Source organism: Proteus sp. fly-1067 (assembly GCF_040139345.1).
Classification (GTDB): Bacteria; Pseudomonadota; Gammaproteobacteria; order Enterobacterales; family Enterobacteriaceae; genus Proteus; species Proteus vulgaris_B.
In genome coordinates, this window is record NZ_JBEEUL010000011.1 from 22,018 (window position 1) to 137,360 (window position 115,343).

105 protein-coding genes, 4 tRNA genes and 3 pseudogenes (1 of these 112 running past the window's edge) are annotated in these 115,343 nt (G+C 36.5%); 42 read left to right on the top strand and 70 right to left on the bottom strand.

Features of this window, described 5'->3' with window-relative positions:
• Positions 1-2: 2 nt before the first annotated feature.
• The 14 genes from ABN217_RS14290 to gpt all read right to left on the bottom strand — a co-directional run bounded on the left by ABN217_RS14290 (position 3) and on the right by gpt (position 15,286).
• Positions 3-76: transfer RNA gene (locus ABN217_RS14290), tRNA-Arg, on the bottom strand.
• 8 nt (positions 77-84) lie between these two features.
• Positions 85-177, bottom strand: a tRNA-Ser gene (locus ABN217_RS14295).
• Between the two features lie 465 nt (positions 178-642).
• Complete coding sequence (gene csrA / locus ABN217_RS14300; protein WP_004244778.1) at positions 643-831, bottom strand: carbon storage regulator CsrA; 189 nt, start codon at positions 829-831, stop codon at positions 643-645.
• Positions 832-1,051: 220 nt separating this feature from the next.
• Entirely contained in the window at positions 1,052-3,679 is a 2,628-nt protein-coding gene (alaS, locus tag ABN217_RS14305) for an alanine--tRNA ligase (RefSeq protein ID WP_072070884.1), read from the bottom strand.
• Between the two features lie 903 nt (positions 3,680-4,582).
• A complete protein-coding gene (recA, locus tag ABN217_RS14310) occupies positions 4,583-5,650 on the bottom strand; it encodes a recombinase RecA (RefSeq protein WP_072070885.1) in 1,068 nt (355 codons plus the stop codon).
• 107 nt (positions 5,651-5,757) lie between these two features.
• Positions 5,758-6,264: a nicotinamide-nucleotide amidase gene (gene pncC, locus ABN217_RS14315; protein ID WP_115350337.1), complete on the bottom strand. Its 507-nt coding sequence runs from the start codon at positions 6,262-6,264 to the stop codon at positions 5,758-5,760.
• A gap of 36 nt (positions 6,265-6,300) precedes the next feature.
• Positions 6,301-7,500 carry a lysophospholipid transporter LplT gene (gene lplT / locus ABN217_RS14320; protein WP_115350338.1) on the bottom strand — a complete coding sequence of 400 codons (1,200 nt, stop codon included), beginning with the start codon at positions 7,498-7,500 and terminating at the stop codon, positions 6,301-6,303.
• Positions 7,500-9,659, bottom strand: a complete 2,160-nt coding sequence (aas, locus tag ABN217_RS14325; protein ID WP_196553675.1) for a bifunctional acyl-ACP--phospholipid O-acyltransferase/long-chain-fatty-acid--ACP ligase — start codon at positions 9,657-9,659, stop codon at positions 7,500-7,502. The genes lplT and aas overlap by 1 nt, the downstream gene beginning before the upstream one ends.
• A 103-nt stretch (positions 9,660-9,762) precedes the next feature.
• Entirely contained in the window at positions 9,763-10,275 is a 513-nt protein-coding gene (gene aroL, locus ABN217_RS14330) for a shikimate kinase AroL (RefSeq protein ID WP_072070887.1), read from the bottom strand.
• Positions 10,276-10,418: 143 nt separating this feature from the next.
• Positions 10,419-11,672 (bottom strand): glutamate-5-semialdehyde dehydrogenase, encoded by a 1,254-nt coding sequence (locus tag ABN217_RS14335; RefSeq protein ID WP_197269461.1) that lies wholly within the window; start codon positions 11,670-11,672, stop codon positions 10,419-10,421.
• Between the two features lie 10 nt (positions 11,673-11,682).
• Positions 11,683-12,786 (bottom strand): glutamate 5-kinase, encoded by a 1,104-nt coding sequence (gene proB, locus ABN217_RS14340; RefSeq protein WP_072070889.1) that lies wholly within the window; start codon positions 12,784-12,786, stop codon positions 11,683-11,685.
• Between the two features lie 115 nt (positions 12,787-12,901).
• A complete protein-coding gene (gene crl / locus ABN217_RS14345; protein WP_109409457.1) occupies positions 12,902-13,303 on the bottom strand; it encodes a sigma factor-binding protein Crl in 402 nt (133 codons plus the stop codon).
• 71 nt (positions 13,304-13,374) lie between these two features.
• Positions 13,375-14,625 carry an esterase FrsA gene (frsA, locus tag ABN217_RS14350; protein ID WP_164526010.1) on the bottom strand — a complete coding sequence of 417 codons (1,251 nt, stop codon included), beginning with the start codon at positions 14,623-14,625 and terminating at the stop codon, positions 13,375-13,377.
• Positions 14,626-14,824: 199 nt separating this feature from the next.
• Positions 14,825-15,286 carry a xanthine phosphoribosyltransferase gene (gene gpt, locus ABN217_RS14355; protein ID WP_023580994.1) on the bottom strand — a complete coding sequence of 154 codons (462 nt, stop codon included), beginning with the start codon at positions 15,284-15,286 and terminating at the stop codon, positions 14,825-14,827.
• Positions 15,287-15,637: 351 nt separating this feature from the next.
• Here gpt and pepD point away from each other — a divergent pair, with 351 nt between their 5' ends.
• Both pepD and ABN217_RS14365 read left to right on the top strand, forming a co-directional pair.
• Entirely contained in the window at positions 15,638-17,095 is a 1,458-nt protein-coding gene (gene pepD / locus ABN217_RS14360) for a beta-Ala-His dipeptidase (protein ID WP_349459545.1), read from the top strand.
• A 296-nt stretch (positions 17,096-17,391) separates the two neighbouring features.
• On the top strand, positions 17,392-19,554 hold the full coding sequence (locus tag ABN217_RS14365) for a TonB-dependent siderophore receptor (protein ID WP_349459546.1): 2,163 nt from the start codon (positions 17,392-17,394) through the stop codon (positions 19,552-19,554).
• Between the two features lie 67 nt (positions 19,555-19,621).
• Here the strand turns inward: ABN217_RS14365 and dinB are convergent, their stop codons facing one another.
• Positions 19,622-20,677, bottom strand: a complete 1,056-nt coding sequence (dinB, locus tag ABN217_RS14370) for a DNA polymerase IV (RefSeq protein ID WP_349459547.1) — start codon at positions 20,675-20,677, stop codon at positions 19,622-19,624.
• Positions 20,678-20,909: 232 nt separating this feature from the next.
• On the opposite strand from dinB, the gene ABN217_RS14375 reads away from it, so the two are divergent.
• Positions 20,910-21,782, top strand: a complete 873-nt coding sequence (locus ABN217_RS14375; protein WP_196553669.1) for a glycerophosphodiester phosphodiesterase family protein — start codon at positions 20,910-20,912, stop codon at positions 21,780-21,782.
• 92 nt (positions 21,783-21,874) lie between these two features.
• Entirely contained in the window at positions 21,875-22,087 is a 213-nt protein-coding gene (locus ABN217_RS14380) for a CsbD family protein (RefSeq protein ID WP_072070896.1), read from the top strand.
• A gap of 148 nt (positions 22,088-22,235) precedes the next feature.
• On the opposite strand, the gene nqrM is transcribed toward ABN217_RS14380, so the two are convergent.
• From nqrM to ABN217_RS14420, 8 genes are all read right to left on the bottom strand, one after another.
• On the bottom strand, positions 22,236-22,463 hold the full coding sequence (nqrM, locus tag ABN217_RS14385) for a (Na+)-NQR maturation NqrM (RefSeq protein WP_197269465.1): 228 nt from the start codon (positions 22,461-22,463) through the stop codon (positions 22,236-22,238).
• Between the two features lie 19 nt (positions 22,464-22,482).
• Entirely contained in the window at positions 22,483-23,505 is a 1,023-nt protein-coding gene (locus ABN217_RS14390; protein ID WP_072070897.1) for an FAD:protein FMN transferase, read from the bottom strand.
• Positions 23,506-23,585: 80 nt separating this feature from the next.
• A complete protein-coding gene (gene nqrF / locus ABN217_RS14395) occupies positions 23,586-24,812 on the bottom strand; it encodes an NADH:ubiquinone reductase (Na(+)-transporting) subunit F (RefSeq protein ID WP_072070898.1) in 1,227 nt (408 codons plus the stop codon).
• 16 nt (positions 24,813-24,828) lie between these two features.
• Positions 24,829-25,425 carry an NADH:ubiquinone reductase (Na(+)-transporting) subunit E gene (gene nqrE / locus ABN217_RS14400; RefSeq protein ID WP_006534792.1) on the bottom strand — a complete coding sequence of 199 codons (597 nt, stop codon included), beginning with the start codon at positions 25,423-25,425 and terminating at the stop codon, positions 24,829-24,831.
• Positions 25,426-25,430: 5 nt separating this feature from the next.
• Complete coding sequence (locus ABN217_RS14405; protein ID WP_072070899.1) at positions 25,431-26,060, bottom strand: NADH:ubiquinone reductase (Na(+)-transporting) subunit D; 630 nt, start codon at positions 26,058-26,060, stop codon at positions 25,431-25,433.
• The gene (locus tag ABN217_RS14410) at positions 26,053-26,841 is read right to left on the bottom strand and encodes a Na(+)-translocating NADH-quinone reductase subunit C (protein ID WP_196553668.1); all 789 of its coding nucleotides are present in this window, start codon (positions 26,839-26,841) and stop codon (positions 26,053-26,055) included. Before ABN217_RS14410 ends, ABN217_RS14405 begins: the two co-directional genes overlap by 8 nt.
• Entirely contained in the window at positions 26,834-28,072 is a 1,239-nt protein-coding gene (locus ABN217_RS14415; protein WP_196553667.1) for an NADH:ubiquinone reductase (Na(+)-transporting) subunit B, read from the bottom strand. Before ABN217_RS14415 ends, ABN217_RS14410 begins: the two co-directional genes overlap by 8 nt.
• Before the next feature lie 3 nt (positions 28,073-28,075).
• Positions 28,076-29,416 (bottom strand): Na(+)-translocating NADH-quinone reductase subunit A, encoded by a 1,341-nt coding sequence (locus ABN217_RS14420; RefSeq protein ID WP_072070902.1) that lies wholly within the window; start codon positions 29,414-29,416, stop codon positions 28,076-28,078.
• A gap of 415 nt (positions 29,417-29,831) precedes the next feature.
• Here ABN217_RS14420 and ABN217_RS14425 point away from each other — a divergent pair, with 415 nt between their 5' ends.
• Positions 29,832-30,593 carry a L,D-transpeptidase family protein gene (locus tag ABN217_RS14425; protein ID WP_340895422.1) on the top strand — a complete coding sequence of 254 codons (762 nt, stop codon included), beginning with the start codon at positions 29,832-29,834 and terminating at the stop codon, positions 30,591-30,593.
• Here the strand turns inward: ABN217_RS14425 and ABN217_RS14430 are convergent.
• Both ABN217_RS14430 and lpcA read right to left on the bottom strand, forming a co-directional pair.
• On the bottom strand, positions 30,564-31,331 hold the full coding sequence (locus tag ABN217_RS14430; RefSeq protein WP_196553665.1) for a class II glutamine amidotransferase: 768 nt from the start codon (positions 31,329-31,331) through the stop codon (positions 30,564-30,566). The two genes, ABN217_RS14425 and ABN217_RS14430, sit on opposite strands and share 30 nt — an antisense overlap.
• Positions 31,332-31,387: 56 nt before the next feature.
• Positions 31,388-31,966: a D-sedoheptulose 7-phosphate isomerase gene (gene lpcA, locus ABN217_RS14435; protein ID WP_072070905.1), complete on the bottom strand. Its 579-nt coding sequence runs from the start codon at positions 31,964-31,966 to the stop codon at positions 31,388-31,390.
• Between the two features lie 238 nt (positions 31,967-32,204).
• On the opposite strand from lpcA, the gene fadE reads away from it, so the two are divergent.
• Positions 32,205-34,652 (top strand): acyl-CoA dehydrogenase FadE, encoded by a 2,448-nt coding sequence (fadE, locus tag ABN217_RS14440; protein ID WP_349439698.1) that lies wholly within the window; start codon positions 32,205-32,207, stop codon positions 34,650-34,652.
• A 112-nt stretch (positions 34,653-34,764) separates the two neighbouring features.
• Here fadE and lysA read toward each other — a convergent pair whose 3' ends face one another.
• Complete coding sequence (gene lysA / locus ABN217_RS14445) at positions 34,765-36,006, bottom strand: diaminopimelate decarboxylase (RefSeq protein ID WP_197269466.1); 1,242 nt, start codon at positions 36,004-36,006, stop codon at positions 34,765-34,767.
• Between the two features lie 112 nt (positions 36,007-36,118).
• On the opposite strand from lysA, the gene ABN217_RS14450 reads away from it, so the two are divergent.
• Complete coding sequence (locus ABN217_RS14450; RefSeq protein ID WP_196553662.1) at positions 36,119-37,045, top strand: LysR family transcriptional regulator; 927 nt, start codon at positions 36,119-36,121, stop codon at positions 37,043-37,045.
• On the opposite strand, the gene ABN217_RS14455 is transcribed toward ABN217_RS14450, so the two are convergent.
• The gene (locus ABN217_RS14455) at positions 37,022-37,942 is read right to left on the bottom strand and encodes a LysR family transcriptional regulator (RefSeq protein ID WP_349459548.1); all 921 of its coding nucleotides are present in this window, start codon (positions 37,940-37,942) and stop codon (positions 37,022-37,024) included. The two genes, ABN217_RS14450 and ABN217_RS14455, sit on opposite strands and share 24 nt — an antisense overlap.
• Before the next feature lie 105 nt (positions 37,943-38,047).
• Here ABN217_RS14455 and ABN217_RS14460 point away from each other — a divergent pair, with 105 nt between their 5' ends.
• Together ABN217_RS14460 and ABN217_RS14465 are read left to right on the top strand one after the other, a co-directional pair.
• On the top strand, positions 38,048-38,920 hold the full coding sequence (locus tag ABN217_RS14460; protein ID WP_196553661.1) for an MBL fold metallo-hydrolase: 873 nt from the start codon (positions 38,048-38,050) through the stop codon (positions 38,918-38,920).
• Positions 38,908-39,576: a DsbA family protein gene (locus tag ABN217_RS14465; protein WP_340895413.1), complete on the top strand. Its 669-nt coding sequence runs from the start codon at positions 38,908-38,910 to the stop codon at positions 39,574-39,576. Before ABN217_RS14460 ends, ABN217_RS14465 begins: the two co-directional genes overlap by 13 nt.
• A 107-nt stretch (positions 39,577-39,683) precedes the next feature.
• Here ABN217_RS14465 and ABN217_RS14470 read toward each other — a convergent pair whose 3' ends face one another.
• Complete coding sequence (locus ABN217_RS14470; RefSeq protein ID WP_349439692.1) at positions 39,684-40,109, bottom strand: prepilin peptidase; 426 nt, start codon at positions 40,107-40,109, stop codon at positions 39,684-39,686.
• Positions 40,110-40,564: 455 nt separating this feature from the next.
• Between ABN217_RS14470 and rsmE the strand changes: the two genes are divergently transcribed.
• From rsmE to ruvX, 4 genes are all read left to right on the top strand, one after another.
• Positions 40,565-41,296, top strand: coding sequence for a 16S rRNA (uracil(1498)-N(3))-methyltransferase (gene rsmE, locus ABN217_RS14475; protein WP_349439691.1), 732 nt, complete (start codon positions 40,565-40,567; stop codon positions 41,294-41,296).
• A gap of 10 nt (positions 41,297-41,306) precedes the next feature.
• Entirely contained in the window at positions 41,307-42,263 is a 957-nt protein-coding gene (gene gshB, locus ABN217_RS14480; RefSeq protein ID WP_196553657.1) for a glutathione synthase, read from the top strand.
• Between the two features lie 138 nt (positions 42,264-42,401).
• The gene (locus tag ABN217_RS14485; protein ID WP_072071101.1) at positions 42,402-42,965 is read left to right on the top strand and encodes a YqgE/AlgH family protein; all 564 of its coding nucleotides are present in this window, start codon (positions 42,402-42,404) and stop codon (positions 42,963-42,965) included.
• Complete coding sequence (ruvX, locus tag ABN217_RS14490) at positions 42,965-43,384, top strand: Holliday junction resolvase RuvX (RefSeq protein WP_072071102.1); 420 nt, start codon at positions 42,965-42,967, stop codon at positions 43,382-43,384. Before ABN217_RS14485 ends, ruvX begins: the two co-directional genes overlap by 1 nt.
• A 52-nt stretch (positions 43,385-43,436) precedes the next feature.
• On the opposite strand, the pseudogene ABN217_RS14495 reads toward ruvX, so the two are convergent.
• A pseudogene (locus ABN217_RS14495) lies at positions 43,437-44,441 on the bottom strand (type IV pilus twitching motility protein PilT).
• 21 nt (positions 44,442-44,462) lie between these two features.
• On the opposite strand from ABN217_RS14495, the gene ABN217_RS14500 reads away from it, so the two are divergent.
• The 5 genes from ABN217_RS14500 to hemW are packed head-to-tail and all read left to right on the top strand — an operon-like array spanning position 44,463 to position 48,298.
• On the top strand, positions 44,463-45,161 hold the full coding sequence (locus tag ABN217_RS14500; protein WP_349439690.1) for a YggS family pyridoxal phosphate-dependent enzyme: 699 nt from the start codon (positions 44,463-44,465) through the stop codon (positions 45,159-45,161).
• Between the two features lie 14 nt (positions 45,162-45,175).
• Positions 45,176-45,994: a pyrroline-5-carboxylate reductase gene (gene proC / locus ABN217_RS14505; RefSeq protein ID WP_349439689.1), complete on the top strand. Its 819-nt coding sequence runs from the start codon at positions 45,176-45,178 to the stop codon at positions 45,992-45,994.
• Positions 45,995-46,012: 18 nt separating this feature from the next.
• Positions 46,013-46,570 (top strand): YggT family protein, encoded by a 558-nt coding sequence (locus ABN217_RS14510; protein WP_072071106.1) that lies wholly within the window; start codon positions 46,013-46,015, stop codon positions 46,568-46,570.
• A gap of 11 nt (positions 46,571-46,581) precedes the next feature.
• The gene (locus ABN217_RS14515) at positions 46,582-47,175 is read left to right on the top strand and encodes an XTP/dITP diphosphatase (RefSeq protein WP_196553652.1); all 594 of its coding nucleotides are present in this window, start codon (positions 46,582-46,584) and stop codon (positions 47,173-47,175) included.
• Positions 47,168-48,298, top strand: a complete 1,131-nt coding sequence (gene hemW, locus ABN217_RS14520) for a radical SAM family heme chaperone HemW (RefSeq protein WP_072071108.1) — start codon at positions 47,168-47,170, stop codon at positions 48,296-48,298. The genes ABN217_RS14515 and hemW overlap by 8 nt, the downstream gene beginning before the upstream one ends.
• A 95-nt stretch (positions 48,299-48,393) precedes the next feature.
• Here the strand turns inward: hemW and ABN217_RS14525 are convergent, their stop codons facing one another.
• The 5 genes from ABN217_RS14525 to trmB all read right to left on the bottom strand — a co-directional run bounded on the left by ABN217_RS14525 (position 48,394) and on the right by trmB (position 52,310).
• Entirely contained in the window at positions 48,394-49,344 is a 951-nt protein-coding gene (locus ABN217_RS14525; RefSeq protein WP_349439687.1) for a siderophore ABC transporter substrate-binding protein, read from the bottom strand.
• 153 nt (positions 49,345-49,497) lie between these two features.
• A complete protein-coding gene (locus ABN217_RS14530) occupies positions 49,498-50,241 on the bottom strand; it encodes a DUF2884 family protein (RefSeq protein ID WP_196553649.1) in 744 nt (247 codons plus the stop codon).
• Positions 50,242-50,263: 22 nt separating this feature from the next.
• On the bottom strand, positions 50,264-51,190 hold the full coding sequence (glsB, locus tag ABN217_RS14535; protein ID WP_072071111.1) for a glutaminase B: 927 nt from the start codon (positions 51,188-51,190) through the stop codon (positions 50,264-50,266).
• Between the two features lie 74 nt (positions 51,191-51,264).
• Positions 51,265-51,591: a YggL family protein gene (locus ABN217_RS14540; RefSeq protein WP_006534836.1), complete on the bottom strand. Its 327-nt coding sequence runs from the start codon at positions 51,589-51,591 to the stop codon at positions 51,265-51,267.
• Complete coding sequence (gene trmB, locus ABN217_RS14545; RefSeq protein WP_072071112.1) at positions 51,591-52,310, bottom strand: tRNA (guanosine(46)-N7)-methyltransferase TrmB; 720 nt, start codon at positions 52,308-52,310, stop codon at positions 51,591-51,593. Before trmB ends, ABN217_RS14540 begins: the two co-directional genes overlap by 1 nt.
• A 217-nt stretch (positions 52,311-52,527) precedes the next feature.
• Between trmB and mutY the strand changes: the two genes are divergently transcribed.
• The 4 genes from mutY (at position 52,528) to ABN217_RS14565 (ending at position 55,342) form a co-directional block, all read left to right on the top strand.
• Positions 52,528-53,568: an A/G-specific adenine glycosylase gene (mutY, locus tag ABN217_RS14550; RefSeq protein WP_197269473.1), complete on the top strand. Its 1,041-nt coding sequence runs from the start codon at positions 52,528-52,530 to the stop codon at positions 53,566-53,568.
• A 29-nt stretch (positions 53,569-53,597) separates the two neighbouring features.
• Complete coding sequence (locus ABN217_RS14555; RefSeq protein WP_072071114.1) at positions 53,598-53,870, top strand: oxidative damage protection protein; 273 nt, start codon at positions 53,598-53,600, stop codon at positions 53,868-53,870.
• 63 nt (positions 53,871-53,933) lie between these two features.
• Positions 53,934-55,004, top strand: coding sequence for a membrane-bound lytic murein transglycosylase MltC (gene mltC / locus ABN217_RS14560; RefSeq protein WP_115350598.1), 1,071 nt, complete (start codon positions 53,934-53,936; stop codon positions 55,002-55,004).
• Between the two features lie 262 nt (positions 55,005-55,266).
• A tRNA-Phe gene (locus ABN217_RS14565) sits at positions 55,267-55,342 on the top strand.
• Between the two features lie 304 nt (positions 55,343-55,646).
• Here the strand turns inward: ABN217_RS14565 and ABN217_RS14575 are convergent.
• Entirely contained in the window at positions 55,647-55,820 is a 174-nt protein-coding gene (locus ABN217_RS14575; RefSeq protein ID WP_164526001.1) for an ArdC family protein, read from the bottom strand.
• A gap of 1,052 nt (positions 55,821-56,872) precedes the next feature.
• Here ABN217_RS14575 and ABN217_RS14580 point away from each other — a divergent pair.
• On the top strand, positions 56,873-57,346 hold the full coding sequence (locus ABN217_RS14580; protein ID WP_072071115.1) for an Hcp family type VI secretion system effector: 474 nt from the start codon (positions 56,873-56,875) through the stop codon (positions 57,344-57,346).
• Positions 57,347-57,744: 398 nt separating this feature from the next.
• On the opposite strand, the gene ABN217_RS14585 is transcribed toward ABN217_RS14580, so the two are convergent.
• Together ABN217_RS14585 and ABN217_RS14590 are read right to left on the bottom strand one after the other, a co-directional pair.
• A complete protein-coding gene (locus tag ABN217_RS14585) occupies positions 57,745-58,314 on the bottom strand; it encodes a DUF4225 domain-containing protein (RefSeq protein WP_072071118.1) in 570 nt (189 codons plus the stop codon).
• A gap of 6 nt (positions 58,315-58,320) precedes the next feature.
• Positions 58,321-58,548 carry a hypothetical protein gene (locus ABN217_RS14590; protein WP_349459549.1) on the bottom strand — a complete coding sequence of 76 codons (228 nt, stop codon included), beginning with the start codon at positions 58,546-58,548 and terminating at the stop codon, positions 58,321-58,323.
• 762 nt (positions 58,549-59,310) lie between these two features.
• Here ABN217_RS14590 and ABN217_RS14595 point away from each other — a divergent pair.
• Positions 59,311-60,567 carry a M20 family metallo-hydrolase gene (locus ABN217_RS14595; RefSeq protein WP_349459550.1) on the top strand — a complete coding sequence of 419 codons (1,257 nt, stop codon included), beginning with the start codon at positions 59,311-59,313 and terminating at the stop codon, positions 60,565-60,567.
• Here ABN217_RS14595 and ABN217_RS14600 read toward each other — a convergent pair.
• Both ABN217_RS14600 and ABN217_RS14605 read right to left on the bottom strand, forming a co-directional pair.
• On the bottom strand, positions 60,561-61,445 hold the full coding sequence (locus ABN217_RS14600) for a helix-turn-helix domain-containing protein (protein WP_072070687.1): 885 nt from the start codon (positions 61,443-61,445) through the stop codon (positions 60,561-60,563). The two genes, ABN217_RS14595 and ABN217_RS14600, sit on opposite strands and share 7 nt — an antisense overlap.
• A 273-nt stretch (positions 61,446-61,718) precedes the next feature.
• Positions 61,719-62,915, bottom strand: coding sequence for an ROK family protein (locus ABN217_RS14605; RefSeq protein ID WP_349459551.1), 1,197 nt, complete (start codon positions 62,913-62,915; stop codon positions 61,719-61,721).
• 205 nt (positions 62,916-63,120) lie between these two features.
• On the opposite strand from ABN217_RS14605, the gene ABN217_RS14610 reads away from it, so the two are divergent.
• The 7 genes and pseudogenes from ABN217_RS14610 (at position 63,121) to ABN217_RS14640 (ending at position 73,725) form a co-directional block, all read left to right on the top strand.
• On the top strand, positions 63,121-63,939 hold the full coding sequence (locus ABN217_RS14610; protein WP_164526000.1) for a purine-nucleoside phosphorylase: 819 nt from the start codon (positions 63,121-63,123) through the stop codon (positions 63,937-63,939).
• An 83-nt stretch (positions 63,940-64,022) separates the two neighbouring features.
• Positions 64,023-65,264, top strand: a pseudogene (locus ABN217_RS14615) (nucleoside permease).
• Positions 65,265-65,521: 257 nt separating this feature from the next.
• The gene (locus ABN217_RS14620) at positions 65,522-67,294 is read left to right on the top strand and encodes a M10 family metallopeptidase C-terminal domain-containing protein (protein ID WP_349459552.1); all 1,773 of its coding nucleotides are present in this window, start codon (positions 65,522-65,524) and stop codon (positions 67,292-67,294) included.
• A gap of 405 nt (positions 67,295-67,699) precedes the next feature.
• Positions 67,700-69,127, top strand: a complete 1,428-nt coding sequence (gene zapA / locus ABN217_RS14625; RefSeq protein WP_197269477.1) for a ZapA family metalloprotease — start codon at positions 67,700-67,702, stop codon at positions 69,125-69,127.
• 164 nt (positions 69,128-69,291) lie between these two features.
• Positions 69,292-71,031, top strand: coding sequence for a type I secretion system permease/ATPase (locus tag ABN217_RS14630; protein WP_197269478.1), 1,740 nt, complete (start codon positions 69,292-69,294; stop codon positions 71,029-71,031).
• A gap of 13 nt (positions 71,032-71,044) precedes the next feature.
• On the top strand, positions 71,045-72,373 hold the full coding sequence (locus ABN217_RS14635) for an HlyD family type I secretion periplasmic adaptor subunit (protein ID WP_349459553.1): 1,329 nt from the start codon (positions 71,045-71,047) through the stop codon (positions 72,371-72,373).
• 2 nt (positions 72,374-72,375) lie between these two features.
• Complete coding sequence (locus tag ABN217_RS14640) at positions 72,376-73,725, top strand: TolC family outer membrane protein (protein WP_349459554.1); 1,350 nt, start codon at positions 72,376-72,378, stop codon at positions 73,723-73,725.
• Positions 73,726-74,209: 484 nt separating this feature from the next.
• On the opposite strand, the gene arnT is transcribed toward ABN217_RS14640, so the two are convergent.
• Both arnT and ABN217_RS14650 read right to left on the bottom strand, forming a co-directional pair.
• Complete coding sequence (arnT, locus tag ABN217_RS14645; protein ID WP_349459555.1) at positions 74,210-75,856, bottom strand: lipid IV(A) 4-amino-4-deoxy-L-arabinosyltransferase; 1,647 nt, start codon at positions 75,854-75,856, stop codon at positions 74,210-74,212.
• A 361-nt stretch (positions 75,857-76,217) separates the two neighbouring features.
• On the bottom strand, positions 76,218-76,556 hold the full coding sequence (locus ABN217_RS14650) for a carboxymuconolactone decarboxylase family protein (RefSeq protein ID WP_349459557.1): 339 nt from the start codon (positions 76,554-76,556) through the stop codon (positions 76,218-76,220).
• 133 nt (positions 76,557-76,689) lie between these two features.
• On the opposite strand from ABN217_RS14650, the gene ABN217_RS14655 reads away from it, so the two are divergent.
• Positions 76,690-77,076 (top strand): DnaJ family domain-containing protein, encoded by a 387-nt coding sequence (locus ABN217_RS14655; RefSeq protein ID WP_072070698.1) that lies wholly within the window; start codon positions 76,690-76,692, stop codon positions 77,074-77,076.
• 53 nt (positions 77,077-77,129) lie between these two features.
• On the opposite strand, the gene ABN217_RS14660 is transcribed toward ABN217_RS14655, so the two are convergent.
• The 10 genes from ABN217_RS14660 to mrpA all read right to left on the bottom strand — a co-directional run bounded on the left by ABN217_RS14660 (position 77,130) and on the right by mrpA (position 86,859).
• Positions 77,130-78,704: an AbgT family transporter gene (locus ABN217_RS14660; RefSeq protein ID WP_196553635.1), complete on the bottom strand. Its 1,575-nt coding sequence runs from the start codon at positions 78,702-78,704 to the stop codon at positions 77,130-77,132.
• A 727-nt stretch (positions 78,705-79,431) separates the two neighbouring features.
• Entirely contained in the window at positions 79,432-79,752 is a 321-nt protein-coding gene (locus ABN217_RS14665) for a helix-turn-helix domain-containing protein (protein ID WP_269436262.1), read from the bottom strand.
• A 21-nt stretch (positions 79,753-79,773) separates the two neighbouring features.
• Positions 79,774-80,601 (bottom strand): MrpH family fimbial adhesin, encoded by an 828-nt coding sequence (locus tag ABN217_RS14670; RefSeq protein WP_072070701.1) that lies wholly within the window; start codon positions 80,599-80,601, stop codon positions 79,774-79,776.
• A gap of 21 nt (positions 80,602-80,622) precedes the next feature.
• Positions 80,623-81,171: a fimbrial protein gene (locus ABN217_RS14675; protein ID WP_072070702.1), complete on the bottom strand. Its 549-nt coding sequence runs from the start codon at positions 81,169-81,171 to the stop codon at positions 80,623-80,625.
• A 10-nt stretch (positions 81,172-81,181) separates the two neighbouring features.
• Positions 81,182-81,667 (bottom strand): fimbrial protein, encoded by a 486-nt coding sequence (locus ABN217_RS14680; protein ID WP_072070703.1) that lies wholly within the window; start codon positions 81,665-81,667, stop codon positions 81,182-81,184.
• 11 nt (positions 81,668-81,678) lie between these two features.
• The gene (locus ABN217_RS14685; protein WP_196553634.1) at positions 81,679-82,224 is read right to left on the bottom strand and encodes a fimbrial protein; all 546 of its coding nucleotides are present in this window, start codon (positions 82,222-82,224) and stop codon (positions 81,679-81,681) included.
• A 13-nt stretch (positions 82,225-82,237) separates the two neighbouring features.
• Positions 82,238-82,996, bottom strand: coding sequence for a fimbria/pilus periplasmic chaperone (locus ABN217_RS14690; RefSeq protein WP_072070704.1), 759 nt, complete (start codon positions 82,994-82,996; stop codon positions 82,238-82,240).
• Between the two features lie 54 nt (positions 82,997-83,050).
• Positions 83,051-85,666, bottom strand: coding sequence for an outer membrane usher protein (locus tag ABN217_RS14695; protein WP_196553633.1), 2,616 nt, complete (start codon positions 85,664-85,666; stop codon positions 83,051-83,053).
• A 21-nt stretch (positions 85,667-85,687) separates the two neighbouring features.
• The gene (locus ABN217_RS14700) at positions 85,688-86,236 is read right to left on the bottom strand and encodes a fimbrial protein (RefSeq protein ID WP_141124310.1); all 549 of its coding nucleotides are present in this window, start codon (positions 86,234-86,236) and stop codon (positions 85,688-85,690) included.
• A 95-nt stretch (positions 86,237-86,331) separates the two neighbouring features.
• The gene (gene mrpA, locus ABN217_RS14705) at positions 86,332-86,859 is read right to left on the bottom strand and encodes an MR/P fimbria major subunit MrpA (RefSeq protein ID WP_036932684.1); all 528 of its coding nucleotides are present in this window, start codon (positions 86,857-86,859) and stop codon (positions 86,332-86,334) included.
• Between the two features lie 675 nt (positions 86,860-87,534).
• On the opposite strand from mrpA, the gene mrpI reads away from it, so the two are divergent.
• Positions 87,535-88,095 (top strand): phase variation DNA invertase MrpI, encoded by a 561-nt coding sequence (gene mrpI, locus ABN217_RS14710; RefSeq protein ID WP_197269482.1) that lies wholly within the window; start codon positions 87,535-87,537, stop codon positions 88,093-88,095.
• 436 nt (positions 88,096-88,531) lie between these two features.
• On the opposite strand, the gene ABN217_RS14715 is transcribed toward mrpI, so the two are convergent.
• Positions 88,532-89,755, bottom strand: coding sequence for an RtcB family protein (locus tag ABN217_RS14715; protein WP_197269483.1), 1,224 nt, complete (start codon positions 89,753-89,755; stop codon positions 88,532-88,534).
• On the bottom strand, positions 89,752-90,891 hold the full coding sequence (locus tag ABN217_RS14720) for a slipin family protein (RefSeq protein ID WP_196553686.1): 1,140 nt from the start codon (positions 90,889-90,891) through the stop codon (positions 89,752-89,754). The genes ABN217_RS14715 and ABN217_RS14720 overlap by 4 nt, the downstream gene beginning before the upstream one ends.
• A 550-nt stretch (positions 90,892-91,441) precedes the next feature.
• Here ABN217_RS14720 and rtcR point away from each other — a divergent pair.
• Together rtcR and rnz are read left to right on the top strand one after the other, a co-directional pair.
• Entirely contained in the window at positions 91,442-93,034 is a 1,593-nt protein-coding gene (gene rtcR / locus ABN217_RS14725; protein ID WP_340895355.1) for an RNA repair transcriptional activator RtcR, read from the top strand.
• Positions 93,035-93,043: 9 nt separating this feature from the next.
• Entirely contained in the window at positions 93,044-93,961 is a 918-nt protein-coding gene (gene rnz / locus ABN217_RS14730) for a ribonuclease Z (RefSeq protein ID WP_197269485.1), read from the top strand.
• An 85-nt stretch (positions 93,962-94,046) separates the two neighbouring features.
• On the opposite strand, the gene ABN217_RS14735 is transcribed toward rnz, so the two are convergent.
• Positions 94,047-94,721 carry a DUF421 domain-containing protein gene (locus ABN217_RS14735; RefSeq protein ID WP_109408083.1) on the bottom strand — a complete coding sequence of 225 codons (675 nt, stop codon included), beginning with the start codon at positions 94,719-94,721 and terminating at the stop codon, positions 94,047-94,049.
• Positions 94,722-94,987: 266 nt separating this feature from the next.
• Here ABN217_RS14735 and ABN217_RS14740 point away from each other — a divergent pair, with 266 nt between their 5' ends.
• Both ABN217_RS14740 and betT read left to right on the top strand, forming a co-directional pair.
• Positions 94,988-95,623 carry a hypothetical protein gene (locus ABN217_RS14740; RefSeq protein ID WP_196553628.1) on the top strand — a complete coding sequence of 212 codons (636 nt, stop codon included), beginning with the start codon at positions 94,988-94,990 and terminating at the stop codon, positions 95,621-95,623.
• Positions 95,624-95,989: 366 nt separating this feature from the next.
• A complete protein-coding gene (gene betT / locus ABN217_RS14745; protein ID WP_196553627.1) occupies positions 95,990-97,993 on the top strand; it encodes a choline BCCT transporter BetT in 2,004 nt (667 codons plus the stop codon).
• A gap of 67 nt (positions 97,994-98,060) precedes the next feature.
• Here the strand turns inward: betT and hpaR are convergent, their stop codons facing one another.
• A complete protein-coding gene (gene hpaR, locus ABN217_RS14750; RefSeq protein ID WP_196553626.1) occupies positions 98,061-98,498 on the bottom strand; it encodes a homoprotocatechuate degradation operon regulator HpaR in 438 nt (145 codons plus the stop codon).
• Between the two features lie 592 nt (positions 98,499-99,090).
• Between hpaR and hpaC the strand changes: the two genes are divergently transcribed.
• The 3 genes and pseudogenes from hpaC to ABN217_RS14765 all read left to right on the top strand — a co-directional run.
• Entirely contained in the window at positions 99,091-99,609 is a 519-nt protein-coding gene (hpaC, locus tag ABN217_RS14755) for a 4-hydroxyphenylacetate 3-monooxygenase, reductase component (RefSeq protein ID WP_072070714.1), read from the top strand.
• Between the two features lie 598 nt (positions 99,610-100,207).
• Positions 100,208-101,692 (top strand): dipeptide/tripeptide permease DtpB, encoded by a 1,485-nt coding sequence (dtpB, locus tag ABN217_RS14760; RefSeq protein WP_196553625.1) that lies wholly within the window; start codon positions 100,208-100,210, stop codon positions 101,690-101,692.
• A 278-nt stretch (positions 101,693-101,970) separates the two neighbouring features.
• A pseudogene (locus ABN217_RS14765) lies at positions 101,971-102,174 on the top strand (TM2 domain-containing protein); the annotation flags it as partial.
• A gap of 79 nt (positions 102,175-102,253) precedes the next feature.
• On the opposite strand, the gene fbaA reads toward ABN217_RS14765, so the two are convergent.
• From fbaA to dnaQ, 14 genes are all read right to left on the bottom strand, one after another.
• The gene (gene fbaA, locus ABN217_RS14770; RefSeq protein WP_196553623.1) at positions 102,254-103,333 is read right to left on the bottom strand and encodes a class II fructose-bisphosphate aldolase; all 1,080 of its coding nucleotides are present in this window, start codon (positions 103,331-103,333) and stop codon (positions 102,254-102,256) included.
• A 63-nt stretch (positions 103,334-103,396) separates the two neighbouring features.
• On the bottom strand, positions 103,397-104,560 hold the full coding sequence (pgk, locus tag ABN217_RS14775) for a phosphoglycerate kinase (protein WP_072070717.1): 1,164 nt from the start codon (positions 104,558-104,560) through the stop codon (positions 103,397-103,399).
• Between the two features lie 86 nt (positions 104,561-104,646).
• The gene (gene epd, locus ABN217_RS14780; protein WP_072070718.1) at positions 104,647-105,666 is read right to left on the bottom strand and encodes an erythrose-4-phosphate dehydrogenase; all 1,020 of its coding nucleotides are present in this window, start codon (positions 105,664-105,666) and stop codon (positions 104,647-104,649) included.
• Positions 105,667-105,923: 257 nt separating this feature from the next.
• A complete protein-coding gene (tkt, locus tag ABN217_RS14785; RefSeq protein WP_072070719.1) occupies positions 105,924-107,918 on the bottom strand; it encodes a transketolase in 1,995 nt (664 codons plus the stop codon).
• 517 nt (positions 107,919-108,435) lie between these two features.
• Positions 108,436-109,416 carry a hypothetical protein gene (locus ABN217_RS14790; RefSeq protein ID WP_349459558.1) on the bottom strand — a complete coding sequence of 327 codons (981 nt, stop codon included), beginning with the start codon at positions 109,414-109,416 and terminating at the stop codon, positions 108,436-108,438.
• 46 nt (positions 109,417-109,462) lie between these two features.
• A complete protein-coding gene (locus ABN217_RS14795; RefSeq protein ID WP_349459559.1) occupies positions 109,463-109,921 on the bottom strand; it encodes a hypothetical protein in 459 nt (152 codons plus the stop codon).
• 130 nt (positions 109,922-110,051) lie between these two features.
• The gene (locus tag ABN217_RS14800) at positions 110,052-110,381 is read right to left on the bottom strand and encodes a hypothetical protein (RefSeq protein WP_340895340.1); all 330 of its coding nucleotides are present in this window, start codon (positions 110,379-110,381) and stop codon (positions 110,052-110,054) included.
• 54 nt (positions 110,382-110,435) lie between these two features.
• Complete coding sequence (locus tag ABN217_RS14805; RefSeq protein ID WP_349439675.1) at positions 110,436-110,786, bottom strand: hypothetical protein; 351 nt, start codon at positions 110,784-110,786, stop codon at positions 110,436-110,438.
• Positions 110,787-110,800: 14 nt separating this feature from the next.
• Positions 110,801-111,130 carry a hypothetical protein gene (locus tag ABN217_RS14810; RefSeq protein ID WP_197269490.1) on the bottom strand — a complete coding sequence of 110 codons (330 nt, stop codon included), beginning with the start codon at positions 111,128-111,130 and terminating at the stop codon, positions 110,801-110,803.
• Positions 111,127-111,480 carry a hypothetical protein gene (locus ABN217_RS14815; RefSeq protein WP_197269491.1) on the bottom strand — a complete coding sequence of 118 codons (354 nt, stop codon included), beginning with the start codon at positions 111,478-111,480 and terminating at the stop codon, positions 111,127-111,129. The genes ABN217_RS14810 and ABN217_RS14815 overlap by 4 nt, the downstream gene beginning before the upstream one ends.
• Before the next feature lies 1 nt (position 111,481).
• Positions 111,482-112,027, bottom strand: a complete 546-nt coding sequence (locus tag ABN217_RS14820; protein WP_349459561.1) for an SMI1/KNR4 family protein — start codon at positions 112,025-112,027, stop codon at positions 111,482-111,484.
• A gap of 33 nt (positions 112,028-112,060) precedes the next feature.
• Positions 112,061-112,456 carry an immunity 22 family protein gene (locus ABN217_RS14825; RefSeq protein WP_340895335.1) on the bottom strand — a complete coding sequence of 132 codons (396 nt, stop codon included), beginning with the start codon at positions 112,454-112,456 and terminating at the stop codon, positions 112,061-112,063.
• A gap of 175 nt (positions 112,457-112,631) precedes the next feature.
• Positions 112,632-112,708, bottom strand: a tRNA-Asp gene (locus tag ABN217_RS14830).
• 123 nt (positions 112,709-112,831) lie between these two features.
• Positions 112,832-113,584 carry a DNA polymerase III subunit epsilon gene (gene dnaQ, locus ABN217_RS14835; protein ID WP_072070727.1) on the bottom strand — a complete coding sequence of 251 codons (753 nt, stop codon included), beginning with the start codon at positions 113,582-113,584 and terminating at the stop codon, positions 112,832-112,834.
• Positions 113,585-113,649: 65 nt separating this feature from the next.
• Here dnaQ and rnhA point away from each other — a divergent pair, with 65 nt between their 5' ends.
• Complete coding sequence (rnhA, locus tag ABN217_RS14840) at positions 113,650-114,135, top strand: ribonuclease HI (RefSeq protein WP_036932708.1); 486 nt, start codon at positions 113,650-113,652, stop codon at positions 114,133-114,135.
• A 6-nt stretch (positions 114,136-114,141) separates the two neighbouring features.
• Here the strand turns inward: rnhA and ABN217_RS14845 are convergent, their stop codons facing one another.
• The gene (locus tag ABN217_RS14845; protein ID WP_072070728.1) at positions 114,142-114,858 is read right to left on the bottom strand and encodes a methyltransferase domain-containing protein; all 717 of its coding nucleotides are present in this window, start codon (positions 114,856-114,858) and stop codon (positions 114,142-114,144) included.
• A 38-nt stretch (positions 114,859-114,896) separates the two neighbouring features.
• Between ABN217_RS14845 and gloB the strand changes: the two genes are divergently transcribed.
• Positions 114,897-115,343 carry the 5' portion of a hydroxyacylglutathione hydrolase gene (gene gloB / locus ABN217_RS14850; protein ID WP_072070729.1) on the top strand. The gene runs 309 nt beyond the window's last position, so 447 of the gene's 756 nt are visible here — the first part of the coding sequence; it begins with the start codon at positions 114,897-114,899; its stop codon lies off the right edge, out of view.

Consider the following 115,343-nt stretch of genomic DNA (forward strand, 5'->3'; position numbering starts at 1 on the left):
GGTGCATCCTGGAGGATTCGAACCTCCGACCGCTCGGTTCGTAGCCGAGTACTCTATCCAGCTGAGCTAAGGATGCAATCTAAATGGCGGTGAGAGAGGGATTCGAACCCTCGATGCAGCTTTTGACCGCATACTCCCTTAGCAGGGGAGCGCCTTCAGCCTCTCGGCCATCTCACCATATTTAGAACCACTCGAAGAAGTTCTTACTGAACATCTCGTCTCTGTGTGGCGCACATATTACTTTCTCAGCCTAAGAAGTCAAACAATTTTTCTCAACTTTTTACGAATATACGTTTGTTTGGACACTTCACAAACAAACTGATGCGTTTATCAGCAAGATTGGCTAAAAAAGTCCTAAACACAATGATATCTCTGATGAAAAATCATTCAAGTATTTTATTCCCATAGCAAATATATTTATTCTCAAAACAAATAATTGTGAAGCGAATGATTAGAGGTAAAAAGAGTTTCAATTCTGTCAATCAGAATAAACGGATAGTGTAATAATAAATGCAACTCAAGGAGAGTGAAGATAGGAACCAAAAAGGGAATAAAAAGTCTTAGAAAGAGAAAAGCGCCCAGACCCGGCAAAAGTGTGGACGCTTACGAATGAATTGTAACTAACTAAAAATGGGAATTTGTTTAGTAGTTATCGGTAGGCTGAGTTTTCTCGGCCTGAATTCGTTGATAGATCTCTTCACGATGGACAGATACTTCTTTGGGTGCATTTACGCCAATCCGTACCTGATTACCTTTAACCCCTAAAACGGTTACGGTTACATCATCGCCTATCATAAGCGTTTCACCAACTCGACGAGTTAGAATAAGCATTCTTTGCTCCTTGAAAATTTACAAGAGTCGGGTCTCTAGAATTTCCCGGCCATTATCCATCATACATTGTCAATTCGTATAATCATTATTTATCACAAGTAACTCATACTTCATAACAAAATATAAATTTAGTGACTGATTATTTAACGGATCATCAATATCTCTATAAGGCGTTATCCCTATAAATCAGGAATAACGCCTTTTTTCAGGTTATTATCGCTTACAGATGCGATTCAACCCACTCGTCAACACTTGCCAAAGCCGCAGGTAAAGCATCAATATCAGTACCACCAGCTTGAGCCATATCAGGGCGACCACCACCTTTACCACCGATTTGCTGTGCTACAAAACTAATTAACTCACCTGCTTTAACTTTAGCAGTCAAATCTTTAGTGACCCCAACAATTAAGCTCACTTTACCATCAGAAATAGTAGAAAGCACAATAATTGCTGAACCCAATTGATTTTTTAAATCGTCAACCATAGTTCTTAACATTTTTGGCTCAACACCATTAAGCTCACGAACTAAAAGTTTGATACCTTTCACGTTTTTAGCTTGTCCACCTAAAGAAGAACTTTCTTGGGCAGCTTGCTGATCTTTTAGTTGTTGGAGTTCTTTTTCTAATAAGCGGTATTTTTCTTGGACTGTCTTAATTCTTTCAACCAAGTTTGTACCATCACTTTTTAGAACTTGTGCAACAAGAGAGATAAGGTCTGATTGCTCATGAACACTCTCAATTGCTGTAATACCTGTAATTGCCTCAATACGACGAATACCAGCAGCAGTGCCTGACTCACTGATAATACGGAACAAACCGATATCACCTGTTCTAGAAGCGTGAGTACCACCGCAAAGCTCAGTAGAGAAATCACCCATGGTTAAAACACGGACACGTTCATCGTATTTTTCACCAAACAGTGCCATAGCACCTTTCTCTTTAGCGTCTTCAAGATCCATTAACTCAGTGACTATTGGTGAGTTAAGACGGATTTGTGCATTTACAATGTCTTCGATTTCTCGCAACTGTTCTGGTTTAACTGCTTCAAAATGAGAGAAGTCAAAACGCAGATATTTATCGTTAACCAAAGAACCTTTTTGCGTAACATGCGTTCCCAGAACTTGGCGTAATGCAGCATGTAATAAGTGAGTCGCAGAGTGATTTAAACGAATGGCATCACGGCGAGCAATATCAATGTTAGCATTGATTTTATGGTTAACAATAAATGACCCTACGTTAACTTTACCAATATGGCCAATCGCTTTACCGTATTTTTGCGTATCTGTGACTTCAAACTGACTATCTTTGCCAGTCAGAACACCTTTATCGCCAACTTGGCCACCGGACTCGGCATAAAATGCCGTTTTATTTAAGAAGATAATCCCTTCTTCGCCCGCTTTTAATTCGGTGACTGATTGTCCATTGTGGAAAATAGCAGTAATTGTGCCCTGCTGTTCGTTATGCTCATAACCAGAGAAATCACTGCGGCTATCAACTTTAATAAGGCTATTATAGTCAGTACCGAAACCGCTGGATTCACGAGCACGTTTACGTTGCTCTTCCATCGCGACTTCAAAGCCTTTTTCATCAACTTTGATATTTCTTTCACGACAAACATCAGCAGTTAAATCGAGAGGGAAACCATATGTATCATAAAGGCGGAAAGCGGTTTCACCCGGAAGAACGTCATCTGTTAATTGAGCAAGCTCTTCATCTAATAGCTGGAGGCCACGTTCTAATGTACGAGCAAACTGCTCTTCTTCCGTTTTTAATACTTTTTCAACGATAGCTTGTTGGCGTTTTAATTCTTCCCCCGCTTCAGCCATCACTTCAATTAATGGAGCGACTAACTTATAGAAGAAGGTATCTTTGGCGCCAAGCATATAACCATGACGTACTGCACGACGAATAATTCGGCGCAGAACATAGCCACGACCTTCATTAGAAGGGATCACGCCATCGCAAATAAGGAATGAACAAGAACGAATATGGTCTGCAATAACGCGTAATGATTTATTTTCTAAATCCGTTGCATTAGTCACTTGTGCAACAGATTTAATTAAAGAACGGAATAAATCAATGTCATAGTTAGAGTTTACATGTTGTAAAACAGCGGTAATACGCTCTAACCCCATTCCCGTATCAACAGATGGTTTCGGCAGTGGATCCATAGTGCCATCTGATTGACGATTAAATTGCATGAAAACGATATTCCAGATCTCAATATAGCGATCGCCGTCTTCTTCTGGTGATCCTGGAGGTCCGCCCCAAATGTGGTCACCATGATCATAAAATATTTCGGTACAAGGTCCACAAGGGCCTGTGTCACCCATTTGCCAAAAGTTATCTGATGCAAATGGTGCACCTTTATTATCACCAATGCGGATTATTCTTTCGGCAGGAATACCAATTTCTTTATTCCAAATATCATAAGCTTCATCATCTGTGGCATATACCGTTACCCAAAGTCTTTCTTTAGGTAAGTTAAACCACTCTTTGCTGGTTAATAATTCCCAAGCAAAATTGATTGCGTCATGTTTGAAATAGTCACCAAAACTGAAATTACCTAGCATTTCAAAAAAGGTATGGTGACGAGCTGTATAACCCACATTTTCTAAATCATTATGTTTACCACCTGCACGCACACAGCGTTGTGCAGTTGTCGCTCGGGAATAAGGTCTATTGTCCAATCCAAGAAATACATCTTTGAATTGGTTCATCCCTGCGTTTGTAAACAGCAATGTTGGATCGTTATTTGGAACCAAAGAACTGCTAGGTACTATTTGATGTCCTTTAGTATGAAAAAAGTCGAGAAACGCCTGACGGATCTCAGCGGTGCTTTTGCTCATAATTATCCCGAAATCAAGCTGGAAAAACAGAAATTAGAAATCTAGTTAGAGGAGGTTTTTTATTACCTCTACTTAGCCAACGAATACATAAGTAGGGATAAGATAGAATTTCTTCAGTCAGAAGTAAAACCCCCGATAAACTTATTCGTGTTGACATTGTAAATCGTCTAGTTTTTTTCTGAAAGTGGGTTTGTTAACTGAGAATGGGGCTTTTCTCTATTTAAGAGAGATTATTCTAAGAAATGTAAGTAGTTTAAAGTATTTTCATTTTGTAATTATTAAAAACTATTTGTTATTGTTGGTTTTCTATCTCATCACATACTATACGTGTTTTTTCTTAAATAATTTCTTTTTCTTATAACAATCAATAATAAATACATAAGTATTATCACTTAACACGAACAATAAACTCACGATAACTAGCTAAAATAAAAGTATTTCTCAGTATAAAACCTATCTTATCACTAAATAATCTCTTAAATACTATCTTAATTAGATTCAAATATCTTGAAGATATTTATCTCTATTTGTCAATTATTTACTATCTAGCTCAACAAGATACTCGTAATGAGTCTTATTTAGATTGGTAATTTATGAGAATATATCATCAAAATTTCACTATATAAACTTTCATACAACTATAAAAATTAGTTAGTAAAAAATATCGTTATATCAAATAAAATAGTATTAAAGGCTACTTTTAATGGATAGATAATAGAATAAACCCGACATGAACCCTAAATTGGATAAATAGTACTGCATATAACAAAAAGGAAGCTTTTTAGAGCTTCCTTTTTTTAAGTGAGTTAAATCACATTAATTGACTAGCCATTTATCATAACAATGATAGTAATTTCCCTAAACATGGAATCAATTAGTTGTTTTATCACAAGCTAAGAGAGATTATTCTTCTGCCTCTCCGAGATCAGTTGCATCACCTTCATTCGTGAAATCAGCTGCACTTGTAAACTCACCTGCGTGGTTTAATAACATTTCACGTAGTTTCGTATTTAAATCATCGTACATTTCTGGATGCTCTTTTAGGTAAGTTGTTGCATTGGCTTTACCTTGACCAATCTTCTCACCATTGTAGCTGTACCATGCACCAGCTTTTTCTACCAATTTATGTTTAACACCTAAATCGATAAGCTCGCCAAAAGTATTAATACCTTCGCCATACATTATTTGGAATTCGGCTTGTTTAAATGGCGCTGCAATCTTGTTTTTTACGACTTTAACGCGAGTTTCACTACCCACAACTTCATCACCGTTTTTAACAGAACCGATGCGGCGAATATCTAAACGAACAGATGCGTAGAACTTAAGTGCATTACCACCAGTTGTGGTTTCAGGATTACCAAACATAACACCAATTTTCATACGAATTTGGTTTATGAAAATAAGTAATGTATTGGAGTTTTTCAAGTTACCCGCTAATTTACGCATAGCTTGGCTCATCATACGAGCAGCAAGACCTACGTGTGAATCGCCAATTTCACCTTCAATTTCAGCTTTTGGCGTTAACGCAGCCACTGAGTCAACAACGATAACATCAACAGCACCAGAGCGAGATAATGCATCACAAATTTCTAAGGCTTGCTCACCGGTATCTGGCTGAGAACACAGCAGATTATCAATATCTACGCCTAATTTTTTTGCATAAATTGGATCTAATGCGTGTTCAGCATCGATAAAAGCACAGATCTTACCTTCACGTTGAGCTGAAGCGATAACTTGTAGTGTTAAAGTTGTTTTACCTGAAGATTCTGGGCCATAGATTTCAACAATACGACCACGTGGTAAACCACCAGCACCTAAAGCAACGTCTAATGATAAAGAACCTGTAGAGATGGTTTCAACGTTCATGGAACGATCTTCGCCCAGACGCATGATAGACCCTTTACCAAATTGCTTTTCAATTTGACCAAGTGCTGCGGCCAATGCTTTTTGTTTGTTTTCATCAATAGCCATGTTATCTCCCTCTGGGCAGTGAAGCATAAGGATGGGTCACTACCATTAAAACGTGTATGATTTTGCTTGTTGAAATTCATTATACTGTATAATCATACAGTATCAAGTTAATTATTTATAATTTCTCTAAGTATTGATTTTAAAGAAAAAATAACAGATTCTGCTCTTACTTGCTCTCGTGAGCCACTGAAAATACAGTGTTTTGCAGTTACCTGAACACCGGTTGTTGTTTTAACAGCAAAGCCAAACCAAACTAAACCCACTGGTTTTTCTTTACTGCCACCACCAGGCCCTGCAATACCACTGACTGAAACAGCAAAATCTGCATTTGCGGCGCTAAGTGCACCTTTCGCCATCTGAAGAACGACCTCTTCACTAACAGCGCCGTATTTAATCAAGGTTTGTTCATCAACGCCTATCATTTCATGCTTTGCTTCGTTACTGTAGGTCACAAAGCCACGGTGATAATAATCAGAACTTCCTGCAATATCCGTGATGATTTTTGCAATCCATCCACCAGTGCAAGATTCTGCCGTTGTTATCGTGCTCTTCTTTTCAATTAACGCTTTACCCACCTCAATACTTAGGTGAGTCATTTCATCGTAATTTATCATTAAGGTTCATTTAACCTCTATTCTAAATTCTACTGTTTAAGATTTCTTTCTGGTGCAATCCCATAACCATAACCCACCAATTGCGAGTGCAAAAATGGCACCAAAACCAATTCCGATGGCAACAACAGAAATACCAATACTAGTGACTAGTGAGAACAAGCCTAACATTAATAGCATCGCTGTATTTTCACCTAAGTTTTGTACTGCGATAGCATTACCCGCTCCCACACTGTGTTTTCCTTTATCTTGTAATAGCGCATTTAATGGCACCACAAAGAAGCCACCAAAAACACCAATAACGATAAGGATTAAATAGGATGGAATAATTGAAGTTTGCAATGAAAAATAAACTACCCCAAGACCAATTAAAATGCCTGCTGGCATACAGCGACGTACTGTTTTCAGTGTCACAAATTTAGCGGCTAATCCAGCCCCTACAACAATACCAATAGCTACCATTGCATTTAATATAGTTGGAGTGGTGTTGTCAGTCATGCCCAATGCAATAGGTACCCATTGAACAAGCAGAAAACGCAAAGTCACCCCCGCGCCCCAAAACATACTTGTTCCCACTAAAGAAAAGCGACTTTCTTTATCTGCCCATAAAGTACGTGTTGCCTCAAGGAATTGAGCGAACATTTTTTTTATGTTCCAACCACGACCTATTTGAGCAGCTGATAATTTAGGTATGCCAAAGTTAACAAGAACTGCAAAAGCATACATTGCTGCACAGACACCTAATGCAAAAACAATACTCCAATCAGAGAGTAAACCACCAATCACTGATCCTAATAAAATAGCGGCTATGGTTGATGCTTCCATTAAACCATTTGCTTTTACTAAGCGTTCACCATCGGTTAATTCACCTAAAATACCATATTTAGCTGGTGAATAAACTGCCGCACCAATCCCAACTAAGGCGTAACCTAAGAATGGATCAGAGCCAACACAAATAAGAAATGCACCCACGAATTTTAAGATATTACCACTGAGCATAACCCTACCTTTAGGGTTACGATCAGCAACTTGCCCAACAAAAGGCGCTAAGAGAATAAAAGCCAGCACAAAGACCATTTGTAAAACAGGTTGGCTCCATTCAGGATAAAGAGCCGATTTAAACTGAGCTAAAATGGCAAAAAGTAATGCGTTATCAGCAAAAGCAGAAAGAAATTGTGATAACAATACTGCTTTCATTCCCCGACTCATTAACGGAGGCTGGCTAATATTCTCTGACATTAGTTATTTTCCTGTTCAGCTAGTTTTTTCAATGAGACAAAATCCGTTTTCCCACTCCCAAGAACAGGAATTTCTTTGATAAAACGAATATCCTTCGGTACAGCTATTTCAGCAACACCTTCTGCTTTAGCTAGTGTTGATAACGCGCTACGATCCAATTGGTTATCTGTTGTAAACAGCACCAATGATTCACCTCTGCGTTTATCACTAATCGTCACAACGGCATGCTCGCCAGTGGATGCTTTACGTGCAAGTTGCTCGACACCTTCAAGAGAGACCATCTCACCAGCAATTTTAGCAAAACGTTTTACACGCCCTTTAATAGTGCAAAAACCTTCGCTATCGATAGCAACAATATCCCCCGTGTCATACCAACCTTCTTCATCAATACCGTCTGCGTTTGTAGCTACAGGGACTTCTAGTTTTTCTGGTGATCCAACACGTAAATACCCCATCATCACATTTGGGCCACGTAATTGTAATCGTCCTCCTTCTGTGATCCCATTCATTGGGATAAGTCGGCCTTCCATACCCGGTAATAAACGGCCTACAGTATGTATTTTAGCGCTCATAGGTACGTTGATTGACACAACCGGTGCGCATTCGGTAACACCATAACCTTCTAAAATGCGGATACCGAACTTTTCTTGCCATAAAATACGGGTTGATTCTGATAGTTTTTCAGCACCAGCAACCACATACCTAACTCTGGCAAAATCGTAAGGATGAGCAAACTTTCCATAATTACCTAAAAAGGTTGATGTACCAAATAACACGGTACAATTTTGGTCATACGTTAATTCAGGCACAACGCGATAGTGTAATGGGCTTGGATAAAGAAAAACACGAGCGCCCAAGCAAATCGGTGTTAATAGACAAGCAGTTAGGCCAAATGCATGGAATAACGGTAATGCTGACATAAATTTATCTTTAGGTGAAAAGTCAGCAATAGCGCGAATTTGATCTACATTAGCCAGTAAACTTGAATGACTATGAACAACACCTTTAGGTGTACCTTCAGATCCTGACGTAAATAGAATAACCGCAGCATCAGTCGATTTTTGCGGTAACATCGCTTTATGTGGCGTAATAAGATGTTTAAATATCCAGCGTTTATCTTCACTCGTTACACTATCTTTGAGATCTTCAAGGTAAATCCAATTCGCTTCAGGGGTTTGTTCAGGAATATGTAATAAATTCCCTTTTTCTAAAAATTGCCGTGATGTAAAAATGGTTTTGATTGAAGCTGCTTTCATCGCATTTTGTACACCTAAGCTACCCGCAGTATAGTTAAGCATAGCAACAACACGTTGACGCATTGTTGCACCTAATAATGCAGCCGCTGTTACTGTTGTATTTGGAAGTAACAAACCAATACGTTCATTAGGCTCTGTGTATCGTTCAATGAGTCGGCTGATCCCTAATGTTTTTTTCAGTAATCCTTGGTAAGAATCTTCTTTTAGATTGATATCTGAAATTAACGGGCTAAATCGACCATATTGCGACATTGCCTGTAAAAATGCCTCATAGAGTGTAAGTTTAGGACGTGTATCCATGATGGCATTCATCATGATATCACGCATGGCTTCCCCTGCTAATCGACGACGCTCAGCTGATTTTTCTGCTTTTGGCATCGGTAAGTCAACGGCTGGAAGTACTTTGATTGTGATTTTAGGAAAGAAATGAGACTTCACTCGCAGACTTTTGCGTACTCGTGAAAAGTAGCTAAATTCAGCACCTTCAATCCTAACAGGAACAACTTTAGCGCCTGATTTAGCTGCAATAAAAGCAGCCCCTTCATAAATTTTCATTAATCCATTTGTTACTGTGATCCTTCCTTCAGGAAAAATCACCACAGGGCGACCTTTATCGACTTCTTTTACTAATTGGCGCACTGCCATTGGATTTGCGGGATCTAAAGGCACAATATCAGCATAACGACCTAACCATCTTGTCGTTTTTGCAGAAGCCACTGAGGTATAAACAGCAAACACAGGATTAATAGGTAGGAATAAACGTAATAATATACCGTCAATAAAAGAAGTATGATTCGGTGTAATTATACATTTTTCATATTGAGAAAACTGATTAACAAGTCCTTCAATTCTTATTCTAAATAAGAATTTAAATAGTGTTTTAAAAAACGCTATTAACATCATATCCATATCTCATTTTGCTATAATTAGTCTTACTATAAATAGGATGTGATGAAAATAAAATAGATGACCTCTGTTTTGCCCTTTATATCAGACGACTTCCTAATTATTTAGCAAGTTTTGCGAGAATTACCGCAATTATTTCATTAATAGATAACCCCGCATCAACAATAATATCTGCACATTGCATGTATAAAGGTTCACGCTTAATTAAAACATCATGCATTTCTGAAACTAATGTTTTACCTGTCAAACTAGGTCTTTGTGCTTCATTAGGATCTTGGGATAAACGTTCAACTAATGTTTCAAGTGAGGCCTGTAAATAAATTGTAACACCTGAGGTTTTCATATAAGCACGATTTTTATCTGCCAAAACCATACCGCCACCAGTTGAAATAACTTGATTAGGTTGACTTACTTGAATAAGAGCGTCTGATTCAATTTGACGAAAGAAATCCCAACCCTTCTCTTCCACCATAGAGGATATAGTTTGTTGATATTTTTGGGTTATCCAATAATCCGTATCAATAAATCTATAATTTAAAGAGAGAGAAAGCGCTTTACCTACTGTTGTTTTCCCTGCACCTCGAGGTCCGATAAGGTAAATTGTACTTTCCATAAAATGCACTATCTCCATAGTGTGTTCCCATTAGGGTGTAATTAAAAATTTACATACTGTAAAGTATGAAACATCATACCTGATGTAACAAAAAAATAAAGCCACACTTTAGAAAAGTATGGCTTATTTAATATTCTCAATAATTAGCGACGAATTGTATTATCACCGTAACCAATCCATTTATAAGTCGTTAAGGCATCTAATCCCATTGGGCCTCTGGCGTGTAATTTCTGCGTACTAACAGCAACTTCCGCCCCTAAGCCGAATTGCCCGCCATCTGTAAAGCGTGTACTTGCATTGACATACACTGCGGCAGAATCAACTTGACGAACAAAACGATCAGCATTAGAAATAGATTGCGTTAAAATAGCATCCGAATGCGCTGTACCATAGCGGCGAATATGACTAATAGCCTCGGTTAAGCCACCCACCACTTCTACATTTAGATCAAGTGATAACCATTCATCACAATAATCTGCGTCTTTTACATCAACAACAGTTGCTCCACCTTTTTTCAGTCCAGCTAATGCTGTTTCACTTGAGTGTAAAGTGACCTTTTGAGCAGCCATAGCATTACTTAGCTGTGGTAAAAATATATCTGCAATTTCTTCATGCACTAAAAGTGTTTCTAACGAATTACATGCACTTGGCCGTTGTACTTTGGCATTAACGATAACGGTTAATGCTTTTTCTAAATCGGCACTTTCATCAACAAATGTATGGCAAACACCAATCCCACCAGTGATAACAGGGATCGTTGATTGTTCACGGCATAATTTATGTAATCCAGCTCCGCCGCGAGGAATAAGCATATCAATATACTCATCCATTTTTAGCATTTTAGCGACTAACTCACGATCAGGTTTATCAATCGCCTGAATTGCTCCCGCAGGAATACCACATTTTTCTAAAGCTTGTTGAATAACGGTAACCACGGCTTGATTGGTATGATGTGTCTCTTTCCCGCCACGAAGAATGGCTGCATTACCGGTTTTTAAACATAATGAAGCAACATCAATGGTGACATTAGGGCGAGCTTCATAAATAACGCCAACAACACCTAACGGTACACGGCGACGTTCTAAACGTAAACCGCTGTCTAACATACGGCCATCAATAACTTGCCCCACAGGATCTTCTAAGCGACATACTTGTCGAACATCATCAGCAATAGCTTTTAAACGTTCAGAAGTCAGCAATAAACGATCAAGCATCGCGGCATTAATATTGGCTTCACGAGCTGCTTGCATATCTTTTTCGTTGGCGGCAAGAATTGAAGCTTCTTGTTGCTCTAATAAATCAGCCATAACCAGTAATGCCTGATTTTTTTGCTCTGTCGATAATTGAGCTAAATGCCAAGACGCTTCTCTTGCTGATTTACCCATTTGTTCTAACATCGAAGGCTCCTTAGCTAACAATCATATCGTCACGGTGCACAGCAACACTACCATACTCGTAACCTAAAATTTGACTAATTTCTTGTGAATGGTGTCCCGCAATTAAACGCAGTGCATCACTATTATAATGGGCAACACCATGAGCAAGATCTTTACCCTGTAAACTCTGAATGCGAATAACACATCCACGAGAGAAATCGCCTTTTATCTCTTTAATGCCTTTTGGTAAAAGGGAGCTACCTTTTTCTTTAATTGCTTTTTCAGCCCCTTCATCAACAATAATGACCCCCGCAATTGGCGCACCAAAAATCCATCTTTTACGTGCTTCGAGTGGGCTTTCTAATCCGTGGAATAACGTTCCTACAGGTTCATTATTGATAACTTTAGCAATAACTTCAGGTTGTACACCGGCTGCAATGACAACATCAATACCTGCGCGCCCAGCAACAGTAGCTGCTTGTAACTTTGTTGCCATGCCACCCGTACCCAAGCCAGATACGCTATCACCCGCCATTTCGCGTAATTCATCATTGATATCAAATACTTCTGGGATGAGTTTTGCTTCAGGATTACTACGAGGATCAGCTGTATACAGTCCTTCAATATCTGTCAGCAATAACAGCTTGTCTGCACTTCCTAAAATAGCGGCTAATGCAGACAGATTATCGTTATCACCCACTTTAATTTCTGCGGTTGCAACGGCATCGTTTTCATTAATAACGGGAATAATGCGATTATCTAATAATGCATGTAATGTATCACGCGCATTTAAGAAGCGTTCTCTATCTTCAATATCAGCTCGTGTTAACAACATCTGACCAATATGAATACCATAGATGGCAAATAATTGTTTCCATACTTGAATTAATGCGCTTTGGCCTACCGCGGCAAGTAACTGCTTAGAAGCAATAGTTGCGGGTAAATCAGGATAATTCAAATATTCACGCCCTGCTGCAATTGCACCAGAAGTAACAATAATAATCCGGTGACCTTTTTCGTGTTGTTTAGCGCATTGGCGAACCAGTTCAACAATATGAGACTGATCCAGACGTCGTGAACCACCAGTAAGTACACTTGTCCCTAATTTAACAACCAGTGTTTGGCTGCTACTCATAACATTTACCATTCTTGTTGATTATTTAAAAAGATAATACACAGTTTTATCAGGAGAGAAGCGTTATGCCAACCGACATAACGCAAAATCTATGAAAAGTTGCCCTAACACAAAATTAGGGCTGGATGGGAAGTGGAAATTTGTTCATTTTTTCATCTGGCATAAGTGTCATATCTAATTCACTCGCTGCCGTTTTAAGAAATTGATGAAAACGGATCAGTGTTTCATTGATTGATTCAGTAACATCATTTTTACTTATATTCTGATGTATCCAATCACCATTTTTATCGAATAGCCCAATTTGATAATGATAAATGAGCTGTTCATTGTTGCGCTCTAATTCCATCCACCAGCCCCAAAACTCACGTTTTTCTGGTACGACTTTCTTATTTACACAAACAGCTAAACAGTCAAAAAAGAACTGGTTCTCTTGGCATTGTTGCTCTCGGATATAAGGACCGATTTGAGCAAAACGTTTTAATAACTTACCTCGGGTAGGGTTCAAAGATGAAGTCATAAATTCAGTCTCCTTAGAAACTCTACTGTTATATAATCTAATATAATTAGCAAGTTATTGTTCATGATTAATTATATTAATTTGTCATAGATCCAATCAGCACTTTTTTGTAAAGCGAGCTCTAAACCTTCATAAAGTGGTTTTTCATTGATTGCTAAGATATCGCCATCCATAGAAGAACGAGCTATTAACTGAGAATCTTCTTTAGGGCTCATTTCATCACCTTTCCAGTAAACACCCATCATAGGTACTGGAATTCGTCGTCCAATCAGCCCTTGGTTTTTCAGTGAATAACTGCTTAATGACAGCCGAAGATTATTTTCATCAATATTCCATAAACCTAAACGACTCGCTAATACATCAAGATACATCACAGGAATTTTTTTCTGTAGCTCAGATTGCGTGAAGAATGTATGAATTAAAGGTCCTAAAGCAACAACACCTTTAATTAATTTAGGGTAGATATAAGCTAAACGTACAGCAATATTTCCCCCAAAACGAAAGCCCATTACGCCCACACGAGTATGATCAACCCAAGGTACTTCAGAAAGTTGCTTGAGAACTTCGCCTTGTAACTGACAGGTATCTTCAGTCAATTTTTGCTTTATCGAATAACCGATTGAAGGCATATCTAGCGTTAACATTGCAATGCCTTTCGGTGATAAATAATCCCTAAAGAAACTGACATAATCGCTTTGAAGACCATCTAACCCACCGCAGAATAATACTGTGGGATATGGGCCTCTACAATCTTTAGGTAAATGCAGAAAACCAGTTGTAGTTCCCTTCCCTTCTAATTTAAATGTGAGTTTTTTCACCTCAAAAGAGGAAAATTTTGTCGCATTCTCAAATGCTTTCATCGACAAAGTAACGGCCTGATCTGCTAAAAAATCACCATTAATAAAAGGATACGCAGCAATACTATACAGATGAGCAGCCCGCAACCAACAATCAGCGGCAGCATCTCCTGACTCTTTTCGCAATGCTTTTTGTTGCCAAATCATAGCTTGATGTGACCATTCATATGACCAGCCACCTTTGCGATACCCCACAACAGTATCAATAAATTTATCATCACTACGAGGTGCATCATGTACAGCAATTCGGCTCAAAACTTCTTCAATTTCGATAGGTGAAATACCACGCCAAATCCAAAGCAAACGCTGAATAGTACGATACCAATTTTGCTGGCTTGCACCATTAAGCACAGTATACGTATTAATATTCGATTTTGGATGAGTGTACTGAATTAGTGTTGAGGTTTCAGCGTGTTTTGCTCTAGGTTTAAATAGAGTTTCAGAAAGGTTTGTATTATTTGCCATATCACTCTTCAAATCAGTCGATATCGAATAAAAGGGGCCAAAAAATCTGGCTTTATCATAGCATGAAATCAATATGAACTGTGTATCACGACGAGTGTTCGCACGAAGATATAATACAAAGGAATAATAAAAACATAAAAACAAAAATCCCCGCCAAGGCGAGGATCTTAATTAAAACAGCCAAATAAACGTTATTAAATTATTTTTGATCGCAAACTGGCGGAATAAAGGCAACCCCCATATCCCAAGGCTGTTCAATCCAAGTATTTTGTGGAATATCAACCACGAAATCATCCACTAATGGGCGCCCTTCTGGTTTTGCGAAAATAGTCACAAAGTGGGCTTTTGGATACATATCACGGATAACTTTAGCTGTACCACCGGTATCAACTAAATCGTCAACAACGATAAAGCCTTCACCATCACCTTCTGCTTTTTTTAAGATTTTGAGGTCGCGCTGATGATCATGGTCATAGCTAGAAATGCAGACTGTATCCACATGACGGATACCTAATTCACGAGCAAGTAATGCAGCGGGAACTAATCCCCCACGGCTGACAGCAATAATGCCTGTCCATTGTTCGACTGGTAGTAAACGTTGCGCCAATTGACGGGCATGTATTTGCAACATATCCCACGTTACAACATATTTTTCGCTCATAATATTGTGATCCTAGCTACTTGAATGCGAGAGAAGCTTTTTTGCGGAAAAAAAGGTTGCGCGAGATTATAGTGATTTGAGCGCCTAAAAACCAGAGAAAACATGCAAAGAGATGAGATTATCCTCATTTTTTTCTGTATTTTCTTTTTATGATTAAAAAATGAACCATATAAAAAATGAATACAAATAGAGATCTAATTTCTTAGATAGAGATGTGAATAGAATGACGCATTCACCAGAAGAAAGTGATATTCTCAATTATATTGGCGTATAACGCTCAGAATAATAAAGCTAACCCTTAAAAAAGCGGTAGGCTATTAATAACACAGATGCTGTTAGAGGAGACCCATCGTGTCTGAACTATCTACTCTATCCCCACAACCACTATGGGATATTTTCGCAAAAATTTGTTCGATTCCACATCCATCACATCATGAAGAAGCTTTAGCTTCTCACATTCTTTCATGGGCAAGTGAAAAAGGTCTTTTTGCTGAGCGCGATGCGGTTGGTAATATTTTAATTCGCAAGCCTGCAACTAAAGGCATGGAAGATCGTAAAACAGTTGTTTTACAAGCACACTTAGATATGGTGCCACAAAAAAATAACGACACGGTTCACGACTTCACTAAAGATCCTATCCAACCTTATGTTGACGGTGAATGGATCAAAGCTAAAGGCACAACATTAGGTGCTGATAACGGTGTTGGTATGGCGTCTGCATTAGCAGTTTTGGCTGATGACACCGTAAAACATGGCCCATTAGAAGTTCTATTAACCATGACTGAAGAAACAGGCATGGACGGTGCTTTTGGTTTACAACCGGGTTGGTTACAAGCTGATATTCTTATCAACACAGACTCTGAAGAAGAAGGTGAAATCTACATGGGTTGTGCGGGTGGTATTGATGTTAAAACCACTGTAAACCTATCTTACGAAGCAATTCCTACAGGTCATGTTGTTAAGCAACTGGTACTGAAAGGATTAAATGGTGGTCACTCTGGTGGTGATATCCATTTAGGTTTAGGTAATGCAAATAAATTATTAGCACGTTTCTTAGCAGGTCATGCAGAAGAATTATCACTAAAACTAATTGATTTCCATGGTGGTACACTGCGCAATGCTATTCCTCGTGAAGCAAATATCGTATTTGCAATTCCAGCAGATAAAGTAAGCCAACTAGAAACAGTAAAAGCGAAATTTGAAGCATTATTAAAAAGCGAATTAGCCATTGCTGAAAAAAATCTGAAAATCGAGTTACTTGATACAACAACAGATAAGAAAGTATTTAAGGCAGACTGCCAAGAACGCTTAATCAACCTACTTAATGCCATGCCAAATGGCGTTATTCGTATGAGTGATGACGTTGAAGGTGTTGTTGAAACATCATTAAACGTCGGTGTTGTTAGCATTGTTGACGATAAAGTAGAAATCCTTTGCTTAATCCGTTCTTTGATTGATAGCGGAAAAACCTATGTTGTCAGCATGCTGACTGCATTAGCAAAACTAGCTAACGCTGATATCGAAACCAAAGGCGGTTACCCAGGCTGGAAACCTGATACAGACTCTCCTGTTATGCATTTAGTTCGTGATACCTATCAACAACTGTTTGATAAAGTGCCAAATATCATGGTAATCCACGCAGGTCTCGAGTGTGGCCTGTTCAAAAAACCTTACCCAGATATGGATATGGTTTCTATTGGACCAACAATCCGTGGTGCTCACTCACCAGATGAACGTGTTCATGTTAAAAGTGTTGGTCAATACTGGCAGTTATTAACAGCAATTTTAAAAGCGATCCCTGCTAAATAATCTCGCTTTAAATATCATAATGAAACCCGCTTAATTGGCGGGTTTTTTTGTTATTAACGCTATCATAAAGAAATAATTTATCTCTCCATACACACTCTATTTCCCTTAAGCATCATAATTTATTCCTTATAAAACAAATATCTCTCTGTCTTATTCCATTTTGGAATAAACAAATAATCTTAATAAATACAATTTACAGAATGCTAATCATTATCATTAGCATTAATATTTATTGAGTGATATTTTCATGCCTTCCGCATTTCAAATTAAAAAATAAAAATTCAAAGGGTTCTATTGTGTCTAACAAAAATTGTGTTGCTAGCGTTATTCTCGCCTTACCTTTAAGTTTACTCTCTGTTCAAATTCATGCGACAGTTAATCAAAATACATCTGAAAAGATAATTGTCACCGCTGAACCATCACAAGATCCACAATCTCCTGTTTCAGGTTTTATTGCCACAAAAACACTATCAACAAATAAAACACCAACTGAAATTGAAAAAACGCCACAATCTATTACGGTTATTACTCGTGATCAGATGGATGCGCAAGATGTCAGTTCCGTTTCACAAGCATTGCGCTATACACCGGGTGTTTTCACCGAATATCGAGGAAGTTCTAATCGTAATGACGAGGTTTTTATTCGTGGATACAGTTATGCACCTCGTTTCTTAGATGGTTTAAGCTATGGTATGGGAGCTTCATCATCAACAGGGGCACTTGATCCATGGTTATTAGAGCGCGTTGAAGTTGTTAGGGGGCCTGCATCTGTTCTTTATGGCCAAGTAAACCCGGGTGGCCTTGTTGCAATGACAAGTAAAAGACCCACTGCAACGTCTATTCGCCACATTCAAGTACGAGCTGGAAATGATAAATTGGCAGAAACTGCATTCGACTTTTCAGGTGCATTAAGTGATGACAATCGTATTCTTTATCGCCTAAATGGTATTGCCAAAACACAACACACTCAAATAAAAAACTATAAAGAAGAACGTTTTGCCCTCGCTCCCGCTATTACTTTTTTACCTAATGAACAAACACGTTTAACGTTATTAAGCTTTATTCAGCAAGAGCCTGAAGCGGGTTATCGTAACTTTTTACCCGCTTATGGTACGGTGAAAAAAACACCTGAAGGCACTATTCCTTTTGATTTCGATGTAAACAATCCTGATTATCACCAATCGTGGCGTCAACAATATGGCGTAGGCTATGAATTTGAACATGAATTTAGTGACTCACTCAAAATAATACAAAATGCTCGTTATAGTCATATTAATCAAAAATATAAATACCTTGTTTTCGGCTCATTAAGAAAAGACAATCCTTATGTGCTCGAACGTAGAGCTCAACAAGAACAACGTAAAACGGATACTTTAGGAATAGATACACGTTTACAATCTGATTTTACTACTGCAAAACTTAATCATACTGTGATTGTGGGTATTGATTATCAATGGAGTAAAGATCAAGATAATTTACGCCGAGCTATGGGCTCAGAGTACGACTTGGATTGGCGTGATCCTAATTATAATTATCCGATTAATATGAGCTTACAAAAAACTGCAACCGATCAGTTGCAAAAACGCGATCAAATCGGGTTATATCTACAAGATCAGATCCAATGGCAAAATTGGATATTACTTGCAGGTTTACGCCAAGACTGGGCGCAAGTACGAACTCATGACTTCTTAGCAACCACATATGATCAGCAAGATGATAATAAACTAACGGGTCGTGCTGGTCTTTTATATGCTTTTGATAATGGTGTTTCACCTTATATAAGTTACAGCACCTCTTTTGAGCCTAATTTACAAACCCGTAGAGCACCGGGTAGTGCGCCATTTGAGCCAAGTGAAGGACGCCAATTAGAAGCGGGTATTAAATACCTCACACCAAATCAGCAAACATTAGCAACGCTCTCTATTTATCAGTTACAACAACGTAATGTTACTAACTATAATGCCGAAAAAGCCTATTTTGAGCCTGTTGGTGAAATTAGAAGCCGTGGTATTGAAGCACAAATTAATAGCCAATTAACTGAAAATATCTCATTGATCAGTAGCTATGCTTACACCGATACAGAGGTCAAAAAAACCATTATTTCAGGAACGCAAGGAAAAGAGTTACCTAGAGTTCCTAAGCATATGGCATCATTTTGGGGTCAATATGATGAAACCTCAGGGCTATTTAATGGGGCTAAAGCGGGTTTTGGCGTGAGATATGTAGGTGTATCTCAAGGTGATACCAAAAATACAATCAGTGTCCCTGCGGTAACCTTGTATGATGCGATGATCGGTTATTCTTTAGATGAATTATCACCTTCTTTAAAAGGGGCTGAGATCCAATTAAATATGAATAATATTGCGAATAAACATTATGTTGCATCTTGTGCTGGTGATGCCGCATGCTTTTATGGAATAGGTAGAACAATGACAGCAACGATGAATTATCGCTGGTAAGATCATATAGAATAAATTAACTACGTTAGCCATAGCCAATCTATTGATCGGCTATGGTTTTTAATTCTTATAGCGCTAAAAGAAGTTGTCGTTCTATTTGTGGATCTTGCAAAGTGACATGAAATCCGATTAATCGTACACCTCGGCCATTTCGGCGTTTATGCCATGCTTGATAAGCGATATCTATTAAATCGGCTTTTTCTAAAATAGGATGAGTATGCTCTTGCGTCGTTAACTGAAAATCATCAAATTTTAGCTTAACGCCTTGCCTTGCGATCCTTAGATCGGGTTTAACCTTTGTGAGTCTTTTTTCTAATTCGTGATACAACCCATCAAGTAATACTAAGCAGTCATCCCATGAATTAATATTGTGGGCAAACGTCCGTTCAACACCTACCGATTTTCTAAGTCTATCGGGGTTAATTTCTCGCTCATCAATACCATGACTACGTTCCCAAAGGTTTTGTCCAAACTTTCCTAATGCTTTTACCAAAGAAATAACATCTGTACGACGAATATCAGCACAAGTTTCTAACCCCATTTCTTGCAAGCGAGCAAATGTTACCTTACCTACTCCTGGTATTTTATTAAGCGGTAATTTCAAAATAAAATCATCAACTTGCTCAGGAGTAATAACAAATTGTCCGTTAGGTTTATTAATATCAGAAGCAATTTTTGCCAGAAATTTAATTGGTGCAATGCCTGCGGATGCAGTGAGATTTAATTCATCAAAAATTTGTTGGCGTATTTCTTGAGCCATCAGCGTTGCAGAGCCATGACAAAGCTTGCTTTCAGAGACATCAAGATAAGCTTCATCAAGTGAAAGAGGTTCAATAAGATGAGTATATCGAGAAAATATCTGCCTGATCTTCGTTGAAGTTTCTTTATACAGAGCCATTCTGCCAGGCAATACTTTTAAATGAGGGCATAGCTTCAATGCTGTCGCGGTTGACATAGCACTACGGACACCAAAACGACGTGCAGGATAATTTGCAGTACAGACAACACCTCGGCTAGAGGCATTTCCACCAACCGCAATTGGGATCTCTTTTAGTGCTGGATTATCACGCATCTCAATCGCAGCATAAAAACAATCCATATCAACATGAATAATTTTACGCATACAATTACCTCATCTATTAACTGTTTAAATATACAGTAAATACATATTAACTACAATTTTTATTCACTCTTGACTCCCTCTAACGAGGTGTATTTCTCATAAAAATCTGAATTAGTCTGTTTATTTATAGAATTGTCACAAAGTGATGTTAGATTATTTTTGCTTGTTGATTAATTACATTTACTTTAAACATTGTTTTGTAACTACATATAAAACAAGGAAATAATTTTTCATGATCAAATTATTTATTGCTATTTCTCTCTTTTTTTATTCTGTAATTCTTATGGCATCTCCTAAAATTATCGCACATCGTGGTGGCACAGCTGATGCCCCAGAAAATACTGAAATTGCTATAAAAACAGCACTCTCTAATCAAGCTGATGCAATTTGGATCACTATTCAATTATCAAAAGATAACATTCCTGTACTTTACCGTCCTAGTGACTTAAAAAGCTTAACAAATGGACAAGGCACTATTTCTGAATTTACAGCACAGCAACTTAAACAATGGGATGCTGGCTATAAATTCGGAGAAGCACAGCAATATCCTTATCGAAATAAAGGGATCACTATTCCTACCTTAGATGAAATTTTAACTCAATTTCCCACTACTCAATTTTATCTTGATTTAAAATCACCTGATGCTGATCCCGTTATTCAAGGTGAAGCATTAGCTACAGTTCTCAGTAAGCATAATGCACTTGATAGAACCCGTGTTTATTCCACTAACACTGCCTTTCTTGAAGCACTCCCGACTAATGTAGAGCGTTTTGAAAGTCGTGATATTACTCGCGATATCCTCGCCAATATTACTATGAGTCACGTTTGCTTATTGCCTGAAAACCTAGATATTACTCGTTGGTATGGGCTTGAATTACATAGAAAAGTAGAAGTTGTTGAAAAATATACTTTAGGTGAGGCGCGATCAGCTTCTGTTCTTAGTTGGGATAAGGATGCTATGTCATGTTTTCGTGCTGGTGGCAATGCCCATATTGTTCTTTTTGGTATCAACACCGAAAAAGATTATATTCAAGCTACCGAATTAGGTGCTGATGCCGTCATGGTTGACTCTCCAGCTAAAATGAAAGAATTTAGAAAAGAGTAAATAACTCTATTTAAGCTTTCACTTTTATATTCACTTTATTCTCTTCTACACTTAATAGTGTTATCCGATAGAAATAAGTAAGGAGGAATAAAATGTTAAACAATAAAATTTCTGGTGATTGGAATTTATTCAAAGGAAAAGTAAAAGAAAAATGGGGGAAGATCACCCATGATGAACTTGATATTATCGAAGGTACACGAGAGCAACTCATTGGTAAACTTCAAGAACATTATGACTATTCCTATGAAGAAGCCAAAAAAGAAGTTTTAGAATGGGAGGGGCAAAACCCTTATCCATGGAAGTGAACCTTTAACGCAAGAGTTCACTTTTTATTATCCTACTTCTATTCTATTAAAAACTTTTTTTAGAATACTTATATTTTTAGAATGAATAAAAAAGAGTGATGGTAATTAAAGCCCATCACTCTTTTTTTATCTAAATATATTTTTATTATTAAATAATTCGATTCTTTTTCAGTAACTCTTCTCGTGCGGACTCTTTTGCCATACGTTTTTTACGTGCATCACAAGGTTCAGGACAATCACACTCTTTTTCTATACCCATAGCCCCTAAACCACCGCAACTACCTTGAAGGCTTTTACGCTTTACAATATATCCTAACGCCATTCCAAAGAAGGCAATCAAGAATAAGATGAAGGCAAAAAGAAATATTTTTAACATAACCTTCTCTCCTTAAATTCTATTTTTTCAAGAACGGGGCGAACGCTTTACTATAGCGCTCTTCAAACCCATTTTCAGTTTTCACTATCATAAAGACAGGAATATTTAGTTCATTTGCTACTTCTAACCCCTTTTCAGGTCCTAAAACATTCAATCCTGTAGAAAGGCCATCAGCACTCATGCAAGTGGGGACAATCACAGTAATAGAAACAAGGTTATGTTTAATAGGATGACCTGTAGTTGGGTCAATAGTATGAGAATAACGGACACCGTTTTCTTCAAAGTAGTTACGATAATCACCAGAGGTTGCAATTGAATTATCACCCGGTTCAATAATTAACTGAACACTCTGTTTTGTACCATCATTAGCTGGTTTCTCAATCGCTATACGCCAAAGCTTGTCATTGCCATTTACGCCTTGTGTTCTTACTTCACCACCAATATCAACCATATAATTAGTGATATTCTGTGATATTAAATACTCAGCGACAGCATCGACACCATAGCCTTTAGCAATAGAAGAGAGATCGACATAAAGCTCAGGGATCTTCTTGATCAGCATATTTCCTTCAACAGCGAGGTAATCAATACCAATCCACTGTTTACGCTTTGCTAATTCATCTTCAGAAGGTTGGTGAGTAAATCGACCTTCTGGTCCAAATCCCCATAAATTTACTAACGGCCCAACGGTTACATCTAAAGCACCGTTCGTAATTTTATTAATACGAATGGCTTCACTCACTACTTTAGCAGTCGCAGGCGAAACAGGGAATGGTGTATTAATTTCACGACTTTGATTGAAACGACTCAATTCAGAATGAGGACGATATGTTGACATTTGATCGTTAACTTCTTCAAGAATACGATCGATCTCTGTTTGTAAGACGTTTTGTGGAGGTGAATTACTATCGGGGACATATTTAATCGAGTAATAAGTTCCCATTGTTTCGCCTTCTAATACCTGCTGTTTTTCACCACATGCAGACAATAGAACTAAAGCAGACAGCATCACTATCCAATTTATCATCTTTCTTTTTAACATAACTCTCTCTTCTGATCATGAGCGCCCACATAAGTGGGCGCTTGTCATTTCATTCATTTATGCTTTATGGGAGGTTAGGATCAACCGCCAAAGTCATCCAGCATAATGTTTTCATCTTCAACGCCTAAATCTTTGAGCATTTTAATAACAGCAGCGTTCATTACTGGCGGTCCACACATATAGAATTCACAATCTTCTGGTGCTGGATGATTTTTGAGGTAATTCTCAAACAACACATTGTGAATAAATCCAGTATATCCCGTCCAGTTATCTTCAGGTAAAGCATCTGAAAGTGCGACATTCCATGTGAAGTTTTCGTTTTCTTTTGCAAGCATATCGAAGTCTTCAGTGTAGAACATTTCACGCACAGAACGAGCACCATACCAGAAGCTAATTTTACGTTTAGAATGTAAGCGTTTTAACTGATCAAAAATGTGTGAGCGCATTGGTGCCATACCTGCACCACCACCAATGAAGATCATCTCTGCATCAGTTTCTTTAGCGAAGAATTCACCAAATGGCCCTGAAATTGTCACTTTATCACCTGGCTTTAATGACCAAATGTATGATGACATTATACCTGGTGGTACATCAGGATTACGTGGTGGTGGTGTTGCAATACGCACGTTTAACATGATGATGCCATGCTCTTCAGGATAGTTTGCCATTGAGTAAGCACGTACTGTGGTTTCTTTTACATCAGAAACGTAGCGGAATAAGTTAAATTTATCCCAGTCTTCACGATACTCTTCTGGCACATCAAAATCTTCATAACGCACGGTGTGAGGTGGACATTCGATCTGAATAAATCCACCTGCACGGAAAGGTACAACTTCACCTTCAGGAATTTTTAATACTAATTCTTTAATGAAAGTTGCTTTGTTATCGTTTGAGATAACTTCACATTCCCATTTTTTAACACCGAAGATTTCTTCTGGTAATTCTAACTTAAGGTTGTTTTTTACGTTGACCTGACAGGCTAAACGACAACCCTCTTTAGCTTCACGCTTGTTAATATGCGAAAGTTCTGTCGGCAGAATATCACCGCCCCCCTCAAGCACTTTAACGCGACACTGGCCACAAGAGCCACCGCCACCACAAGCCGATGAAATAAAAATACCTTCGTTTGATAATACGTTTAGTAATTTATCACCTGCTGGTGCATTAAAGCTTTTGTCTGGGTCTCCATTGACCTCAACTGAAATATCCCCTGTATTGACCAGTTTTGATTTTGCGAACAAAATCAACGCTGTTAATACCAATACAATCAGGGTAAACATCACGACACCTAGAATAATTATATCCATGAGTTCTTCTCACCCTTTATAGCTGAACACCAGAGAAGGACATGAAACCTAATGCCATCAACCCTGTGGTGACAAAAGTAACGCCTAATCCTTTCATACCTGCCGGTACATCCGCGTACTTCATTTTCTCACGGATAGAAGCCAACAATACGATGGCTAACATCCAACCAATTCCAGAGCCGAAACCATAAACAATAGATTCACTAAAGTTATAGTCACGTTGTGCCATAAATGACACACCACCGAAAATGGCGCAGTTAACGGTAATAAGAGGCAAGAAGATCCCTAATGCGTTATACAGCGCAGGGAAATAACGGTCTAAAATCATCTCTAGGATTTGTACCAGTGCGGCTATCACACCAATGAAAGTGATAAAGTTTAAGAAACTTAAATCGACACCTTCCATTAATGCATTATCACGTAACACATAGTTGTAAACCAAGTTATTCAGTGGTACAGAAAGACCTAGAACAACAGTAACAGCGATACCTAATCCAAATGCCGTTTTTACGTTTTTAGATACAGCGAGGAATGTACACATCCCTAAGAAAAACGCGAGCGCCATATTCTCAATAAAAACAGCACGAACAAACAGGCTTATATAATGTTCCATGGCGATTAGTCCTCTTCAACCTGTGCAGGTTTTAATGTACGTAATCCCCAAATTAGCAAGCCAATGATAAAGAATGCACTTGGTGCTAACAGGAATAAACCGTTAGGCTGATACCAGCCACCATTCTGGATAGATTCCATCACGGTAATGCCAAATAATTTACCAGAACCGAAAAGCTCACGTAAAAATCCGACAAGGATCAAGATAGCGCCATACCCTAAGCCATTACCAATACCATCCATAAAACTTTCAATCGGTGGTGATTTCATTGCATAAGCTTCTGCTCGTCCCATAACGATACAGTTAGTAATGATAAGGCCAACGAAAACAGAAAGTTGCTTAGAGATTTCATACGCATAAGCTTGCAAAATTTGGTCAACAACGATAACTAATGAAGCAATAATCGCCATTTGAACAATAATACGAACGCTACTTGGTATGTAATTACGAATTAGTGAAATAAAGAAACTTGAGAATGCAGTAACCAGTGTTACAGCAATTGTCATCACGAATGCCGTTTCAAGTTTTGTTGTTACAGCCAGTGCAGAACACACACCCAATACCTGTAAAGCAATAGGGTTGTTATCTAACAATGGTCCAAGTAAAACGCGTTTAATTTCTTTTGTATCAGCCATTGATTTCTCCTTCACGTACTTTTTTCAGGAATGGGCCGAAACCTTTTTCACCTAACCAGAAGTCGAACATATGCTGGATGCCATTTGAGGTCAGTGTCGCACCAGAAAGTCCATCAATACCATAAGGATTACCAGAAGCAGCGCCACTACGTACAATCTTGATAGCAGGTACGCCTTCCTCATTGATTAGACGCTTACCTTTCCATTGTGCTTTCCACTGTGGATTGTCAACCTCTCCCCCTAAACCGGGCGTTTCACCATGAGCATAATAAGTAATACCTTTGGAGGTTACACCATCAATATCAACCGCTATAAAAGCATACATCACAGACCATAAACCTGAACCATAGACAGGTAGTACGACTTCTGTTGTTTTACCTTGCTCATCAAGGACAAAATACACTTCTGCTGTATTTGAACGTCGGCGAATTTTGGCAAAATCATCTGCCGGTGATAGTGCAATTGAAGTATCGTCACTACGTAATGCCGTATTTAAATCAAAATTACCTTTACTATCAGTCAGTTCACCTGTCTGAAAATTAACAATTTTTGCTTTAATACGAGTGTCATACACTTTCAATACATCTGTTGCGCTCATTTTAGGTACAAGCAATCCAGCAACATCAAGAATATTACGTTGTTTATCAAGAAGTTTTTGTTCTTCTTGTTTAGACTTAAGTCCAACCGCGGCCCCTGCTACTACGACGGAACACACAAGACACAGAATAAATACAACGAGAAACGTTCTTGCGACGCTATCTTTGTTTTTCTCTTTAGCCACGAGCTTTTCTCCGCTTAATATTCGCCTGAACAACCACATAATCGAACAGTGGTGCAAATAAGTTTGCGAATAAGATTGCCAGCATCATTCCTTCTGGGTAAGCCGGATTGACGACACGAATAAGCACAGCCATTACGCCAATCAAAATACCGTAAGCCCATTTACCTTTATCAGTAAATGATGCAGATACTGGATCTGTTGCCATAAACATCATACCAAACGCAAAACCACCTAAAACAAGGTGCCAGTGCCAAGGCATTGAGAAGAGAGGATTGGTATCTGAACCGATAAAATTAAACAGATATGACATCACGATCATGCCTACCATTACTCCTGCAACGATACGCCATGAAGCGATACGAGCAAAGAGAATGACAGCACCACCAATTAAGATCATCAGCGTTGAAACTTCACCAATCGAACCTGGAATATATCCCAGAAAAGCATCCATCCAAGAGATAGGTTGTTGGGTAACTGTGTTTAATAATGCGCTTTCACCTGATACAGACCATTGTGACAATGGTGTTGCACCCGAGAAACCATCAGCAGCAGTCCAAACCAGATCACCTGAAATTTGAGCTGGATAAGCAAAGAACAGGAATGCACGACCCGCTAATGCTGGGTTCAAGAAGTTACGACCTGTACCACCAAAAATTTCTTTTGCGATAACAACACCAAACGTAATACCTAGTGCAGCCTGCCAAAGTGGTAGCGTTGGCGGTACAATCAAAGCAAACAGTATGGATGTAACAAAGAAACCTTCGTTAATTTCATGCCCACGAATGAAAGCAAAAAGTACTTCCCAAAACCCACCAACCGCAAAAACAACAAGATAAATAGGTAAAAAGTAAGTTGCACCAAGTAGCATCTTACTTCCCCAACCTGCATCCGTTGCTAATGATGCACCAAGGTATTGCGCAAGGCGATAATGCCAGTCGGAAGCGATGATTTGCTGTAATTCTACGCCACTATATAACTGATTCAGTGCAGGGATCGCTTGGTGGCCGACATTATACATTCCCCAAAACATTGCTGGAAAAACGGCTAACCAAACCAAGATCATCATGCGTTTTAGATCGATAGTGTCACGAACATGTCCACCATTACGCGTTACTGTGCCTGGCGTATAAAATACTGTGGTCACAGCCTCATAAAGTACGTACCATTTTGCTAATTTGCCACCGGGCTCAAAATGGTGCTCTACTTTTTCAAATAAATTTTTCAAACCCATGAGTTACCCTTCCTGCTCAATTTTGGTCAATACTTGGCGCAGTGCTGGGCCATACTCATATTTGCTTGGGCAAACATAAGTACATAATCCCAAATCTTCTTCATCCAATTCCAAACAACCTAATGCTTGCGAACTGTCTGTATCACCTACAACTAAATCACGTAATAAATGCGTTGCCATAATGTCTAATGGCATAACACGCTCATAGTTACCAATTGGTACCATTGAACGTTCGCCACCATTCATTGAAGTTGTAAAAGCAAAGCGTTTATTTTTTAGGAAGTGACCGATAGTTGTACGAGTGATAGAAAATTTATCGCTACCCGGCATACCCCAACCAAATAACTCTTTATCACGACCTTCTCGTAATACAGAAACTTGATTATGGAAACGACCTAAATAGTGATGAGCCTCATCAGATTTCCATCCCCATAACACAGAGCCAGAAATAATGCGGTTTTCATCATCAACTAATTGATCTTTGGTTAACTCATAGAGATCAGCCCCTAAACAAGTACGCACTAAACGCGGTGCTTTTACTTGAGGGCCGGCTAATGCAACGACGCGTTCAGTGTATAAAGAACCTGTTGTAAACAAGTAACCAATAGCAATCACATCTTGGTAATTTAAATGCCAAACCATTTTCTTAGCACTGACAGGCTCTAAGAAATGAATGTGAGTACCTACCAATCCTGCTGGGTGAGGACCAGAAAATTGGTTATAGCTAATTTGTCCGTCATTTAATTTTGCAGGTGATTTTTCGCCATGACAAACATAGACCTTTCCTTCAGTTAATCTGGTTAAAACAACAAGGCCATCATTAAATGCCTTCTCATTTTGCTCAATAATAACCATAGGATCAGCCGCAAGTGGATTGGTATCCATTGCAGAAACAAAAATGGCAACAGGTGTTGTACCTAAATGCGGAGTACGACTGTAAGGACGAGTCCTTAACGCAGTCCACATGCCCGATTTAACAAGGTTGGTTTCAACCTGTTCACGGGTCAAATCTGACAACGCAGCGCTATCATAGCGATTGAAGGTAATTTCTTCGTTGCCATCAATTTCTATCACGATAGATTGGAACACACGGCGTTCACCGCGGTTAATTTCAACGACTTTACCACAAGCTGGGCTGGTGAAAACAACACCGGCATTCTTTTTATCTTCAAAAAGAATTTGCCCTTTTTTTACATGCTCACCTTCCGAAACCATCATAGAAGGACGCATACCGACATATTCTTCGCCTAGCAGTGCTACGCGTTGAATCGCGGGTCCGTCTTCTATCACTTGGGCAGGCGCTCCTGCAATTGGGAGGTCGAGTCCTTTTTTAATTTTAATCATAAGATTTGCACAAGTTTATCAGTTAAACCCTAAGCTACAAATTCACCCCGAAAATGTAGCGACTCTGTAATAAAAACATCTTAAGGTGTTTTTGAACCTTAAGTTATTTATCTCCGATAATTGTTACTATTTTCTCTTATTCTGCCGACCTGAATTTTATCATCTCAGCCTAACCCTGTCTGACTATTCGAGTGATTTAGCTCAAGCAAATGGGAATATTATTTTGACTGAAACGTTAACAACTCGTATAAACCGAATTAAAATATCATCTTTCTCGACGATCGCTTAAATTTTACACAGAATATTTTGTAATAGAAAAGAAACCATCTCAGATTTTAATTTACAAATTTATTGCTTCATAGCAATCTACGATCTACTTTATCAACAAATTTTAAGCTATTTTTCTGATAAAACCATGACCAGTCACGCAAAACAACTAATCAGTTTTTTAACATTAATGTTAACTTCTTTATTAGTTAACGCCGAGAATAGTTCAAAATTTCTAATGGAACCTGTTAAAAAAAGTACAGGACAGCCTATCTATATTCAGATTTTCAAAGAAGAAAGCTTACTTGAACTTTATACAGAAAAATTAGATGGGCAATTAGAAAAAGTACGTACTTACCCCATCTGTAGCTATTCTGGTGGGTTAGGCCCTAAAAAGTTTCAAGGTGATTTAAAAAGTCCAGAAGGCTTTTATCAGGTTAATTTTTCACAATTAAATCCGAATAGTCGATTTTACCGAGCTATCAATCTAGGATTTCCTAACCAATACGATAAATCAAAAGGATACACAGGGGATTTTTTAATGATCCATGGAGCGTGTAAATCGGTTGGTTGTTATGCAATGACCGATTCAGTTATGGATGAAATTTATCAGTATGCTGAACTAGCCCTGAAAAATGGACAATCAGTGATCAATATTCATATTTTCCCATTTAAAATGACTAACGAAAATATGAAGAAACATCGCTATTCAACGGACATAGATTTCTGGCAACAACTTATGCCCGCCTATCAATATGTCGAAGAGCGCAAACAGATCCCTTCTGTAACTGTTAAGGATGGACACTATCTTGTTAATAGCACCTCAATTGTACCTAATCAAGCCATCCTTAATTTATCACAAAATAGTGAAAGTAAATGGCTACAGGATACGCACACCACGATCAAATAATACAAACTCCCCCACAGGAATACGTTGCCAAGACTCATTTCCAGTAAGTGGTAATGTTGAAATAACAGAAACAACATCATCTGATTGTGTATGTTGCTGAAAATCAATTTCTACATCTTGATCAAGTAGTTTTGCTTTTCCAAAAGGCGCTTTTCGCGTGATCCAATGCAAATTTGTTGAACAATATGCCATAACAAATCGTCCATCGGATAACAGCATATTAAAAACCCCTTTTTGCCTTAATTGAGAGGCTAAAGTAGCAATAAAACGAAACACAGCCGGCCAATTAGCAGGTGTTCGTTTATAACGCTCTTCAAGTTGATTTAAAATCCAACAAAATGCTTTTTCACTGTCTGTTTGACCGATAGATCTAAAGCGTCCTGTTTCAAGAGATTGATAGCCTTTTAATTGACCATTATGTGCATAGGTCCAGTTTTTACCCCATAATTCACGGGTAAAAGGATGGGTGTTTTCTAAAGAGACATTTCCTCGATTCGCCTGACGAATATGGGCAATGACAGCCTCAGATTTAATCGGATATTCTTGAACAAAGCGAGCGACAGGTGAAATAGCACTGGCTTGAGGGTCTTTAAATGTGCGACACCCTAGTCCTTCGTAAAAGGTAATTCCCCAACCATCTTTATGAGGCCCAGTTTTGCCCCCTCTTGGAATTAACCCACTTAGGCTAAAATTAATATCTGTCGGTACATTTGCACTCATGCCTAATAATTCACACATCGCTCACTCCTTCTTGTCGATGTTTATTGCTGATTTATAGCAATCTCAATAACGACTTACTTTTCCATTTCTTTTTCAATTAATTGGATCAGAATATGGATAACTTTGATATGGATTTCTTGGATGCGATCAGCATAACCAAAATGAGGAACACGAATTTCAATATCCGCAGTTCCATCCATTTTGCCACCGTCTTTACCCGTTAGCGTAATGACTTTCATGCCTTTTTCACGCGCAGCACTAATCGCTTTGATGATATTGCCTGAGTTACCTGAAGTTGAAATTCCCAGCAGAACATCACCTTCTCTACCTACAGCTTCAACATAACGTGAAAATACATATTCATAGCCAAAATCATTACTCACACATGAAATATGGCTTACATCAGAAATCGCAATGGCAGGATAACCTGGACGATTTTCACGGTAACGCCCTGTCAGCTCTTCAGCAAAATGCATTGCATCACAATGAGAACCACCATTACCACAAGATAATACTTTGCCACCAGCCTTAAACGAATCTGCTAATAATACAGCTGCTTTTTGAATAGCTTCAATGTTTGCATCATCTTGAAGAAAGCGAGAAAGGGTATCTGCTGCTTCTGTTAACTCACCACGGATAAGATCTTGGTACATAGGATTTTTACTCCAGAAAGGGTAATCGAAATTTTCTGTTTCTCAGTGTAACGGATTCGATGTCATGAAAGAAGATACCCATTACCGACAAATGCTAACTTCTCTCATTTACGAATAATTTGTGAGCTATATTGTAATTAGAATGTAAATATATTGATAAAAGTTAGTGACTAGATTAGATCTAAATAACAAACAACAGGTCTGACCTCTGATCTCTTGCTAAATACAGGAGTTTATTATGACACTACTCAGTATTGCACTTTTCATTATTCTTATTGGCATACTTAGTTATCGCAAATCTGGTATTGCGGTAAGTAGCCTTGTCCTTATTGCTTACACTTTTGTAATGGGTCTAGTCAATATTTGGAGTTACTGGCTACTTCTTCCCGTTGCATTAGTTTTATTACCCTTTACACTTCCGTCTATTCGTAAAACCTATATTTCTGCTCCTGCACTTAAAGCATTTCAAAAAGTCATGCCTTCTATGTCTAAAACAGAACAAGAAGCCATTGATGCAGGTACAACATGGTGGGAAGGTGAGCTTTTCCGTGGCGCTCCTGATTGGAAGCAATTGCATAATTATCCCAAACCACAACTCACCGCTGAAGAACAAGCGTTTCTTGATGGTCCAGTAGAAGAAGTTTGTCGTATGACAAATGACTTTGAAATCACTCATGAGTTAGCTGACTTACCACCTGAAATCTGGCAGTACCTGAAAGATAATCGCTTCTTTGCGATGATTATTAAAAAAGAGTATGGCGGATTAGAGTTTTCTGCCTATGCACAATCTCGTGTATTGCAAAAGTTGGCTGGAGTATCTGGTATTTTAGCTATCACAGTTGGTGTACCTAACTCTTTAGGCCCTGGTGAACTTCTTCAGCATTATGGTACCGATGAGCAGAAAAAACGCTATTTACCCGGTTTAGCCAAGGGAGATGAAATTCCTTGCTTTGCTTTAACCAGCCCTGAAGCTGGCTCTGATGCAGGTGCGATCCCAGACAGTGGTATCGTTTGCATGGGAGAATGGCAAGGAGAGCAAATATTAGGTATTCGTTTAAATTGGAATAAGCGCTATATCACCCTTGCACCTATCGCAACCGTATTAGGATTGGCGTTTAAATTGCGTGATCCTGAACATCTTTTAAGTAACGATGAAAACCCTGGCATTACCTGTGCATTAATTCCCACCTATGTAAAAGGCGTTGAAATTGGCCACCGCCATTTCCCATTAAACGTTCCGTTTATGAATGGCCCTACTCGCGGTAAAGATGTTTTTGTTCCTATTGATTACATTATTGGTGGGCCAAAAATGGCAGGACAAGGCTGGAGAATGCTGGTGGAGTGCCTTTCTGTTGGTCGTGGAATTACTCTACCTTCAAACTCGACCGGTGGATTAAAAAGTGTGGCAATGGCAACGGGCGCTTATTCTCGTGTACGCCGTCAATTCAAAATTCCTATTGGTAAAATGGAAGGTATTGAAGAGCCATTAGCACGTCTAGCTGGTAACGCTTATCTTTTAGATGCGGCTGCAACCTTAATTACCACTGGTATTATGTTAGGGGAAAAACCTGCCGTTCTATCTGCTATCGTCAAATATCATTGTACTCATAGAGCACAACGTGGTGTTATTGATGCAATGGATATTGTTGGTGGTAAAGGGATCTGCCTTGGAACTTCAAACTTTGTTGCCCGTTCTTATCAAGGTTCGCCTATTGCGATCACCGTTGAAGGTGCCAATATTTTAACACGTAGTATGATCATTTATGGTCAAGGTGCTATTCGTTGCCACCCTTATGTGTTAGATGAAATCGCCGCAGCACGTGACAGCAATCTACATGATTTTGACCGAGCCTTATTTGGCCATATCGGGCATGTTGCAAGTAACACCTTACGAAGTATTTGGTTAGGTATCACTAATGGTCGTTTAAGTGCATCACCAACCAATGATGAAACACGTCGTTACTATCAGCAAATTAACCGCCTTAGTGCCAATATGGCTTTATTATCTGATGTTTCAATGGGGGTTTTAGGTGGAAGTTTAAAACGTCGTGAGCGTATTTCTGCTCGTTTGGGTGATATTTTAAGCCATATCTTCCTCGCTTCTGCGACCTTAAAACGCTATGAAGATGAAGGTCGTCATACTGCCGATTTGCCATTAGTACATTGGGGTGTGAAAGAGTGTCTATACCAAGCTGAAAATGCAATTGATGAACTGTTACGTAATTTCCCGAGCCGAATGATCGCAGGTACTATGCGCGCCATTATTTTTCCTCTCGGTAAAGTGCAGAAACTGCCATCTGATAAACTAGACAGTAAAGTGGCTCAAATTATTCAACAACCATCTGAAACTCGCGATCGTATTGGTAGAGGCCAATTCTTAACACCTTGTGAACACAATCCACATGGTTTAATGGAAGAAGCATTACTTGATATTTTGGCAGCAGAACCTATTTTCGACCGCATTTGTCGCCTCTACGAGAAAAAATTCAGTTTTACTCAATTAGATAAGTTAGCAGATAAAGCATTAGCAGATAAACGAGTGACACCAGAAGAGGCTGATATTTTACGTAAAGCTGAACAAAGTCGCTTACGGAGTATCAATGTTGATGAGTTTGACTTTGATGCACTGGCGGTGCCCGCAAAAAAGTCTAAAACGAGTGATACTAAAACAGATAAAGCAGCCTAGTTTATTTATATGAAGGGCATATCACCCGCTGAATAAAACAAAACACCTCATAACTAAATAAGTCATGAGGTGTTTTTATTTCAATAAAAGTAAGACTAATAAAAAGGATTAATTAAAGATTTAACTCCAACGCTAATAATTCTTCTATGGTTTGACGGCGTCGAATTAATTGAGAAGCCCCTTTTATTATTAATACTTCTGGAATAAGAGGACGACTATTATAATTAGATGACATTGAAGCGCCATAAGCCCCTGTATCATGAATAATTATGTAATCACCCACTTGAATTTGAGGTAACAAACGAGGGGTAACTGTGCCACCTTCCTGCTGAGTAAAAACATCACCCGATTCACAAAGCGGGCCTGCAACAATAGTTTCTTGTAATTCTATCATTGGCTTTATTTGCCCATGATTATCTAAAACTGAAATTTGATGGTAACTTCCATACATAGCAGGGCGCATTAAATCACTAAATCCAGCATCCACCAGTACATAGTGACGGCTTCCCATCGATTTAACCGCTCTTACTTGAGAAACTAATACACCAGACTCAGCCACTAAGAAACGTCCCGGCTCGATTTCAAGCTCAATATCATGACCAAGATGTTGTGCAATACGTTGACGTGCTTTATCCCACAACGAAAAATAGTGAGTTAAATCGACCGTAGCATCACCTTCTTGATATGGCGTTGATAATCCGCCACCAGCTGAAATTGCTTGAATATCAACCTTAGCGGTAAGCACTTGTTCTACCATTGCATCACAAACGCTTGATAGATGCTGATAATCGACCCCTGAGCCAATATGCATATGAAAACCAACTAGAGTTAGGTTGTATTGTTGGATCACAGATAATGCTTCAGGAACATCATCGAACCAAATACCATGCTTACTATTTTCACCACCTGTATTAGTTTTTTGGCTATGTCCGTGACCAAATCCAGGGTTGATTCTTATCCAAACAGCATGCCCTTGATTGCGTTCACCTAATTGACGAAGCATATCTATAGAACCTGCATTAACAGGAATATCTAACTCAATAACACGTTCAATAGTTTTTTCATCCAATAAATCAGCAGTAAAGACAATCTCACTTTTTTCTCTACCGCCTTGATAACCTGCCACTAAAGCACGTTCAATTTCACCTAATGAAACCGAGTCTACTTTTACACCCTGCGCTTTCATTAAACGTAAGATATGAATATTTGAGCAAGCCTTTTGAGCAAAGCGAACCACATCAAACGATTTTAGTTGAGCAATACGTTCAGAAATTGTATCGCCTTGATAAATCCATAATGGCGTTCCATACGTTTGCGCGAGTTGATATCGAGCCATAGTGATTGATGTTGTCATAATATTTACTCATAAAAGTCACTGGTGAATAAAATGATTATTAATTAACTTAAAAAGGAATAAAAATATCAAATAAGCTACACTCTATTCATCTGTGATATAGGAATAATAAATGAAAGCTCCTTTTAACTGGCGACATATTGAAATATTTCATGCTGTAATGACGACACAAAATCTCACTGAAGCGGCTGAATTACTGAAAACCTCACAACCTACTGTAAGTCGAGAGTTATCACGTCTTGAGCATTTATTATCATTTAAGTTATTTGACAGGATAAAAGGTCGGCTTCAGCCCACAGCAGAAGGATTACGATTTTTTGAAGAAGTGCAACGCTCTTATTATGGTTTAGATAGGATCATTAATGTTGCTGAAAGTATTCGTCATTTTCGACAAGCTGAACTAAATATCACTTGTTTACCTGCATTCGCTCAATCATTGCTGCCTTCTATTTGTCGTCAATTTATTGATCAACATCCCGATGTCAATTTAACTATCGTCCCTCAAGAATCACCATTGTTAGAAGAATGGCTATCAGCTCAACATTATGATTTAGGATTAACAGAACACACCCAGACACCAGCAGGAACTCGACAAGAAACACTGTTAACACTCAATGAAGTTGCCGTTTTACCTAAGTCACATCCATTGTGTCAAAAAACATTGTTACACCCGTCTGATTTTCAGAACGAGCGTTTTATCAGCTTATCTGTTAATGATACTTATCGACAGCTCATTGATACCGTTTTTATTCAAGAAGGAATAACGCGACAATTAATCATGGAAACACAAAGTGCTGCATCTATTTGCGCCATGGTCAGTGAAAATATCGGCATTTCAATTGTTAACCCTATTACTGCTCTTGATTACCTCAATAAAACACTTTGTATTCGCCCTTTAAGTTTTACAATCCCTTTTACTATAAGCTTAATTTGCCCATCTCACCGCCCATCATCACAACTGGTTTCCTATTTTATTGATGTAATGAAAAGTGCATTAGCGAATTACCCTGCACACTTAAAGCTCGCCTTTACCCGATAAACCAAGCCAATGTGAAGAGGATGAAAACCATTCAACAAGAAAATCGAGCAATACACGTACTGCAGCTGGCATATTTTGCCGACTTGCTAAAACAGCATAAATCCCCATAGGTTGAGCTTGATAGTCAGCTAAAACGTGTTCTAACTCTCCACTTTCAAGATAAGGTTTTGCTGAATAATAAGGCTGTAATGATATCCCCGCTCCTTTTAATGTTGCCTGCAATAACACAACGGATTCATTAGCACTCAAATTACCGCCAACGGGCACAGAATAACGCTTATCTCCTAAATTGAATTCCCACAAGCTACGACCAAAAAAACGATAAGTTAAACACTGATGTTGAGCGAGATCATCCGGTGTTTTCGGTATTCCTTTTTTTACTAAATAATCTTTATGAGCACATACTACAGAAAGGCATGTTGCCAGCGGCCGCGCAATTAAATTAGGCTCAAGATGATTAGTAATACGCAAAGCAATATCAATGCGTTCTTCCACCAAATTCACTGTTTGATTAGTAATTTGTAAATCGACAGCAATTAAAGGATAACACTGCATAAACTCACAAATAGCAACAGATAAAATGCTATTTGCTAATGATTGTGAACTGGTAATACGAACAAGCCCACTAATTTGATGACGCTCTTTAGGAATATTGGCAGGGATACGTTCTGCCATTTCTAATAATTGCAAACTTTGTTCATAAACCATCTCACCAACAGATGTTAAGCTCTGTTTGCGTGTCGTTCTATGCAATAAACGAACACCCGCCCATTCCTCCATTTCATTTAAATAGCGAGTTACCATGGCTCTAGACATGCCTAGATAATCAGCAGCTTTTATCATGCTACCTTGCTTCACAATAGTCACAAAAACTTCTGATGCTTTTATTTTATCCATTTTATTTGCTCGATTTACGCAACAATTAATTGCCTGAAATGAGGTTTTTCTCTTGTTTTATGCAACATATTATAGTCAGCAACAACATTATGGAGAAAACAAAAGATGAAAAAATTACTTCCTTTAACACTTGCAACAACCGCCTTCTTCGCAACTTCAGCATTAGCTACTGAATTAACATTAGATATCTATAATCCAGGAGAGGCGAGTGTTTTTCCTGTTTCTTCTGAAATTATTTATGGTGATAAAGATGCTGTTTTAATTGATGCTCAATTTCAGAAAAATGATGCACAAGCCTTAGTTGATAAGATCAAAGCTTCTGGAAAAAACCTGACTTATATTTATATCAGCCATTCAGATCCTGATTTTTATTTTGGATTAGATGTTATTACTGATGCGTTTCCAAATGCTAAAGTGATTGCAACTGCGCCCACAATCAATGCAATCAACGAAACCCAAGCAGGAAAACTGGCCTACTGGAGCACAGTACTTAAAGAAAATGCCCCTAAAAAAATCATCATTCCTAAAGAGGTAACAGGCGATAGTTTTTCTATTGAAGGAGAGACTATTTCTATCAAAGGATTAGATAGCCAATCTCCAGATAGAACATATCTTTATGTTCCAAAACTGAACGCAGTGATGGGGGGTGTTTTAGTTTATGAAAATATTCATGTCTGGTTAGCAGATACTCAAACTATCACAGAGCGCCAACATTGGGTTAAAGCATTGCAACAAATAAAATCACTCTCACCAAAAACTGTTATTCCAGGCCACTATTTACCTAAAGCAACATATAGTCTACAAGCAGTTGACTTTACGATGAATTATCTAATTGAGGCTGAGAAAAATCTTGAAAAGACAAAAAATTCAGATGAATTTATTGCAGTGATGGAAAAAACTCATCAGAATTTAGCAGATAAATCAAGCCTAGAGCTCAGTGCAAAAGTACTTAAAGGAGAGATGCAATGGCCTCAGTAACAAGCAGTACAGGTAACACTCAAAGTACTAAAATATTGCACTATGTTTACGATCCTCTTTGTGGTTGGTGTTATGGCATTGCTCCCCTTATTGAAGTAGTGAGTAATATATTTCCAGATGCTATTAAGTTACATGGTGGTGGTTTATTTACACCAACAAGAGCCGTAACTGGTGGTCAATCATGGAAAGAGCACGTCACCCCCATTGATGAACGTATTAGTCAGTTATCAGGTCAAGTATTTAGTCATGCATACCGTGACACTCTTGGTAACACAGAAATGGTATTAAACTCTCTGTTACCTATTTCAGCTATTCTTGTCGCTCAAATAATGGGAAAGCGTGACGTTTATTTATTAAAAGCATTACAAGAAGCCTATTACCTTGACGGTTTAAATATCAGTGATAAAAACACACTGTTATTTATTGTGAAAAAGCTAGGCTTTGATGTTGAACAGTTTGCATCTTTACTGTCTGAAATTAATGAAGCACAAACTCAACAACATTTAAGTCAAACACAGCAATTAATGAGCCAAGTTAATGGCCGTGGTTTTCCGACACTATTTATTGAAGATGCTCAAGGTTATCACCTGATATCAGTTGAAAAATATTTAGGTAATACAAAACGTTGGCAGCAATTTATAACAGAAAATCTATAATCAATTTTATAGTGTGCTGATTTATTTACGTATTTCTGCACACTACCTTCTTTATTATTCAAAACATTACCCATTTTAAATGTTATAAATATAAAATTATCAATAAACTAAAAATAGAAACTAAGCACCATTAGTGTCGAAAAAGATAAACAAGAACCAAATGCGACTTTGTTTAAATATTCTTTTGTGGTTATTAATACGATGCAATACACACAAAGCCCCAACAAAGAAGCACCTAAAAGAATATAAGGTAATTTTTCAAATCCACACCATGCACCAATTGCACCAAACAATTTCACATCACCAAAACCCAATACACATTCTTGATAAATAAAATATCCCCATAAATAAATGCCATAAAACAGCCCCGTTCCCATTAAAAAACCATAAAAAGCATGATGAAAAAGGACTAAACCATATGTAGTATAATTTATTGATAATCCTAAAAATAACAACCAAAATGTTAAGTCATTAGGCAACAAAAAATAGTCCGCATCAAAAATAGAAAGCATTAATAAATAAAAAGTTAACATTGAAAATATTATCAATAAAGACAATGAATTAATTGAAGTTATCCAATAAAGAAAAATAACAAAATAACTAAAAATAAGCTGATAACGCCGAGATTTAGGCAATAAAGATAATAAAGAATAAAATGTACAAATTTTAATTGTCATAAAAAAATAACTAAGAAAAGAGAGCAAGAAATCACGTTTAAAGAGAAAATAAATAAAATTCATAAATATCAATTCCTTATTTTTTACAGCTCCTGTGAGTTAACTGTATAAGAGAATAAATTGAATACCGAGAATTCTTTTATAATTACCCTAAAAACATGAAATTTTGCGACAAAACTCGCAAGAAAAATCACGCTATAATAACGATAAAAGCAAAGTGATAACTTGCATGCCATAATGTCATGCGTATGATGCATATCACATATTTTATTTATCACGGTTAACCATCTTTTACGTAAGGGTTTCACGTTATGCGTATTCCTCGCATTTATCATCCAGAATCACTCACAACAGGCATGCAAACAACATTAGATGACGAAGCATCTAATCATGTTGGGCGTGTATTAAGAATGTCTACAGGGCAAAAATTGGCATTGTTTGATGGTTCAAACCAGGTGTTTGATGCCGAAATCATTGAAAGCACAAAAAAGTCAGTCACAGTGCAAGTAAATGAAGGCATTGTTGATGATAAAGAATCCCCTCTCGACCTCCATTTAGGGCAAGTATTGTCTAGAGGTGAAAAAATGGAGTTTACTATTCAAAAATCAGTAGAGTTAGGTGTAAATACAATTACGCCACTGATCTCAGAGCGCTGTGGTGTTAAACTAGATCCAAGCCGTTTAGAGAAAAAACATCAACAATGGCAAAAAATTATTATCTCAGCCTGTGAACAGTGTGGTAGAAATACACTTCCACAATTGATGCCAGTGATATCATTAGAAGAATGGTGTGCTCAAAATGATGATAGTTTAAAACTCAATTTACACCCTAGAGCAAACCAAAGTATTAATACCTTACCCTTACCTGTTAAAAAAGTGCGCTTATTGATTGGCCCTGAAGGTGGGCTTTCCCCCGAAGAAATAGCCATGACAGCAGAGCACCATTTTACTGATATTTTATTAGGTCCTCGTGTATTAAGAACTGAAACAACAGCGCTCACCGCAATCACCGCTTTGCAGGTTCGGTTCGGCGATCTGGGATAAAGGAGAAGTAATGATTAAATTAGGTATTGTGATGGATCCAATTTCATCCATCAAAATCAAAAAAGACACCAGCTTTGCCATGCTATTAGAAGCACAGCGCCGTGGTTGGGAAATTCATTATATGGAAATGAACGATCTTTACCTACATCAAGGTGAAGCTCGCGCTCATACTCGTTTACTCAGTGTAGAAGAAAACCCAAAAAAATGGTTTGAATTTGGCCAAGAGCAAGATATTGCTTTAGGTGAACTTGATACTATTTTAATGCGTAAAGATCCGCCTTTTGATACCGAGTTCATCTACGCAACCTATATTTTAGAGCGTGCAGAAGATATGGGAACACTCATTGTTAATAAGCCACAAAGCTTGCGTGATTGTAACGAAAAACTCTTCACAGCGTGGTTCCCAACATTAACACCAGATACTTTAGTTACCCGTGAAGCTAAACATTTACGGGCTTTTCATGAAAAACACGGTGATGTGATCTTCAAACCATTAGACGGTATGGGTGGCGCATCTATTTTCCGTTTGAAAAAAGACGATCCTAACGTAGGTGTCATTATCGAAACACTCACAGACCATGGCCATCGTTTCTGTATGGCGCAAAATTTCTTACCTGAAATTGTTGATGGTGATAAACGCATTCTTGTTGTAGACGGCGAACCTGTTCCTTATTGCTTAGCACGTATTCCTGCAAAAGGGGAAACTCGTGGCAATTTAGCGGCTGGTGGTCGTGGTGAAGCTCGCCCATTAACAGAGAGTGATTGGGCAATTGCACGTCAAGTCGCACCTATACTTAAGCAAAAAGGCCTTATTTTTGTTGGCTTAGATGTTATTGGCGATCGCTTGACTGAAATTAACGTCACAAGCCCAACTTGTGCGCGTGAAATTGAAGCTGCTTATCCTGATGTATCTGTAACAGGTATGCTAATGGATGCAATAGAAGTACGCCTAAATAAGAAAAACTAACTTTTAATCCCCCCCCGCTAAAGGGTTTAAAAGTCTGAACCTAGCCCCTACATATAAATAGATGGTATACATTAAGAAATACAATGTATAAAGGGCTAGGTTTTTTACTAAAAATGATCAGGGAACAGTATTACTATTATGAATTTACTTAACCATTTTCTTATTGCTATGCCTTCATTAAGCGATCCGCTATTTGAGCGTTCGGTCGTCTATGTTTGCGAACATAATGAAAACGGTGCGATGGGCTTAATTATTAATAAACCTATCGAAGACATCTCAGTGGAAGGCGTATTAGATCAACTAGAGATTTTTTCAACGGACAGAGACGAAGCGATTAGCTTACAAAAACCTGTGATGTCAGGAGGTCCAGTTGCAGAAGAGCATGGTTTTATCTTACATACTCCGGTGTCAGGTTTTAGCTCTAGCATAAAAATCAGTGACAGCACCATGATCACAACATCCAAAGATGTATTAGAAACCTTAGGCACAGCAAGACAACCAGAAAAAACATTAGTTTCTTTGGGATATTCCAGCTGGGAACAAGGTCAGTTAGAGAAAGAGATTTTAGAAAATAGTTGGCTTACAGTTGAAGCTGCGCCTCAGATTATTTTTGATACCCCTATTGCTGAACGTTGGCATAAAGCTGCTGAATTAATTGGGATTAATATCCATACTATTTCGCCTATAGCGGGTCACGCATAATGTCAAACAGAACAGTAATGGGCTTTGATTTTGGCACTAAAAGTATTGGTGCTGCTATTGGCCAAGAGATCACAGGAACTGCTAGACCTTTAGCTTCATTTAAAGCCAAAGACGGTATTCCTGATTGGTCTCAGATCGAAAAAATCATAAAAGAATGGCAACCTGATTTAGTCATTGTGGGTTTACCTCTTAATATGGATGGCACGGAGCAATTAGTCACAACCCAAGCAAAAAAATTTGCCAATCGCCTACATGGTCGATTTGGTGTACAAATTGCCTTGCATGATGAACGCCTTAGTACCGTTGAAGCTCGTTCTCACCTTTTTGAGCGTGGTGGCTATCGTTCATTAGATAAAGGCAGTGTGGATGCAACATCTGCCGTTATTATTCTTGAAAGCTGGTTTGAACAGCAATGCTAACAAGTGCACGTCATGCAAAACGACAGGTCTTGTTAATCTCACTCTTAAGCAATCAATCTCGTTGAATTAATCCTTCATGTTGACGTTGCTGACGACTTAACATGAAGGTTTGCATGCCATATTCACTACCCGTTTGCATTAATGTTGTTACTTGGTGATATTTCCCTTCTCTAATAAGATGCGAAATGCCCTGCGTAACTTGCATTATTTCAAATAATGCCACTCGCCCACCTTCAGTTGAAGGTACCAACTCTTGTGAAATTATCGCCCTCAAACTGCATGCTAATTGTGATGAAATCCATTGACGCTCATTACCTGCAAATACGTTAGTAACACGTTCAAGTGTTTGTGTTGCGCCTTGAGTATGCAAAGTAGCTAGAACTAAATGCCCTGTTTCAGCTGCGGTTAAAGCTAACTTAATGCTTTGTGCATCTCTTAACTCACCTAGCATAATAACGTCTGGATCTTGACGTAAAGCACTCTTTATTGCACTTGCACTATTTTTCACATCGCGTCCAACCTCTCGTTGCTGAACAACACTTTGTTTATTGTTATGTATAAATTCAATTGGATCTTCTAATGTCAAAATATGCTGACGTTGATATTGATTTAAATGATCAATCATCGCGGCTAATGTCGATGACTTACCACTGCCTGTAGCCCCAGTAACTAAAATAAGCCCATAAGAATAGTTATCTAATAATGTTGAAACCGACTTAGGTACTCGAAGTTTATCTAAAGAAGGGATTTGTGTTTCAATTATTCTTAATACTGCTGAAACACCTTTTTGTTGTCAAAACAAATTAATACGAAGCCGTTGCCCACAGGGCAATGTAAGTGCTGTATCAATCTGACCTTCATTCTCAAAAATTTGCTTTTGGGCATCCGTCAAAAAAGGCCTGAACCACGCAAGTAGACTATCGGAAGTGATAGGTTTACATTGATTTTGTTGATAAAGTATTCCATTGATCCGTAATCGTGGTACATCGCCACAACAAAGATGCAGATCAGAGGCGTTATGCTTTACACTATACGCAATTAAATTTTCCATTTTCATCTTATTATCTCCTGAGTTGCCATGAATACTATTAAACAGAATCTCGTCAATGTCAGGTCTCACATTGACACAGCAGCGCAGAAATGCGGCCGTTCTTCAGAAGAAATAACACTACTTGCAGTGAGCAAAACAAAACCTGCGAGCGACATCGAAAAAGCAATCGCGTGTGGGCAAACTGAATTTGGTGAAAACTATGTCCAAGAAGGCGTTGATAAAATCAATTATTTTGCTGATAACCACACTTTAGTTTGGCACTTTATCGGTCCTCTACAGTCAAATAAAACACGCCTTGTTGCTGAAAATTTTGATTGGTGCCATACCATTGATAGATTAAAAATCGCTCAAAGATTAAGTGATCAACGTCCTACTTCATTGCCACCATTAAATGTACTTATTCAAATCAATATTAGTGATGAAAACAGCAAATCAGGTATTAATCTCACTGAACTTGATGGGCTAGCAGCACAAATTTCTATTCTTTCAAGCATTAAATTACGTGGATTAATGGCTATTCCCGCACCTGAAAGTAATTATGACAAACAAGTTGAAGTATTAGAAAAAATGCATCTTGCCTTTAAGCAATTACAATCTCAATATCCCAACATAGATACATTATCTATGGGAATGACGAGTGACATGGATGCTGCTATTGCTTGTGGTTCAACACTTGTTCGTATTGGTACAGCAATTTTTGGCGCAAGAGATTACGCGACTAAGTAAAAATAGAGGTTTATATGGAACATCGTAACATCGCTTTTATTGGCGCTGGAAATATGGCTCAAGCCATTATTGCTGGATTGATTCAAGGTGGATATCCAGCACATAAAATAACCGTCAGCTCTCCTTCTGCCATTCGCAGAGAGCCTTTAGAGAAAGAGTTTGGTATCCATAGTACTAATGACAATATTAGCGCAGTGAAAAAAGCGGATGTCATTATACTGGCTGTAAAACCTCAAATGATGGAAGAAGTTTGTAAGCCCTTACAAAATATTGATATGAGTAAAAAGTTAGTCCTCACTATCGCTGCTGGCATTCCTGCTACACGTTATAACGACTATTTTGCAGCTCAATTACAACTCGTTCGTATTATGCCAAACACGCCTGCACTCGTAGGTAAAGGCTTAAGTGGTATGTTCGCGTGCCATTCACTTTCATCTCAAGATAAACAATTCGCCGATGAATTAATGAAAAGTGTCGGAACAACTGTTTGGGTAGAGCAAGAATCTGCCATCAATGATATTATCGCCGTTGCTGGTAGTGCACCCGCTTATTTCTTCTTGTTTATGGAATCAATGCAACAAGAAGCTGAACGTTTAGGTTTTTCACCTGATGTAGCAAAAGCCATCGTGCAACAAGCGGCAAGTGGCTCTACTGCCTTAGCTGAAAAGCAACATATGCTACCTTTCTCAACTTTACGCGAGCAGGTAACATCAAAAGGTGGAACGACAGCCGCTGCGCTTATGCAGTTTTATGAAGGTAAATTACCTGAAAACGTCGCTTCTGCCATGCAAGCTGCGATTAAACGTGCGCAAGAAATGGAAAAACAATTTTAATTTCATCAGGGCCAACTAATGAATTTTTTAAATTTCGTCATTCTGACTCTTCTTCAACTCTATACATCCGTACTTTTATTACGTGTTTGGATGCAATGTGTTAGAGCTGATTTTTATAATCCTTTTTCACAATTTATCGTCAAGATCACACAGCCAATTGTTCGCCCATTAAGAAGTGTAATTCCTTCTATTGGCCCTATTGATACAGCCTCCGTTTTACTGGCATATGTATTAATTCTACTAGGTATTATTATTCCATCTTATCTATCTGGAACATCATTTCCTTTATCTTTAATGTTCCCATTTGCTTTTATTGAACTACTCACAGCAGCAGGTAAGATGATTTTTTGGTTGATCATTATCCGCGCGATCCTTAGCTGGGTAAGCCAAGGTCGTAATCCAATTGATCATCTTTTATATCAATTAACAGAACCTTTAATGGCACCTATTCGTCGTGTAATTCCGGCAATGGGTGGTTTAGATTTCTCTGCAATGATTGTTATTCTCGTGCTTTACGCTCTGAATTATCTGCGTGTAGACGTTTTACAATGGTTACTTAGCGCAACTCTTTACTAAGGATAACACTCATGCAAAAAGTAGTACTCGCAACAGGAAATCAGGGAAAAGTCAAAGAGCTAGCCTCTTTGCTTTCTGATTTTGGTTTAGATATTGTTGCTCAAACAGAGCTTGGTGTTGATTCAGTTGAAGAAACTGGCTTAACTTTTGTTGAAAATGCGCTAATTAAAGCGCGTTATGCAGCAAAAGTGACCGGTTTACCTGCAATTGCCGATGACTCAGGAATTTCGGTTGATGCTTTAGGTGGTGCACCAGGAATTTACTCAGCACGCTATGCAGGTGTAGATGCAAGCGATCAGCAAAATCTGGATAAATTGCTTAATGCAATGAAAGATGTACCTACTGAAAAACGCCAAGCGCAATTTAATTGTGTATTGGTTTATATGCGCCATGAAAACGATCCAACACCTCTGATTTTCCACGGTATTTGGCATGGTGTATTAAGCACAGAAATGCATGGTGAAGGTGGATTTGGTTATGATCCTATTTTCTTTGTTCCAGAGTTAAATTGCACTGCAGCGCAATTAACTAAAGAGCAAAAAAATCAGCACTCACATCGTGGTAAAGCACTTAAATTAATGTTGGATGCGCTTAAGAATGCTTAAGTTGCCCCCATTAAGTTTATATATTCATATTCCTTGGTGCGTACAAAAATGCCCTTATTGTGATTTCAATTCACACACACTAAAAGGTGAAGTACCACATCAGGAATATGTGCAACATTTACTCAATGACTTAGATGCTGATCTTATTCACGTTGGTTCTCGTGAAGTTCAAACGATATTTATTGGTGGTGGAACACCTAGTTTATTAAGTGCTGAATCAATGGCTGATTTGCTTTATGGCGTTAAAGAACGCTTAGCTGTTAGCCCTAATGCAGAAATTACCATGGAAGCAAATCCGGGAACCGTAGAAGCTGAACGCTTTGCCGGATTCCAACGTGCTGGTGTAAATCGTATTTCTATTGGTGTGCAAAGTTTTGGCAATGACAAACTTATTCGCTTAGGGCGCATTCATGATGCAGATGAAGCTAAAAATGCAGCTCGTTTAGCCAAAGAATTAGGCTTACGTAGTTTTAATTTAGATTTAATGCATGGATTACCAGACCAATCATTATCTCAAGCGCTTTCGGATTTACAGCAAGCAATAGAATTATCCCCACCACATTTGTCTTGGTATCAATTAACCATTGAACCCAACACACAATTTGGTTCCCGCCCGCCTAAATTACCTGACGACGATATGTTGTGGGATATTTTCTCAGAAGGCGATAAATTATTGACAGCTGCAGGCTATCAACAATATGAAACATCAGCATATTGCAAGCCGGGTTTTCAATGTGAGCACAACTTAAACTATTGGCGTTTTGGAGATTATTTAGGTATTGGCTGTGGTGCTCATGGAAAAATAAGTTTTGAAGATGGTCGCATAATGCGAACAGTAAAAACCAAGCACCCTAAAGGTTTTATGGAAGGCCGTTATCTCGATCAACAACATTTTGTTGATAATGATGACCGTCCATTTGAATTTTTTATGAACCGTTTTCGCCTATTAGAAGCATTTCCAAGACAAGACTTCAGCAATTATACGGGGCTTTCTGAAGAGGTTATTCGCCATCAGATAGATGAAGCATTGGCTTTAGGTTATATCAATGAAACAGATACTCATTGGCAAATTACACCTCATGGCAAGCTGTTCCTCAACTCATTGCTTGAACTATTTCTTTAATATTAATGATTTGAAATAGCTAGCTTAAAAAATGCCCATACTGTTATTCTCAGTTGGGCATTTTTCTTTAATAACAAACTTTAAAGATTAATCAATTAAAGTGCACTTTCTACTGCTTCAATCTGTTTAGTTAAGCTATCTAAACCACCGCCAGAGAGATACCAAAGATCAGCTTGCAGATAAACAATACCACCATTTTTATAGGCTGAAGTTGTTTTGATAGCATCATCTTCAAATACGGTTTTTTCTAATTTACCCGCACCAATAGCTTCGCTACGATCCACAATTAGAATAACATCTGGATTAGCTTTTGCGATCATTTCTGATGTAACTACACGACGTTTACCTTTATCTTCCTCTGCTACAGGTGGTAACTCGGCTCTTTTTGCCTTAACAACATCATAAACAACACTTTGATTATTAGGCATTAAATTACCAGCATTATGCATCAACACTAATATTTTTTTATCAGATTCAGTAGCTTTTTTCTGAGCTTGCTCAATAACGTTATTTAATTTAGTAATTTGTTCTTGAGTCGCTTGCTGTTTATCAAATAACTCACCTAATAATTTTATATTCGACTCAACTGAATTGAGATAATTAGCGCTATTAGTACCTAAATTAACAGTAGGTGCAATTTTCGCTAAAGCTTCATAAGATGCACCTTGGCGACCAGTAATAATGATTAAATCAGGTTTAATTTCAGCTAGTTTTTCTAAGTCAGGCGCTTTCATACCACCGACATTAGCAACATTACTTGCAATACTACCTTTAATGTAAGCAGGGGCATTACCTAACGGTAACCCAACCACTTTATCGGCTAAGCCTAACTGAACTAAAGAATCATAGAGGCCAAAATCAAATAGGACCACTTTGGATGGGTTCTTAGCGACCGTTGTTTCACCTAACAAGTGTTTAATCACCATCTTGTCATTCTGTTGACTAATAACTTGGTTAGGTTGATATTCAATTGGCGTTTTGCTTAACGCAGAGAAACTCGTTACAGAAAGGATAGATGCGATAACTAAAGGAAGGATCTTCTTCATTAATTTTGCCCTGTTTAAGTGGAATACTCAAACAGGGCATTGTAAACAGCTCATCTCACAAGTCAATTGAATAGGAATGATTTTCATTATTATTTTCAATTATTGTGAGTTCACAATTTATAAAGCTTATTAATTACAAGGAATATAACGCTATTATTTATTCATATTTAATGAATTAATAAGTTCGATATGTTGGTTTTCCATCTGAGTTATTTTACTACAAGCTTGCTGACCAAATTGAGTAAATGCAGCTTCTTGCTGCTTCCACTCCTGATCTATGATTTTTTGGAAACCATCTAAGCTTCCTAATAATCCACCTAAGGCTTTTTTACTGTCGCCACCAGCAGCCGCTAATAACTGTTTTTTCCCCAATTCATTAATGCTGTCTTGCAACATACCACCAAGACTATTCTCTACGATTTCACGGCCTTTGGCTTCAACTTCTTTAATAGCTTGAGCATGAAAGGTGATGTTATTAGGTTCTATGCTAACCACTCTATCCATTTGTTGATTAAGATCTTTCTCTAACCGACTTAATCTATTGAGGATGTTGCTTTCTTTACCAAAAGCTTCAATCACCACTTTATCGAGCACTTTGCGAGAATCTTGCAGTTTTACCCCGGTTTCAGTTCTTAACCAAGGTACGTCTCGTCTCACTGTGGCTTGATACTTTTTTGCTAACTCTTGTTGTTGTGGCGTCAATGTGGCGCTTTTTTCATTTTGGAGTAATGTGCCATCAGGATAAATGACCATTAAACCATGTGAACCTGCAACTTCAACAAATTCAGAGGTTATGCGCAAATCATCTTTTGGCATTACAGCACAATCAAAACTGGGGGATGCATTGGCAGAGCCTGCAACAAAAAACAGTGCTACAGCAATATTTCTTAAATTCATAACAACTCTCCTGAAAACATGGCTAAAAAATCGAGCGCCCTACTTTGTTTGCTAATAATTCAAGTGCTGCACAACCTGCTAATGAGTTACCTGATTTATCCAGCTCTGGTGACCAAACTGCAACGGTAAAAGCATCTGGAACGACAGCAACAATGCCACCTCCAACACCTGATTTTCCCGGTATCCCAATACGAAATGCAAATTCACCGGCACCATCATACATACCACAAGTTAACATTAACGCATTTATTTGTCGGGTCTGTCTTGGCGTAATAATCTGATTTTTATTCCCAACACTTACACCCTGATTAGCTAAATAGCTAAAACATCGAACTAATTCAGTACAACTCATTTCTATTGAACAATAGTGAAAATAAGTTTCCAGCACCGTGATAACATCATTTTCAAAATTATCAAAAGATTTCATCAGATAAGCAATTGATGCATTTCGACTAAGATGCTCCATCTCTGATTTAGCCACTACTGAGTTATAACAAATATCAGGAGCATCAGTTAAAAAGCGAATAACTTCTAACATTCTTTGCTTTGGTGCACTTAATCGAGACTGCAACATATCAGTGATAACAATAGCACCCGCATTAATAAAAGGATTCCGAGGTATCCCTTTTTCCATCTCTAACTGTATTAAGGAATTAAAAGGCAGACCTGAAGGCTCTTTTCCTACACGTTGCCAAATTTCATCTTCTTCATAACGAGTTAAAGCGAGTGTCAAACTAAGCACTTTAGATATGGATTGAATAGAAAAACGCTTGTCTGCCATGCCCGATTGATAGAGTTCGCCATCCACCGTATAAACAGCCATAGCAAGCTGTTCCGGCAATACTTGGGCTAACGCGGGGATATAATCCGCGACTTTTCCTTGCCCGATTAATGGGCGAATTTGTTGCAAAATATCTGACAGTAATGCGTTAGATAACGTTGTAGTCACAGTCCCTTCCCCAGACAGACAAGGGCATCCTTTTGGATGCCCTTGTAATTATTTGCTAAATGTATAACTTTCTATCAGTCCCACCAAACGTCAAATAATTCAGAGGTCTGTACATCTTGCATTTTATTCTCTTTTAGGAAGTTTTCGACTAATTGGCGATGCTCTTCTGTACATTTACCAATTTGTTGTAAGCAGATTAAACCTTCCCAGCTCAGGTAACCACTTGCATCAAATGCCAGCCCATTTGGCTCAATGACTTTGAGGATCAGTTCATCAACAAAGCGATCCACTTCCTCAATTGGGGTATTTTCTGGGAAAGTCCATTTAACTGAAAAACCTAATTCCTGAAATTCATCGATACGCATTTTTTTGCGTAAACGGCGACTACGTTGTTTAGCCATTATTTTACCCTCTTGAACATAAGATCCCATACACCATGCCCTAAACGATGACCTCGTTTCTCAAACTTAGTCACTGGGCGTGTTTCTGGTCGTGGTACATAATCCTGAGTTTCTGACAAATTCTGATAACCTTCAACACTTGTCATCACTTCAAGCATATGTTCTGCATATGGTTCCCAATCTGTTGCCATATGAAAAACACCGTCTAACGTTAATTTTTTTAAAATTAATTCTGCAAAAGGCACTTGAACAATACGGCGCTTATTATGGCGCGCTTTGTGCCATGGATCAGGAAAGAATAACTGAACCATTTTTAAACTATTATCTGGGATCATGTGATTAAGTACTTCAATCGCATCATGACACATGACTCGCAAATTAGTTACTTGTTCTTCTTCAGCACTTGCAAGACAAGCCCCCACACCTGGCGCATGCACTTCAATACCGAAATAATTATTTTCTGGCGTATTTTTTGCCATAGTCACGAGCGATGCGCCCATTCCGAAGCCAATTTCCAAAATAACAGGTGCTTCGCGTCCAAAAACCTGACTGAAGTCGATGGGTTCCGGTTGATATTCAATGCCAAAAACAGGCCACTGCATTTCTAATGCTTGCTCTTGACGAGGAGTTAAACGGCCTTGTCTACGAACAAAACTACGAACGCGCCGTAAAGCACGCCCTTCTTCATTGAATTCCGGAGAAATTACATTCTTGATCATGTCTAATACTGTCAGTCGTTAGGCCAATTATTTACTTAAAATCGTTATAATGTCGCTATGGTATAAACTTAACCGACATTATCCAAAGATCCCTAAGTTTAGCAAGAGTCACTTATAGAAGCATCACTCTATAAGATAAATATTAAGAGTGTTTACAGTTTATTCTCACTGTGGTGCAATCTTACCTTAATCAGAACATGAGTTAATAAAATAAAACATGATGGAAGCACTGCAATTTTCGCAAGTCGTACTCAATTGGTATCATAAATATGGGCGTAAAACGCTCCCTTGGCAGCAAGAAAAAACGCCTTATCACGTTTGGTTATCTGAGGTAATGTTACAACAAACCCAAGTTGCAACGGTTATTCCTTATTTTGAGCGTTTTATTTCACGTTTTCCTGATGTCGTTGCGTTAGCTAAAGCACCATTAGATGAAGTGCTTCATTTATGGACAGGCCTTGGTTATTACGCAAGAGCCCGAAACTTGCATAAAGCAGCACAACACATTGTAGATAAACATCAAGGGCATTTTCCTGATACCTTTGAGGACGTTTGTGCTTTACCGGGTGTTGGCCGTTCAACCGCTGGTGCTATTTTATCGTTATCATTGAAAAAACCTTATCCAATCCTTGATGGTAATGTGAAGCGTGTTTTAGCTCGTTGTTATGCCGTTGAAGGCTGGCCAGGTAAAAAAGAAGTTGAAAATAAGTTGTGGGAAATCAGTGAAAACGTCACCCCAACTGTTGGTGTTGAGTATTTTAATCAGGCAATGATGGATTTAGGTGCAATGGTTTGTACTAGAAGCAAACCTAAATGTGATCTATGCCCATTAAATACAGGTTGTATCGCTTATGCTCAAAACAATTGGGCGGATTATCCTGGAAAAAAACCGAAAAAAGTTATCCCAGAAAAAACAACTTATTTTCTTATTTTACAATATGATAATCTTGTTTGGTTGGATAAAAGACCACCAGCAGGAATATGGGGTGGGTTATTTGCCTTTCCTCAGTTTGAGACAAAAACGCTTTTAGAACTGTGGCTAACTGAGCATGGACTAGAAAATAATGAATCAGAACAACTGATTTCATTTCGACATACTTTTAGCCACTTTCATTTAGATATTGTGCCAATTTGCGTAAAACTCTCGACGTTTACCTCTATGATGGAGGAGCAAAAAGGACTTTGGTATAACTTACAGACACCTGCAACCGTTGGGTTAGCGGCGCCTGTAGAGAATTTACTTAGACAATTAGCCTAAGCTAATCCCTGCGATATTGAGGACGTATTATGAGCAGAACTATTTTTTGTACTTTCCTAAACAAAGAAGCTGATGGACTTGATTTTCAGTTGTACCCAGGAGAAATTGGAAAGCGCATTTTCAATGAGATCTCAAAAGAAGCATGGACTCAGTGGATGACAAAACAGACGATGTTGATCAATGAGAAAAAACTCAACACTATGAATCCAGAAGATCGCAAACTATTAGAACAAGAAATGGTACGATTTTTATTTGAAGGTCATGATGTTCATATTGACGGCTACACCCCACCTGAAAAATAATATTCACTTTTCCAGAGCCTTTAAGGCTCTGGTCTTTTATTCACCATAGCGATGCAATTGACCATGAAAAAAATCCTTCTCTTGCTAATTATCGCCCCACTACTCATTTCATGTAGTAGCCAACCCTCTAAGACATTTGAACCTGATTACGCAAAGGACACCAATGCATTCGATATTCTTATGGGGCAATTTGCCAATAATATCGAAATGATTTGGGGGATGAAGGAAGTTTTAATAGCCGGCCCTAAAGACTACGTAAAATATACTGATGCTTATAAAACCCGTAGCCATATTAACTTTGAAGCAGGTACCATCACGATAGAAACACTAGGTGGTGATGCTCCTCAATTCCAATTACATAAGGCGATTGTCACTACATTATTAATGGGTGAAGATCCTGGCTCTATAGACCTCTATTCTGATGTCAATAACATCCCTCACAGTACAGAACCTTTTTTATCAGGACAGGTTCTTGATAATACAGGTCAGCCTATACGCTGGGAATGGCGAGCCAATAAGTTTGCTGATTATCTGATTGCCAATAAATTACAAAAACGCCAATCTGGTATAAATACAATTTGGTATGTCACCATTAATTTAGTCCCTAATCACCTTGATAAACGTGCACATAAATACTTACCATTAGTCCAACAAGCGGCAGCTAAATATGGTGTTGAACCTTCGCTTATCCTAGCTATTATGCAAATTGAATCAAGTTTTAACCCTTATGCAGTCAGTAGTTCAGACGCATTAGGTTTAATGCAAATTATGCCAGCAACGGCAGGACGAGATGTATTTCGCATGCAAGGTAAATCAGGGCAACCAAGCCGCAGTTACTTGTTCGATCCTGCTAATAATATCGATGCGGGAGCTGCTTATATTTCAATACTGCAAAACAGCTACCTTGGTGATATCAAAGATCCTATTTCCCGCCGTTACGCCGTTATACAGGCTTACAATGGCGGAGCTGGCAGCGTCTTACGTATATTCCATAGCGATAAGAAACAAGCAGCCGCTATGATTAACAACTTAGAGCCTACGCAAGTGTATACCACGTTACGTAATAAGCACCCTGCCGACCAATCTCGTCGTTATCTTGAGAAAGTCAGTACGGCTCAACGCAACTATCGTTAATTATTATTTGCTCTAAAGAAACAAAGCTTACTCAATCAATTTGGGTAAGCTTTGTTTGTTGTTACTAACCAAGAAACCGTCTTATTGTATTTTTTGTCACCACAATTCTAGCTACTACAAACTATGTTCAGCTTTGTTTTTACTCTTTCTTCGCGATAAATAGCGTTTTATTAACCAATAAGTTTAAAAAAACAGCAATCAAACAGTTTTGTGATAAATAACGTTGACGAGCAAGGCGATATCGGGTTTAATACGCCCCGTTGCCCGAATAGCTCAGTCGGTAGAGCAGGGGATTGAAAATCCCCGTGTCCTTGGTTCGATTCCGAGTTCGGGCACCATCTTCCATTTGTTCGTCAGTGAGTTAAATCACTGAGAGGGCAATCAAGAGTTGAGAAGTATAATTTGGCACTGTCACTTTATGTTGAAACTCTTAAACTAAACAGTCTTGCTCAAATCAAGGCTGTTTTTTTTATTTGTAACTTTTACTTTCTTTCCTAATCACTGTCAAATCTTGATACTCCTCCTGTTATTTTCATCACATCAATTCCGCTTCTAATATATCTCGCAAGTTATCAACACTTTCATCAATGTATTCTAATGTCGATATAATACTGGCATGAATTCATTGTAAATAACTCTCAATTAGCTACTTCCTTTTCTAGCAAGTCTTGAAGTATGCCCTGTTACTGCATTAACGGATAGCCCTTTATGCCAAGGTTCTATTCCTTTCTCTAATGCTTCAATAATCTTACTTGTCACTATGTGATAAGGATAGTTTTGCCGTGAGGATGTCCGACCTATTAATTCCTTTTTCATAGGCAATTCTCTTTTGGGGAAAATAAAGAAAGTTGATTTAATGAATGTTGTAATCACCCGAAAGTATTTCTTTCAGATTGCTGAAATATTGGCTGTTGCTAAAAATAACAAGATAATATTTAAAAAGCAAACACTAGGAATACTTAGTATGTAGGTTAAATTATTTTCTCGTAATTTATATTAACCCCTAATTAGAGTGATTTTATATTACTTAAAATAAAATCATAAAAATACACTCAAAAAATTTAACTTAAGATAATTAAATTAACCATAAAATAAAATCAATCTTCAATTATGGTATTAAATATTAATCTTATGTTATCATTAATCTGTAAAAACAAAAAATGGTATAAAATAAATGTTTAATAAAAAAGAAAAGAAAATATTAAAAAAAGCAAGAACAACACCTTACTTTATTAGTATAAAGTCAAGTGTATCATCAGTAATAAACACAACCTTAGTCATTTTATTATTATCTATTTTTTTCAAAAAGACAATAACTTACCATATCTATTGATAATATTAATATCATTATCACTTTCAGTTACAATATATTTAGTTATTACAAAATTCCTCTTTGGAAGCATACTAATCGGTTTTAAAATAACTATAATTTATCTAAAAATAAAGATGAATAAATTACTCCTCTTTATATTCAGAAAGTAAAACTCTTGCTTTATTTACTGACATTCCTGAATTATACAAAAAAGTAGGCTTTGACATTTGATTTATTTTAAATGTGAAATCAGAACGGATAGCACTGACTAGCCTTCTTGAGCACCAGCCACATGCCTTTTGAACCTCTTAAAATGTCACAAATCCAAGATTTACACCACTCCAACTCACAGCACCAAACTAGAAAAGCGGTAATACGATATACATAGCGATTACGTTCTGGTGATTGCACCATATAAATTGTCACAATACATAGATAGTAATTTATCTATTTTTAAATATAATAAATACATAAATTAATCTAATAAGATTAACTTTAAAGTAAATTTAGCTTTAGATAAACATGAAGTTTAATTATATAAAAAGGAAAATAATTAATGTCTAATAATATTTATTTAAGAATAAATGGAAATATTCAGGGTAATATTTCAGCAGGATGCTCTTCATACGATTCACTTGGCAATAAATATCAGAGTTCTCACTTAAATGAAATATTAGTTATAGCATCCACATTTGATATATCAAGAAGACAAAATTTAAGTCATGCCCCTCTTTCTATAACCAAACATGTTGATAAATCGACACCATTACTAATTACGGCAATTACAAATAACGAAATTTTAAAATGTGAAATTGATTACTATAGAACTTCTCATACCGGCGCCCAAGAGAAATATATGACGGTTGTTTTAACCAATGCTTCTATTGTCAATTACTCACAAATACATGCAAGTACCTTAACTCAAAGTAATTCATTACCTAGCGAAATTATCACTATACAATATGAAAGTATCACCTGTAACCATATAATGGCAGGAACATCTGGATATAGTATTTCTGAACTAAGTTAACTAGTGAAAATTTAATGGTGAATTTAATATCTTGATTCACCATTAATTAAATCTATCTTTCATAAAATATCAATATGATAAATTACTTTTTTTTACCAAATGTCAGTGATATACAAAGGTAAAGTGCAAAAAAGAGACAGCTATAGCGAATAATATCTTTATTACCAGATCTTATAAATAATTCACCAATAAAAAATTTATCACCAAATTTAAATATAATAAGGCAACTACTACCAACAATATAAATAAATATAAGATACATTAAATTTAAAAATCTACTCTCTTTATTAAGAAGATAAATCTGTAATTTATATAGAATATAAAATAATAGAAATGAAGATAGATAGAATAGAAAAAGTTCCAACCAGCCAAATGGAAAAGGTGATAACACATCAAAATCATTCACTTTTATTTTTTTCCTTATATAAATCGTATGTAGAATAGAAGGTCACACCATCAAAGAAAAACTCAGAAGTAAGTGATAATCGCCCCATTGATTGCCATGATGTTATAAAATCACTCTTAATATAATGAAATAACTTCCATGAATCTTCTTTAAGAACAGGTTTTAGTAGTGATGCACCAGATAAACTTAAATCAACCACATTATAAAATATATCCGCTTCATTATCACCATAACCTAAAGCTTTAGATGTTGCTCTATATCCGTTTCTTACAGGTCCGCTATATTCCTCTCTAAATAATAAATAATATCCATTTTCAATCATACTATTTACACCTTGAGATACCATTCCAACTCCTAAACTACTGCATAATGTTCCGACAGATCCCACACAAGAAGCTCCCCCTCCATATATTTGCATTGCTCCGCTGACAAAACCTACTTGTTTGAGTGTTAATTTATTATTTTCCTCACTTTCTTCTTGTTTACGTATTATTTCAAAAAGTGCATATTGCATTACGCTTCGATTTCTTAGTAAATTATCCTGTAACTCTAACCTTTCAATTTCATCTTAGATATTATCTAACCCTGCTGATAAACTTAAGCAATAACTGCTTACCTCTAACTCTGTTCTAGCAATAAGTTGTTCTATATCATTTAAGAACATCATTCTTGCAAAAGAATCACCAATATATTGATAGGCAAATTTCATTGCTATTTTTCTTAAATAACTGGATTCTCTTCTTAATGTATCTCTATATACATCGCTATAACTATAGTCTAGTTCATACTCAGTCATTTCTTTCACATCCTTATTTAAAATAAAAACTTAAGTAATATCTCATCCAAATTATCGGCTATTATAGTGTAATATTTAATAATTCTTATCAATAGTGAATATTTAGTTTTCTACTTAGCAGAGAGATAAAAGTCCATTTAACTAAAGCAATAAGATAAATAGACTATAAATCTAAATATATAAGATAGATCATTATTTATTTTAATAATTAGAAAAATAATTTCATATAAAGACTTTCTATATTTACATATTATTTATGATATTTAACGGAAAACCCAACATTCCCCTAATAATGTTATAAATGTTATAAATTTTATTTAATATAAAAATCAATATATTATTAATACAAAAAACTCAGGGGTATTTCTAATTATATTTTATTATTAGTATATAAATCACAATTTAAATAACTCTTAAAAAAATAAATTCACTACCAATAATAATTCTTATTTTCATTTTGAAATTAAAAATATAATTTTAAATATACTTAGCCTAAAAAAGCGATCTGTTTTATAACATTTATCATACAATTTAAGTTCATTTAAGAAATACTCCATATATATATCTCTTTTTAATTAATACCTATCTCACAGAATATGAAATTCACCTGAATTGTCATTGACGAAATATAACTTCAGCAGTAAATATAATAGGTAATGATTATAAAAACAGTGACCATCTTTGAAGATGGCTTTTTTAATCCTTAAATTGTCTCATTTTTTAGACAGAGAGATATTACAGAAACCACGGGAGAATTCTCTTATGACTCAACAAGATACAGCGACCCACTATTCAATTGATGATATGAAAACATTAATTGAAACAATGCAGATTTATAAAAAAGACAACAGTGGCAAAGGGATCACACGTATTGCCTATGGTGAAGAAGATGAAGCCGCACATTTGTATATTGCAGGTTTAATGAAAGAAGCTGGCCTTGAAGTCTATCGTGATGGCATTGGAACACTATATGCCCGTTTACCGGGTAAAGATCGCTCATTACCCGCAGTAGGAACGGGCTCTCACCTTGATACTGTACCTCAAGGTGGAGCATATGATGGTGCTTTGGGTGTAATTGCTGGCTTTTATGCTTTAATGCAATATAAACCACAACAGCTTAAACGTGATCTTGAACTTGTTGTTTTTCGTGCAGAAGAATCTAGCCGTTTTGGTTTTTCATGTATTGGCAGTAAGGTCTTAACAGGAAAAATAGATAGAACTCGTTGGGAGCAAAATAAAGATGATAATGGCAATAACTTCTTTGAAGTTTTGAAATCATTAGGTTATCAGCACGATAATTTGGATAGTTGTTTAGTTAAAAAAGATCGTTATAGTGCATTTGTTGAGCTTCATATTGAACAAGGTAAACGCCTTGAAAATGACAAGAAAACCATTGGTATTGTTAATGGTATTGCAGCACCGACACGTTTTTCAGTCACTGTTAATGGCCATGCAGATCACTCTGGTGCAACTCCAATGTATCAGCGTCAAGATGCGTTAGTGGCAAGTGCGGGGATTATTACCGATATCAACCGAGCAGCATGTACTGAAGCCGTTTATGGCACTGTAGGTACGGTGGGTAAACTCAACGTTGTTCCGAATTCCATGAACGTCATTCCTGGGCAAGTTAAATTCTCTGTTGATATTCGTGGTATTGATACTGAAAGTATTCAGCGGGTTGTACAACGTTTAAATAACAGTGTTGAAAAAGCAGAAAAAGATTTTGGTGTTGCTATTGATGTTCAACCAATTTCTGCTGAATCGCCAGTCAAATTAGATGATTCAATTTGCCAAGTTATTGAAAGCTTATGCCAAAAACACAATATCGACTATATGACCATGTTAAGTGGTGCAGGCCACGACTCTATGAATATGGCGTCACTCTATCCAACTGCGATGATCTTTACACCTTCAGTTGCTGGTATTAGTCATCATCCTGATGAATTTACCGAGTTTAGTGATATTGCTGTCGCTGCAGATTTATTAGCAGAAACATTAGGCACATTAGCAAATCAATAATGACTGACTATTTGTTTTAAAAGGTTAATTGCATCATCCCCTTTGGTCGCTTTTAACCATAATTTATCAAAGAGAGATTGATATTGAAATATCGCCTCAGTTGAAGAAGTTACAGTGGCAATGCCCGTACTGACATTAGGAAACTCACCTAAACGGAACGGGCTAACAGCTAAAGAAAGAGGCACTTTGTCTTGATAAAATAATTGGAAAGTGAGAGATGGCATAGTATCTGAAATAATTGCAATATTAAGATAATTATTCTTTTGCTCTAGCTTTTCAATTAAATGAAGAATTTCGCTTTTTGCTCGCTGTTTTCTTTCTTGTTGCAATGTTTTCGTTAAATTAACTGAACCTAGCATACCAACATAAAGAAATTTCTCGATTTGTTGTTGGCTAATAAGGTTATAAATATGAGGTGAATGTAGGGATTGATGTTTCTTACGCTCTTTTAAAATAGATAAAACTTCTTGTTGTTTTTCAGATAAAAGATTTAAAGGTGATGCTTCTGTTAGCATTTCAACCAATGTTTTGTCATAACAATCTGAAGTTAATAAATAAGAAAAAGGTTCGAAGTGAGTATAAATATGTGAAGATTGAGTCTCAAGTTGGCGCATTCGTTCGAAAAAACCATTCGCACTTGAGTAATATTCGGTATTAATACCTAATAAACTCGTTAATGAAGTATTTAATAATCTAGCAAGATTATCGAGAGTTTCAATCTTAACAATTTCGCCTTTTTCTAATCGATATACGGCGGCACGAGAGATACCTAAGCTTTCTGCAACATCTTCAGCTTTTAATGAAGAGGCTATACGGTAAGCTCGTAGTCGATAGCCAATGGATTGATAATCTATTTTTTCTCTAGGTATGTAAGGCATATTTATAATTGGCTCCCAAATGCACAAAGTACCAGGGTAAAGTAACGTCACTATAATAGGATGTTAGTTGAGATAGTTTAAATTAAACCCAAAATAAAAAGAATCACCTTCCTCACAATGAGGTAAATAAAAGAAGTTTGCAGTAAAAAGTTAGTCTATATCAATAAACCTGTCTCCTAGCAGGTAACCTCACCAGGGTTAAAGCAGTAAAAATAAACAACAATAAAAAACTAAAAGGCGTTGTAATTGATATTACAGCGCCTTTTTCATTTATTAATTAACCAAATGTTCCAATACCATTGCTCCTGCACCTTGAGATACGATTTCATAAGCATGATTTGCGGGATAAACTTCTGTTTTTATATTTGGGAAAAGTGCGAGTTTAGCTTCAATCGTTTTTTTTACGGTATCAAAAAATGTATATTTAGGAATTAATGTACCGCCACACACAACAATATCAGGCTGTAGCATTAAGATTGAGTTTGCAATAGCCAATCCATAGTAATAAGCAGCTTCTTCTAATGCATCAATACACAAAGGATCACGCATTTCAATTGCCTGAAAAATAGTATGATAACTAATTTCATTATCAGTACTAACAAGCGATGTTAATAAAGAGGTTTTTCCTCGCCTTATTTGATGAATAACATTATTTTTTATAGCATCTAAAGAACAGAGTGTATTTAAACAACCGTAAGAGCCACATTCACACAAAGGTCCTTTTACATCAATTGTCATATGGCCAAAACAATTCATAGTTACTGATGTATCAGTTAAAAACTGGTTAGCAATAATTGCACAACCTCTGACTTCAGTATCACAAGATGTAAATAAAAACCGTTGTGTTTTTTGGCGGTAATATAAACGAAACTCAGCTAATGCAGCAAAATGTACTCCACTCCCTACCGTTACGTAAGTAGGAATTTTTTTACGCAATAATATTTCTAACTCACGAAATTCTTCATCAAGAGATTTAGACACTAATTGATGTTCAACAACATGCTCAATAGAGATCCCTAATCCCAGCACCTTTTCATAATTAATTTTATTTTTTAATAATAAAGCATCAATTTTAGGCAATAGTTTTTCTGTCATTTCAGAGGCAGATAAATAAGGTTCAGGTGAGATTTTAATTTTATCTAACATATTTAGCTTTAGGTCCATTAAGACAATAGTTGAATAGACCTTGCTTAACTCAATACCGATTAAAAACACCCCTTCTGCATTTATATTATACAAAATAGGTTTTCGTCCACCGGTTGACTCACCTAATTCTGCAGTTGTAATTAATCCAAGAGCATTTAATTCGTCAAGTAATCGGGCACAAGTCGCTGGCTTCATTTGTGCTAACTCAGTCAACGTTTCTGTTTTTATCGGGCCATTTTCTGCGATTAATTTATAAAGGCTTTTCAGTTTTAATGCTTTTGATGTCTTAGAAGATTGAAGTTCTTTTAAATTTTTCAATAGCATAGCTATTTCCTTTATTAAATTATTTCGCTAGTCAAAGAGGAATACCGCTATCTTACTGTAAAAAAAGTAATAGTTCCTTAGTCAAAACAAACAACATGATCTTAATCTCAAAATGAGAAAAAGAAAGTTGTTCATTTCTGCATATCAGGCAAAGTACTCTCAAACATAATTTAAAACGTAATGATGATTTACACAGGAGAGTGTCATGCACCAGATTTCTGAAATTAATAAAGCGAAAGAATTTGTTCAATCTAAAACATCTGAAAAACCAACTATTGGGATCATTTTAGGATCAGGTTTAGGTCCTTTTGCCGATACTTTAGAAGATGCTGTACACATCCCTTATCACACTATTCCACACTTCGCAGCATCTGGTGCTGTAGGGCATGCTAATGAATTAGTGATTGGTAAAATCGCGGGAAAAACGGTAGTTGCAATGAAAGGCCGCTTTCATTACTACGAAGGTGTATCTCTTGATGAAGTGACTTTTCCAGTGCGTGTTATGAAAGCTCTGGGTGTAGAAAAATTGATTATCACTAACGCATGTGGCGCTGTAAATACAGATTTTAATCCTGGTGATCTAATGTTAATTACGGATCACATTAATCTGACAGCAAATAACCCCCTAATTGGACCTAATAACCCTGAATTAGGTGTTCGTTTTCTAGATGTGAGTGAAGTTTATAACAAAGCAATGCGCCAAATTGTTATTGATATTGCCAAAGAACAAGATATCACTTTACGCCAAGGTGTCTATGCATGGTGGACTGGCCCAACATATGAAACACCGGCTGAAATTCGCATGATAAGAACATTGGGTGCTGATGCCGTTGGCATGTCAACGGTACCAGAAGCACTTATTGCTCGCCATTCCGGCATCAACACTATAGGTATTTCATGTTTAACCAATATGGCTTGTGGAATTTTAGAACAACCACTTAGCCATGATGAAGTGATTGAAACCGCAGAGCGCGTAAAATCTACCTTCTTAAAACTTATTAGTGAAGTGATCGCACGTTTATAACTTTTTATCAATTAAAGAAAAAGTGGAGTATAGATAGCTGCCTATATTCCACTCTAATCCTATCCCCAACAGTGGAGATTGTTATGGGAATAAAAATACAGCTTAAAGGCATGATGTTTATGCAATATTTTATCTGGGGAAGTTGGTTAATCACCCTAGGTGCATACATGATGCAAACATTACATTTCACTGGGGTTGAAGTTGGGTTAGTTTATGGCTCAAAAGGTATTGCCGCCCTCATTATGCCTGGTTTACTCGGAATAATTGCAGATAAATTTATTCCCGCTAATCGTTTATATATTATCTGTCATGTGATTTGTGCTATTGCTTTGTTTTTTGCGGCATCAGTGACCGATCCTACCATCATGTTTTGGGTTATGTTCATTAATGCATTAGCTTTTATGCCAACAATTGCACTTTCAAACTCAATTGGCTATTTCTGCTTAAATAAATACAAACTAGATTCTGTTGCTAATTTTCCCCCTATTCGTGTTTTTGGCACGATAGGTTTTATTATCGCTATGTGGTGTGTTAGCTTACTCAAATTAGAACTCAGTAACACTCAACTATATATTGCATCAGTCGCTTCACTTTGTTTGGCACTCTATTCGTTTTGTTTACCTAAAATACCAACAGCCCAGCATAAACAATCAACGTCTTGGGCCTCTCGCTTAGGATTAGACGCTTTTGTTTTATTTAAAAAACCTATAATGGCTGTCTTCTTTTTATTTGCCATGCTATTAGGTGCAGTGCTTCAAATTACTAATACATTTGGTAGTCCTTTTATTCATGATTTTGCTAAAAACCCTGAATTTTCCGATAGTTTAATTGTTCAGTATCCATCAATTTTATTATCAGTATCATAAATGGCTGAAGTCGCCTTTATCTTAGCAATTCCCTTCTTTCTAAAACGTTTTGGCATTAAAAAAGTCATGTTAATTAGTATGATTGCATGGACTTTACGTTTCGGATTATTTGCTTATGGTGATCCCTCTCCTTGGGGTTTCGTATTGCTAATGCTTTCAATGATTGTTTATGGTTGTGCATTTGATTTTTTCAATATCTCAGGCTCTATTTATATTGAAAATGAAGTAAAACCTGAAATAAGAGCCAGTGCTCAAGGGTTATTTATGACTATGGTTAATGGTGTTGGTGCATACGCGGGTTCCATTTTAAGTGGCATGGTTGTAGATCATTTTACAATTGATGGAATAAAAGATTGGCAATCTATTTGGCTAATTTTTGCTTCATATACATTAATTCTAGCGATTATCTTTGTGATTGCTTTCAAAGAAAAAAAAGAACACTCAGATATAAAACCATGACGAGCAAGTAATAAATATATAACGGTAATAAATTATTCTATATTTATTACCGTTTTTATAAATATCTCTTTAATTTATAACAGCATAACCTCCCTAAAAAATATGAATCTATTCAAATCATATTTAATAAAAATCACTTACAAGATAAAACTATAAATTAATTATTTAATTGTTAATTTTTTGAAAGTTATTTAATTAGCCTACAATAAAATACAACTTCTTTTTATATAAATATAGTATTAATTAAAGGTAAATATATGGTAAGCAAATCAAATGGATTTAATGCTGTTTATAATATAATGTTAGGAAATAAAAACACCTCTAAATGGAACAACTATATACCAGAAAAAGGTTATACCGAAGTATCATATAGTTTCCCTTTATGGAGTGATTTAAGAGAAAATAAATATAAAACAATAACAACATTCAATGAATCACAGAAACAATTAGCTAAAGAAATATTGCAACAATGGGAAGATGTTGCAAATATAAAATTTGTAGAACACACCCCAAATAAAGATACAAACATCAAATTTGGTTTATATAATAATGTACATGAAGGATTTAATTATACCTCACCTTCTGTTGCAGGATTTGCAACATACCCAGAAAAAAATGCCTTTTATAAAAATAAAATAGAAAAAGTAAGTGATTATAATTATAGCGGTCAAGTATGGATTAATTTATTTGAAGTGAAACAGGCTGATGTTATTGAAAAATCATCAATAACATCAAGTCAAAAAATAAAAGTAAATTTATTTAAATCAAAATCTGATAATATTAATTACTATTTTCATGAAACAGATACTCATTTTATTTTATATGAAAGTAAAAATTTAAATGTTCATAATAATAATCAAGGGCAAGCACCAGAAAAAGGAACATTTAAAGAGCATGCTTATCGGCATGAAATAGGACATGCGCTAGGTTTGCATCATACATTTAACAATGTAGATAAGACCGATTACAAAGAAAATAGCACACAATATTCAGTAATGGCATATCGTACTCCTACACAAGATGCGTATTATCATGGCATTAATCCTATGACACCTCAAATTATGGATATTTGTGCTATTCAAACCCTTTATGGAAAAAATACTACAACTCGGATTGGTAATACTATTTATGGATTTAATTCAAATACTGAAAGAACAGCGTATAGCTTAAATTCGGCAGAAGATAAAATTGTTGCATGTATTTGGGATGCCGGTGGAAATGATTGGCTCGATTTATCAAAATATCATGTTGATCAAAAAATAGATCTTAATGAAGGAGCATTTTCTGATGTTGGAGGATTAAAAGGTAATCTTTCTATTGCTTATGACACCGTTATTGAAAATGCGATAGGCGGAAGCCAGGACGACATCATGACAGGAAATGATATTAATAATTGCCTTCTTGGAAAAGACGGAAATGATACGTTATATGGTCGTGATGGTAATGATTCCCTTTATGGTGGTCAAGGTGATGATAAACTTTACGGCGAAGCGGGTAATGATATTCTTTTAGGTCATTTAGGCAATGATCTTCTATGTGGTGGTCAAGGAAATGATCAATTAATGGGCGGATTAGGTAATGACTATCTTTGGGACGATGAAGGAAATAACATTTTATGGGGTGATGAGGGAAATGACATTTTAATTTCCGGTGAAGGTAATGATCACCTCTATGGTGGAAATGGTGATGATTATTTAGATGCTGGTAAAGGTTATAATCAATTAAATGGTGGTGATGGTAAAGACATATTTGCTTTCCATTTAGGCGATAATAATGAGATCAATTTGATTACTGATTTCAAACCTAATATTGATAAACTTACATTTTATCAGATTGAAAATGGTATAAAAATTAATACAGCACTCACTTTTTCAAACAATCAGTGGCTAAGTAAAAATGAAGCCAATATCAATTATGATAAAGAAAAAAACGTTACAACATTAAAAATAAATTCAGATAATGAATTTTCACAAAATCATTTAATAATCAATTTGGTTGGTGAATTTAATCATGATGCTCTATTTTTATAATTAGCAAATATTAATCTCTTATTATTATAAATTACTTGATGATAATTTCCATCATCAAGTAATTTGATTTATCACCCTATTAATAAACTCTAACACCTTAATAAAACACATATAAAAACGACCCCATTAGTCATATATAAAAAAGATTATTCTTTTAAAATAACCTTTATAAATAATAACGATAATAAAAATCTCGAAAGGTAATATAACTACAATTGTATTTACTTAATTAAATTATTCTGACTTAAAACACACCTCACTTCACAATTATTTAAAAACATATTTTCCCCCTCTAGATTAATATCAATAAATAGCTATCTTTATTATCGCTGGCATTCGCCAGATAATAAAACTATTTTCAATATGAAAATAAACTTAACCTAAACTTGATATCCGGAGGATATTATGGGTTCTTCTTTATTAAAAAAAGCAGTAGGATTATCTAATGTTTCTGATTTATTAGATAAGAGTGGAATTTTTTATAATTTCTCAGCTAAGACTCTACCTTCTTTTGATTATGATACCGCAGGAAAACATATCGCGCGTGAAGATTCCACATGGAATGGGAAATATGTTATTGGACAAGCGGCAGAAGTAACGTATTCATTCCCAACTTGGGCGGGTAAAAAATTTAATGACTTTGGTGATAAAAATCCCTATGGGTTTAATTCAGCACAAAAGGATCATGCAAGACAATCTTTAGATGCATGGTCTGATATTGCAAATATTAAATTTACAGAAGTAGCACCGAATGTAAAATCAGATATTACTTTTGGAAATATTACTGATCCTTACGGTAAATTCCAAGCTTATGCAACATTACCAAATACCCCTGATTATTATGGGCGTGATATTTCAGGACAAGCCTGGTTTAGTGATTATTATTATGCGGGTAATACAACGCCTGAATTAGGTAATTATGGTCGCTTAACAATCATCCATGAAATTGGTCATGCTCTTGGTTTAATGCATCCTGGTGATTATAATGCAGGTCAAAATGTGCCTGGATATTTAAAATCTGATTATGCTGAAGATAGTCGCCAATATACCGTTATGAGCTATTGGGATGAATATGAAACTGGTGCACACTTCCAAGGTGCTTATGCTGGTGCTCCTTTACTTCATGATATTTCAGCAATGCAATACCTCTACGGTGCAAATACAACAACCAGAACAGGTGATGATGTTTACGGCTTCAACTCAAATACAGGTATTGATTATTACACTGCAACAAGCAGTAATGATAAATTAATATTCTCTGTTTGGGACAGTGGTGGTAACGATACATTTGACTTCTCAGGATATTATCAAGATCAAGTAATTGATTTACGTGAGGGTCATTTCTCTGATGTTGGCGGACTACAGAAAAACATATCTATTGCCCAAGGCGTTACAATAGAAAATGCAATTGGTGGCTCTGGTAATGATATTATCTATGGAAATGATGCTGATAATATTCTCATCGGTGGCGGCGGTAACGACATACTGTATGGTGGCGGTGGCCAAGATACATTATGGGGTGGTACAGGTAGCAACACCTTTGTCTATAAAGAAATCTCCGACTCTCTAGTCTCAGCAGCAGACAAGATAATGGATTTCAAATCAGGCATTGATAAGATTGACCTATCGGAGTTAATCGAAAATACCTTCAGTCATAAATTCCTTAATTTTGTTGATAATTTTACAGGTCGTTCAGGTGAGGCAACCATTAAGTATGATCAATCAACAAACTCAAGTGAACTCGCTATTAATGCTTATGGTTATGACTCTAGTGCTGATTTCAAAATTGATATCGTAGGATTTGTTAATTACGAAACTGATTTTATTGTTTAAGTCGTGATTTATTGGGTAGGAGAAATAGTATTCTCCTGCCCTCTTTTTACTTACATGGAGTTATTTTTATATTTTTTTAAAAAAATAAATATAAATTATCATGCATATAGATAAAAAATCACAAATATAAACAAATAGATAAGAATAAAATCAGGAATAACATTATGCCAGAAAACAAACACAACAATGAAATAACCAGTATTATAAAAGAGAGAAAAAAAGTATTTCTTTCCATTGGAATATTTACAGCACTAATAAATATTTTAATGCTAGTTCCTTCAATCTATATGTTGCAAGTTTATGATCGTGTATTACCTTCTGGTAATGAAATGACACTATTGATGCTAACACTTATTATGTTAGCTCTCTTTATTTTTATGGGTGGACTAGAATATTTAAGAAGTATCATTGTAATTAGAATGAGCAATAAGCTTGATTTATCACTTAATTCGCGCATTTATACCGCTTCATATCAAGCTAGATTAAATAAAATACCGGGTATTAATTCTTCTTTAGCTTTTAATGATTTAGTGACAATTCGTCAATTTATTACAAGTCATGCTATTTTTGCCTTTTTTGATTTACCTTGGTTTCCTATTTACCTTCTTGTTATTGCTTTATTTAATCCTTGGTTAGGATTATTTGCATTATGTGGTGCACTCATTTTATTTTCATTAGCTATTCTTAATGAATATTTGTCTAGAACATCATTAAAAAAAGCCAATGAATTTGCTAATCAAGCACAAGTCATACAGGGCCATCATTTCGAACATCCACAACCCATTGAAGCAATGGGCATGTTAAATTATTTGCGAACTCAATGGCAAATTACCCACTTTAAATATCTACAAGCACAAACTCAAGCAAGTGATAATGCTGCAGGAGTTAATGCAATAACGAAAGTCACTCGCATGGCATTGCAATCCTTAATGCTAGGATTAGGTGGCTGGCTTGCAATAGACAATACAATTAGCCCAGGAATGATGATTGCAGGATCAATATTATTAGGTCGTGCTTTAGCACCGATTGAACAAGTTATAGGTGTATGGAAAAACTGGGATAGTAGTAAAGAAGCCTATAAAAGGTTAGCCACACTATTAAAAGCTTATCCTGAAGAAAATAAAAAAATGGCACTACCTGCCCCTAAAGGTGAATTAACGGTCAATATTAATCAGGCTCAATACCCTCAAACAGAACATACACTATTAAATAATATTCATTTTTCACTCAGCCCAGGTGATGTGCTTGGTATTATTGGCCCTAGTGCTTCAGGTAAATCCTCTTTAGCTAAATTTATTGTTGGAATATGGGAAGTTAAAACAGGTTCAATTCGCCTTGATAATGCAGATATATATCAATGGAATAAAAGCGAAGTTGGTCAATATATTGGATACCTTCCCCAAGAAATCGCCCTTTTCCCAGGGACAATTGCCGAAAATATTGCTCGTTTTTCCGAAATAGATCCTCAAAAAGTGACTCAAGCTGCAATGATGGCAAATGTTCATGAAATGATTTTACGTTTTCCTAATGGGTATGAAACCGTTATTGGTGCGCATGGAGAAGGATTATCAGGGGGACAACGACAACGAATTGCGTTAGCGCGCGCATTGTATGGTAACCCTACACTGGTTGTTTTAGATGAGCCAAATTCTAATTTAGATGATTTGGGTATTAAAGCGTTAATACAGGCAATTCAAACTCTCAAACAAAATAAAAAGACCGTTATATTAATCACTCATCAAAAACAATTGCTCTCAGTGACGAATAAGCTTTTAGTTCTTTTCGATGGTCACACTAAATTATTTGGATCTACAACCGCCGTTATTGCTGAATTAAATAACTCATCAATAATAAAGAACACCCCAACACCATCAAATACACCGATTACTCAAAGTAATTCTTAATATTGAGAAAATAATGATGATCACAGAGAAAAATGAAATCAATATAGTTAAAAATATTTCCGATGATCCTAAAAAATTCTTAATAATAGGATGGTCTGTTATTCTTTTAGGCTTGGTGATCTTTATTTTTTGGGCTGCATTTGCACCTTTAGATAAAGGGGTCTCCGCCACAGGTAATGTTTCAATTTCAGGCAATAAAAAAAGTGTTCAAGCATCCGTAGAAGGTATTATCACTGATATTTTAGTGAAGAATGGAGATAGTGTAACTGAAGGCCAAACACTTATTCAATTAAGTCCCATACAATCCAAAGCCTTAGTAAAATCCCTATCAGATCAATATGATAATTTACTTATTACTCAACAACGTCTTTATGCTCAACTCAATGAAAAAACAGAGTTTATTTTAGACCCTACCGAAAAATACTATTCATCTTCAAAGAGCCTAAATAAACTCTTGCAACTACAAAATAGATTACTTAATGAAAAATATATTGAATTGCATAGTGAAATAAATGGCTATAACGCCATTATTGATGGTATTTCTAATCGTTTAATTCATCTAAAAAGATCAATACTAAACAAACAAAATCAAATTAATAGTTTACAGAATCAAATAAAAGATTTACGTACTCTTGCTACTGAAGGCTATATTCCTCGTCATCGTTATCAAGAGGTTGAGCGTGAGCTCGCTGAAAATAACAATCATCTTAATGATACCTTAGGGCAAATAAGTACTTTAGAAAAACAAAAACTAGAGTATGAACAGAAAATATTACAACGTAATGCTAACTTTTATCAGTCAGCACGTACTGAACTTAATCAAATTCAATTACAAATAAGTGAAACTGAAAAGCAACTTATTATTGAGATGGATAAGCTGGCTAAAATGAAAATTACAGCCCCTATTTCAGGAACAGTAATGGATTTGTCTGTTTTTACACAAGGTGGTGTTGTTAGAACAGGACAAACATTAATGGAAGTTGTTCCTCAGGATCATCAATTAATTATTGAGGCTCGTTTAGCTCCTCATTTAATTGATAAAGTAACTCCCGGCCTTCCTGTTGATTTAATGTTCAGTGCTTTTAATCAAAATACGACACCTAAAATTCCGGGTGAAGTTACTTTAATTTCAGCAGACAGACTTATTGATGACAGAACAACAGAACCCTATTATCAAGTATTTATTAATGTAAAAGATAATGCACTTCTTGCTAATAATAAAAATATATTAAAGGCTGGTATGCCCGTTGATGTGTTTATTAATACAGGCGATCGTTCATTACTCAATTATCTCTTTAAGCCTGTATTAGATAGAGTTCATACTTCTTTAACGGAAGAATAATTATGCTAATAAAAAAACTTTCTATTATTATATTGATATGGATGTTCAGTTTTCATACTTTTGCTATCACATTATCTGATCTCTATTTTTTGGCTGTAAAAAATGATCCTACTTTTAATGCTGCAATAAAAGAACAAATTGCAGGCAAAGAGTATGAAAATATTGGATTATCCCAGTTACTTCCTAGTGTTCATGTCAATTACCAAAATAATCCGCGAAATTGGCAACGTAAAGTTTATCCGATTAATACTAGCCAAGGAGAAATACAAAGAACAGAATATCAAAATTACCAAAGCCACTCTGTCAGTGCGATTATTAGTCAACCTCTATTTGATTACACTGCTTTTAGTGACTACAAATCATCAGTTATACAAACGTTACTATCAGATAGTCGTTATCAAGTGAAATTCTCTGAACTAGTGATTAGATTGGTTGAACATTATATTGAATTAGCCTATGCCCAAGATAAATTATTATTAAATCTTTCTCAGCAAGAGATTTATAAAAAACAGCTTACTTCTAGCCAACGCTTATTTGAGTTAGGAGAAGGAACAAAAACAGATATTTCAGAGATCCAAACTCGATTATATTTAACTCAATCTCAATATACGGATATCCAGCTTGAATTAGATAATGCTAAAAATAAATTAAGTTCAATGATTGGTAATCCACTTCCTTATGATGAGCATATTGCAAAATTAAATAGTCAAAAGTTTATATTACAGCCTATTACTCCCAATAATTATGAAGAATGGGAAATGGAAGTAATGCAAAATAACCTCAATATTCAAACTGCACGCTATGAAATGGCAATAGCGAAACAAGAAGTAGAAAAAAATAGAGGTGAATTTTTTCCAACCGTACAACTCTATGCTTCTTATTCTAATAGTGATTCTGATAGCAATAATACGGTAAATCAGAAATATCAATCTGCTAATATTGGTTTTTATGTCAGCTTACCTTTATTTAATGGTGGAAAAACGACAGCATCAATGCGTCAATCTACTGCGATGTATCAGATGAGTGCTTTTGAAAGGGATGCTATTATTCAACAAATTACACAAGAGTTACGTTATCAATATCAAATTTGCACGACCAGTAATATAAAACTAAATGCATATGAACAGTCTGTTTCCTCTGCTAAGTTACAATTAGATGCAACTCAAAAAAGTTATATTGGTGGGCAACGAACCATGGTGGATGTTCTTAATGCTGAAGAATTATTGTATCGTGCTCAACAAGATTTAATTAAAGCTAAATATGATTATATTCAAGCTTGGACATTATTACATCAATATACTAATACATTAGATATTGAGAAAATAAAATTAATTGAAAATTATTTTCAATAGTGTAATTAAATATTTTCAATAAGAAATACTAATGTAAATATAAAAGTCCTAGATCGTATATCGATCTAGGGCTTTTAATTTAAGTAATTTTTGATTACTTACTTTAGCTAGCGGGTATCATCACTTCTTTTTAGTACCGTACAACGTTAATACACGGTGAGTAAGAGCAATTGATGCTAGACCGATAAAACATTCAACTAGGAAAATCAGCATAAATTACCCCCATTCATAAGTACATTTTGTTTGGGCGGGGGTTCTGATAAAGTAAAGTGACTTGTCATATATTGCTTAGCTAACTCCGATTTAATGGACACATTCTAAACCTATCATTAAAAGGGAAAAGAGCAAAATAAATTTCTCAACAAAATCTATTTTTTAACTTAGATCACATAAAAACGACACAAAAAATCAAATCTAAACCATACAAAAACTTGAATAACATTTTCGACCTCATTTATAATATATAAATAGACTTTAAAATCAGTTAATTAAAGAAAACAAATGTTAGATCACCCTGTTTTTCTACAATAGGTTTTATCTTTAATTGGCTTATAACGGATAATATGTCTTTGCGCTCAGGTCTGATCAAAACAATAGCAATACCTTGATAGTTATTCTTTTCAATTAAGTTAACTAGTTGCTTAAGGTTATAATATTTATTTTGCACATCAGGATATGCTAAGCCGTAGGCAAGCTCTCCTCTCGTCTCAGTTAAACGAATATCTGTACGTTTCAATCCCCATGCTAGTGACGTACCAATACCAACTTCATCAGCTAAAATATAAGGCTTATTTGCTAGCTCACTATAATAATGATTAATTGCTTTTTCAGGAGTATTTTTACTTTCAATTTTATGTGGGATCGCATATCCAATAGTAAGACTTAATCCAACAGAACAAAATAAAGTTAACAAACGTGTGGGTTTAAAAAATGAAGCAATTCCCATCATACTCCATATAAAAAATCCCCCTATCGCCAGCATCGCTTTATATTGTTCATCTACTTCATATAGTCTAAATCGAGATGAATAAAGAGAATAAACAATAATAGAAACACCGGTTATCCCAAAGGCTGTATTTATTATTGCGTTGATAGTATAAATTTTCTCATTTGGATTATTTTTCAATTCTTCCATGTAACTCGCAATCAAAATCGATAATGGAACAAAACAAGGCAACATATAAGTTAATAGCTTGCCACTAGAGGCCGAAAAAAATGCAAAGAAAAGAAATAGCCAAAATGAAAAATAGAGAGTGCCCTTTTTCAAAAAAAGCGCAGATTTAAGCGTGCCAAATAGAAATCCCAGCCAAGGTAAAATACCCAGAATAATAATAGGCAAGTAAAACCACGTGGGTTGTGATCTTGCTGATCCTTTTGCGATAAAACGTTGCACATGTTCGATCCAAAAAAAGTAATGCCAATAATCTGGGGCTTGAAGTGCAACTGAAATTACCCATGGACCCGCAATAATAAACATAGCGATAAATGCTATTGGCGCATAACAAAGGACTTCCTTCAAACGAGATAAGCTAATTGCTGTAACCATAAAGACTAATGTGGGTAGAACAACAGCAATAAATCCTTTGGTTAAAAAACCTAAACCACAAAAAATACCAACTAAAAAAGAAGCATAAATTTTTGATTTTTTATCTGTTACCAATAATCCACTTAAAAAATAATACATTGCCACAGTAACAAACATGGTCACTATAGGATCAAGGATATTATAAGTGCCAATAGACAACACAAGAAAAGAGGATAAAAATACCACTAATGCATTAAAAGCCAGAGCTTGATTATGCCAAACTAACAAAGCAGCTCGATAAACAAATAGGCCAGTTAATAGCGTTGAGGTGACAACAACAATGCGAACGGAGAAATGACCGCCCCCAAATAACCATTGTGCAATACTGTTTAGCCAATACCCCAAAACCGGTTTTTCAAAATAGCGAATATCGAGTAAATAAGGCACTGACCAATTACCCGATGTCAGCATTTCTCTGCTAATTTCGGCATAACGGATTTCATCTGGTTGCCACAATAGCCGCGTTTCTAAAGGAATGAAATAAGTTAATAATATAAAAATAAAAAGTAGAAACCATTTATATCTTTCTACAAAATTGACGCTCATACATTCCTCATTAAAATAGAAAAATCACCTTACAAATAGCTAATTAGTTAGAATGGTTATCTTATAAAAAATTCAATTATTATTTATTAATTTATAATTAACTAGTACACGCTAGATCAAGAGACACTAACTAATTGAAATATCTATTTTTTATCGAATCACACATATGTAAATTGATAGAATTGATTACTTTAAATAATAATATTTTAATTTATTATTAATCCGTTTTTAATAATAGATATTTTTACTTTACGGTTGTAACTTAAACAAATAATAAATAAACTATAAGAAATAAAAAAGCCAGAATGAACTTATTCTGGCCTTATGACTATGTTATTTTAGTTATATAATGATAAAAATCTTATTTACTAAATTCTTTAAAAGCACCCATAGTGTTGGCAGCGTACATAACTGAAGGGCCGCCACCCATATAAATAGCAACGCCCAATGTTTCTGATAGTTCTTGTTCTGTTGTACCGAGTTCAACTAAAGTTTTAGTATGGAACCCAATGCACCCATCACAACGATTAGCAACAGCAATTGCAATAGCGATCAATTCTTTTGTTTTTGCATCTAATGCGCCTTCTTTACCACCAGCTTTTGTGGTGCTCATAAAAGCTTTCATCACTTCTGGAATATTTTGAGACAATGCTCCCATGTTATTTGCAATGTCTGTTACTATTTCTTTGTACTTACTCATTAGATATCCCTTAGTTAATATACATTTTTATATAATATAAAAATATAATATCAAATTATATAATTTGATCAAGATAAATTGAGTATGCGTGATCTTTTCTGCTTAAAATAATCTCAAAATAACGAGGTTTACAATGTCAATTATTGATGAATGGGCTGAGCGCCACATTGAACAAGCACTACAAAAAGGTGAGCTATCATCACTAAAAGGTGAAGGTAAACCGTTGCTCCTCGATGATAATAGTCATGTACCTAAATCACTTAGAGCAAGCTATCATTTATTAAAAAATGCAGGTTTCTTACCTCCTGAAATGCAAGATAGAAAAGAAGCATTATCTTTAGCCGAAATCCTATGTACGCTAAATGAAACAGGAGAAGAGCATGAATCACTACAAAAGCGTTTAGTATTGCTTGAATTAAAATTACAACAAGCAGGTTTAGATACTCAGTTTTTACATGCAGACTATGCCAATCAATTAGCTGATAAATTGACAAATCATAAAGAAGAAATGGATAAATAAGAAAAAGAGAGAAGCTTATACATCTCTGTATAAGCTTCTGTTATAGCAGAGAATTAACCTGCTGTTGGTGTGTAATAGATTGGTGAGCCAGGCCCTACTGGTAAATGGAATACAAATACCCATAAGTAGAATAAGAGTGACCAGCCAATTAAGAAAATAATAGAATATGGCAACATCATAGAAATCATAGTGCCAATACCTGTGTCTTTCTTGTATTTTGTAGCAACCGCTAATATCAAACCAAAATAACTCATCATAGGGGTAATGATATTAGTGACAGAATCTCCGATTCGATATGCTGCTTGGATTGTTTCTGGTGCATAACCTGCAAGCATTAGCATTGGTACAAAGATAGGTGCAGTTACCGCCCATTGTGCCGATGCAGAACCTATCATTAAATTAATAAAGGCACAGATTAAAATAAATCCTAAAAATAACAAACCACTTGGCATATCAATACTGTTAAGTAATGCAGCACCTTTAACAGCAATAACCTGACCAATATTTGTCCAACCAAAGAAAGCAACAAACTGAGCAGCAAAGAAAATAATGACTAAATAAAGTCCAAGCGTACTCATCGAATTCGCCATGGCATCAACAATGTCTTTATCTGTTCGCATTGTCTTAGCAACCCAACCGTAAACAATACCCGGAATTGCAAAGAATAAGAAAATAAAGACGACAATAGATTTTAAGAAAGGAGAATTACCAATTAACCCTGTTTCTTGGTTTCTCAATATGCCATTTTCAGGAACAACTGTTAGCGCTAAAATCACGCCCATAGCAATAAATGTACCTGTTGCAGCCCATAATGCTTTCTTTTCTAGCGGCGTAACTTCAGCTGCATTCCTTAAATCATTTTCTTCTTCATCAAGCTCATTACCGTTATATGGACCCAATTGTGGTTCAACGATTTTTTCTGTGATGAAGTAACCTAAGAAAGTGATCAGGAATGTACTGACAAACATAAAGTACCAGTTCGCTTCAGCACCCACTATATAAGTTGGATCAATAATACGTGCCGCTTGCTGTGTAATGCCCGATAACAATGGATCTATCGTACCTAAGAGTAAGTTAGCAGAGTAACCACCAGAAACCCCCGCAAATGCAGCCGCAAGACCCGCTAGAGGGTGTCGTCCCAATGAATGGAAGATAATTGCTGATAACGGTATCAACACTACGTACCCTAATTCAGCAGCGGTATTCGACATTATACCTGCGAACACAATAGCTAAAGTAGTCATTTTACGTGGTGCTTTCATTACCACTAAACGCATCACTGCAGATAATAAGCCCGCACGTTCAGCAATACCGACACCTAATAATGCCACCAGCACCGTACCTAAAGGGGCAAACCCCGTAAAGTTTGTGACAATATTGGCCAATATACGGCGAATGCCATCGGCATCTAACAAGCTAATTATATGAATATAGCCATCTTCTGCGCGTCCTTTTGCGCCTTCTGGTCGGGGATCTTGTACTGTAACACCAAAATATTCACCAACCGCCGAAGAGACAAGTAAAATAGCAATTAAAATAATAAATAAAATAACGGGATGGGGTAGCGCGTTTCCTAACCATTCCACTGTGCGTAGAAAGCGACTGCCTCCCTGTTTTTTTGTTTGCATCATTTATCCTTTTTATAAAAAAACAGAAAATGCACAGTACACAACCCTTTTTATTATGACCATCTGTTAATCCTATTTATAACCGTCTTATTTAAGATAAACATCATGACAAAATTATTAAATAATGTATTTTTTAGTTTAATAAACAATTGGATAAAAATAAGTTATACAATTACAAATCACTTACATTAAAATTAATTTATAATATCTAAAATTAAAAAATGTGCATAAGGTAACATTTTTTAACATTATTATGATTATTTATTAACCTTTTATGACTGAAAATATCTTTAATTAATAGCCAGAATCGATTAAACACTCTGATAAACCTGATAGTAACGGTTGTAATTACTATAAAAGAGAAAACAATGTCGAATAAACGGTCAAAATAGGTTAAAAGCTTAGTTTATTTGTAACATAAATAGGTAATTTTACAGTAGATGTTGTACGTATAACTATAAGTAGAATGAAGAATCGATAATCTAAGGAAGGAACGATTAAAATTGTTAAGTTAATATTTAAAAATAATATTACTGATCTTTTAAAGATAAAAAAAGAAGGTAAGTAATACTTGCCTTCTTTAACAACTGCTCAAATTCATCTCTCAATTTAATATTTTTTATATAAAAAAAGGGCAAGGTTCCCCTTGCCTTACCAATAGGTAATCAATCAAAGAAACACATACACACTAAAACACCAAATTTTGGATATTATTTAGTCGTATGTATTAGTATAAAAAGACATCGGGTGTCGCTTCAGCAATGATACAGCTACGTTTATCAACACGTAGATTTTCTGATGAGGATTTTGGTATAAAACAATCTTCAAAAAACCAATAAATAGGTGTATTTAGATAGCTAGCTAATAAAACAAGATAGCTTAAATCTATCTTGTTCATCCCGCGCTCATATCGAGAGAATTGCTGTTGGCTTACACCAATTTTTTCAGCAATTTGCATACCGGTATAACCTAACTCTTTACGCTTTTTCTGAATTCGCTTTCCAACTAACGCATTAACATTAATATCTGTAAAATCGTAATTCATCATAATATTCACCCATTATCATGATTAAGGCATCGTTAAAATAATTGAACCTGAACCAGAGAAATAGCCTGGTGCAACGCGACCGTTGGTATGTAAAATTGATTTAACCTCTACAGGTATGGTTCCGTTTTTAGGAACATCAATTACAGAGCCTCTTTCACCAGGATAACCATCAAGAAATAAATCAGCATAAAGGCTATTATCAGGTCGTAATGGAACTCGGCCACTGTCTGAGCCCGATGCAATAACCAGAACCTTCATTGCTAAGTTGCAAGTCACATTAATATTTTGAGCGCGTGCTGCATTTTCTAAACTGAATTCGTCAATATCGCCATAATTAAGGTTTACAGCTCCTTCTGTTATTTTGCAGGCACCAACGGGTGGCGGTGCAATACCACATAATGATCCCGGTAATAAACGTCCATTGGGAGACCAGCCGCCTTCCTTAGATTCATAAAATAGACCGACACACTCTTGGTTTGAGGTCAAAGGATCACCATCGTGTCTTGCTGTTCCTTGTATTGGAAAACTCTCAACCCTCATAACAGCATCACGAACACCAGCTAAATAACGTTCTTTTTCAACGCGAACAATACTTCTTACAGCCGAACCTGGAGAACCATTAGCATCATGCTTATGGTTAATTGTTATCCAGCATTTACTCCAGCCATAACAAGGGTTGGGAGTATAGGGATCTTCAGGGTCCCAGCGTTGGATAACATAGGTATAAGTGGCGTGAGCAGGCTCACCTTCGGAATGTGTAATATAAGAAAAAATAGATGCCATCGCAGGCGCTGAAAACAGCAAACCTATTGCAATACATAAAGCCGGAAGTCGCTTTAATATGGACATATAAAACCTCAACCCTAATAATTAGTCATAATTCAAATGAAATGTGGCTATTGCACTAAATGGACCGCGCTTAATGGATTGATTGGCAATCGCATCCGGCTCCCCTTGAATAAAGGCATAAAAATTTAAAATAGTGTCATCAGCATTTAATGAAAGTTTGTCTGTCTCTTTATTAACAGGTAAGGCATTTCCATTTTCAGATTCCAATCCAACTGCAATTCCAGCCGCTTGACTACTTGAGCTAATCGCTAAAAAGCCTTGCCCTGCCATGGCTTGGTTTTCATCACCTTTAAATGTAATTTTGACGCTTTTACCAATAGTGAGATCACATTCAGATAAGCGAATTTGAAATAATTTGCTTGGTGTTCTTTGATATGCATAAAGATTCTTATCAGGAATATTACCAAAATCTAATTCAACGGTTTCATCACCAGGTTTTATGGTGCAAGGCTCATCAACTAATATGCCGTGAAAGTACATATTGTCTGGTGCAGAAAACGCCGTTGATGTTAATCCCATAAACGTGATTAAGCCCAAAACGAACGGGATCGATAATCTTTTCATTTTCATCAATGCGCTCCTATTGGTATTCAGCAAGAAGTGTTGCTGAAACTTCAAATGCACCTTCAGGTAGCGTGCTACCCGGTCTTTTAACCGGCACAGCTTGGATCACTGGTGGATTATCCGGTGATATCGCAATGCGTTCGTTTAGTTTAAAAGGCTGACCATCTTGTGTGAGATGAATACCTAAATCAGGAATATTGGTTTGTAGCGCAGCTTCATCAAACTGTGTTTTAGGACCAATAATAGAAAGGCCTAAATCCCATCCTTTTAAATTTGGGTCGCAGACCAATTGATAATTCACTGATTCGGTGTAATTAATACCATCTACTTTATGAATACCTACGTTGTGTCCAAAATAGACATCAATCAGTTGGTTATTGCTAATTACACAAGGCGGTGGAACTAATAAAGTGCCAAATAATTTCATATTCGGTGTATCTGCACTCATGACAGCGTAAGAATTCAGTAATGCAATCAGGCATATGTATTTTAATTTATTCATTTTCCGACCCCTTACTGATAATCCACATGCAACGTACCACTGGCGACAAAATCACCACCGCTTAATGTGGCACTCTGATCACGAACAGGAATAGCTTCTAAATCAGGCAAATTAGGGTAGGTAAAATTAATAGCTTTGCCTAAATCTAATAATTGGCCTTGATATAAAATACGTACTCCTAATCCTGTAATATCTGTTTGTAGTGCATTTGAATCGAATCCAGTTGCGCTACCAGTGATATAAACCTTCATTGCATTTGTCGGCATCTTTTGGCACGTGGCGGTATAGTGAACCGGCTGTTTATAATTTGCGCCGTCAATACGCGTACTCATCACCTCGCCAAAATTCACCTCAATCATTTTGCCGTCATTGATCAAGCAAGGCGGAGGGGCAATAACATTTCCAGTGATATTGATATAAACAATTCCCGGAATAACATCTTTCACCGCTCTAGCGGGTAAATTCGCAACAGCAGTAAAACTTAGGCCTCCAGTAAATGTTGCCAGAATAAAAATCAACACTGCTTTGCTTGGGCTAAACCGCTGTTCCATTTTCATAAAATAGACCTATTTAGTATCCTGCTGATGTTTCTGTCACTTTGCATTCATTGCCATTACAGCTAAATTTCATTTGTGGACGTCCACCGTAATCATTGATGTAACTTAATACTGGTGATGCGCCAAATGCAGAAGCATTTAGGTTTATCGTGCCTGTGCTTTTAGGTGCAATCATTAATGGCTGAAAACCATCAAGGCTTTTTCCTTGTAATCCTGTCAATCCATCAACTAATGTTACGTAGTAAGGTGTTGGATTATTCACTTCGTAACGATCACCTTTTTTCGTTAGGATGATTTTTTCTTGCCAAGGATTAGTCAGATCCGTTTGAGTGGCATAAATAGCCGCTGGGCGATAAAACAACTTAATTCGGGTTTGTAATGCAATTTGCAATACGTTGGGTTTATCACTACGAGGTGGAATTTCACGCAAGTTAAAATAGAAAACACTTTCTCTATCTTGTGGCAACTTAGCAATGTCCGGCAATGACTGCACTTTTACTTGGCTTTTATCGCCAGGTTCAATACGTTGGATCGGTGGTAAAACCAGTAATGGAGAATCAATACGCTCGCCATTCTCATTTTCCATCCAACCTTGTGCTAAATAAGGCAACTCTTTATTTTGATTACTGACATTTAAACTAATTGATTTATCCGCGCCATTAAAAATGACGCGCGTTCTATCTAAAGCAATCGCGGCAATGGCTTGACTAGTAAACATCATTCCAGTCAATAAAGTGGTTGTTACAACAAATAAGCGCTTTAATAACATCATTTTAAATTACTCTTTTTGTCTGAAATTATTTTTATCTTTCCCTTTTGCCTAACCTTATTTTGTGATCAATTGAGGTTTAGGTAAGGGTTCGGTTCTTTGATTGATTGTTGTCGGTGCGGTATTACCATCACCACAAGTTAGTAATAATGAAGATATAAACATGCCTTCAACTAATGTCGGGATATGAATTTTGCACTGCTCTTGTCCATTCCAACGCACACTCAACACATCGCCACTATTAATACCTGTCAGGTAGACATTCCCACCATCATTGACAATACCGAGCTCTCGGCCTTTATCGGTTGTGACACTGGCACCAAATGGTGGATAAGTTCCGTCTTGTAAACGAATAACAGCCATGGCTTTTTGTCCCGACACCACATCAAAGTGACGGTAGCCTATTGCGCCTTCTGTTAGGGTGAGTTGTTGAATTGAACGTAATGCTTCAGTGTTATCTGGCATCTGATCAAGGTCGATACTGGCACTACTACGGTAATAATCATTGATATCAGGCAGTATGGCTTTACCAAAAGCATTGGTACGAGTAATAGCACCGATACTTTTCACTGGTACATCAGAAATACCATCTGTATCAATAAGTAAACGGGTACTACCTGTACGACTTGTACGGTGTAATGCCCCACCTTTTGGTGTCAATGTTGCCCCACCTTGCAGTGATAATGTGGCTGATGTGTATTCATCATTAATATGGCTCGCACTAGCAGTGATTAATGCCGCATCAGCGTAATGCATAAGATAGGCATCTGCAGATGGTTTACCGCTACTGCTTAAACCAGCACCAACACGATAGCTACTATTGTCATCAATACGATCGTAATAACTGACATTATGTGAATTACCGTGTTTGTTAATCACGGTGTTGTAGCTAATGGTTGCGCGATCGCTCCAAGGCATGCTGACATTCATATAAACGCCATTATCATTGGTGCCATTAAATTTATTGCGAAACGCCGATAGACTGAGGTTGATATTTTTAAAGCTACCAACATCCATCGTTTTGGCTAATGACAAGTTATAGTTATCATTATTAGGCTTATTCCAATAAGTCTGATGACTATAGTTTAAGTAGGCACTCAATCCCCATTCAGGGAACTGCTTACTAAACATAATGGTATAAAGCTCTTTATTGTTATCTTCTTCACCACCACGATAACGACGATCTAAATATTGGTTCATACTCATAAAATCACGTTCGGAGAATCGATAGCCTGCGAATGTCACTTGGCTATTTATTTCTTCAAAACGTTTTGAGTAACTTAAGCGATAAGAACCACCGTGATAGCGCTTGTTATCACTTGGAATTTTGGCCCAAGAATGTGTTGCATCAAAAGAGATAGCACCCAGTGCCATTAAGTCACGACCAATACCAGCAGAAACTGAGTTATAATCGCCCGAGACTAATGAACCACCATAAAGTGACCAACCGTTACTAATACCCCACGAGAATTCACCCATACCAAAAACAGGGCCTTCTGTATTACGGTTCATATCTGACGGTTTACCCGCAGATAATTTATATTGCACTCGGCCCGGACGTGTTAAATAAGGAATACTTGCAGTATCCATTTGGAATTCTTGAACAGATCCATCTTGTTCTTCAACACGTACATCTAATTTGCCACTCACTGCATCATTAATGTCTTGAATACGAAACGGCCCAGGAGCAACCTGAGTCTCATAGATCACACGGCCTTGTTGGCTAATCGTCACTTTCGCATTCGTTTTTGCCACACCCGTTACTTCAGGGGCATATCCCCTTAAGTTAGGCGGTAGCATATTGTCATCCGTAGACAAGTTAATCCCAGTAAAACGGAAGTTATCGAAAATGTCAGAGCGTGAATAAGTCTCCCCCATCACAAGGCGAGCCCCTAATTGGGTGATTGCTCTATAAAGATAAAGCTGGTTCCATTTCCAACTATTTTCAGTGCTATCAGGAAGACCCGTTGTATGCTGATAACTTGCTTGCCAATCAGCACGGAAGCGCCAAACACCCAAGTTTGCTCCCACGGTTCCTAAACCTGTAACTTGTTGACGTTGTTTTCCTTTAGCGGGATCTGTCACGTTAGCATTAACGTTATAGTCAAAAAGCACGCCTGAGATACCGTGATCCCAACGAGAAGGTGGATCCCAGTTTGGTGCTGAATATTCTAGATAAGCTTGAGGAATAGTCAGAATAAGATTGCCACTTCCCAGACTTGCATTTATTGTCATGCCGGGAATGGAAGACATATCAAGACAACTTCCATTATCTTGATATTTAACTTTTTCAGCCCATTCAGGTTTAAGGCCTATTTGATGGATCAACTCTGGAGGCAAGCAAGGTTCACTACCTTTAGGATCATTGGCAGGCACTACATAATTAATGTTATAAAGTTCAGGAAGTTCATTATTGTTAACACGAACAACAAACTCATATCGGCCGGGCATAATATAGCCCGCACGAGAGAAATCTGATAAGTCGATATTTTGTTTATCTTTTAGATCCAGAATATCGGCATTAAATTCAATATCACTATTTGCTAAAGCTGAACTTGAAATACTGGAAGCTCCAGTAAGAATTAAATAGATCAGTACAGCAACAGGCCGAATAGTATGTTGTTTTTTCTTTTTTTCCGTCCCTAAACCAACGGTTTTGAATGATCTCGCCATAAATTATCCAACCCGATCCATTTAATAGTATTCCAGCTTAAATCGCAGCGTTGTACGGTAATTCCCTGCTTTGGGTATTTCGTTATTTTTGACTATTCGCGCTTGATAAAGTAACGCCATTGATTTCGAATCAATACCAACAGGGGGCAATGGTTGCCCTGGAATAGCTTGTCTACCATAACGATCAGCTATCGCTAATGATGCACCCCTTGCTTCACCAGAAAGTGCAAAATTACCATTTTCGTTAGAAGGTCCTTCAAACGTTGCAATAAAACGAGGGTTGTCCGCTTCCTGACCTTTTTGTTCAATTAGCGTACATTCCGTTAATCTGATAGAAAAATACTCAATAGGTCCTTGCCCTTCAGTCACTAACATTGGAATAGAAACCGTTGTCAGTGGAATAACTTGTTCGCCACTTCCTGCTGCAATCGTGCAAGATGGTTCTAAAATCGATCCTGAAAGATTAAGTACCCCAAATCGCTGATGCATGTTTTTATCTTGTTTTACATCACTTGCTATTACCGATGTTGTCAGTAAACTGGCAATAAGGCATAGCCATAGTGGTGTCATCTTGCGATTCATATTTTTCTCCGTAAGAAAAAAATCGTTAAAAATAGACACAGGAAATAAAGCTCTGTACATCCATGTACAGAACTTATTTTTTCTTACTGATAAGTCAGTGCGAAAGTTGCAATTGCAGTGAAGTCACCAGGAACAGCGGCTTCTGCAGAAGAACCTTGTAGGTAAGCAGCAAAGTTCAGATCATTATTACCATCACGTAAGTTTTGAGCTGCACTTGGTGTACCTAATTTGATTTGTTTGCCACCCGCATCGGTGATAACAACAGCAGCATTTTTAGCGATACCTTCAATACCTAAAGAACCTGCTAAAATGTCTGCATCTTCTGAACCAGTGAAAGTTGTTTGAACTGTTTTATAAGTTTCAGTTGTACAATTTTCTAAAGAGATTTTGAAATCACGAGAATTACTACGACCACCATCTTTTAATGCAGCAGTAGAAATTTGACCTAATGGAACAGTTTGATTTTCTGTATCAGGAGTAATTGAGCAAGGAGCATCAATAATTGAACCAACAAATTTAACAGTACCGTGACCTTGATCAGCAGCAAATGCAGAACCCGCAGCAACAGATAAACCTAAGCCAAGAACTAACGCTAATTTATTTAATTTCATCTTTTTGTTTCCTAAAATATAAAGGACGAAGACATTAAAAATAATAAATTCATTAGGATTGAATTATTCCTAATTGAATGACTCATTATTGAGTTTTTTAATTTTGGTATACTTGTGCCCGTCCAAAACGAAATTAAATTTCGTTAGAAACAAAACAAAATACACCAAATTGTTTTGTTAAAAATTTTCATCTCGAAATCAAACGCATTTAGATAATACGGCTTTAAATAGCGAAAAAAGAGTTTATAATTCTAAGTGTAATTACTATAATTTGTGAAAAAAGTAAAAAAATTTATTTCTGGATTTTAAACAAAGTAACCAATCATATTTGCTTTTTGAAATAATGATAAATATCAATATGTTAAATAATCGATGATATGTGATTAATATTAAATTTGACTTAAGTGAGAAGCCAGAGAATAATAGTAAACAATTTGGTGTATTCTGTTTATTTCTCTAAAGATGACCGAATTCCTATCTATACTCACTTTTCACTTTGTCAATCAATCACTTTCATTTTCTAAAAATAAATAAACTTTCAATAAACTTGTTTAAAATTAACAAGTAAAAGTACAGCATAAAAAAAATACAACTCTTTATTGATGCATATTACTTGTTATAGTTATGTATCAATTGACTTTTGTTCCTTGTTATCTCATTGAAAAGGTTATGAAAATGAAGCAACGTAAGTTTCTTACACGTTTTGAGATCAACGCTATTTTGAAGCAAGCAAAAGAAGGACGGTACCCAGAAAGAGATTACTGTATGTTTTTAATGTGTTTTTTACATGGATTTCGTGTTAGTGAACTATGCAGGCTAACCTTAAGCGATATCGATTTGGAAAGTAGGATACTCTACGTCAGACGCTTGAAAGGGGGTTTATCAACAACACAACCAATTATAGAAGAGGAATATGATGCGTTAGTTAACTGGTTGAAAAAAAGGGAAACATGGAGAGAATCTGACTCAGAATGGGTCTTTTTATCCCAAAAAACAGGTCCAATCTCTCGTCAACAAGTATATGGATTACTTCGCCGTTTAGGTAAAGAAGCTAATGTATCTATAAGCCCTCATCCCCATATGTTACGCCATGCATGTGGCTATGCGCTTGCTGATTTAGGTAGAGATACGCGTTTAATTCAGGATTACTTGGGGCATCGGAATATTTCACATACTGTTATCTATACAGCAAGCAATTCAAAACGTTTTTTTCACATTTGGGACATAAGGAATTAACATTTAGTTTTTAATTAATATACTTACTGAGAATTAATACACTAAATAGAGTAGGCTATACTTTTTCAATAAGAATAAAGTTAATTTCAATCTAATTAAAAAATTTAGGAATAGTTTTATATTAAATAAATAATCACGATTACTGGTATTAATAATTTATTAATAATCGTTTTCTAGTAAAAGAATAATTTAATATCAAAGTTCTTTTTTTGATTATCTTTATTAGGAGGCTGTAAATTTAATATCAATCTTTATTTATAAAAAATATTAAACATTCTTTGTTTGATTTTTAATCAGAAAATAAGGATCTTATTTAAAGAAAATTTCTGTTCTTAAAATTTTTATTCATTTGCATTACATGCACACGCTGTCATATCTCACTATCCCCTACGTTACCGTTTGGGGATAGTTATGAATTATCTTAAAAAAAGTATGATTAACCTTTTACACACACCACCTGTCTTAGCGTATGAACAACTTCAACCAAAGATGATTGTGCCTTCATAACCGCATCAATATCCTTATAAGCCATTGGAATTTCGTCAATGACATCTTTATCTTTTCGACATTCAACATGTGCTGTAGCCCGGATCTGATCTTCAACACTAAAGGCTTTTTTAGCTGCTGTTCGACTCATTACACGCCCAGCACCATGGCTACATGAACAGAAACTTTCAGCATTTCCTTTTCCTCTTACAATAAAACTCTTAGCCCCCATTGAACCAGGGATGATCCCCATTTCACCATGTTGTGCTGAAACAGCTCCTTTTCGTGTTACCAGTACTTCCTCACCAAAATGCATTTCCTTTTGCACATAGTTATGGTGACAATTCACAGCTTGTTGCTGTGTCGTAAAAGGTTTAGTGATGTGCGTTGATAATGCGGCCAACACACGTTCCATCATGACTTCTCGGTTATGTCGTGCAAAATCCTGAGCCCATTCGACCGCTTCTATATAGTCATCATAGAAAAGCGTTCCTTCCTTTAAATACGCTAAGTTTTTATCCGGCAAATTAGCAATATGTTCTCTCATATCTTCTTGCGCCATTTGTATAAATAACGTACCGATAGCGTTACCCACACCTCGAGATCCACTATGCAACATTACCCAGACGTTATCTGATTCATCAAGACACAACTCAATAAAGTGGTTCCCTGTTCCTAATGTTCCAAGATGACGATAATTATTAGTATTTCGTAAACGTGGGTATTTATCAGTTAAAACCTTAAAACGCCCTTCAAGTTGTTGCCAATGTTGATCAACAAGTTTAGGTGGGTTCTTCCATGAACCACGATCATTCCCTGATTGATAACTCGTTCTTCCATGAGGAACGGCTTGTTCTATTGCTGTTCTTATCGCAAATAAATTATCGGGTAGATCATTTGCATGTAATGATGTTTTCACTGCAATCATTCCACAACCGATATCCACACCAACAGCCGCTGGAATAATCGCACCTTTGGTTGGGATAACACTACCTATTGTTGAACCTTTGCCTAAGTGAACATCCGGCATAACCGCCATATGTTTAAAGATAAAAGGCATCTTAGCGGTATTGATAAGTTGCTTTAGAGCATCGGCCTCAACTGGCACACCATTTGTCCACATTTTGATTTCAGCAGTTCCTGCTTCTTTTACTATTTGATGATCCAATATCATGCCTGTGCTCCTTTAATTTGTACTAACCCGTTTAATACTTGGTCTAAACCACCGTAAACGGAAATCTTATCAATACGTTCTGCAATACGTTCTACGGTTTCTAGCTCTTTTAATCGTAAGGCCACTGGATTGTTTTCCATCACTTTTGCCGTATTTAATAAAGAACGCGTTGCGGATGTCTCTTCTCTTCGGCGAATAACATTAGCCTGAGCTGATTTTTCTGCCTCAACGACTTGCGCTAAAATCGTTTTCATTTCACCGGGTAAAACAATATCTTTTACCCCCAATGAAGCCACTTCAATACCATATCCTTCGGTCACTTCACTGATTTTTTCACTGACTAAACTATCTATCAGGCTTTTATTTTCTAATAATTCATCTAATGTTCTTGTTCCTACGGCTTCACGTAACGCAAACTGTAACTCTTTATATAAGAACTCCAATGGTGAAGCCAGTTGCTGATATGCTAAAAGTACATCGCTATAACGCCAGTTAGCCGATAAATTAATACGCAGTGTCACCTTGTCTTTCGTTAGGATCTCCTGCCCACTAACATCCAGTGTTTGTAAACGCATATCGACTACTTCAACATCTACTTTATGCTGATAACGCCAATATCCTTTTAATCCCGGAGGCAACAATGCTTGTGTTTCCCCATTGATCCGAATAACACCAGCATGCCAAGCAGGAATATCCACAGTAAGAACCCCTTCACTTCCCTTTATGACTTGATTTCGTAATTTAGGGTGCTGGAGTTTTTTCATCAAGATTGAAGATACTTCAAGTTCATCGATAGATACTATTTCTAAAGAGCGGTCGGAATAACGCCAATATAAACGTCGCGTTCCTGGTGCTAAGATCTCTTTTAAAGAGCCGTTTTCATATAAAAGACCGATCTCCTCATCCGATAACACAATATCAAAACCATACTCAGTCACCCATTGAGGATAGTATTGACGTAAAAATTCAGCTTTCTCGCTTTCTAATGCCCCACCATTTAAAGGGAAAATATCTGCACTGAGCTGATGCCCAAAATCAAAAAACTTATGTTCACCTGCTGTTAGCACATCAATGTACTCATCTTTTTTCTTTAAAAGTGCTAACTGTCCCTGTTTTACCACAATTGTTGTTTTTATCATTTTTCGTTCCTTCTTCTTTTATTCTTCTTTATATAGTGCAATTTATCGTGACTTACTTTTCCACGGGCAAGCTTTGCGAAACTGAAAGGAAAACAAGAGAGGAACAATGCTTTGTTTGTCTCTTCTTCGGCTATCAATCCAGCTCAGTTGCTGGTGGACAAGCAAGGTGACGGTACAGCTGTCACAACGATTTTTTATAGTTAATTTTACATTTGGATTTGTAATGGTTTTGGTGTCAGGAATCGAACCTGAAAATAACCCTCTTCACCTACAGAGTCTCGATGTAGAGGAACACATTTAGATAACACCACAGAGTGTTCCTCATGTGCCTACCAGATTTAAAATCTGCTCAAGACAGTAATAACATTGCCAATATCGTGCCAAGTTTTCAAAAACCACCAAAAATATTTTTAATTCATTGTTTATATTAACAAAAATATTCTTAATACGATCTTTAGATATTTATCTATTAAATTAAAACAACAGAATCCTATCTTTTTATCTATATATTTATAAAAATAGATAAAAAATAAGTAGGGATAACTTAATGAAACGCAAAGTAGTGATTGGTGTTTTAGGCACAACATTAGATAAAAGAGGTAAAAGCCATAAAAGGTGGAACTCATGGCGCCCAACAATTTCCATTTGTCATCAAAAGGATTTTCCTGTTAGCCGATTAGTGATGATCCACCAGCCTAATGACTCAATGCTAGCATCTAAAATCACAGAAGATATCCATACTGTCTCACCTGATACAGAGGTGTGGCCATATGAAATTGATATTTGTGATCCATGGGATCTTGAAGAGGTTTACAGCCATTTTCTTGATTTTGCAGTAAATTATCCATTTGATACTGAAAATGAAGAATATTATGTGCATATCACAACAGGAACACATATTGCTCAAATTTGTTGGTTTTTACTGACAGAAGCACATTATTTACCTGCAAAACTATTACAAACCTCACCCACTTCTAAAATAGAAAATAAAGATGGTGCTAAAACCATACAATCAGCAACGGGCAGTTATGCCATTATTGACCTTGATTTAAGCCGTTATACAAAATTAACGAGCCGATTTGAGCACTACCATAATGAGTCGCTCTCTTTTTTAAAATCAGGGATCGCCACACGAAATGAACGTTTCAATACCTTAATTGCTCAAATTGAACGAGTCGCATTGCGCTCTTTTGCCCCTATTCTATTAACTGGCCCCACAGGTGCAGGAAAATCATTTCTTGCTCAACGTATTTATGAATTACGACAATCACGCCATTTTGTAAAAGGGCGTTTTATCGCAGTTAACTGCGCTACTTTGCGCGGTGACAACGCCATGTCCACTTTATTTGGACATGTAAAAGGTGCATTTACAGGTGCATTGCAAGCTAGGCAAGGGTTATTAAGAGAAGCCGATAAAGGAATTTTATTTCTTGATGAAATTGCAGAATTAGGGCTTGATGAGCAAGCGATGCTACTTAAAGCAATAGAAGAAAAATCTTTTTATCCGTATGGCTCAGATACTGAAGTACAAAGCGATTTTCAGTTGATAGCAGGTACACATCGAGATATGGATAAACAAATTGCAAAGGGGCTTTTTCGTGAAGATCTCTATGCAAGGATTAATATGTGGTCTTTTTCATTACCGGGATTAGTCGATCGCAAAGAGGATATTGAACCCAATATTGACTATGAGCTGCATCACTTTGCAACACTCTATCAAAAAGTGATCCGCTTTAATTCAGATGCAAAATCTCACTACATTCGGTTCGCCACATCTGAGCAGGCATTATGGCGTGGTAATTTTCGTGAACTTAGTGCTAGTATAACGCGAATGGCAACACTTGCTGAAAATGGTCGCATCACTCTAGCACTTGTTGAGGAAGAAATTAGCCGTTTAAAACAAAGCTGGGGAATAACCTCTTCTTCTTTATTGAAAGATCTGGATATCGATCTTTTCGATCTCAGCCAACTGAATACGGTTATCAAAACTTGTCAGCAATCATCAACTCTCTCAGAAGCTGGTAGAAAACTTTTCGCAGTATCAAGGCAAAATAAAAAACAGCCCAACGATGCCGATCGTCTACGCAAATACCTTGCGAAATTTGGCTTAAGCTGGGAACGAATTCAACATGGAGAATAATATTTCATTATGGAGCTCATTTTTTTAGGTACTAATGCAGGTGTTCCGTCTAAAGATCGGAACGTCACAAGTATGGTGCTTGATTTACAAAATAAACAAAAAAGTATGTGGATGTTTGATTGTGGTGAAGCCACACAGCATCAGATACTACATACTCGCGTGAAATTACCACGTTTAAATAAAATTTTTATTACCCATTTACATGGTGACCACATTTTTGGTTTACCGGGACTACTTTGTAGTCGTTCAATGGGAGGGACTGAGGCAGGATTAACAGTATATGGCCCCACTGGCATCAAAGATTTTATAGAAACATCGCTGACATTAAGTCACTCCTATTTAACTTACCCGATTAATATTGTTGAAATTGACGCAGCTGGTTTTCTGTTTGAAGAAGAAGGAATGAAAGTCAGTTGTGAAGCACTTTCTCATCCAGTACCTTGTTTTGGCTATCGCTTAGAAGAAGAAAATAGCCATGGTAAACTTGATGCCCTGAAGCTAAAAACTGAAAATATTCCGACGGGTCCTTGGTTACAAGAGTTAAAACAAGGCAAAACTATCACATTGCCCGATGGAAGAGTCATTAATGGTCAAGAGTATATCGGCCCTGAAATAAAAGGACGCTGTATTGCTATTTTCGGTGATACACAGCCCACACCAGATGCATTAAAACTGGCTAATAACGCAGATGTTATTGTACATGAAGCGACGTTTAAACATGAAATGGCAGAACAAGCAAATAGTCGCGGGCATTCAACGACAGTACAAGCTGCAACATTAGCAAAAGACGCTAATGTCAAAAAGTTGATTATTACCCATATTAGTAGTCGCTATTTACCAGAAGACTGTGTTGAATTACTCAATGAATGCCAACACGTTTTTAGTCATACTGAAATTGCGGCGGATTTTGCCGTGTTTAAGTTATAGTTCTACTACTAGAAAGTAACAATAGCGACATTATGTCGCCATTGTTACTCTACAGCATTCACCCAATCATCGATTTGTATTTTAGTTAATTATTCTGCAATGATGCGGTACGCTTTATCTTGCCATCTTGCAAAATAAAGTTCACTTTTCCATCCCAAAACTCAGCTAAAAAAACATCTTCAGGCTTATCAATATGCTGGTTTTTCATTTCTTCTTGCAACCATGCTTCATCTTTTTCTATTTGTACTAATTCTGAAGTACGGATAACGCCGTCTTTCATCACAATCAAGGACGGCATTTTAGCGCCATCACACACTACTGTAATTTGTCCATCAGGCTCAATTTGTGCGTAGTTAACTTCTTGAAACGAATGGATACCTTGAGCATGAAGACGTGAAGTAATATTAAGAATGTCTATTTTATTCTTCTTCTCCATGATGTTTTCCATAATAAACTCACCCTTTTTTATGATAGGGATCGGATTTCCAATGGTAACCGCACGAAAAAAATTGAATCGTTTGCTGATATAGTTGAGCAAAGAGATAAAACAAACACCGATTAAAAAGACAATAATATATTGGTAAAGAGGAATAGCATCAGTATAAATCACGCCTCCCATGATACCCCCAAGAACAAAATTACCAATAAAATCAATGGGAGTTAATTGAGAAAGTTGTGTTTTTCCTGATAAATTCATATGGGCTAATATGATAGTAAAACCAATAATAAATTTGATAATAACCAGAAAGTAATATTCCATTTGCATCTCACATTTCCAATAATATTTGCCCTCATTATTATAAAGCAGAAAACGCTATCCTGATAAAAATTAAAATTATTTTTCATGGGATTTGACTAAGAACAAACACTTAATATACTTAGGTTAGTTGATTTTAAGACTCACACTATACTTATTACGATAGTTTATCTGTAATCTCTTACTATCAGCGTAATAGCTTCTCGCCTTTTTACTACTTACGCGGGATATCACTGAATTGTTTTTGAACACACATTTTGGAGAAAAAAATGAATAAAAAACTACTTACTTCATTGGTTCTAGCGGGTCTTGTTACTATCACTGCAGGTTGTGATGATTCATCTAAAAAAGTCGATGATAGTATTGATAAGGCAAAAGAAACTGCAACTCAAGTAACTGAGACAGCACAAGATAAAGCTAACGAACTGACAGAACAGGCTAAAGATAAAGCTGCTGACGTAAAAGAAGATGCAGCAGCAAAAGCAGATGAATTAACACAACAAGCTCAAGAGCTAAAAGATAAAGCAGAGCAAAAAGCCGCAGAATTAAAAACACAAGCTGATGAAAAAACAGATACGCTAAAAGAAAACATCTCACAAAAAACTGATGAGTTAAAAGATGCGAGTGCAACAAAAGCAGAAGAGATTAAGCAAAGTCTAGAGGCTGAAAGCAATAAACTCTCTGAAAAAGCGGCAGAGTTAAAACAAGATGCCAGTAAAACAGCTGATAACCTGATGCAAGAAGCTGACACAAAAGTTGATCAGCTAAAAGGCGATGCTTCAAAAACAAGTGGTGATATAAAGCAACAAGCTCAAGAGACTGAAAATAAAGCACTTGATAAAGCGGATCAATTGACTGATCAAGCAAAACAAAAAATTGATGATTTAAAAGCTGAGAACAAATAATCTGATTTCAGAATTTTTGATGAATCAAAAGCCAGTGAAAATACACTGGCTTTTTTTGTACAAAAAAAAGACAAGGGTTGATCGATTAAGCAAAAAATGTAACCATGTTCTCCTTTTTTCAACAGGAGAAACCTATTAAAGAATGAAAGCACTTATATCACAATAATGGCAATCAATTGATTTAATGCTCTTTTTCTCCATTTTACGGAAAAAATAATTTACTTCCGTTCTTTTATAAAACATCACTCTGACTTGATGTTTTATTCAAATTTTCTTACGAACTTTTCTTTTCTGGTTATAAATAACAATCAGAAAGTTGATAGCGAAAAGTCTCTTTCTAGGAAAATAACAAATAATAGGTTAACTATGAGTCAACAAAACGATATTACCCCTCAAAAAATTAGGATGAAAATTAATCCTCCCGTTTTTTATACCTCAGCGCTATTAATTCTATTAGTCGTTGGCTTCTCTGCATTATTTCCAGAGTTGGCTAATGATAAATTAGGTCATCTTCAGGAAAACCTCTTCACGAATGCAAGTTGGTTCTACATTCTAGCCGTAGCATTGGTTTTGCTGAGTGTGACTTATTTAGGACTTTCCCGTTTTGGTCAAATAAAACTGGGGCCTGATCATGCTCGTCCTCACTTTAGCTATTTTGCATGGTTTGCCATGCTCTTTTCTGCTGGTATGGGGATCGGATTAATGTTCTTTGGTGTTGCAGAACCTGTTATGCATTATTTAATGCCTCCTACAGGTGAAGCGCAAACCATTGAAGCAGCTAAAGAAGCAATGCGATTAACTTTTTTCCATTGGGGATTACACGCTTGGGCAATTTATGCCATTGTTGCGCTAATTTTAGCTTTCTTCTCTTATCGTCATGGTTTGCCATTAACGCTACGTTCAGCACTCTATCCCATCATTGGTGATCGTATACATGGTCCTATTGGTCATGCCGTCGATATTTTTGCTGTTATGGGAACAGTTTTTGGTGTTGCAACCTCTCTGGGTTTCGGTGTTTTACAAGTTAATGCCGGTTTAAATCACCTTTTTAATGTTCCTATTAATCCAACCGTTCAAGTTGTTTTAATTGTTGTAATAACAGGTCTTGCAACTATTTCAGTTGTTTCTGGATTAGAAAAAGGTATCCGCTTTTTATCCGAACTTAACTTAGGTTTAGCCGTTATCCTTCTTTTATTGGTGATCATTCTCGGTCCAACAGTATTGATATTAAAATCATTTGTTGAGAATACGGGAGGATATCTATCCGAAATTGTGAGTAAAACCTTTAATCTTTATGCATATGAACCCAAATCGAGTGATTGGTTAGGGGGATGGACTCTGCTTTATTGGGGTTGGTGGTTATCATGGTCTCCGTTTGTGGGTATGTTTATCGCTCGTATTTCTCGTGGCCGTACTATCCGTGAATTCGTTGTGGGTGTTCTGTTTGTTCCTGCTGGCTTTACCTTACTTTGGATGACTGTTTTTGGTAATACCGCTATTCATTTAATCAAAGATAAAGGTGCAGAAGCCCTCGCCAATATCGTACAACAAGATGTTTCACTGGCTTTATTTGAGTTCTTAAATTATTTCCCATTCTCGTCTGTTTTATCTTTCTTTGCGATGCTGATGGTCATTGTCTTCTTTGTGACCTCAGCAGACTCGGGTGCTATGGTTGTTGATACTTTGGCTTCAGGTGGCGATAGTGAAACACCTGTATGGCAACGTATTTTCTGGGCAGGATTAATGGGTATTTCTGCAATCACTTTATTATTAGCCGGTGGTTTAACAGCGCTACAAACAGTGACTATTGCAAGTGCACTTCCTTTCTCAATCGTATTACTTGCTTCTATTTATGGATTGATAAAAGCATTGCGAGTGGATGTATATAAACGTGATAGCCAACAGTTAACTACGATTGCGCCACCAGCAAGCCGTAATCCAATTCCTTGGCAACGCCGTTTAAGAAATATCGCTTATTTTCCAAAACGTTCCCATGTAAAACGTTTTATGGATGAAGTTATTCAACCTTCAATGGAAATGGTCTCTGCTGAATTAAGCAAACAAGCAACTCAATGCTATATCCATAATGAAGAAGATGATCGCATTGGCTTCGAAGTCGATTTAGGTGATGACATGAATTTCTTCTATGAAGTTCGTCTGCGTTTTTATACTCAACCCGCCTTTGCTTTAGCTGGGTTAAGTGATGAAGAAAAAGACGAAGAACATAAATATTATCGTGCTGAAATTCATTTAAAAGAAGGTGGGCAAGACTACGATGTAATGGGTTGGACGAAAGAACAAATCATTCATGATATTCTTGATCAATATGAAAAACACATCCACTTCTTACATGTATTGGGTAAACAGTAATATTATCTAAGTCATAACAAACAAAAAGGAGATGCCCTTGCATCTCCTTTTTTATTATCAAAATAAATTATTTCTCTGATTGTTCGGTATCATCTGGATTTAACGCAATCAGTTCTTTTAATAACCCAGATAAGCGTTGTAATTTCTCGGTCGAAAATTTTTGCTCAAGTAATTGATAACCTTCTTCAATTTTAGGCTGAATTTTATCGTATAAATTTTGACCATTTATAGAAAGCGAAACAAAAAGCTTTCGCTGGTCACTGACAGGTTTTAATCGACAAATTAGCTCGTCTCTTTCCATTCTAATAAGAATACCCGTTAAACTTGGTCGAAGAATACACGATTTTTGTGCTAGTTCGTGAAAATCAATAGAACGCTTATCCGCAAGCACTCGAATAATCCGCCATTGTTGTTCTGTCAGATTATGCTCTTTAAGAACAGGTCGAAAAAAACCCATCGCAGATTCCCGAGCTTGCAATAGTGCGATAGTTAATGATTCATGCATAATCAAGAAGCTCTTTATATGGTGTTATAGGTGAATGGACGAAAAATCACTCAATATAGACAGTGAAAAAGTACCGCTGTTTATGGTTTATAAAATGACTATATTCTAAGAATAGACTATTTGTTACAATTATTCATATTAACAAATAAATAAAGTTGACTCAATTTTTGCAATTTTATTCTCTTTGTGCAATTTATCACCCTTTACTTTTATTTGTTTTAACACCACTTTTCACAACCATTTGCCCTATATGCAATTATTATGAGTTTGCAATTTGTGTTATCCCCCTATCTATTGAAAAAAGTCGCCTAATTTGCCTATTGCCTTAGCTATAAATTAGGAATAATGATCGTAGCGATAAGGTTGTCTCACATTTTTTTGAGATAAAGTTAACAAGTTGTAACAAAGAAAGATTGCTATCTTTGTTTATGCGCGGTAGCGTTACGCCTTTAAATTCGTGCGACGAAGAAACCGGCAAGTTCATAACAACTTTGTTAAGCGGAGTCGTTAAACCATATTTTAACGACCTTAATTAATCATTATTTTAAGTGAAGACGCCCACAGACGAGAAGTCTGGCAGTAGGAGTAAAAAATGTCTGAGGAAAAACAGGCTAACCCACTTTTTCGGGATGCAATGGCAAGCTTAGGTGCGGCAGTTAATATCGTTGCAACAAATGGCGATGCTGGATGTTGTGGCTTAACCGCAACAGCGGTATGTTCAGTCACTGATAATCCACCAACCGTGATGGTTTGCATCAACAGTAAAAGCCAAATGAATACAACTTTTCAAGAAAATGGAAAATTAAGTATCAATATCTTGAATCATGAGCAGGAAGAAATGGCCTGTCATTTTGCCGGAATGACAGGGCTTGCGATGGCAGATCGCTTTACCCAACCAGGTTGGCAAAATGGGCAACTACAACAACCGATATTAACAAATGCACTAGCCTGCTTAGAAGGCGATATTTATGATGTTCGCCAAGTTGGCACGCATTTTGTTTATATGGCTGAAATTAAAAATATTGCTGTACGTGAAGATGGTGATGGACTTATTTATTTTAAACGCCGTTTCCATTCTGTTAAAAATGAATTGGTACCTATCTCCATTTAAACTTCGACTATTTCTGACTCAAGATAAAAACGCGCTTTCAATAAGGGCGTTTTTTATTATTAATAATATCTTTATAAATCCAAATATTTATCCAAAATAAATGAATACTTATTTATTCAAATAACCATTCCTAATTTTTAGGTCTTTATTAAACTTTTATTAACATCTGTTTGTTATAAAAGAATATCTTTAAATTATAATGAAAAATTTCTTTCTATAATCAATCAGTCACATCATAAAAAACTTTTTCTTTTCATTTTCACCATGCATCTTTATTTATTCTAATTAGATTAAAATACAAACAAAAAATAATCTTATCGGCGAATTTTTATACCAAGAACCAATTAAATTGCTTTATTTTAAAATAAACTAATGAATATTTTTTTCAATCTGGTATTAATCTTCCTTACAGTGTGATCAACCTTTGAGAAGTCATTCCATCAATATATTAGTCTACTCGACTTGCTGATTACCTTCTTAAATTTGCAAACATCACTCTAAATACGGCAGATAATGTTATCGTCATGTAACATATCTCATAAGTTTGAGTAAATAACATCGTTGTTGAAAATAAATAATAATTAGGGGCATTACAGATATGGATAAACCCGCTCAAGTCGGTTTATTACAACAGCCTAAACCATTCTTTATGATTTTCTTTGTAGAATTATGGGAACGTTTCGGTTACTACGGCGTACAAGGTATTCTTGCCGTTTATTTTGTTAGTAAACTCGGATTCTCTCAAGAACAGGCTTTTATTACTTTTGGTGCATTTTCTGCACTGGTTTATGGGCTGATTTCTATTGGTGGTTATGTTGGTGATCACTTATTAGGAACAAAACGAACTATTGTTTTAGGTGCTATTGTCTTGGCTATCGGTTATTTCATGACTGGTATGTCAATTATGTATCCTAATTTAATTTTCTATGCATTAGGAACTATCGCTGTAGGTAACGGTTTATTTAAAGCGAATCCTGCAAGCTTATTAGCAAAGTGCTATCCACCTAAAGATCCCCGTCTTGATGGCGCATTTACGCTATTTTATATGTCGATAAATGTTGGCTCATTAATTTCTTTATCTGTTGCGCCAGTACTTGCCGATCATTATGGATATGGGCTGACTTATAATATTTGTGGTATTGGCTTAATTATCGCCTTATTGGTTTATTTCTTCTGTCGTAAGATGGTAGCAAATATTGGTTCTGAACCAGACCATTTACCAATGAATTACAACAAGCTGCTATTAGTCATTGCCGGATCTGTCGCAATGGTATTTGCTTGTGCATGGTTACTGCACAACGTAATGATTGCGAATATTGTTTTAGTCAGCTTGTCTATTATTGTTGTCTTCATTTATTTCCGTGAAGCGTTTAAACAAAAAGACCGTGTTGCACGTAATAAAATGTATGTTGCTTTTGTTCTGATGTTAGAAGCTGTTATTTTCTACATTCTTTATGCACAAATGCCAACCTCATTAAACTTCTTTGCTATTCACAACGTTCATCATAATTTATTGGGTTTTGAGATCCACCCTGTAAGCTTCCAAGCTTTAAACCCATTCTGGATTATTATTGCTAGCCCAATCTTAGCCATCGTGTATAGCCGTTTAGGCGCGAAAGGCAAAGACTTCTCAATGCCAGCGAAGTTTACCGCCGGTATGCTTCTGTGCTCGTTAGGATTCCTTACAGCCGCCGCATCGGGTATGTGGTTTGCAGATGCTCAAGGCTTAACATCACCTTGGTTTATCGTTCTGGTTTATTTATTCCAGAGTTTAGGTGAGCTAATGATCAGTGCATTAGGTTTGGCCATGGTTGCGGCTTTCGTACCGCAATATATGATGGGCTTTATTTTAGGTATGTGGTTCTTAACTCAAGCAACAGCCTATTTGTTAGGTGGTTACGTTGCAACTTTTACAGCAGCACCAGAAGGTATTACAGATCCACTACAGACTTTACCTATTTATACCGATGTGTTTGGTAAAATTGGTATAGTGACCTTAATTGTAGGTCTGGTTATGTGGGCAACAGTGCCTCTACTTAACCGAATGATGAAAGAAGAAAGCAAAGACGTTAAAGCGGTTTAATTCTCTTTCCATTTTGTTGTTTTATTTAAAGCGCCTATCAATAGGCGCTTTTATTTTAGGAAAAAAACGGAAATACATTTTTAATGTCATTGTCTTTTTCTGCTTTACGAAATGCGCCATTTTCTTAATTTTATCTTTATCATCCCCATTCTCTTTTATCTTCTTTTAATCTGTTTTATAACGATTACTCTTAATAGAAAACAGCTAAGAACCTATATTGTTTTATATTTACCATTAACAGCACTCATGTTGGAAAGAGGAGTAGTTTAATGAACGATAAAAATAAATTGTCAGCAGCATTACTGGCTATTTTTTTAGGTGGACTAGGAATACATAAATTTTATCTTCGCAAAGTCGGTATGGGGATTTTATATCTAGTTTTTTGTTGGACGGGGATCCCCGCTATCATTGGCTTTATTGAAGGTATCTATTATTTGTGTATTTCAGACCAAACCTTTAATGCTAAATATAATCGAGACTAAAATTGTCCTGCTTTCTTTGACTAGATACAAAAAAACCCGCTCAATAAGCGGGTTTATGTCATCTTGAAGAATTAATCAATTAAAGAACATCAACTGCATTCAATTCTTTAAATGCTTGCTCTAAACGAACAACCATTGATGATTGTGCTTGACGTAACCAGTTACGTGGGTCGTAGTATTTCTTGTTAGGTTTATCAGCACCTTCTGGGTTACCTAGCTGACCTTGCAGATAGCCTTCGTTCTTTTTATAGAATTGTAAGATACCATCCCAAGTTGCCCACTGAGTATCAGTATCGATATTCATTTTGATAACACCATAGCCAACAGCTTCTTTGATTTCTTCAGCAGAAGAACCTGAGCCGCCATGGAAAACGAAATCTAGGCTATTGTGTGGCAGATTGAATTTCTCTGATACGTAGTCTTGTGAATTGCGCAGAATTTTTGGCGTTAATTGAACGTTACCTGGTTTATAAACACCATGAACGTTACCGAAAGAGGCTGCGATAGTGAAACGAGGGCTTACCGCGCTCAGTTTTTCATATGCGTAAGCAACATCTTCTGGTTGAGTATACAGAGCAGAACTGTCCATGCCTGTATTATCAACACCGTCTTCTTCACCACCAGTACAGCCTAATTCGATTTCTAAAGTCATATCGATTTTAGCCATACGCGCTAAATATTTAGCACAGATTTCGATGTTTTCTTCTAATGACTCTTCTGATAAGTCAATCATGTGAGAAGAGAACAGTGGTTTACCTGTTTTAGCGTAATGTTTTTCACCTGCATCTAGCAGGCCATCAATCCATGGCAATAATTTTTTTGCACAGTGGTCAGTGTGCAGAATAACAGGAACACCGTAGTATTCAGCCATTTGATGCACATGGTGAGCACCAGAAATTGCACCTAAAATAGCGGCTTGTTGAGGTACATCAGATTTAAGACCTTTACCTGCGATAAATGCAGCACCACCGTTAGAGAACTGTACAATAACAGGAGAACGAACTTTCGCAGCAGCTTCTAACACAGCATTGATTGAGTCAGTACCTACACAGTTAACCGCTGGCAGAGCAAATTTGTTTTCTTTTGCTACTGCAAATACTTTTTGTACATCATCACCCGTGATGACACCCGGTTTCACGAAATCAAAAACTTTAGACATGTAATAAGATCCTATATTTGGAACAGGTAGAAAATAACTTTCTACCTGTATGAGCTGACTTAATTACTGTTTAGCGCGTTCTTCTAACATTGCAACAGCAGGAAGTTTTTTGCCTTCAACGAATTCTAAGAAAGCACCACCACCGGTTGAAATGTAAGAGATTTTGTCTGCGATATCAAATAAATCAATAGCTGCCAGCGTATCACCACCACCTGCGATAGAGAATGCTTCGCTATCTGCAATCGCTTTAGCAATGATTTCTGTACCTTTACGGAAGTTAGGGAATTCAAATACACCTACTGGACCATTCCACAGGATAGTTTTCGCATTTTTCAGGATTTCAGCTAAACGTTCAGCTGTCACATCACCGATATCTAGCACTTGTTCATCGTCTTTGATGTCACTTGCTGATTTTAAAACAGCGTCTGCTGTTTCTGAGAATTCAGTTGCAACACGAACATCAGTTGGTACTGGAATATCGCATTTTTCCATCAGTTTTTTAGCGTCATCTACTAAGTCTGCTTCATATAAAGAACGACCTACTGGGTGACCTTCTGCTGCGATAAAGGTATTTGCAATACCACCACCAACGATTAATTGGTCAGCGATTTTTGATAAGGAATCTAATACAGTCAGTTTAGTTGAAACTTTAGAACCACCAACAATTGCAACCATTGGGCGCGCTGGTTTATCTAATGCTTTACCTAATGCTTCAAGCTCTGCTGATAACAGAGGGCCAGCACAAGCAACTTGTGCAAATTTAGCAACACCATGAGTTGATGCTTGAGCACGGTGAGCAGTACCGAATGCATCCATTACGAACACATCACATAATGCAGCATATTGTTTAGACAGTGTTTCGTCGTCTTTCTTTTCGCCTTTGTTAAAACGAACGTTTTCAAGAACCACTAATTCACCGGCATTAACTTCAACACCGTTTAAATAGTCTTTAGCAAGACTTACAGGTGCAGTTAATTTGTCTTTCAGATAGTCAACAACTGGTTTTAAAGAGAACTCTTCGTTGTACTCACCTTCGGTAGGGCGACCTAAGTGAGAAGTTACCATCACTTTAGCGCCTTGTTTTAACGCGGCTTCAATTGTTGGTAAAGAAGCACGAATACGCGCATCTGAAGTCACTTTACCATCTTTTACTGGAACGTTCAGGTCAGCACGGATAAGAACTCGTTTACCCGCTAGGTCTAAATCGGTCATCTTAATTACAGACATGATGAATCCTCTCATTGATTCTCTAAAATTTAGTAATCTTCTGTTCAGTGTGTTGTATTTTACGCGACACCGTCATTAAAACATGATTATTTAAAACCAGTTGTAGCCATTGCTAACGTTGTATCAAGCATCCGATTAGCAAAGCCCCATTCATTATCACACCAGACTAACGTCTTGATCAGGTGTTGCCCACTGACTCTTGTTTGAGTGCCGTCAACGATAGCACTATGAGGGTCGTGGTTAAAATCAGTTGAGACTAATGGCAATTCTGTGTAATCCACTATACCACGAAATGCGCCAGTTGCTGATTTTTGAATTAACCGATTGACATCTAACACATTTACAGCGGTTTTTACAGTGACACTTAAATCAATTGCCGTCACATTAATTGTAGGAACTCGTACAGAAATTGCCTCAAAATGATCCTTAAATTTTGGGAAAATTCGAGTAATTCCTGCGGCCAATTTCGTATCAACAGGAATGATAGATTGTCCTGCGGCACGAGTACGGCGTAAATCCTTATGATATGCATCAATCACGGGTTGATCGTTCATGGCTGCATGGATTGTAGTTACTGTTCCTGATTCTATATTAAACGCATCATCCATCATTTTAATGATGGGAATAATGCAATTTGTTGTACAAGATGCGTTTGAAACAATGCGGTGTTCTTTTTTAAGTTCATGTTGATTAACACCAAAAACCACTGTTGCATCTAAATCTGTTGTTCCCGGATGAGAAAAGAGCACCTTTTTGGCACCTTGTGCAATATGAGCTTCGCCATCAGCACGAGAGCCATAAGCACCACTACAATCAAGCACAACATCAATACCAAGCTCACCCCAAGGTAAATCAGTAATATCAGCATGATGAAAAAGACGAATACTATCATCACCTACTTGCAATAAATCATTATTAATTCGTACATCCCAAGCAAAACGTCCGTGACTGGAGTCATACTTGAGAAGATGCCCAATACCTTGTGCATCAGCCAATTCATTTATTGCAACAACCGTTATTTCAGCCCGTTTGCCTGATTCATAAAGCGCTCTTAACACATTACGCCCTATTCGACCAAAACCGTTAATAGCGACTCTGATTGTCATGTGACTTCCTTGATAACTTGTGATTTGCAACCGCTTAGAATAATAGAGCAAGATACTAATCAACAACGATAAATCAAGTAAATCTAGAAATTGTGCAGTCACCGACATTTTAGCATTAACTGAAACGGTTCAGCTTATTGGTAATCAGATTACGAGAAATGAGAGAAGATCGCAATAGTAAACAAAGATGGAAGGATAAAAAAAGAGCACATCTGAGAAATTCTTCCCAAAAATGTGCTCTTGTTAACACTTATTGATTATTTAAGTAAAGATTTTGCCTGTGTGACCACATTTTCAACAGTAAAACCAAACTCTTCAAATAATTCGTTTGCAGGTGCAGACTCACCGAAGCTATGCATACCTACAATCGCACCATCTAAACCAACATATTTGAACCAGTAGTCAGCAATACCTGCTTCGATAGCAACACGAGCTTTCACTGATGCTGGTAATACTGCTTCACGATAATCTGCATCTTGTTTATCAAATGCATCTGTTGCTGGCATAGAAACAACACGTACTTTACGGCCTTCAGCAGTCAGTTGATCATAAGCGCTAACCGCTAATTCAACTTCAGAACCTGTAGCAATAAAGATTAATTCAGGCGTACCAGTACAATCCTTCAGGATATAACCACCCTTCTCGATATTTGCCAGTTGCTCTGGAGTACGTGGTTGTTGTGCAAGATTTTGACGAGAGAAAATCAGCGCTGTTGGGCCATCTTTACGATCAATCGCATATTTCCATGCAACTGCTGATTCAACTTGGTCACATGGACGCCATGTGCTTACGTTTGGAGTAACACGCAGGCTTGCCATTTGCTCAACTGGTTGGTGAGTTGGACCATCTTCACCCAGACCAATAGAGTCATGAGTGTAAACAAAGATACTGCGGATCTTCATCAGTGCAGCCATACGCACTGCATTACGCGCATATTCCATAAACATCAAGAAGGTTGCACCGTAAGGGACGAAACCGCCGTGTAATGCAATACCATTCATGATTGCAGACATACCGAATTCACGTACACCGTAATGGATGTAATTACCCGCATTGTCTTCATTCAGCGCTTTAGAACCAGACCACATAGTCAGGTTACTTGGTGCTAAGTCCGCAGAACCACCCATGAATTCAGGTAATACTTTACCGAATGCTTCTAATGCATTTTGAGATGCTTTACGGCTTGCAATACTTGAAGGGTTTTGTTGCAGATTTTCAATAAATGCTTTGGAATCTTTTTCCCAGTTTGCTGGTAATTCACCAGAAACACGACGTTTGAATTCAGCCGCTAATTCAGGGAACTGTGCTGCGTATGCAGCAAATTTAGCATCCCATGCAGCTTCTTTTGCTTTACCCGCTTCTTTCGCATCCCACTCTTTATAGATTTCTTGTGGAATTTCGAATGCGCCATATTCCCAACCTAACGCTTTACGTGTTTCAGCGATTTCTGCATCACCTAATGGAGAACCATGAGAATCTGCAGTACCTGCTTTATGCGGAGAACCAAAACCGATAGTGGTTTTACAAATCAACAGTGATGGTTTGTCTGTAATTTGTTTTGCTGTTTCGATAGCGGCTTTAATGCTTGCTGCGTCGTGACCATCGATACCACTGATAACATGCCAGCCATAAGCGTCAAAACGTTCTGCTGTATTGTCAGTAAACCAACCATGCACTTGACCATCAATAGAAATGCCATTGTCATCATAAAATGCAATCAGTTTGCCTAACTGTAGTGTTCCAGCTAAAGAACACACTTCGTGAGAGATACCTTCCATCATACAACCATCCCCCATAAAGGCGTAGGTGTAGTGGTCAACGATGTCATGACCAGGACGGTTAAATTGAGCCGCTAATGTACGTTCTGCAATAGCAAAACCCACTGCGTTAGCAATACCTTGACCTAAAGGACCCGTTGTTGTTTCAACACCTGGGGTATAACCATATTCTGGGTGACCCGGTGTTTTAGAATGCAATTGACGGAAATTTTTCAGATCATCTAAAGAAACTTGATAACCAGACAGGTGCAGTAAGCTATAAATCAGCATTGAAGCATGGCCGTTAGATAATACGAAACGGTCACGATCAGCCCAGTTAGGGTTTGTCGGATTATGATTTAAAAAATCACGCCATAATACTTCTGCAATATCAGCCATACCCATAGGGGCGCCAGGGTGTCCTGATTTCGCTTTTTGCACAGCATCCATACTTAAAAAACGGATCGCATTAGCAAGGGTTTTACGAGTGGTCATTTTCTACTCCAAGTCGGATAAAAAGCATCTAGATAGCTGATTCTCTCAATGCAGGCAAAAAACCGCAATATAAAAAATCCACCAAGGTGGCTATCGTAATTAGCTTAAATCAATAGTTCTTTGATTTGTACGGCGTTTTTTACGATTAAAGCGGAAAATAACATTAAACCACTGCATTGTTGCGCAACAAAAAGCAAAAAAGACAAATATTTGCGCAATTGAGAAGCGTGCTATTAAACCTTAGCTTGATATGACTAATCAAGATAAAAATTCATTACCTAATTATCCATCAAATCAAATAAATACCGTATTTGTTTTAATTATAACCTAATAACTGACTGAACTTGTTACAAAGACGTAGAATTATAAGTGTTTAAAAAAGATAAAAAGCAGATAATTCACTGATTCAGTGATAAAAATCTTATTTATATCATATATAGCTAAAAGGAAAACTCTGCGTAACTTAATTGTTATTCTTTTTATTAAAAAGCAATGTACCTATATATTCTACTTAGTCTTAGTTAATTTTAGATAGAAAATACTCTAAGTGTAACTCCTTAAAATCTTCTTTTCTAATAAAGAAATGCAAATCGATAATTGATTTTAATAATAGAAAGAATTGTAAGTTATCTCTTTTACAAAACGCTTTTAATTTTAAAATTTCATCAGGATTATTTTTTAAAATATAATAGTTATAATTCATGATGATCATCTTAGAGACGAAGAGATTAAGTGCTGATTGATCTTTACTTAAACAACTCACTAATAATTTAAATATTTTATCAGTATCACATTGGTACGTTTTGATAAATTTTTCAGGTGACAGATAAAATAAACAGTGATCTTCTAACGTAAAGATAACACTTTCATCTTCCTCAAGAAGAAATTTAATAATTTCCATCTGTTGCTTCTTAATGATATTTAAATCTTTATGACTATTCTTCTTTCTATATTGATAAACAAGATCGTGAGTTAAATTGATTAATAAATCAACTCTCATTATTTTATCATCTGAATAACGAAAATAAAGTTGATTATCCTTCACTATAAAATAGTGATAATAAAAATCAGCAAATCCCATATCATAGAATAAATAATTAATAAGTTCAGTTTTATAGATATTTTCTTTCTCTTCACCTAAAAAAGAGAGAGTCGCTTTTAACTGAGAAATAATATAAGTAGAAACTAAGTTTTTATCATAAAAACTTTCATTTCGATTTATCGATAATATATTAGGTAAAAGTCTTAAAAAATAAAAGAATCTATAATAATTTTGATCGTAAGGTTCAACACTAATCACTTCATCAACTTTCTGTGAGCTAAATAATTCATTCCACCATGAAAGATAAAGAGCTGGCTTATTTTTTAATTTGACTGAAATGATTTCCTCTAATTCACCATCCCAAGGCTGTAAAAATAGGGTATCGTGTTCAAAAGGAAGCACTCTCGGATTGAATAATTTTCTTAATTTATATTGATAAATCTTAGTGATATCCATCTCTCTACTTCCTTAAGTTACTCTATTTTTCTTAAAAAGAATAAAGTTAAATTACGACTATTTTTTTATGGTAGATCCCTACTGGCCAATACCCTTGATAATAGATATTAACGATATTTTCCCAGTTGTCTCCATAATTGAAATATTTTTCAGTAAGATACTGCCTAAATGCGTAACATATCGCATTTCTTGCTGCAATTTTAAAGTTATGTACATCGTACTGAAATTGGCTGTCAGTTACAGGAAACGCTTTTAAATTTTCTATTATTGCTTTACTGACAACTAATCGCATCTCAACTAAATCTTTGGGATATTCTTGTTTTATATAGAAAGGATCATCTTGAGTGGGAGACGTTGGCAACCATTCGATATTTAAAGACGATTCAAAACAAGTTTGAATACTTTGAAAATAGATAATTTTTTTATCATCAAAGCTTCCTTGTCCCATATTAGAAAAGAAAGATGTAATGCCAATTTTTTGTTGGATTTCGTTAAAAAAACTCATAGTTAATAGACTCAATTATTTCTACGTTAACTCTGTCTGATTTCAACAAACTTTATATTACCCAAAGTAAGGATAACCTCTTCTTCCACATAAGGATTAAGAGAAATAACTCTAGCAAAGTATTTCATTCTTATTCTGGCCCATCCCATTTTAGTTGATCTTTTAAATGCTCAGGTACAATCTCAAATAAACTCTTAATATTTTTCTTATGTATATTATAATTATCACAAATTTTTTCATTAGCATTATCTAAGTAATATTTAGCTTGTACATTAAGAAAGTAGATATCATTATCAGTAATCTCTTCGGTAGGTAAAGTGCCAACAATATTATGTAGCAACTCAGCTTCAAAACCACAGGATTTATTTTTCCCCTTACGGATAAAACTGTGTGTTTGAACATTTCGAATATGGGATAATGCCCACCATAGCATTTCAGAGTAAATTTCTATTTTTTTCATTTTAATGCATAATATCCTTATAGTGATTAGATCCCTACTAGAATAAATTTTAGTTTAACGATTATTATCTTCCACTAACGCTAAAAAATGATCTTGAAGATCGCCTTGAATTTCTTCATCATCATAAATAAGCTGAAAATCCTTATTTATATTATTAACGAAATGAGTACCGTCTAGTGTTCCAAATATTGTTGATGCCGTATCTGTCATCACGATTTTCATCATATCAATCACTGATTGCTTTTCTTTTTCTGATAAATTAACAAAAATCTTATTCACTTGAGAGAAAGAGCCTCTATTTTGACTCTCTTGAACTTGCCTATTTAGTCTTTCACTATATAGTTTGAGGTTATCTTCAAATAACTCTTTGTATATTTCATTAATAACAAGCTCATCTTTTTTCATTATTTTCCTCTGTATTAAAACCAACGCCCCATAGGGGAATTTTCTTTCAGATTTTTATCAATCAATTCTGGCGTAATAATGTTTTGTTCAATCACAGGAAGCATGATCTCATCTAGAATTTCGCAATCAATATGACAACCAGTATTATGAAATATAAGGTTTAGCGCTTCATCAATTAATGCGTGTTCACCATGTTCTTTCATTTCAAGGATAAACTGAACAATAGCCTGTTTTATCTGTTTATTTTTACTGTATTCGGCTTGTTCAGTTTCAAATTCTTGATAATAAAAATGGTCAAGTGTTTTAGATAGCATACTTAACCGTAAATAAAATTCCATGTTCATAATTTGATCCTAAATATCCCTAAAACTATGATTTGATATCGTGCGGGTTGTCTTTCACCAATAGCAAATAAACCAAATAGCTGCATATTCTCTTTTTTTGACTTTTGGATATCGTACATTACCGACAAACCATCATAGGTATAGCACGTTCCTAGATTTAAGGTGAGTCCTTTAACTTTATTTATTACCTTCTGTTTTACATCTTCATCTAGACTGTTTAAGTCTCTTAATCGCATTACGCCAACTAACATATCTTCATCATAATAAGAGCATTGAATAAGATGATTTAGCTGATAAAAATCATCTTCAAAACCATCATAAATTAGTGTTTTTTTCTTTATATTTTTCATCTTATTCAGATTTTAGTTGATGCCAAAACGAGATTGTTTGAGAAGAAGTTAGTTCGATAACTCTATCTGGCGAAATATCCGTTAAAAATAGAGTGGCAACTGCGCTAAAAAAAGCAAAAAAATTCACTGCAATATGTTCGAAACTATCCATAGATGACTCATTCGTCATTGCAAAAACATTCCCTGTTTGAGTATTTAATAAGAGGGTATAAGGATCTGACAGTGCAATAACAATAACGTTTTCAGGTCGTTTATCACCAATCCACCACTGAGCAAACTCATTGAGGCTATTTAGCATAAAAAGTCTTTCAAGATAATCTTCACCACAGCCAAAACTGATATTAAATAATGAGAAATTATCTAAATTATAAAGAGAGATAAAAGAGGTAAAATCATCAGGAAGGGAAAGCGTTAACGTCTGTTCTAGCAAATCTAAATCAGTAAGAGGTGTCGTTCTTTTAAAAAGAATTAAATCATTAAAATCCTCACCTAAAGGAGAAAATTTATCTTCTAGCTTTTTTGTGATTTCATCAAGCGTTAATAGCATGATCAGCCCAGCCTAAGGGTATTTTTAAACCAATTAATCACCATTATATTCGCCCACATAATGTAAATTATTATAGGTTTGATTATCGCTCTTTTTGATAACAAGTTCAGGATCTTGATACCAAAATATAGCGTTGGCACTTTTAATTCCTAGTTCTTCACATTTAGCTTTAATGAACGAGATTTCATTTTCATCAACAGCAGCATCTACCAGAATTTCATCAAGCATAACATCGTTATCAAAGCGAGGAATAACACCAATAAAATCTTCGTCGTACCACATTATTCCCAGATCTTTACAAAATCCACATACTCTATAATTAGGAGAATCAATCCCTTCTTCCTCGGAGTAATCTAACTCAAAATAATGCATATACTCTTCTTCAGAAGAAAAATTACTGCCAATCCATAAATGTACTTTATTTTCCATATTAATTACCCTGCAGAATGCCATTCTATATAGCACTAATATCATTAATAAATTTTAAGATAGTGATATCAAATATTGAAAGCAAGGAATAATAACTTAGAAAAATATGGAGAGAGAAAATTATTTGAGGCTATAAATGCAAAAACCCCAGCATAAATGCTGGGGTTTGGAATGTTGGCGGAACGGACGGGACTCGAACCCGCGACCCCCTGCGTGACAGGCAGGTATTCTAACCAACTGAACTACCGCTCCGCGTATCCTTTCGGACGAGGTGAATATTACGAATCTCTTGCCTTGTCGTCAACTGTTTTTCTAACAAAAAGATGCATTTGGATAGTTTTTAATCTCAGTTAACCATTTCTGTTTTTTTTATATTCAAACGGCCTCATCATTTGATGCAGGACGCCACAAACAATGCCCACCTTTTTTCTCAACTAAATCTAATCGAGACTCATGCTCAGCAAGTTCTTCTGCGGTTGCTCTTATTACTCTTAATCCTGAAACTGGACGCTCAATACGTTGAATATCATTTTGCTCTTGTTCGTTACTTGATTCGCCTTCCATTGAAAATGCTAATGCTGTTTGTCCACCGGTCATTGCCAAGTAGACATCAGAAAGTATTTCAGCATCCAGTAACGCGCCGTGAAGGGTACGTTTAGAGTTATCTATTAAGTATCTATCACATAAGGCATCAAGGTTATTTCGCTTACCGGGAAATAATGCCCTTGCCATTGCAAGGCTATCAGTAATTTGGCAGAACGTTTCGGTAGGCGGAATGTCACGATTAAGCTTTCTGAACTCATAATCCATAAAGCCGATATCAAACGATGCGTTATGAATGATTAGCTCTGCACCACGAATATATTCTAAAAACTCGTCAGCAATATCAGCAAAAGAAGGGCAATCCTCTAAAAATTCATCACTGATACCGTGAACTTCAAACGCTTCAGGATCGACTAATCTTTCAGGTTTAACATACACATGAAAATTTCGCCCTGTTAATCGACGATTGATAACCTCTACGGCACCAATTTCAATGATATTATGACCTTCATAATGAACGCCCAGCTTATTCATACCGGTAGTTTCGGTATCAAGTACAATTTGTCGTGTGATTGGAGTGCTCATAATCCGTTTTTATGTCAGACTTAGGGTTAGTTTTTTGTATTAATCAATAAGGATAAGTCGCCTTTATGCACAAGCAGGTAGAAATATTCACCGATGGTTCATGCTTAGGCAACCCAGGCCCCGGTGGTTATGGCGCTATTTTACGCTATCAACAACATGAAAAAACCCTAAGTGAAGGTTTTTTTATGACCACCAATAACCGAATGGAACTTCTTGCCGCTATCGTAGCATTAGAAACATTAAAATTCCCTTGTAAAATTACACTGACAACAGATAGCCAATATGTCAGACAGGGGATCACACAGTGGATACATAGCTGGAAAAAGCGTCAATGGCGTAAAGCAGACAAAAGCCCTGTGCTTAATGTCGATTTATGGAAGCGCTTAGATAGTGCTATTACTCGTCATGAAATTGAATGGCATTGGGTGAAAGGCCATGCTGGTCATGATGAAAATGAACGTTGTGATGAATTAGCAAAAGCAGCCGCACAAGCACCAACTCAAGAAGACACAGGTTATATCGAAAGCCAAAAAGATAAAACCACAGATTAGTCAATATTATGGCTCTGGATGATTACGTGTAGCCCCTAAAACTCGACCTTTTACACTCATGCGTGGCAATGCAAATTTCATGGCTGTGGGTGTTAAAGGAAGCGTTCTTTTACGTGCAATGATTAAATTTAAACAGCCACCGATGTGATAGCGGCTACCATCACGTTTTATTGGTCTTGAAAATGGCATAATCTGAAAATTCTGTTGTGTCATCACTTCATAATTTAACACACTAAGCCAATCTATTTGGCGACGAAGTGAAAACATACGACTAGAGTAAGGCTGTTTTTGTCGTAATATCGGCGTGCATTTCCCAAGCCCTAATAAACTAATAGGGTTAAAGCTCGTTAATACAATCCAGCCATCATCAATTAAAACGCGATCTGCTTCTCGTAATAGCCAATGGGGATCTGCACTATAATCCAGTACATGTGCCATAAGGCAAACATCAATCGATTTATTTTCAAAGGGTAAATAATCTAAAGAGGCAATAACATCTGCATTTATTTTATTAGATGTCACATTGACTTGATGTGACACGATACTTAATTTGGTATCCAGTTCAGCACTGAGTTGACCGAGTTTCAATAAATGAAAGCCATAAATTTTCGGCCACCAATTTTGTAAACGCAGTTCGATAGCTATGCGATAATATTCCCCCCAGGGAATATCACGCCAAGAATCTGGCATCATAATTGGTTTTGCTGAACGTGCTGCTTTCATCGTTTAACCCTTTATAATTTATAAGTAAGGTAACTTATATGGAGCTTATCAGAATTCCTGCTTTATCCGATAACTACATTTGGCTATTAAGTAATGAAAATAGTGAATGTGTGATTGTTGATCCTTCACAAGCCGAGCCTGTTATAGAAATGCTCTTACAGCGTTCGCTTACACCTATCGCGATTTTGCTCACCCATCATCATGATGATCATGTGGGTGGTGTTGCCGAACTTGTAAAAAAATATCCTAATATTAACGTTTTCGGCCCACAAGAAACACAAAGTAAAGGTGCTGAAAACATTATTCATAACCAAGAGCATATTATTGTCAGCTCTTTTTCTTTTTACGTAATTGGCACCCCTGGTCATACTCTTGGCCATGTAGCTTATTATTGCGAACCTTATTTGTTTTGTGGCGATACGCTATTCTCAGGAGGTTGTGGTCGTTTATTTGAAGGTACCGCACAACAAATGTTTAGTTCATTA

What these genes read in the sequence shown, in the direction of transcription:
- csrA (WP_004244778.1), bottom strand. Translation starts at nt 831, where the DNA reads ATGCTTATTCTAACTCGTCGAGTTGGTGAAACGCTTATGATAGGCGAT.
- alaS (WP_072070884.1), bottom strand. Translation starts at nt 3,679, where the DNA reads ATGAGCAAAAGCACCGCTGAGATCCGTCAGGCGTTTCTCGACTTTTTT.
- recA (WP_072070885.1), bottom strand. Translation starts at nt 5,650, where the DNA reads ATGGCTATTGATGAAAACAAACAAAAAGCATTGGCCGCAGCACTTGGT.
- pncC (WP_115350337.1), bottom strand. Translation starts at nt 6,264, where the DNA reads ATGATAAATTACGATGAAATGACTCACCTAAGTATTGAGGTGGGTAAA.
- lplT (WP_115350338.1), bottom strand. Translation starts at nt 7,500, where the DNA reads ATGTCAGAGAATATTAGCCAGCCTCCGTTAATGAGTCGGGGAATGAAA.
- aas (WP_196553675.1), bottom strand. Translation starts at nt 9,659, where the DNA reads ATGATGTTAATAGCGTTTTTTAAAACACTATTTAAATTCTTATTTAGA.
- aroL (WP_072070887.1), bottom strand. Translation starts at nt 10,275, where the DNA reads ATGGAAAGTACAATTTACCTTATCGGACCTCGAGGTGCAGGGAAAACA.
- ABN217_RS14335 (WP_197269461.1), bottom strand. Translation starts at nt 11,672, where the DNA reads ATGTTAGAACAAATGGGTAAATCAGCAAGAGAAGCGTCTTGGCATTTA.
- proB (WP_072070889.1), bottom strand. Translation starts at nt 12,786, where the DNA reads ATGAGTAGCAGCCAAACACTGGTTGTTAAATTAGGGACAAGTGTACTT.
- crl (WP_109409457.1), bottom strand. Translation starts at nt 13,303, where the DNA reads ATGACTTCATCTTTGAACCCTACCCGAGGTAAGTTATTAAAACGTTTT.
- frsA (WP_164526010.1), bottom strand. Translation starts at nt 14,625, where the DNA reads ATGGCAAATAATACAAACCTTTCTGAAACTCTATTTAAACCTAGAGCA.
- gpt (WP_023580994.1), bottom strand. Translation starts at nt 15,286, where the DNA reads ATGAGCGAAAAATATGTTGTAACGTGGGATATGTTGCAAATACATGCC.
- dinB (WP_349459547.1), bottom strand. Translation starts at nt 20,677, where the DNA reads ATGCGTAAAATTATTCATGTTGATATGGATTGTTTTTATGCTGCGATT.
- ABN217_RS14375 (WP_196553669.1), top strand. Translation starts at nt 20,910, where the DNA reads ATGATCAAATTATTTATTGCTATTTCTCTCTTTTTTTATTCTGTAATT.
- ABN217_RS14380 (WP_072070896.1), top strand. Translation starts at nt 21,875, where the DNA reads ATGTTAAACAATAAAATTTCTGGTGATTGGAATTTATTCAAAGGAAAA.
- nqrM (WP_197269465.1), bottom strand. Translation starts at nt 22,463, where the DNA reads ATGTTAAAAATATTTCTTTTTGCCTTCATCTTATTCTTGATTGCCTTC.
- ABN217_RS14390 (WP_072070897.1), bottom strand. Translation starts at nt 23,505, where the DNA reads ATGTTAAAAAGAAAGATGATAAATTGGATAGTGATGCTGTCTGCTTTA.
- nqrF (WP_072070898.1), bottom strand. Translation starts at nt 24,812, where the DNA reads ATGGATATAATTATTCTAGGTGTCGTGATGTTTACCCTGATTGTATTG.
- nqrE (WP_006534792.1), bottom strand. Translation starts at nt 25,425, where the DNA reads ATGGAACATTATATAAGCCTGTTTGTTCGTGCTGTTTTTATTGAGAAT.
- ABN217_RS14405 (WP_072070899.1), bottom strand. Translation starts at nt 26,060, where the DNA reads ATGGCTGATACAAAAGAAATTAAACGCGTTTTACTTGGACCATTGTTA.
- ABN217_RS14415 (WP_196553667.1), bottom strand. Translation starts at nt 28,072, where the DNA reads ATGGGTTTGAAAAATTTATTTGAAAAAGTAGAGCACCATTTTGAGCCC.
- ABN217_RS14420 (WP_072070902.1), bottom strand. Translation starts at nt 29,416, where the DNA reads ATGATTAAAATTAAAAAAGGACTCGACCTCCCAATTGCAGGAGCGCCT.
- ABN217_RS14425 (WP_340895422.1), top strand. Translation starts at nt 29,832, where the DNA reads ATGACCAGTCACGCAAAACAACTAATCAGTTTTTTAACATTAATGTTA.
- ABN217_RS14430 (WP_196553665.1), bottom strand. Translation starts at nt 31,331, where the DNA reads ATGTGTGAATTATTAGGCATGAGTGCAAATGTACCGACAGATATTAAT.
- lpcA (WP_072070905.1), bottom strand. Translation starts at nt 31,966, where the DNA reads ATGTACCAAGATCTTATCCGTGGTGAGTTAACAGAAGCAGCAGATACC.
- fadE (WP_349439698.1), top strand. Translation starts at nt 32,205, where the DNA reads ATGACACTACTCAGTATTGCACTTTTCATTATTCTTATTGGCATACTT.
- lysA (WP_197269466.1), bottom strand. Translation starts at nt 36,006, where the DNA reads ATGACAACATCAATCACTATGGCTCGATATCAACTCGCGCAAACGTAT.
- ABN217_RS14450 (WP_196553662.1), top strand. Translation starts at nt 36,119, where the DNA reads ATGAAAGCTCCTTTTAACTGGCGACATATTGAAATATTTCATGCTGTA.
- ABN217_RS14455 (WP_349459548.1), bottom strand. Translation starts at nt 37,942, where the DNA reads ATGGATAAAATAAAAGCATCAGAAGTTTTTGTGACTATTGTGAAGCAA.
- ABN217_RS14460 (WP_196553661.1), top strand. Translation starts at nt 38,048, where the DNA reads ATGAAAAAATTACTTCCTTTAACACTTGCAACAACCGCCTTCTTCGCA.
- ABN217_RS14465 (WP_340895413.1), top strand. Translation starts at nt 38,908, where the DNA reads ATGGCCTCAGTAACAAGCAGTACAGGTAACACTCAAAGTACTAAAATA.
- ABN217_RS14470 (WP_349439692.1), bottom strand. Translation starts at nt 40,109, where the DNA reads ATGTTAACTTTTTATTTATTAATGCTTTCTATTTTTGATGCGGACTAT.
- rsmE (WP_349439691.1), top strand. Translation starts at nt 40,565, where the DNA reads ATGCGTATTCCTCGCATTTATCATCCAGAATCACTCACAACAGGCATG.
- gshB (WP_196553657.1), top strand. Translation starts at nt 41,307, where the DNA reads ATGATTAAATTAGGTATTGTGATGGATCCAATTTCATCCATCAAAATC.
- ABN217_RS14485 (WP_072071101.1), top strand. Translation starts at nt 42,402, where the DNA reads ATGAATTTACTTAACCATTTTCTTATTGCTATGCCTTCATTAAGCGAT.
- ruvX (WP_072071102.1), top strand. Translation starts at nt 42,965, where the DNA reads ATGTCAAACAGAACAGTAATGGGCTTTGATTTTGGCACTAAAAGTATT.
- ABN217_RS14500 (WP_349439690.1), top strand. Translation starts at nt 44,463, where the DNA reads ATGAATACTATTAAACAGAATCTCGTCAATGTCAGGTCTCACATTGAC.
- proC (WP_349439689.1), top strand. Translation starts at nt 45,176, where the DNA reads ATGGAACATCGTAACATCGCTTTTATTGGCGCTGGAAATATGGCTCAA.
- ABN217_RS14510 (WP_072071106.1), top strand. Translation starts at nt 46,013, where the DNA reads ATGAATTTTTTAAATTTCGTCATTCTGACTCTTCTTCAACTCTATACA.
- ABN217_RS14515 (WP_196553652.1), top strand. Translation starts at nt 46,582, where the DNA reads ATGCAAAAAGTAGTACTCGCAACAGGAAATCAGGGAAAAGTCAAAGAG.
- hemW (WP_072071108.1), top strand. Translation starts at nt 47,168, where the DNA reads ATGCTTAAGTTGCCCCCATTAAGTTTATATATTCATATTCCTTGGTGC.
- ABN217_RS14525 (WP_349439687.1), bottom strand. Translation starts at nt 49,344, where the DNA reads ATGAAGAAGATCCTTCCTTTAGTTATCGCATCTATCCTTTCTGTAACG.
- ABN217_RS14530 (WP_196553649.1), bottom strand. Translation starts at nt 50,241, where the DNA reads ATGAATTTAAGAAATATTGCTGTAGCACTGTTTTTTGTTGCAGGCTCT.
- ABN217_RS14540 (WP_006534836.1), bottom strand. Translation starts at nt 51,591, where the DNA reads ATGGCTAAACAACGTAGTCGCCGTTTACGCAAAAAAATGCGTATCGAT.
- trmB (WP_072071112.1), bottom strand. Translation starts at nt 52,310, where the DNA reads ATGATCAAGAATGTAATTTCTCCGGAATTCAATGAAGAAGGGCGTGCT.
- mutY (WP_197269473.1), top strand. Translation starts at nt 52,528, where the DNA reads ATGATGGAAGCACTGCAATTTTCGCAAGTCGTACTCAATTGGTATCAT.
- ABN217_RS14555 (WP_072071114.1), top strand. Translation starts at nt 53,598, where the DNA reads ATGAGCAGAACTATTTTTTGTACTTTCCTAAACAAAGAAGCTGATGGA.
- mltC (WP_115350598.1), top strand. Translation starts at nt 53,934, where the DNA reads ATGAAAAAAATCCTTCTCTTGCTAATTATCGCCCCACTACTCATTTCA.
- ABN217_RS14575 (WP_164526001.1), bottom strand. Translation starts at nt 55,820, where the DNA reads ATGAAAAAGGAATTAATAGGTCGGACATCCTCACGGCAAAACTATCCT.
- ABN217_RS14580 (WP_072071115.1), top strand. Translation starts at nt 56,873, where the DNA reads ATGTCTAATAATATTTATTTAAGAATAAATGGAAATATTCAGGGTAAT.
- ABN217_RS14590 (WP_349459549.1), bottom strand. Translation starts at nt 58,548, where the DNA reads ATGACTGAGTATGAACTAGACTATAGTTATAGCGATGTATATAGAGAT.
- ABN217_RS14595 (WP_349459550.1), top strand. Translation starts at nt 59,311, where the DNA reads ATGACTCAACAAGATACAGCGACCCACTATTCAATTGATGATATGAAA.
- ABN217_RS14600 (WP_072070687.1), bottom strand. Translation starts at nt 61,445, where the DNA reads ATGCCTTACATACCTAGAGAAAAAATAGATTATCAATCCATTGGCTAT.
- ABN217_RS14605 (WP_349459551.1), bottom strand. Translation starts at nt 62,915, where the DNA reads ATGCTATTGAAAAATTTAAAAGAACTTCAATCTTCTAAGACATCAAAA.
- ABN217_RS14610 (WP_164526000.1), top strand. Translation starts at nt 63,121, where the DNA reads ATGCACCAGATTTCTGAAATTAATAAAGCGAAAGAATTTGTTCAATCT.
- ABN217_RS14620 (WP_349459552.1), top strand. Translation starts at nt 65,522, where the DNA reads ATGGTAAGCAAATCAAATGGATTTAATGCTGTTTATAATATAATGTTA.
- zapA (WP_197269477.1), top strand. Translation starts at nt 67,700, where the DNA reads ATGGGTTCTTCTTTATTAAAAAAAGCAGTAGGATTATCTAATGTTTCT.
- ABN217_RS14630 (WP_197269478.1), top strand. Translation starts at nt 69,292, where the DNA reads ATGCCAGAAAACAAACACAACAATGAAATAACCAGTATTATAAAAGAG.
- ABN217_RS14635 (WP_349459553.1), top strand. Translation starts at nt 71,045, where the DNA reads ATGATGATCACAGAGAAAAATGAAATCAATATAGTTAAAAATATTTCC.
- ABN217_RS14640 (WP_349459554.1), top strand. Translation starts at nt 72,376, where the DNA reads ATGCTAATAAAAAAACTTTCTATTATTATATTGATATGGATGTTCAGT.
- arnT (WP_349459555.1), bottom strand. Translation starts at nt 75,856, where the DNA reads ATGAGCGTCAATTTTGTAGAAAGATATAAATGGTTTCTACTTTTTATT.
- ABN217_RS14650 (WP_349459557.1), bottom strand. Translation starts at nt 76,556, where the DNA reads ATGAGTAAGTACAAAGAAATAGTAACAGACATTGCAAATAACATGGGA.
- ABN217_RS14655 (WP_072070698.1), top strand. Translation starts at nt 76,690, where the DNA reads ATGTCAATTATTGATGAATGGGCTGAGCGCCACATTGAACAAGCACTA.
- ABN217_RS14660 (WP_196553635.1), bottom strand. Translation starts at nt 78,704, where the DNA reads ATGCAAACAAAAAAACAGGGAGGCAGTCGCTTTCTACGCACAGTGGAA.
- ABN217_RS14665 (WP_269436262.1), bottom strand. Translation starts at nt 79,752, where the DNA reads ATGATGAATTACGATTTTACAGATATTAATGTTAATGCGTTAGTTGGA.
- ABN217_RS14670 (WP_072070701.1), bottom strand. Translation starts at nt 80,601, where the DNA reads ATGTCCATATTAAAGCGACTTCCGGCTTTATGTATTGCAATAGGTTTG.
- ABN217_RS14675 (WP_072070702.1), bottom strand. Translation starts at nt 81,171, where the DNA reads ATGAAAATGAAAAGATTATCGATCCCGTTCGTTTTGGGCTTAATCACG.
- ABN217_RS14680 (WP_072070703.1), bottom strand. Translation starts at nt 81,667, where the DNA reads ATGAATAAATTAAAATACATATGCCTGATTGCATTACTGAATTCTTAC.
- ABN217_RS14685 (WP_196553634.1), bottom strand. Translation starts at nt 82,224, where the DNA reads ATGAAAATGGAACAGCGGTTTAGCCCAAGCAAAGCAGTGTTGATTTTT.
- ABN217_RS14690 (WP_072070704.1), bottom strand. Translation starts at nt 82,996, where the DNA reads ATGATGTTATTAAAGCGCTTATTTGTTGTAACAACCACTTTATTGACT.
- ABN217_RS14695 (WP_196553633.1), bottom strand. Translation starts at nt 85,666, where the DNA reads ATGGCGAGATCATTCAAAACCGTTGGTTTAGGGACGGAAAAAAAGAAA.
- ABN217_RS14700 (WP_141124310.1), bottom strand. Translation starts at nt 86,236, where the DNA reads ATGACACCACTATGGCTATGCCTTATTGCCAGTTTACTGACAACATCG.
- mrpA (WP_036932684.1), bottom strand. Translation starts at nt 86,859, where the DNA reads ATGAAATTAAATAAATTAGCGTTAGTTCTTGGCTTAGGTTTATCTGTT.
- mrpI (WP_197269482.1), top strand. Translation starts at nt 87,535, where the DNA reads ATGAAGCAACGTAAGTTTCTTACACGTTTTGAGATCAACGCTATTTTG.
- ABN217_RS14715 (WP_197269483.1), bottom strand. Translation starts at nt 89,755, where the DNA reads ATGATATTGGATCATCAAATAGTAAAAGAAGCAGGAACTGCTGAAATC.
- rtcR (WP_340895355.1), top strand. Translation starts at nt 91,442, where the DNA reads ATGAAACGCAAAGTAGTGATTGGTGTTTTAGGCACAACATTAGATAAA.
- rnz (WP_197269485.1), top strand. Translation starts at nt 93,044, where the DNA reads ATGGAGCTCATTTTTTTAGGTACTAATGCAGGTGTTCCGTCTAAAGAT.
- ABN217_RS14735 (WP_109408083.1), bottom strand. Translation starts at nt 94,721, where the DNA reads ATGGAATATTACTTTCTGGTTATTATCAAATTTATTATTGGTTTTACT.
- ABN217_RS14740 (WP_196553628.1), top strand. Translation starts at nt 94,988, where the DNA reads ATGAATAAAAAACTACTTACTTCATTGGTTCTAGCGGGTCTTGTTACT.
- betT (WP_196553627.1), top strand. Translation starts at nt 95,990, where the DNA reads ATGAGTCAACAAAACGATATTACCCCTCAAAAAATTAGGATGAAAATT.
- hpaR (WP_196553626.1), bottom strand. Translation starts at nt 98,498, where the DNA reads ATGCATGAATCATTAACTATCGCACTATTGCAAGCTCGGGAATCTGCG.
- hpaC (WP_072070714.1), top strand. Translation starts at nt 99,091, where the DNA reads ATGTCTGAGGAAAAACAGGCTAACCCACTTTTTCGGGATGCAATGGCA.
- dtpB (WP_196553625.1), top strand. Translation starts at nt 100,208, where the DNA reads ATGGATAAACCCGCTCAAGTCGGTTTATTACAACAGCCTAAACCATTC.
- fbaA (WP_196553623.1), bottom strand. Translation starts at nt 103,333, where the DNA reads ATGTCTAAAGTTTTTGATTTCGTGAAACCGGGTGTCATCACGGGTGAT.
- pgk (WP_072070717.1), bottom strand. Translation starts at nt 104,560, where the DNA reads ATGTCTGTAATTAAGATGACCGATTTAGACCTAGCGGGTAAACGAGTT.
- epd (WP_072070718.1), bottom strand. Translation starts at nt 105,666, where the DNA reads ATGACAATCAGAGTCGCTATTAACGGTTTTGGTCGAATAGGGCGTAAT.
- tkt (WP_072070719.1), bottom strand. Translation starts at nt 107,918, where the DNA reads ATGACCACTCGTAAAACCCTTGCTAATGCGATCCGTTTTTTAAGTATG.
- ABN217_RS14790 (WP_349459558.1), bottom strand. Translation starts at nt 109,416, where the DNA reads ATGGATATCACTAAGATTTATCAATATAAATTAAGAAAATTATTCAAT.
- ABN217_RS14795 (WP_349459559.1), bottom strand. Translation starts at nt 109,921, where the DNA reads ATGAGTTTTTTTAACGAAATCCAACAAAAAATTGGCATTACATCTTTC.
- ABN217_RS14800 (WP_340895340.1), bottom strand. Translation starts at nt 110,381, where the DNA reads ATGAAAAAAATAGAAATTTACTCTGAAATGCTATGGTGGGCATTATCC.
- ABN217_RS14805 (WP_349439675.1), bottom strand. Translation starts at nt 110,786, where the DNA reads ATGAAAAAAGATGAGCTTGTTATTAATGAAATATACAAAGAGTTATTT.
- ABN217_RS14810 (WP_197269490.1), bottom strand. Translation starts at nt 111,130, where the DNA reads ATGAACATGGAATTTTATTTACGGTTAAGTATGCTATCTAAAACACTT.
- ABN217_RS14815 (WP_197269491.1), bottom strand. Translation starts at nt 111,480, where the DNA reads ATGAAAAATATAAAGAAAAAAACACTAATTTATGATGGTTTTGAAGAT.
- ABN217_RS14820 (WP_349459561.1), bottom strand. Translation starts at nt 112,027, where the DNA reads ATGCTATTAACGCTTGATGAAATCACAAAAAAGCTAGAAGATAAATTT.
- ABN217_RS14825 (WP_340895335.1), bottom strand. Translation starts at nt 112,456, where the DNA reads ATGGAAAATAAAGTACATTTATGGATTGGCAGTAATTTTTCTTCTGAA.
- dnaQ (WP_072070727.1), bottom strand. Translation starts at nt 113,584, where the DNA reads ATGAGCACTCCAATCACACGACAAATTGTACTTGATACCGAAACTACC.
- rnhA (WP_036932708.1), top strand. Translation starts at nt 113,650, where the DNA reads ATGCACAAGCAGGTAGAAATATTCACCGATGGTTCATGCTTAGGCAAC.
- ABN217_RS14845 (WP_072070728.1), bottom strand. Translation starts at nt 114,858, where the DNA reads ATGAAAGCAGCACGTTCAGCAAAACCAATTATGATGCCAGATTCTTGG.